Annotated in this window: 117 protein-coding genes and 4 tRNA genes (1 of these 121 running past the window's edge); 20 read left to right on the plus strand and 101 right to left on the minus strand. The window is 69.9% G+C overall.

The features are described 5' to 3' along the window. The first annotated feature begins 118 nt into the window (after positions 1-118). Positions 119-1,330, plus strand: coding sequence for a class I SAM-dependent methyltransferase (locus M8I34_RS10280; protein ID WP_250049145.1), 1,212 nt, complete (start codon positions 119-121; stop codon positions 1,328-1,330). A 10-nt stretch (positions 1,331-1,340) separates the two neighbouring features. Here the strand turns inward: M8I34_RS10280 and M8I34_RS10285 are convergent, their stop codons facing one another. The 4 genes from M8I34_RS10285 to tsaB all read right to left on the minus strand — a co-directional run bounded on the left by M8I34_RS10285 (position 1,341) and on the right by tsaB (position 4,322). Further along, on the minus strand, positions 1,341-1,706 hold the full coding sequence (locus M8I34_RS10285; protein ID WP_250049147.1) for a hypothetical protein: 366 nt from the start codon (positions 1,704-1,706) through the stop codon (positions 1,341-1,343). 119 nt (positions 1,707-1,825) lie between these two features. Next, positions 1,826-2,986: a tRNA (adenosine(37)-N6)-threonylcarbamoyltransferase complex transferase subunit TsaD gene (gene tsaD, locus M8I34_RS10290; protein WP_250049150.1), complete on the minus strand. Its 1,161-nt coding sequence runs from the start codon at positions 2,984-2,986 to the stop codon at positions 1,826-1,828. A gap of 5 nt (positions 2,987-2,991) precedes the next feature. Continuing rightward, positions 2,992-3,636, minus strand: a complete 645-nt coding sequence (locus M8I34_RS10295) for a GNAT family N-acetyltransferase (RefSeq protein ID WP_374210885.1) — start codon at positions 3,634-3,636, stop codon at positions 2,992-2,994. Beyond that, positions 3,633-4,322, minus strand: coding sequence for a tRNA (adenosine(37)-N6)-threonylcarbamoyltransferase complex dimerization subunit type 1 TsaB (gene tsaB, locus M8I34_RS10300; RefSeq protein ID WP_250049151.1), 690 nt, complete (start codon positions 4,320-4,322; stop codon positions 3,633-3,635). The genes M8I34_RS10295 and tsaB overlap by 4 nt, the downstream gene beginning before the upstream one ends. A 139-nt stretch (positions 4,323-4,461) precedes the next feature. On the opposite strand from tsaB, the gene M8I34_RS10305 reads away from it, so the two are divergent. Then, the gene (locus M8I34_RS10305) at positions 4,462-5,031 is read left to right on the plus strand and encodes a hypothetical protein (RefSeq protein ID WP_250049153.1); all 570 of its coding nucleotides are present in this window, start codon (positions 4,462-4,464) and stop codon (positions 5,029-5,031) included. Positions 5,032-5,071: 40 nt separating this feature from the next. On the opposite strand, the gene M8I34_RS10310 is transcribed toward M8I34_RS10305, so the two are convergent. The 9 genes from M8I34_RS10310 to M8I34_RS10350 all read right to left on the minus strand — a co-directional run bounded on the left by M8I34_RS10310 (position 5,072) and on the right by M8I34_RS10350 (position 13,802). After that, a complete protein-coding gene (locus tag M8I34_RS10310) occupies positions 5,072-5,242 on the minus strand; it encodes a hypothetical protein (RefSeq protein WP_250049155.1) in 171 nt (56 codons plus the stop codon). 343 nt (positions 5,243-5,585) lie between these two features. Then, positions 5,586-6,122 carry a tRNA (adenosine(37)-N6)-threonylcarbamoyltransferase complex ATPase subunit type 1 TsaE gene (tsaE, locus tag M8I34_RS10315; protein WP_250049162.1) on the minus strand — a complete coding sequence of 179 codons (537 nt, stop codon included), beginning with the start codon at positions 6,120-6,122 and terminating at the stop codon, positions 5,586-5,588. 178 nt (positions 6,123-6,300) lie between these two features. Continuing rightward, a complete protein-coding gene (locus tag M8I34_RS10320) occupies positions 6,301-7,647 on the minus strand; it encodes an alpha/beta fold hydrolase (RefSeq protein ID WP_250049165.1) in 1,347 nt (448 codons plus the stop codon). Beyond that, entirely contained in the window at positions 7,644-8,831 is a 1,188-nt protein-coding gene (alr, locus tag M8I34_RS10325; RefSeq protein WP_250049166.1) for an alanine racemase, read from the minus strand. The genes M8I34_RS10320 and alr overlap by 4 nt, the downstream gene beginning before the upstream one ends. 59 nt (positions 8,832-8,890) lie before the next feature. Further along, positions 8,891-9,745 (minus strand): L,D-transpeptidase family protein, encoded by an 855-nt coding sequence (locus M8I34_RS10330; protein WP_250049167.1) that lies wholly within the window; start codon positions 9,743-9,745, stop codon positions 8,891-8,893. 107 nt (positions 9,746-9,852) lie between these two features. Beyond that, the gene (locus M8I34_RS10335; RefSeq protein WP_250049168.1) at positions 9,853-11,277 is read right to left on the minus strand and encodes an NAD(P)H-hydrate dehydratase; all 1,425 of its coding nucleotides are present in this window, start codon (positions 11,275-11,277) and stop codon (positions 9,853-9,855) included. A gap of 116 nt (positions 11,278-11,393) precedes the next feature. Next, positions 11,394-11,762, minus strand: coding sequence for a holo-ACP synthase (locus tag M8I34_RS10340; RefSeq protein WP_250049169.1), 369 nt, complete (start codon positions 11,760-11,762; stop codon positions 11,394-11,396). Continuing rightward, the gene (gene glmS / locus M8I34_RS10345) at positions 11,759-13,606 is read right to left on the minus strand and encodes a glutamine--fructose-6-phosphate transaminase (isomerizing) (RefSeq protein ID WP_250049170.1); all 1,848 of its coding nucleotides are present in this window, start codon (positions 13,604-13,606) and stop codon (positions 11,759-11,761) included. The genes M8I34_RS10340 and glmS overlap by 4 nt, the downstream gene beginning before the upstream one ends. A 25-nt stretch (positions 13,607-13,631) precedes the next feature. Next, a complete protein-coding gene (locus tag M8I34_RS10350; protein WP_244414136.1) occupies positions 13,632-13,802 on the minus strand; it encodes a hypothetical protein in 171 nt (56 codons plus the stop codon). Between the two features lie 300 nt (positions 13,803-14,102). Here M8I34_RS10350 and coaA point away from each other — a divergent pair, with 300 nt between their 5' ends. Both coaA and M8I34_RS10360 read left to right on the plus strand, forming a co-directional pair. Next, positions 14,103-15,086, plus strand: a complete 984-nt coding sequence (gene coaA, locus M8I34_RS10355) for a type I pantothenate kinase (RefSeq protein WP_037839425.1) — start codon at positions 14,103-14,105, stop codon at positions 15,084-15,086. A 14-nt stretch (positions 15,087-15,100) separates the two neighbouring features. Then, entirely contained in the window at positions 15,101-16,039 is a 939-nt protein-coding gene (locus M8I34_RS10360; protein WP_250049171.1) for a DUF389 domain-containing protein, read from the plus strand. A gap of 45 nt (positions 16,040-16,084) precedes the next feature. On the opposite strand, the gene glmM is transcribed toward M8I34_RS10360, so the two are convergent. From glmM to M8I34_RS10380, 4 genes are all read right to left on the minus strand, one after another. Beyond that, the gene (gene glmM / locus M8I34_RS10365; RefSeq protein WP_250049172.1) at positions 16,085-17,443 is read right to left on the minus strand and encodes a phosphoglucosamine mutase; all 1,359 of its coding nucleotides are present in this window, start codon (positions 17,441-17,443) and stop codon (positions 16,085-16,087) included. 143 nt (positions 17,444-17,586) lie between these two features. Further along, positions 17,587-18,099, minus strand: coding sequence for a 30S ribosomal protein S9 (rpsI, locus tag M8I34_RS10370; RefSeq protein WP_018090882.1), 513 nt, complete (start codon positions 18,097-18,099; stop codon positions 17,587-17,589). Between the two features lie 43 nt (positions 18,100-18,142). Further along, on the minus strand, positions 18,143-18,586 hold the full coding sequence (gene rplM, locus M8I34_RS10375) for a 50S ribosomal protein L13 (RefSeq protein ID WP_006604900.1): 444 nt from the start codon (positions 18,584-18,586) through the stop codon (positions 18,143-18,145). Between the two features lie 346 nt (positions 18,587-18,932). Next, the gene (locus M8I34_RS10380) at positions 18,933-20,567 is read right to left on the minus strand and encodes an ABC-F family ATP-binding cassette domain-containing protein (protein ID WP_250049173.1); all 1,635 of its coding nucleotides are present in this window, start codon (positions 20,565-20,567) and stop codon (positions 18,933-18,935) included. A gap of 56 nt (positions 20,568-20,623) precedes the next feature. On the opposite strand from M8I34_RS10380, the gene M8I34_RS10385 reads away from it, so the two are divergent. After that, positions 20,624-21,496, plus strand: coding sequence for a hypothetical protein (locus M8I34_RS10385; RefSeq protein ID WP_250049174.1), 873 nt, complete (start codon positions 20,624-20,626; stop codon positions 21,494-21,496). Between the two features lie 61 nt (positions 21,497-21,557). Here the strand turns inward: M8I34_RS10385 and truA are convergent, their stop codons facing one another. The 47 genes from truA to M8I34_RS10620 form a co-directional block, all read right to left on the minus strand. Next, on the minus strand, positions 21,558-22,424 hold the full coding sequence (gene truA, locus M8I34_RS10390) for a tRNA pseudouridine(38-40) synthase TruA (RefSeq protein WP_250049175.1): 867 nt from the start codon (positions 22,422-22,424) through the stop codon (positions 21,558-21,560). Between the two features lie 159 nt (positions 22,425-22,583). After that, positions 22,584-23,051, minus strand: a complete 468-nt coding sequence (rplQ, locus tag M8I34_RS10395; protein WP_250049176.1) for a 50S ribosomal protein L17 — start codon at positions 23,049-23,051, stop codon at positions 22,584-22,586. Between the two features lie 165 nt (positions 23,052-23,216). Beyond that, entirely contained in the window at positions 23,217-24,239 is a 1,023-nt protein-coding gene (locus M8I34_RS10400; protein WP_003956430.1) for a DNA-directed RNA polymerase subunit alpha, read from the minus strand. A gap of 109 nt (positions 24,240-24,348) precedes the next feature. Continuing rightward, on the minus strand, positions 24,349-24,975 hold the full coding sequence (rpsD, locus tag M8I34_RS10405; protein ID WP_250049177.1) for a 30S ribosomal protein S4: 627 nt from the start codon (positions 24,973-24,975) through the stop codon (positions 24,349-24,351). A 26-nt stretch (positions 24,976-25,001) separates the two neighbouring features. Next, entirely contained in the window at positions 25,002-25,406 is a 405-nt protein-coding gene (rpsK, locus tag M8I34_RS10410) for a 30S ribosomal protein S11 (protein ID WP_004571845.1), read from the minus strand. A 96-nt stretch (positions 25,407-25,502) separates the two neighbouring features. Next, positions 25,503-25,883, minus strand: coding sequence for a 30S ribosomal protein S13 (rpsM, locus tag M8I34_RS10415; RefSeq protein ID WP_250049178.1), 381 nt, complete (start codon positions 25,881-25,883; stop codon positions 25,503-25,505). A 196-nt stretch (positions 25,884-26,079) separates the two neighbouring features. Further along, positions 26,080-26,193: a 50S ribosomal protein L36 gene (gene rpmJ, locus M8I34_RS10420; RefSeq protein WP_003956441.1), complete on the minus strand. Its 114-nt coding sequence runs from the start codon at positions 26,191-26,193 to the stop codon at positions 26,080-26,082. 59 nt (positions 26,194-26,252) lie between these two features. Beyond that, positions 26,253-26,474, minus strand: coding sequence for a translation initiation factor IF-1 (gene infA / locus M8I34_RS10425; RefSeq protein WP_003956442.1), 222 nt, complete (start codon positions 26,472-26,474; stop codon positions 26,253-26,255). Between the two features lie 211 nt (positions 26,475-26,685). Beyond that, a complete protein-coding gene (gene map / locus M8I34_RS10430; RefSeq protein WP_250049179.1) occupies positions 26,686-27,528 on the minus strand; it encodes a type I methionyl aminopeptidase in 843 nt (280 codons plus the stop codon). Positions 27,529-27,651: 123 nt separating this feature from the next. Next, positions 27,652-28,308 (minus strand): adenylate kinase, encoded by a 657-nt coding sequence (locus M8I34_RS10435; protein ID WP_250049180.1) that lies wholly within the window; start codon positions 28,306-28,308, stop codon positions 27,652-27,654. Then, the gene (gene secY / locus M8I34_RS10440) at positions 28,308-29,621 is read right to left on the minus strand and encodes a preprotein translocase subunit SecY (RefSeq protein WP_053208556.1); all 1,314 of its coding nucleotides are present in this window, start codon (positions 29,619-29,621) and stop codon (positions 28,308-28,310) included. The genes M8I34_RS10435 and secY overlap by 1 nt, the downstream gene beginning before the upstream one ends. Before the next feature lie 227 nt (positions 29,622-29,848). Then, on the minus strand, positions 29,849-30,304 hold the full coding sequence (rplO, locus tag M8I34_RS10445) for a 50S ribosomal protein L15 (protein ID WP_250049181.1): 456 nt from the start codon (positions 30,302-30,304) through the stop codon (positions 29,849-29,851). Between the two features lies 1 nt (position 30,305). After that, positions 30,306-30,488 (minus strand): 50S ribosomal protein L30, encoded by a 183-nt coding sequence (rpmD, locus tag M8I34_RS10450; protein ID WP_030074796.1) that lies wholly within the window; start codon positions 30,486-30,488, stop codon positions 30,306-30,308. Continuing rightward, positions 30,488-31,090: a 30S ribosomal protein S5 gene (rpsE, locus tag M8I34_RS10455; RefSeq protein WP_006604888.1), complete on the minus strand. Its 603-nt coding sequence runs from the start codon at positions 31,088-31,090 to the stop codon at positions 30,488-30,490. Before rpsE ends, rpmD begins: the two co-directional genes overlap by 1 nt. A 46-nt stretch (positions 31,091-31,136) precedes the next feature. Next, positions 31,137-31,520 (minus strand): 50S ribosomal protein L18, encoded by a 384-nt coding sequence (gene rplR / locus M8I34_RS10460; RefSeq protein WP_030074793.1) that lies wholly within the window; start codon positions 31,518-31,520, stop codon positions 31,137-31,139. Positions 31,521-31,523: 3 nt separating this feature from the next. Continuing rightward, a complete protein-coding gene (gene rplF, locus M8I34_RS10465; RefSeq protein ID WP_030986151.1) occupies positions 31,524-32,063 on the minus strand; it encodes a 50S ribosomal protein L6 in 540 nt (179 codons plus the stop codon). A gap of 22 nt (positions 32,064-32,085) precedes the next feature. Continuing rightward, entirely contained in the window at positions 32,086-32,484 is a 399-nt protein-coding gene (gene rpsH / locus M8I34_RS10470; RefSeq protein ID WP_127151657.1) for a 30S ribosomal protein S8, read from the minus strand. Positions 32,485-32,724: 240 nt separating this feature from the next. Then, positions 32,725-32,910, minus strand: a complete 186-nt coding sequence (locus M8I34_RS10475; protein ID WP_004571834.1) for a type Z 30S ribosomal protein S14 — start codon at positions 32,908-32,910, stop codon at positions 32,725-32,727. 2 nt (positions 32,911-32,912) lie between these two features. Beyond that, on the minus strand, positions 32,913-33,473 hold the full coding sequence (gene rplE, locus M8I34_RS10480; protein WP_030074789.1) for a 50S ribosomal protein L5: 561 nt from the start codon (positions 33,471-33,473) through the stop codon (positions 32,913-32,915). Continuing rightward, complete coding sequence (gene rplX, locus M8I34_RS10485; protein ID WP_006604883.1) at positions 33,473-33,796, minus strand: 50S ribosomal protein L24; 324 nt, start codon at positions 33,794-33,796, stop codon at positions 33,473-33,475. The genes rplE and rplX overlap by 1 nt, the downstream gene beginning before the upstream one ends. A gap of 3 nt (positions 33,797-33,799) precedes the next feature. Further along, positions 33,800-34,168: a 50S ribosomal protein L14 gene (rplN, locus tag M8I34_RS10490; RefSeq protein WP_003992364.1), complete on the minus strand. Its 369-nt coding sequence runs from the start codon at positions 34,166-34,168 to the stop codon at positions 33,800-33,802. A gap of 107 nt (positions 34,169-34,275) precedes the next feature. Continuing rightward, the gene (gene rpsQ / locus M8I34_RS10495) at positions 34,276-34,557 is read right to left on the minus strand and encodes a 30S ribosomal protein S17 (RefSeq protein ID WP_006604882.1); all 282 of its coding nucleotides are present in this window, start codon (positions 34,555-34,557) and stop codon (positions 34,276-34,278) included. Beyond that, positions 34,557-34,781 carry a 50S ribosomal protein L29 gene (gene rpmC, locus M8I34_RS10500; protein ID WP_030074787.1) on the minus strand — a complete coding sequence of 75 codons (225 nt, stop codon included), beginning with the start codon at positions 34,779-34,781 and terminating at the stop codon, positions 34,557-34,559. The genes rpsQ and rpmC overlap by 1 nt, the downstream gene beginning before the upstream one ends. Beyond that, positions 34,781-35,200: a 50S ribosomal protein L16 gene (gene rplP / locus M8I34_RS10505; protein ID WP_006604880.1), complete on the minus strand. Its 420-nt coding sequence runs from the start codon at positions 35,198-35,200 to the stop codon at positions 34,781-34,783. Before rplP ends, rpmC begins: the two co-directional genes overlap by 1 nt. Positions 35,201-35,205: 5 nt before the next feature. Then, on the minus strand, positions 35,206-36,033 hold the full coding sequence (rpsC, locus tag M8I34_RS10510; protein ID WP_030986147.1) for a 30S ribosomal protein S3: 828 nt from the start codon (positions 36,031-36,033) through the stop codon (positions 35,206-35,208). Further along, complete coding sequence (gene rplV, locus M8I34_RS10515) at positions 36,033-36,380, minus strand: 50S ribosomal protein L22 (protein ID WP_037839423.1); 348 nt, start codon at positions 36,378-36,380, stop codon at positions 36,033-36,035. Before rplV ends, rpsC begins: the two co-directional genes overlap by 1 nt. A 43-nt stretch (positions 36,381-36,423) precedes the next feature. Continuing rightward, the gene (gene rpsS, locus M8I34_RS10520) at positions 36,424-36,705 is read right to left on the minus strand and encodes a 30S ribosomal protein S19 (protein ID WP_018090899.1); all 282 of its coding nucleotides are present in this window, start codon (positions 36,703-36,705) and stop codon (positions 36,424-36,426) included. 12 nt (positions 36,706-36,717) lie between these two features. Further along, positions 36,718-37,554 carry a 50S ribosomal protein L2 gene (rplB, locus tag M8I34_RS10525; RefSeq protein WP_030074780.1) on the minus strand — a complete coding sequence of 279 codons (837 nt, stop codon included), beginning with the start codon at positions 37,552-37,554 and terminating at the stop codon, positions 36,718-36,720. A gap of 39 nt (positions 37,555-37,593) precedes the next feature. Further along, positions 37,594-37,917 carry a 50S ribosomal protein L23 gene (gene rplW / locus M8I34_RS10530; protein ID WP_030074778.1) on the minus strand — a complete coding sequence of 108 codons (324 nt, stop codon included), beginning with the start codon at positions 37,915-37,917 and terminating at the stop codon, positions 37,594-37,596. Then, positions 37,917-38,570, minus strand: a complete 654-nt coding sequence (rplD, locus tag M8I34_RS10535) for a 50S ribosomal protein L4 (RefSeq protein WP_127151660.1) — start codon at positions 38,568-38,570, stop codon at positions 37,917-37,919. Before rplD ends, rplW begins: the two co-directional genes overlap by 1 nt. 8 nt (positions 38,571-38,578) lie before the next feature. After that, positions 38,579-39,223: a 50S ribosomal protein L3 gene (rplC, locus tag M8I34_RS10540; protein ID WP_018090903.1), complete on the minus strand. Its 645-nt coding sequence runs from the start codon at positions 39,221-39,223 to the stop codon at positions 38,579-38,581. Positions 39,224-39,237: 14 nt separating this feature from the next. Beyond that, positions 39,238-39,546 (minus strand): 30S ribosomal protein S10, encoded by a 309-nt coding sequence (gene rpsJ / locus M8I34_RS10545; protein ID WP_014054162.1) that lies wholly within the window; start codon positions 39,544-39,546, stop codon positions 39,238-39,240. Positions 39,547-40,025: 479 nt separating this feature from the next. Then, entirely contained in the window at positions 40,026-41,219 is a 1,194-nt protein-coding gene (gene tuf / locus M8I34_RS10550) for an elongation factor Tu (protein WP_006604872.1), read from the minus strand. Between the two features lie 154 nt (positions 41,220-41,373). Next, a complete protein-coding gene (gene fusA, locus M8I34_RS10555) occupies positions 41,374-43,494 on the minus strand; it encodes an elongation factor G (protein ID WP_244414124.1) in 2,121 nt (706 codons plus the stop codon). Between the two features lie 39 nt (positions 43,495-43,533). Then, entirely contained in the window at positions 43,534-44,004 is a 471-nt protein-coding gene (rpsG, locus tag M8I34_RS10560) for a 30S ribosomal protein S7 (protein ID WP_085925683.1), read from the minus strand. Positions 44,005-44,006: 2 nt separating this feature from the next. Continuing rightward, positions 44,007-44,378, minus strand: coding sequence for a 30S ribosomal protein S12 (rpsL, locus tag M8I34_RS10565; RefSeq protein WP_003948652.1), 372 nt, complete (start codon positions 44,376-44,378; stop codon positions 44,007-44,009). A gap of 379 nt (positions 44,379-44,757) precedes the next feature. Beyond that, positions 44,758-45,243 (minus strand): DUF1707 and DUF4190 domain-containing protein, encoded by a 486-nt coding sequence (locus tag M8I34_RS10570; RefSeq protein ID WP_250049282.1) that lies wholly within the window; start codon positions 45,241-45,243, stop codon positions 44,758-44,760. Between the two features lie 233 nt (positions 45,244-45,476). Next, positions 45,477-49,376, minus strand: a complete 3,900-nt coding sequence (locus M8I34_RS10575; protein ID WP_030074769.1) for a DNA-directed RNA polymerase subunit beta' — start codon at positions 49,374-49,376, stop codon at positions 45,477-45,479. A 96-nt stretch (positions 49,377-49,472) separates the two neighbouring features. After that, entirely contained in the window at positions 49,473-52,958 is a 3,486-nt protein-coding gene (gene rpoB / locus M8I34_RS10580) for a DNA-directed RNA polymerase subunit beta (RefSeq protein ID WP_030074767.1), read from the minus strand. 619 nt (positions 52,959-53,577) lie between these two features. Further along, entirely contained in the window at positions 53,578-53,961 is a 384-nt protein-coding gene (gene rplL, locus M8I34_RS10585; protein ID WP_030986128.1) for a 50S ribosomal protein L7/L12, read from the minus strand. A gap of 84 nt (positions 53,962-54,045) precedes the next feature. Further along, complete coding sequence (gene rplJ, locus M8I34_RS10590) at positions 54,046-54,597, minus strand: 50S ribosomal protein L10 (RefSeq protein ID WP_030986126.1); 552 nt, start codon at positions 54,595-54,597, stop codon at positions 54,046-54,048. A gap of 316 nt (positions 54,598-54,913) precedes the next feature. Beyond that, positions 54,914-55,756 carry a hypothetical protein gene (locus M8I34_RS10595; protein ID WP_250049182.1) on the minus strand — a complete coding sequence of 281 codons (843 nt, stop codon included), beginning with the start codon at positions 55,754-55,756 and terminating at the stop codon, positions 54,914-54,916. 149 nt (positions 55,757-55,905) lie between these two features. Further along, entirely contained in the window at positions 55,906-56,622 is a 717-nt protein-coding gene (gene rplA / locus M8I34_RS10600; RefSeq protein ID WP_030074759.1) for a 50S ribosomal protein L1, read from the minus strand. An 82-nt stretch (positions 56,623-56,704) separates the two neighbouring features. After that, positions 56,705-57,139 carry a 50S ribosomal protein L11 gene (gene rplK / locus M8I34_RS10605; protein WP_030074757.1) on the minus strand — a complete coding sequence of 145 codons (435 nt, stop codon included), beginning with the start codon at positions 57,137-57,139 and terminating at the stop codon, positions 56,705-56,707. A gap of 168 nt (positions 57,140-57,307) precedes the next feature. Beyond that, positions 57,308-58,174 carry a transcription termination/antitermination protein NusG gene (gene nusG / locus M8I34_RS10610; protein ID WP_053208555.1) on the minus strand — a complete coding sequence of 289 codons (867 nt, stop codon included), beginning with the start codon at positions 58,172-58,174 and terminating at the stop codon, positions 57,308-57,310. Between the two features lie 73 nt (positions 58,175-58,247). Beyond that, the gene (secE, locus tag M8I34_RS10615) at positions 58,248-58,544 is read right to left on the minus strand and encodes a preprotein translocase subunit SecE (protein WP_030074753.1); all 297 of its coding nucleotides are present in this window, start codon (positions 58,542-58,544) and stop codon (positions 58,248-58,250) included. A gap of 107 nt (positions 58,545-58,651) precedes the next feature. Continuing rightward, positions 58,652-58,724 (minus strand) — tRNA-Trp (locus M8I34_RS10620). A gap of 183 nt (positions 58,725-58,907) precedes the next feature. Here M8I34_RS10620 and M8I34_RS10625 point away from each other — a divergent pair. Both M8I34_RS10625 and M8I34_RS10630 read left to right on the plus strand, forming a co-directional pair. Continuing rightward, positions 58,908-60,143: a pyridoxal phosphate-dependent aminotransferase gene (locus tag M8I34_RS10625; protein WP_250049183.1), complete on the plus strand. Its 1,236-nt coding sequence runs from the start codon at positions 58,908-58,910 to the stop codon at positions 60,141-60,143. A 123-nt stretch (positions 60,144-60,266) separates the two neighbouring features. Next, positions 60,267-61,310, plus strand: a complete 1,044-nt coding sequence (locus tag M8I34_RS10630) for an adenosine deaminase (RefSeq protein WP_250049184.1) — start codon at positions 60,267-60,269, stop codon at positions 61,308-61,310. A gap of 40 nt (positions 61,311-61,350) precedes the next feature. Here the strand turns inward: M8I34_RS10630 and M8I34_RS10635 are convergent, their stop codons facing one another. From M8I34_RS10635 to M8I34_RS10660, 6 genes are all read right to left on the minus strand, one after another. Beyond that, entirely contained in the window at positions 61,351-62,406 is a 1,056-nt protein-coding gene (locus M8I34_RS10635) for a UDP-N-acetylmuramate dehydrogenase (RefSeq protein ID WP_250049185.1), read from the minus strand. Between the two features lie 61 nt (positions 62,407-62,467). Next, on the minus strand, positions 62,468-62,902 hold the full coding sequence (locus M8I34_RS10640; protein WP_244414117.1) for a MaoC family dehydratase: 435 nt from the start codon (positions 62,900-62,902) through the stop codon (positions 62,468-62,470). Position 62,903: 1 nt separating this feature from the next. Further along, positions 62,904-63,356, minus strand: a complete 453-nt coding sequence (locus M8I34_RS10645; RefSeq protein WP_244414116.1) for a MaoC family dehydratase N-terminal domain-containing protein — start codon at positions 63,354-63,356, stop codon at positions 62,904-62,906. Positions 63,357-63,439: 83 nt separating this feature from the next. Further along, positions 63,440-63,604, minus strand: coding sequence for a 50S ribosomal protein L33 (gene rpmG, locus M8I34_RS10650; RefSeq protein WP_030986111.1), 165 nt, complete (start codon positions 63,602-63,604; stop codon positions 63,440-63,442). Positions 63,605-63,693: 89 nt separating this feature from the next. Next, a tRNA-Met gene (locus M8I34_RS10655) sits at positions 63,694-63,766 on the minus strand. Positions 63,767-63,813: 47 nt separating this feature from the next. Next, positions 63,814-63,886, minus strand: a tRNA-Thr gene (locus M8I34_RS10660). A gap of 182 nt (positions 63,887-64,068) precedes the next feature. On the opposite strand from M8I34_RS10660, the gene M8I34_RS10665 reads away from it, so the two are divergent. Continuing rightward, complete coding sequence (locus tag M8I34_RS10665) at positions 64,069-65,331, plus strand: amidohydrolase family protein (RefSeq protein ID WP_244414115.1); 1,263 nt, start codon at positions 64,069-64,071, stop codon at positions 65,329-65,331. Positions 65,332-65,407: 76 nt separating this feature from the next. Beyond that, on the plus strand, positions 65,408-66,070 hold the full coding sequence (locus tag M8I34_RS10670) for an SDR family oxidoreductase (RefSeq protein WP_250049186.1): 663 nt from the start codon (positions 65,408-65,410) through the stop codon (positions 66,068-66,070). A gap of 285 nt (positions 66,071-66,355) precedes the next feature. On the opposite strand, the gene M8I34_RS10675 is transcribed toward M8I34_RS10670, so the two are convergent. Together M8I34_RS10675 and M8I34_RS10680 are read right to left on the minus strand one after the other, a co-directional pair. Continuing rightward, the gene (locus M8I34_RS10675) at positions 66,356-66,748 is read right to left on the minus strand and encodes a hypothetical protein (RefSeq protein ID WP_250049187.1); all 393 of its coding nucleotides are present in this window, start codon (positions 66,746-66,748) and stop codon (positions 66,356-66,358) included. Between the two features lie 227 nt (positions 66,749-66,975). Further along, a tRNA-Tyr gene (locus M8I34_RS10680) sits at positions 66,976-67,057 on the minus strand. A 188-nt stretch (positions 67,058-67,245) separates the two neighbouring features. Here M8I34_RS10680 and M8I34_RS10685 point away from each other — a divergent pair. Further along, the gene (locus tag M8I34_RS10685) at positions 67,246-67,734 is read left to right on the plus strand and encodes a YajQ family cyclic di-GMP-binding protein (protein WP_030986105.1); all 489 of its coding nucleotides are present in this window, start codon (positions 67,246-67,248) and stop codon (positions 67,732-67,734) included. Between the two features lie 236 nt (positions 67,735-67,970). Here M8I34_RS10685 and M8I34_RS10690 read toward each other — a convergent pair whose 3' ends face one another. The 14 genes from M8I34_RS10690 to eccD form a co-directional block, all read right to left on the minus strand. After that, positions 67,971-68,363, minus strand: coding sequence for a YccF domain-containing protein (locus M8I34_RS10690; RefSeq protein WP_030074731.1), 393 nt, complete (start codon positions 68,361-68,363; stop codon positions 67,971-67,973). 132 nt (positions 68,364-68,495) lie between these two features. Further along, positions 68,496-69,359 carry a zinc metalloprotease HtpX gene (gene htpX, locus M8I34_RS10695; protein WP_250049188.1) on the minus strand — a complete coding sequence of 288 codons (864 nt, stop codon included), beginning with the start codon at positions 69,357-69,359 and terminating at the stop codon, positions 68,496-68,498. A 241-nt stretch (positions 69,360-69,600) separates the two neighbouring features. Further along, complete coding sequence (locus tag M8I34_RS10700) at positions 69,601-71,169, minus strand: NADH-quinone oxidoreductase subunit N (protein ID WP_250049189.1); 1,569 nt, start codon at positions 71,167-71,169, stop codon at positions 69,601-69,603. Then, positions 71,169-72,812, minus strand: coding sequence for an NADH-quinone oxidoreductase subunit M (locus M8I34_RS10705; protein WP_250049190.1), 1,644 nt, complete (start codon positions 72,810-72,812; stop codon positions 71,169-71,171). Before M8I34_RS10705 ends, M8I34_RS10700 begins: the two co-directional genes overlap by 1 nt. Before the next feature lie 99 nt (positions 72,813-72,911). Next, on the minus strand, positions 72,912-74,909 hold the full coding sequence (locus M8I34_RS10710; protein WP_250049191.1) for an NADH-quinone oxidoreductase subunit L: 1,998 nt from the start codon (positions 74,907-74,909) through the stop codon (positions 72,912-72,914). Next, positions 74,906-75,268, minus strand: a complete 363-nt coding sequence (gene nuoK / locus M8I34_RS10715; protein ID WP_250049192.1) for an NADH-quinone oxidoreductase subunit NuoK — start codon at positions 75,266-75,268, stop codon at positions 74,906-74,908. Before nuoK (M8I34_RS10715) ends, M8I34_RS10710 begins: the two co-directional genes overlap by 4 nt. Then, positions 75,268-75,897, minus strand: a complete 630-nt coding sequence (locus M8I34_RS10720; RefSeq protein WP_250049193.1) for an NADH-quinone oxidoreductase subunit J — start codon at positions 75,895-75,897, stop codon at positions 75,268-75,270. The genes nuoK (M8I34_RS10715) and M8I34_RS10720 overlap by 1 nt, the downstream gene beginning before the upstream one ends. Then, entirely contained in the window at positions 75,894-76,457 is a 564-nt protein-coding gene (locus M8I34_RS10725) for an NADH-quinone oxidoreductase subunit I (RefSeq protein ID WP_250049283.1), read from the minus strand. Before M8I34_RS10725 ends, M8I34_RS10720 begins: the two co-directional genes overlap by 4 nt. A gap of 50 nt (positions 76,458-76,507) precedes the next feature. Beyond that, positions 76,508-77,476 (minus strand): NADH-quinone oxidoreductase subunit H, encoded by a 969-nt coding sequence (locus M8I34_RS10730; RefSeq protein ID WP_250049194.1) that lies wholly within the window; start codon positions 77,474-77,476, stop codon positions 76,508-76,510. Continuing rightward, entirely contained in the window at positions 77,473-78,804 is a 1,332-nt protein-coding gene (locus M8I34_RS10735; protein WP_250049195.1) for an NADH-quinone oxidoreductase subunit C, read from the minus strand. The genes M8I34_RS10730 and M8I34_RS10735 overlap by 4 nt, the downstream gene beginning before the upstream one ends. Beyond that, the gene (locus M8I34_RS10740; protein WP_250049196.1) at positions 78,801-79,481 is read right to left on the minus strand and encodes an NADH-quinone oxidoreductase subunit B; all 681 of its coding nucleotides are present in this window, start codon (positions 79,479-79,481) and stop codon (positions 78,801-78,803) included. The genes M8I34_RS10735 and M8I34_RS10740 overlap by 4 nt, the downstream gene beginning before the upstream one ends. Next, the gene (locus tag M8I34_RS10745; protein ID WP_159481524.1) at positions 79,472-79,873 is read right to left on the minus strand and encodes an NADH-quinone oxidoreductase subunit A; all 402 of its coding nucleotides are present in this window, start codon (positions 79,871-79,873) and stop codon (positions 79,472-79,474) included. The genes M8I34_RS10740 and M8I34_RS10745 overlap by 10 nt, the downstream gene beginning before the upstream one ends. A 253-nt stretch (positions 79,874-80,126) precedes the next feature. Continuing rightward, a complete protein-coding gene (locus M8I34_RS10750; protein ID WP_250049197.1) occupies positions 80,127-81,116 on the minus strand; it encodes a hypothetical protein in 990 nt (329 codons plus the stop codon). Between the two features lie 911 nt (positions 81,117-82,027). Further along, positions 82,028-83,377, minus strand: a complete 1,350-nt coding sequence (gene eccD / locus M8I34_RS10755; protein ID WP_250049198.1) for a type VII secretion integral membrane protein EccD — start codon at positions 83,375-83,377, stop codon at positions 82,028-82,030. 289 nt (positions 83,378-83,666) lie between these two features. Between eccD and M8I34_RS10760 the strand changes: the two genes are divergently transcribed. The 7 genes from M8I34_RS10760 (at position 83,667) to rarD (ending at position 93,218) form a co-directional block, all read left to right on the plus strand. Continuing rightward, entirely contained in the window at positions 83,667-84,938 is a 1,272-nt protein-coding gene (locus M8I34_RS10760) for a sensor histidine kinase (RefSeq protein ID WP_250049199.1), read from the plus strand. Positions 84,939-85,273: 335 nt separating this feature from the next. Then, on the plus strand, positions 85,274-86,587 hold the full coding sequence (locus M8I34_RS10765; protein WP_250049284.1) for a sensor histidine kinase: 1,314 nt from the start codon (positions 85,274-85,276) through the stop codon (positions 86,585-86,587). A 178-nt stretch (positions 86,588-86,765) separates the two neighbouring features. Further along, positions 86,766-87,425, plus strand: coding sequence for a response regulator transcription factor (locus M8I34_RS10770; protein ID WP_030986072.1), 660 nt, complete (start codon positions 86,766-86,768; stop codon positions 87,423-87,425). 295 nt (positions 87,426-87,720) lie between these two features. Further along, positions 87,721-89,664, plus strand: coding sequence for a 2-oxoacid:acceptor oxidoreductase subunit alpha (locus tag M8I34_RS10775; protein WP_250049200.1), 1,944 nt, complete (start codon positions 87,721-87,723; stop codon positions 89,662-89,664). After that, positions 89,657-90,751, plus strand: coding sequence for a 2-oxoacid:ferredoxin oxidoreductase subunit beta (locus tag M8I34_RS10780; protein ID WP_250049201.1), 1,095 nt, complete (start codon positions 89,657-89,659; stop codon positions 90,749-90,751). The genes M8I34_RS10775 and M8I34_RS10780 overlap by 8 nt, the downstream gene beginning before the upstream one ends. A gap of 335 nt (positions 90,752-91,086) precedes the next feature. Then, positions 91,087-91,953 carry an SDR family oxidoreductase gene (locus M8I34_RS10785; protein WP_250049202.1) on the plus strand — a complete coding sequence of 289 codons (867 nt, stop codon included), beginning with the start codon at positions 91,087-91,089 and terminating at the stop codon, positions 91,951-91,953. Positions 91,954-92,183: 230 nt separating this feature from the next. Continuing rightward, entirely contained in the window at positions 92,184-93,218 is a 1,035-nt protein-coding gene (gene rarD, locus M8I34_RS10790; RefSeq protein WP_250049203.1) for an EamA family transporter RarD, read from the plus strand. Here rarD and M8I34_RS10795 read toward each other — a convergent pair. The 7 genes from M8I34_RS10795 to M8I34_RS10825 all read right to left on the minus strand — a co-directional run bounded on the left by M8I34_RS10795 (position 93,208) and on the right by M8I34_RS10825 (position 100,765). Beyond that, positions 93,208-94,086: an ABC transporter permease gene (locus M8I34_RS10795; protein ID WP_250049204.1), complete on the minus strand. Its 879-nt coding sequence runs from the start codon at positions 94,084-94,086 to the stop codon at positions 93,208-93,210. The two genes, rarD and M8I34_RS10795, sit on opposite strands and share 11 nt — an antisense overlap. Then, a complete protein-coding gene (locus M8I34_RS10800) occupies positions 94,073-95,131 on the minus strand; it encodes an ABC transporter ATP-binding protein (RefSeq protein WP_250049205.1) in 1,059 nt (352 codons plus the stop codon). The genes M8I34_RS10795 and M8I34_RS10800 overlap by 14 nt, the downstream gene beginning before the upstream one ends. Positions 95,132-95,223: 92 nt before the next feature. Continuing rightward, on the minus strand, positions 95,224-96,489 hold the full coding sequence (locus tag M8I34_RS10805; RefSeq protein WP_250049206.1) for a DUF2092 domain-containing protein: 1,266 nt from the start codon (positions 96,487-96,489) through the stop codon (positions 95,224-95,226). 295 nt (positions 96,490-96,784) lie between these two features. Further along, complete coding sequence (locus M8I34_RS10810; RefSeq protein ID WP_250049207.1) at positions 96,785-97,798, minus strand: polyprenyl synthetase family protein; 1,014 nt, start codon at positions 97,796-97,798, stop codon at positions 96,785-96,787. Beyond that, positions 97,795-98,055 (minus strand): hypothetical protein, encoded by a 261-nt coding sequence (locus M8I34_RS10815; RefSeq protein WP_250049208.1) that lies wholly within the window; start codon positions 98,053-98,055, stop codon positions 97,795-97,797. The genes M8I34_RS10810 and M8I34_RS10815 overlap by 4 nt, the downstream gene beginning before the upstream one ends. 230 nt (positions 98,056-98,285) lie before the next feature. Then, a complete protein-coding gene (locus M8I34_RS10820) occupies positions 98,286-99,488 on the minus strand; it encodes an FAD-dependent oxidoreductase (protein WP_250049209.1) in 1,203 nt (400 codons plus the stop codon). Further along, complete coding sequence (locus tag M8I34_RS10825) at positions 99,485-100,765, minus strand: ATP-grasp domain-containing protein (protein WP_250049210.1); 1,281 nt, start codon at positions 100,763-100,765, stop codon at positions 99,485-99,487. Before M8I34_RS10825 ends, M8I34_RS10820 begins: the two co-directional genes overlap by 4 nt. Positions 100,766-101,048: 283 nt before the next feature. Here M8I34_RS10825 and fahA point away from each other — a divergent pair, with 283 nt between their 5' ends. The 3 genes from fahA (at position 101,049) to M8I34_RS10840 (ending at position 103,559) form a co-directional block, all read left to right on the plus strand. Beyond that, entirely contained in the window at positions 101,049-102,251 is a 1,203-nt protein-coding gene (gene fahA, locus M8I34_RS10830) for a fumarylacetoacetase (RefSeq protein ID WP_250049211.1), read from the plus strand. Beyond that, the gene (locus M8I34_RS10835; RefSeq protein ID WP_250049212.1) at positions 102,248-102,901 is read left to right on the plus strand and encodes a GPP34 family phosphoprotein; all 654 of its coding nucleotides are present in this window, start codon (positions 102,248-102,250) and stop codon (positions 102,899-102,901) included. The genes fahA and M8I34_RS10835 overlap by 4 nt, the downstream gene beginning before the upstream one ends. 172 nt (positions 102,902-103,073) lie before the next feature. Continuing rightward, positions 103,074-103,559, plus strand: coding sequence for a hypothetical protein (locus M8I34_RS10840; protein ID WP_250049213.1), 486 nt, complete (start codon positions 103,074-103,076; stop codon positions 103,557-103,559). An 85-nt stretch (positions 103,560-103,644) separates the two neighbouring features. Here the strand turns inward: M8I34_RS10840 and nuoN are convergent, their stop codons facing one another. The 8 genes in view from nuoN to M8I34_RS10880 are tightly spaced (at most 13 nt apart) and all read right to left on the minus strand, a layout consistent with a single transcriptional unit that may run on beyond the window. After that, positions 103,645-105,297 carry an NADH-quinone oxidoreductase subunit NuoN gene (nuoN, locus tag M8I34_RS10845; protein WP_250049214.1) on the minus strand — a complete coding sequence of 551 codons (1,653 nt, stop codon included), beginning with the start codon at positions 105,295-105,297 and terminating at the stop codon, positions 103,645-103,647. Beyond that, positions 105,294-106,952 carry an NADH-quinone oxidoreductase subunit M gene (locus tag M8I34_RS10850; RefSeq protein ID WP_250049215.1) on the minus strand — a complete coding sequence of 553 codons (1,659 nt, stop codon included), beginning with the start codon at positions 106,950-106,952 and terminating at the stop codon, positions 105,294-105,296. The genes nuoN and M8I34_RS10850 overlap by 4 nt, the downstream gene beginning before the upstream one ends. A 3-nt stretch (positions 106,953-106,955) precedes the next feature. Further along, a complete protein-coding gene (gene nuoL / locus M8I34_RS10855) occupies positions 106,956-108,839 on the minus strand; it encodes an NADH-quinone oxidoreductase subunit L (RefSeq protein WP_250049216.1) in 1,884 nt (627 codons plus the stop codon). A 13-nt stretch (positions 108,840-108,852) separates the two neighbouring features. Further along, entirely contained in the window at positions 108,853-109,152 is a 300-nt protein-coding gene (nuoK, locus tag M8I34_RS10860; RefSeq protein ID WP_018090964.1) for an NADH-quinone oxidoreductase subunit NuoK, read from the minus strand. Further along, the gene (locus M8I34_RS10865; protein WP_250049217.1) at positions 109,149-110,018 is read right to left on the minus strand and encodes an NADH-quinone oxidoreductase subunit J; all 870 of its coding nucleotides are present in this window, start codon (positions 110,016-110,018) and stop codon (positions 109,149-109,151) included. Before M8I34_RS10865 ends, nuoK (M8I34_RS10860) begins: the two co-directional genes overlap by 4 nt. Beyond that, on the minus strand, positions 110,015-110,605 hold the full coding sequence (gene nuoI / locus M8I34_RS10870) for an NADH-quinone oxidoreductase subunit NuoI (protein WP_250049218.1): 591 nt from the start codon (positions 110,603-110,605) through the stop codon (positions 110,015-110,017). Before nuoI ends, M8I34_RS10865 begins: the two co-directional genes overlap by 4 nt. Beyond that, positions 110,598-111,986, minus strand: a complete 1,389-nt coding sequence (gene nuoH, locus M8I34_RS10875; RefSeq protein WP_374210887.1) for an NADH-quinone oxidoreductase subunit NuoH — start codon at positions 111,984-111,986, stop codon at positions 110,598-110,600. Before nuoH ends, nuoI begins: the two co-directional genes overlap by 8 nt. After that, on the minus strand, positions 111,986-112,499 hold the 3' end of the coding sequence (locus M8I34_RS10880) for an NADH-quinone oxidoreductase subunit G (RefSeq protein WP_250049220.1). It continues 1,994 nt past the right edge of the window; 514 of the gene's 2,508 nt are visible here — the last part of the coding sequence; its start codon lies beyond the right edge, outside the window; it ends in the stop codon at positions 111,986-111,988. Before M8I34_RS10880 ends, nuoH begins: the two co-directional genes overlap by 1 nt.

Raw genomic sequence — 112,499 nt, forward strand, 5'->3', positions numbered from 1 at the left:
GCGCAGCGGACCCGCCCGCCGCAGGCGCAACGGCGAGAAAGCCAAAAACGTGGGCCGGAGGCCAAGCGCAGCGGAACCCACGGCGGGAAAGCCAAAAACGTGGGAGGACAATGACACCGTGAACGACCTGGACACCTTCTCCGCCCTGCTCGCCCCGGAGGGGCAATCGCTGCTGGCCGAGCTGCGGGACCACGACCCGGCGGACGAGCTGGCGGCAGCCACCCGGCTGCGCCGTGAGCACCCCGCGCCGCTGGTCTCCGCCGCGCTCGGGCAGGCCCGGCTGCGGCAGCGCGCGGTGGCGAAGTTCGGGGCGGACGCGCGGCTGATGTACTTCACGCCCAACGGCGTCGAGCAGTCCACCCGTGCCACGGTCGCCGCCCACCGCGCCGAGCGGCTCGCGGCGCTGGGCGTGCGGACGCTGGCGGACCTGTGCTGCGGCATCGGCGGCGACGCGATCGCGCTGGCTCGCGCCGGGATCCGAGTCCTGGCCGTCGACCGGGACCCGCTGGCCTGCGCGGCGGCGCGGGCCAATGCCGAGGCGCTGGGGCTCGCGGAGCTGATCGAGGTGCGCTGCGCGGATGTGACGGAGGTGGACACGGCCGGATATGACGCGGTGTTCGTCGATCCGGCGCGGCGCAGCAAGGCGAGGGGTGGCCGGATCTTCGATCCCGAGGCGTACTCGCCGCCGCTGTCGTGGGCCGTCGAGGCGGCCCGTAAGGCACCGGTCGCGGCGCTGAAGATCGCGCCGGGGGTGCCGCACGACGCGCTGCCCGAGGACGCCGAGACGGAGTGGATCTCGGACGGCGGCGACGTCAAGGAGGCCGTGGTGTGGTTCGGCGCGGCGCAGGGCGGGGCGGGGCGCATCACGCCGGGCGGCCGCCGTGCCACGCTGCTCCCGGCCGGTGACTCGCTGCTCGGCGCCGGACTGCCGGATCCCGAGCCGGGCCCCGTCGGGGACTGGCTGTACGAGCCGGACGGGGCGGTGATCCGCGCCCATCTCGTCGCGGATGTCGCCCGGCAGATCGGCGGCCGGCTGATCGATCCGACGATCGCGTACCTCACCGCGGACCGGCTGGTCGAGACGCCGTACGCGACCGCCTACGCGATCACCGATGTGCTGCCGTTCCACGTCAAGAAGCTCAAGGCGCTGCTGCGGGAGCGCGAGGTGGGCATCGCGGTGATCAAGAAGCGTGGTTCCGCGGTGGAGCCGGAGGAGCTGCGCAAGAAGCTGAAGCTCGGCGGGGGCCGCAAGTCCTGCACGATCTTCCTGACCCGGGTCGCAGGCGCCCCCTCGATGCTGCTGGGGCACCCCGCGGCGGACGCGCCCTGAGGGGCTGCCCTCAGGCCAGGTCGGTGAGGTCCTCGGCGTAGATCTGGGAGAGCGGCTGCGGGCCGATGTACTGCTGGCAGGTGCACTGGCCCGCCTCGTACTGCACCGGCCTGTGGTCGGCGTCCCAGGCGACCGCCACCTCCACCCGCTCATGACACCTGCCCTTTTTGTCATGCTTGGCGAGGTGGTGGGTGCAGCCGCACACCGGCTGCGGCGGCTGCTGGGCGGCGGCCAGCTCCTGCCGCTCCTGACGGGCGGTCTCCAGCCGCTCCATCTTGCGTTCGTGGCGCGTACGCAGCGCCGTGCGCGCGGTGTCGGCGACCTTCGCGAAGCCGCCCGCCATGAAGAAGATGAAGACCCACCAGAACCAGTCCACAGTCTGCCGCCTCCCCACGCGCGAGCCCGATGCCGCTGCCAGGGTAAGACCTCGGGCCGGACGTCGGGCGGGGAGGAAGCGGGAGGACTCGCAGAACGACAAAGCGAGCCCTCGCGGCCTCAGGAGTAGAGGTTGTTCTTGCTCATCTCGTGGACGTGGTCATGGTCGTGGTCATGGCCGTGGCCGTGGTCATGGTGGTGGCCGGACGGGGCGGGCGGGTCAGGGACCTCGCCGGGCACATGCGGTTCGGTGACCGGCAGGGACGAGTCGGCGGAGAGGTCCCAGGCGGAGGCCGGCCGGTTGCGGGCCACCATCTCCGCGCCCAGGGCGGCGACCATCGCGCCGTTGTCGGTGCACAGCTTGGGCCGCGGCACCCGCAGGGTGATCCCGGCGTCCTCGCAGCGGCGCTGGGCCATGGCCCGCAGCCGGGAGTTGGCCGCGACCCCGCCGCCGATCATCAGGTGGTCCACGCCGCTGTCCTTGCAGGCCCGGACGGCCTTACGGGTCAGCACATCCACCACGGCCTCCTGGAAGGACGCCGAGACGTCCGCCACCGGCACCTGTTCACCGGCCGCCCGCTTGGCCTCGATCCAGCGCGCGACGGCCGTCTTCAGGCCGGAGAAGGAGAAGTCGTAGACCGGGTCGCGGGGGCCGGTCAGGCCGCGCGGGAAGCGGATCGCGTCCGGGTTGCCCTCGCGGGCGTAGCGGTCGATGACCGGGCCGCCGGGGAAGCCGAGGTTCAGCACCCGCGCGATCTTGTCGAAGGCCTCCCCCGCCGCGTCGTCGATCGTCGAGCCCAGCGGCCGCACGTCGGAGGTGATGTCCGGGGCCAGCAGGAGGGAGGAGTGACCGCCGCTCACCAGCAGGGCCATCGTCGGCTCCGGCAGCGGGCCGTGCTCCAGCTGGTCGACGCAGATGTGCGAGGCGAGGTGGTTGACGCCGTAGAGCGGCTTGCCCAGGGCGTAGGCGTACGCCTTGGCGGCCGAGACGCCGACCAGCAGCGCACCGGCCAGGCCCGGTCCCGCGGTGACCGCGATCCCGTCCAGGTCGGAGGCCGCGACCCCGGCGTCCTTCAGGGCCCGCTGGATGGTGGGGACCATCGCCTCCAGGTGGGCGCGCGAGGCCACCTCCGGCACCACACCGCCGAAGCGGGCGTGCTCGTCGACGCTGGAGGCGACCGCGTCGGCGAGGAGGGTGTGGCCGCGGACGATGCCGACACCGGTCTCGTCGCAGGAGGTCTCGATGCCGAGGACGAGCGGTCCGCCGCGTGAGTCAGCCATGAGTGTCAAGTTCCTTGTACGGAGGGTGCTTCGGAGGAGGTCTGGGTGGTGCGGCGCATCACGAGGGCGTCGTGGTTGCCGGGCTGGTAGTAGCCGCGGCGGAAGCCGATCGGCTCGAAGCCGAAGCGCTCGTAGAGGCGCTGGGCGCGGAGGTTGTCGACGCGCACCTCCAGCAGCACCTCGTGGCATTCGAAGTCCGTCGCGGCACCGAGGAGTTCGGTCAGCAGCCGGGCACCGAGGCCGGTGCCCCACTGGTCCCGGGCGGTGGCGATGGTCTGGATGTCGCCGGTGCCGTCGACGGCGGCCAGCCCGCCGTAGCCGACCAGCCGGCCGTCCCGCCCGCCACCCGGCCTTCCCCAAGCTCTCAACTCCGTTCGAGCAGGGGAGACCCCAATCCCCTCATCGGCGCCGCTGCGCGGCGGCACCTCCTGCTCGGCGACGAGGTAGCGGCGGGTGGCGTGCGGGCCGCGCGCATGGGCCAGCTCGGACCAGAACATGCCCGGCGACCAGGCGTCCTCGGGGAAGAGCTCCCGTTCGAGATCCAGCACCGGCGCTATGTCCCACCAGCGCATCTCGCGCAGCACCGCGCCGGGCTGAGGAGCACCCGGCGGGCTCGCCGAGAGGTGGTCGGGCGACGGGCGGGCGGTCACTGGGGAGTGACCACCTTGTAGTTGGCGGGCACCTGGGCGTCCGGGCGGCGCAGGTACATCGGCTGCGGGGGCGGCAGCTCCTCGCCCGCGGCCAGCTTCCCGGCGGCCAGTGTGGCCAGCGCCCCGGCGGACTGGTGCTCGGGGCCCTCGCGCCGTACGCCGGTGAAGACCGTGTCGTAGAGCAGGGCGCCCGCACCCACGGCGGGCACGCCAGCCACCTGGTCGGCGATGTCCGCGGGGCGGTCGACGGCGGGCTCGGTCAGCCGCGTGATCGTGCGGGGCGCGGCGTCGCCGGGCGAGGGGCTGGCCTCGTAGCGCGCCCAGTAGACCTCCTTGCGGCGGGCGTCGGTGGCCACGACGAAGGGCTCGGTCAGCCCGGAGGCGTAGGCGAGGCCGTCGAGGGTGCACAGGCCGTGGACGGGTACGCCGAGCGCCGACCCGAAGGTCGCGGCGGTCACCAGGCCGACCCGCAGCCCGGTGTACGGTCCCGGGCCCACGCCGACCACGATGTCGCTGACCGCGTCGAGCTTCAGGCCGGCCTCGGCCAGCACCCGGTCGACGGCGGGCAGCAGCAGCTCGCCGTGCCGGCGCGCATCCACCTGGCGGGACTCGGCGAGGACGCGGGTGCCGTCATGGAGCGCGACGGTGACGGCGGGGGTGGCGGTGTCAAGAGCTAGCAGCAGCACGCCCTTAAGACTACGGCTCGGCAGGTGGTACCTGTCGCGGTGCTACCGTCGCCCCCGTAGCCAGCAGCAAGCAGCCCGGCGTTCCAAGGCCCGGGGCTCCCCGCCGGAGGCAGGGAGAGGGAGGAAAGGTGGCACAGCGGTGCCCGCTAAGAGCAGCATGATCGTCACCGCGCTGACCACGGCTGCCGTGGTCGTGGTCGGTGTGCTCGGCTACCAGGCCGCGGCGTCCGCTCCGGACACCCTCACCCAGGCCCGCAAGGACAGCCCCCACCGTGCGTCCAAGGGGCACTCGGAGCAGGGCCGCAAGAAGGGCAAGGCGCCCGCTCCGGCCGAGGTCCCCGCGGCGTCCGGGAAGGGCCGGCGGATCGTCTACTCGCTCGACGCCAAGCGCGTCTGGCTGGTCGGCCCGAAGGACAAGGCGCTGCGTACGTACCGGGTCGCGCCGAGCACGGTGAGCCCGCCGCTGGGGTCGTACGCGGTCAGCTCGCGTTCGGTGAGCGTCACGGGCTCGGACGGCATCGCGATCGAGCATGTGGTGCGGTTCGCGAGTGTGGACAGCGTCACCATCGGCTTCAGCGCGGCCGTCGACGGCTCGATGCCCGCCGCGGGCTCGACGAAGAAGACCGGCGGCATCCGTGAGTCGCGGGAGGACGGCAAGGCGATGTGGGACTTCGCCCTGCACGGCACCAAGGTCGTCGTGGTCTCCTGACCGCCCGGCGCCCGGCTCCCCGCTTTTTCGCCCCTACGGGCTACGCCGCGTCGCGGCCCCCGGTGGACGCGGACCCGGCGGGCCCGGTCCCGTCCTCCCCGGCCGGCTCGTCCGCGGACCGTGCGGGCTCGCCCTGACGGGCTTCCTCGGCGGCGTCGGGGGGCGTGGAAACGGCGCTGGCCGCGGCGCACGCCGCCAGCAGCTCATTCATGGACGGCGTCTCGCGCGCCTCATGATCGGCGCGCCCGACTGCCGCGATCGGGGTCCCCCCGCACCCTTCAGGCGTGGGGGAAGGCTGGTGGGCCGACATGGACGCCTCCCGGGGCTCCTGGGACGAGCGACAGAAGCTAGGCTCGCTACTTAGGCTGACCTAACTGGGGTCTCCACCCATGTCACCACGCCCGGCACCAGGTATGCAACATCTTACCGACGGCTTGTCGGAAACTACGGGACGTGCGACCCGGGCCAGAGACCGGTCCGCCCGTCGCCGCTCCCCGGTCCGCCCGCCGTCGCCACGGCCGGTCACCCCGCCACCGCGTACGGCCCGCCCGCGGTCAGCAGATCTCCAGCTCGGGCAGGCCGGCGTCCGCCCAGCGCGCGCCGAGGCCGGTGACCGTCACCTCGCGCACATCGTCCGCGGTGTCCACCGGTGCCCCGTCCGCGCCGCCCGGCGCATCCGCTCCGACGGCGCGCCCGATCACCACATGCAGCCGGTCCTCGGACAGCTCCTCGACCTTGCCCTCGCCCCACTCCACGACCACCACCGACTCCGGCAGCGAGACATCGAGGTCCAGGTCCTCCATCTCGTCCAGCCCGCCGCCGAGCCGGTAGGCGTCGACATGCACCAGCGCGGGGCCGCCGGTCAGCGAGGGGTGCACCCGGGCGATGACAAAGGTGGGCGAGGTCACGGCGCCGCGCACGCCCAGGGCCTCGCCCAGGCCGCGGGTCAGCGTGGTCTTGCCGGCGCCCAGCTCACCGGTGAGCAGCACCAGGTCGCCGGGGCGCAGCAGCGGGGCCAGCCGGCGGCCCAACTCCTGCATCTGTGCGGGTGACTTGACGGTTACGTGCGCAATCGCTGCGGTGGTGCTCATGCCGCAAATGGTACGGCCCGCCCGTCACCCGGCCACCGCCCCTCATCGATGGCCTTGGGGGACGGCAGCCCCGTCCCCGCCGCCCGGCCACCGACCCTCCACGACGCCGCCCCGGGCCGGCGGACCTGGTGCGACGGCCTGCGGACCGCTGTCCGGCAGGCCCCGGGGCCCCGCCGGGTCAGGCGCGGGCGGGACGCGAGCTGCGGGCCGTCGCGCTCGCCCGCTCCACCAGCGACACCAGATGGTCATTGACCAGCTCGGGCCGCTCCAGCATCACCAGATGCCCGGCGCCGGGGACACACACCAGATCCGCGTCGGGCAGCATCTCGGCGATCGTCCGGCTGTGGTCGGCAGGAGTGATCAGATCGCTCTCCCCGGCGAGCACCAGCGCGGGCACCGCGTCGTACGCCACCAGCGCCTCGGTCTTGTCGTGCACCGCGAACGCCGGGAAGAACTCGGCGACCACATCGATCGGCGTCGCCTCGATCAGCCGCTCGCCGAACCGCGCGATGCCCGGGTCCACCTTCTCCGGCGTCCCGAACGAATACCGCTTGATCAGCCCCGCGAAGAGGTCGGCGGTGGCCCGCCGCCCGCGCTCGACGATCTCGCGCTGCCAGCCCAGCGCCTTGAGGACGCCCGGCGCGAGCCAGTGGAAGGCCTTGACGCCCATGGACGGCAGCCCGAAGCCGACCTCGCTGAGCCGGCCGGCGGAGGTGCCGATCAGGGCCACCCCGACCACCCGCTCCGCGACGTACTCGGGGAACTGGTCGGCCAGCGCCATCACCGTCATCCCGCCCATGGAGTGCCCGACCAGCACGATCGGCCCCTCCGGGACCGCGGCGTCCAGCACCGCCTTCAGATCCCGGCCCAGCAGGTCGATGGTGACCGGTTCCGTGCCGTCGATCTGGCCGTGGCCGCGCGAGGAGCGGCCGTGGCTGCGCTGGTCCCAGTGGACGGTGCGCACCGTGCCGCGCAGCGCGGAGCGCTGGAAGTGCCAGGAGTCCTGGCTGAGGCAGTAGCCGTGGCTGAAAACGACCGTGGGGGCCGCGGAGCGCCGCCCCAGTGCGGCCGTCAGCCGCTTGCGCAGACCGCCCTGGGCCTCCTGTGCCGCGCGGGCCTCCTTGCCGCGGACGGGCTTGGCGGAGCGGTCGCTCTTGCCGTGTTTGCCGTGCTTGCCGTTCACGGCGGACTTGCCCGTCCCGTCGCCCTTCTCCGGGCGGCCCGGCTCCGGGCCCGGCTCGTCGACCTCGTAGTACAGCTCGGTGCCGTCCTCGGCGATCGCGGCACCCGGGGTGCCGCGCAGCGTGCCGTACGGGCCCGCGGCGTCCAGTGCGAGCCGGGCGCGCCGCCGCATCCCGCGGCCGACCGTCATCCGCTCTATCGCCACACCGGCCGCGGCACCCGCCGCGACCACGCCGATCGCGGCGCCGGCGACACCGGCGTGCCGGCCCGCCCGCGCCCAGTTGCCGGCCACCTCGGCCGCCGTCTCGACCGCCTGCGCGGCGGCCTCCTGTCCCTCGGTCATGCCGTGCCCCCCGTAAGCGCACTGTCCCCTTCGGCTTCGTTCCGTATGCCGCTGTCCACATAGACGCGTGGCACCCGGGATCCGATCCGGGTGACGATTTCGTAGCCGATGGTTCCGGCCACCCGGGCCCAGTCCTCCGCGGTCGGCTCACCGCGGTCCCCGGGGCCGAACAGCACCGCCGGATCGCCCGGCTCGGCGCTGTCGCCGCCCAGGTCCACCACGAACTGGTCCATCGCGATCCGTCCGGCGACCGTCCGCCGCTTGCCGGCGACCAGCACCGGGCCGGTGCCGGAGGCGTGCCGCGGGATGCCGTCGGCATAGCCGAGCGGGATCAGTGCCAGGGCCGTCGCGCCGGGCGTCGTGTAGTGATGCCCGTACGACACGCCGTGGCCGCCCGGGACGCGCTTGACCGACGCGAGCGAGGCCTCCAGGGTCATCGCCGGCCGCAGCCCGAGGTCCTGGGAGGTGCCGACCTCCGGGCTGGGCGAGATGCCGTAGATGCCGATGCCGGTGCGGACCAGGTCGAAGTGCGCCTCGGGCAGGGTCAGCAGGGCCGGGGTGTTGGCGATATGCCGCACCTCGGGGCGCAGTCCGGCCGTCTCGGCGGTCTTCAACGCCTCGTGGAAGACATCCAGCTGGGCGGCGATCGAGGGGTGGCCGGGCTCGTCGGCACAGGCGAAGTGCGACCAGACGCCGGTGACGGTCAGCGCGCCCTCGGCCTCGGCGGCGCGGGCGGCCGCGGTCAGTTCCGGCCAGTCGGCGGGCGGGCAGCCGTTGCGGCCCAGGCCGGTGTCGACCTTGAGCTGGACGCGGGCGGTGCGGCCGCACGCCCGCGCCGCCGCGACCACCTCGCGCAGCGCCCACAGCGCGCTCACCCCGACGTCGATGTCCTGCTCGACGGCCTGTTGCCAGGGGCCGCCCGGCGTCCACAGCCAGCACATCAGCCGCCCGGTGTCACCGGCCGCACGCAGCGCGAAGGCCTCCTGGGGCAGCGCCGTGCCCAGCCAGCCCGCACCGGCCTCACGGGCGGCGCGCGCGCAGCGCACCGCCCCGTGTCCGTAGCCGTCGGACTTGACCACGGCCATCAGCTCTGCCCGGGGTGCGCGGTCCCGCAGTGCACGGACGTTCGACCGCACGGCGGCGACGTCGATGGCGGCACGGGCGCGCTTCGCTGTCTCGTTCATCCCCCTCAGTGTTGCAGGCCACGCCGCGGCACCCCGGGGGACGGGCGGGAAAACCGGGCTCACACGCTGGGTTTCCGCCCCCAGACGTACACCACGTCCCCCTTCCTCAGCAGATCCCACAGCTTCCGCGCATCGCTCCATGTGAGGTTGACGCAGCCGTGCGAGCCGGCCCCCTGGAAGATGTCCTCGTAGACGCCGTGCAGCGCCTCGCCGCGGTCGAAGAACTGCGCGAACGGCATCGAGGTGCCGTAAAGGTTGGAAATGTGGCTTCTGTGCCGCAGGTAGATCCGGTACGAACCCGTACGGGTCTCCATCGTCGGCGCCCCGGAACGGATCGCCACCGGGTCGAAGATCACCCGCCCGTTCTGCTGCACCCACATCAGCTGCCGGTTCAGATCGACGCACGCGGTCCGCTCGCGACGGTCGGGGCAGCGTCCGGCCCGGTTGGGGTCCTTCTTGGCCCGCATCACCCGCACCATCGCGCCCGTGACCGGCCCCGCGAATCCGGTGGCCGGGGCGATGCGGTGCGCCTGCTGGAACCGCCGGATCGCCCGGCAGTCGCCCGCACTCTGCCGCCCGTCCACCTCCCGCCGCAGATAGCGCTCCGCCTGCCGCTGGAAGGGCCCGGTCGCCCGGCTGCACGCCGCCGCCCTGGTGCCGTGGCGCACCGCCTCGGACCGCGGCACGTACTCGATGTGCGGCTGCCGCCCGCGCGTCTGCGCCCGGCCGGCGGTCTCCTGCGCGGCCGGCGCCCGCTGAGCGCGCGGGATGCCGGGGACCAGGTCGGAAGCCGGGTACGAGACGGGCTCAAAGACCGCGTGCGAGACGGGCGACGGTGCCACGGCCTGCGCGGGAGGCCCGGCGACAGTGAGCAGCGAGGCGCAGACCAGCAGCGCCGGAAGAGTGCGTTTCATGCCCTCACGCATGCCGTGGCCGCGCGCCCGTACCGCCCGCCGGGCACCAGGTTCGCCCTGGTGCCCGCCCCTTTCCCCCGCGGGGCGTAATGCCCGCGCGTCAGCTGTCAGTCCGTCACCTCGCGCCAGGCGTCGGCCAGATGACCGGCGACCTCCGAGGCCAGGATCGGCGCGCCGGCCGGCCCGGCCGCGCGGCGGGCCGCCAGCCCGTGCAGATACGCACCGGCCGACCCCGCGTCACGCGCCGTGAGCCCCGCGGCGAGCAACGACCCCGTCACCCCCGACAGCACATCCCCGCTCCCGGCCGTCGCCAGCCAGCTGGTCCCCGTGGGATTGACCCGCACCGGCCCGTCCGCCTCCGCGATCAGCGTCGTCGAGCCCTTGAGCAGCACCGTGGCGCCGTACCGCGCCGCCAGCTCCCGTACGGACGTCAGCCGTGCCGCCTCGACGTCTTCACGGCCGCACCCCAGCAGCGCGGCGGCCTCCCCCGCATGCGGCGTCAGCAGTGTCGCGGCCGGGCGCTCCGCGACCCGACGGGGCGTCAGGAACCGCAGCCCGTCCGCGTCCACCAGCACCGGCACCTCCGACGCCAGCACGTCCTCCAGCGCGTCCGACTCCTCGCCGATGCCGGGACCGATCACCCAGGCCTGCACCCGGCCCGCCTTGTCCGGCGGCCCGGCATGCACCAGCGTCTCCGGAAAGCGCGCCAGCACCGCATCGGCGGCCGGACCGACATAGCGCACGGCCCCCGCACCGCCCCGCAACGCGCCCGCCACCGCGAGCACCGCCGCCCCGGGATACCGCGCGGACCCGGCGACCACCCCGACCACACCGCGCCGGTACTTGTCGCTCTCGGGCACCGGACGCGGCAGCAGCTCCGCCACGTCCGCATGCTGCAACGCCTCCATGCCGGCGTCCCCGGGCAGCGTGAGCCCGATGTCCACCAGCCGCAGCGCCCCGGCCCGCTCCCGTGCCGGGTCGATCAGCAGCCCCGGCTTGTACGCGCCGAACGTCACCGTCGCATCGGCCCGTACGGCCTCCCCCCGCACCTCACCGCTGTCCGCGTCCACACCGCTGGGCAGATCGACGGCCACCACCGGCGCCGACTCCCATGCCGCACGCGCCAGTCGGGCCGCCTCCGGGCGCAGCCCGCCCCGCCCACCGATCCCGACGATCCCGTCCACGACCAGATCGGCCCGCGCGATGTCCCGCGACGCATCGTCCGAGACGCGCCCCCCGGCCGCCCGCAGCGCGCCGAGCCCTCCCTGGTGCGCCCGATCGGGCGAGAGCAGCACCGCCACCACCCCGGCTCCCCGCCGCGCCAGCCGGGCACCGGCGTACAGCGCGTCCCCGCCGTTGTCGCCGCTGCCCACCAGCAGCACCACCCGGGAGCCGTACACCCGCCCCAGCAACTCCGCGCAGGCCACGGCCAGTCCGGCCGCCGCCCGCTGCATCAGGGCCCCTTCGGGCAACCGGGCCATGAGCTCTCGCTCCGCGGCCCGCACGGTCTCCACGCTGTAGGCAGTCCTCATACCGACAAGTCTCGCCCCTCGCCCACGGGGTACGGGGGATTTCCCCTCCCGGCGGCGGCCTCCCCGCAAAGACGGCGCCCGCCCACCGACGAGCGGGGGCGGGCGCCGCAGCGGCCTCAGGCCTCGGCGATCACCACGGCGGAGGCGACCCCCGCGTCATGGCTCAGCGACACGTGCCACGTGCGGACCCCGAGCTCCTTCGCACGCGCCTCGACGGTCCCGCGCACCCGCAGCCGCGGCTGCCCGCTGTCCTCGACATACACCTCGGCATCGGTCCAGTGCAGCCCGCTCGGCGCCCCGAGCGCCTTGGCGAGCGCCTCCTTGGCGGCGAACCGCGCCGCCAGGGAGGCGATACCGCGGCGCTCCCCGCTCGGCAGTATCAGCTCCTCCTCGATGAAGAGCCGCCGCGCCAGCTCCGGCGTACGCTCCAGCGCCGCGCCGAACCGCTCGATCTCGGCGACATCGATCCCGACCCCGATGATCATTCCACCGTCACCGATTTGGCGAGGTTGCGCGGCTGGTCGACCTCGTTGCCCCGGGCGGTGGCCAGCTCACAGGCGAAGACCTGGAGCGGGACCGTGGAGACCAGCGGCTGAAGCAGCACCGGCGTCCGCGGAATCCGTACGAGGTGGTCGGCGTAGGGCACCACCGCCTCGTCGCCCTCCTCCGCGATCACGATCGTGCGCGCCCCCCGGGCCCGGATCTCCTGGATGTTCGACACGATCTTGTCGTGCAGCACGGACCGCCCGCGCGGCGACGGCACGACCACCACCACCGGCAGATCGTCCTCGATCAACGCGATCGGCCCGTGCTTGAGCTCCCCGGCCGCAAAGCCCTCCGCATGCATGTACGCGAGCTCCTTGAGCTTCAGCGCGCCCTCCAGCGCCACCGGATAGCTCACATGACGGCCGAGGAACAGCACCGTGTTCTTGTCGGCGAGGCTGCGCGCCAGCTCCCGCACCGGCTCCATCGTGCCGAGCACCTGCTCGACCTGGGTGCCGATGGCCGCCAGTTCGCGCACCACGGCCCGGATCTCGTCACCCCACTTCGTGCCCCGTACCTGCGCGACGTACAGCGCCACCAGGTAGCAGGCCACCAACTGGGTCAGGAACGCCTTCGTGGAGGCCACCGCGACCTCGGGCCCGGCGTGCGTGTACAGCACCGCGTCCGACTCCCGCGGGATGGTCGAGCCGTTCGTGTTGCAGATGGCGAGCACCTTCGCGCCCTGCTCACGCGCATGGCGCAGCGCCATCAGGGTGTCCATGGTCTCGCCGGACTGGCTGATGGCGATGACGAGTGTGTGCCGGTCCAGGATCGGGTCGCGGTAGCGGAATTCGCTGGCCAGCTCCGTCTCGCAGGGAATCCGTGTCCAGTGCTCGATCGCGTACTTGGCGATCATCCCCGCGTGGTACGCCGTCCCGCACGCCACGATGACGACCTTGTCGACCTCGCGCAGCACCGCCTGCGGAATCCGCACCTCGTCCAGGGACAGCACGCCGGAGGCGTCGATCCGGCCCAGCAGGGTGTCCGCGACGGCCTTCGGCTGCTCGGCGATCTCCTTGAGCATGAAGTAGTCGTAGCCGCCCTTCTCGGCGGCCGAGGCGTCCCAGTCGACGTGGTACTCGCGGACCTCCGCGGGCGCGCCGTCGAAGTCGGTGACCGTCACCCCGTCCCGGCGCAGCTCCACGACCTGGTCCTGGCCCAGCTCGATCGCCTCACGGGTGTGCGCGATGAACGCCGCCACGTCCGAGGCGAGGAACGCCTCGCCGTCCCCGACCCCCACCACGAGCGGCGAGTTACGACGCGCCCCGACGACCGCATCCGGCTCATCGGCATGCACCGCGACCAGCGTGAACGCGCCCTCCAGCTGCCGGCACACCTGCCGCATCGCCTCGGCCAGCTCACCGCAGGACGAGTAGGCCTCGGCGAGCAGATGCGCCACGACCTCGGTGTCCGTCTCGGACGCCAACTCGTGTCCGCGGTCGGTGAGTTCGGCCCGCAGTCGGGCGAAGTTCTCGATGATGCCGTTGTGCACGACGGAGACCCGGCCGGCATTGTCCAGATGCGGATGGGCGTTCTCGTCGGTCGGACCGCCGTGGGTGGCCCACCGGGTGTGCCCGATACCGGTCGAGCCGGCCGGCAGCGGACGGTCCGCCAGTTCCTTCTCCAGGTTGGCGAGTTTGCCGGCTTTCTTCGCCGCTGCCAGACCGCCATCGGCCAGCACGGCGATACCCGCCGAGTCGTAGCCGCGGTACTCCAGCCGCTTCAGCCCGGCCAGGACGACATCCAGGGCGCTCTGCCCGCCCACATATCCCACGATTCCGCACATGGAGGCAGCCTACGACGCCCGCCGGTCAATACCCGCGCGCTATCCGGTGGTGCGCCTCACGCACCGTCTCCAGGAACTCCTCGTCCGCCTCCGCGCCCGCCCCGAGCTCGCTGCCCGGCTCGTAGCGCTCCAGGAAATCGGCGAGGTCCTCGCCCAGATCCTCGTCCGGTAATTCCTCGGCTAACTCGGCGTACACCCGCGCGGCAAATCCGTCCGATGCGGCATCCGCCCCCCGGCCCCTGACGCCTCCGGTCCTCCCCCACGGCCGCTGTCCCAGCAGACCGGTCTTACGCGCTCGCACACGCACCCCCTGATTGTCCACGGCCCGCAGCCGGGCCTCTCCCCACAGCCGACCGTACCGGGCAAAATCCCTCGGGTACAGACAGCCGGGCAGAGACATACCCAAGCCCGGCCACGACACCCACAACCCGTCTCCCGGCGCCCCGGTCGGGCACCCCGAGATGAACGGCGTGTGGCGGCTGCGCACAATGGGCCCGTGCCCATGACGACCGATCCGCAGCAACGACGCCGCGCCGACAGCTCCCCGTACGTCGATCTGACGCGCGCACAGTGGAGTGCCCTGCGGGAGAAGACCCCGCTGCCCCTGACGGCCGACGAGGTCGAACGGCTGCGGGGCCTGGGCGATGTCATCGACCTCGACGAGGTGCGCGATGTCTATCTCCCGCTGTCCAGGCTCCTCAACCTCTACGTCGGCGCCACCAGCAATCTGCGCGGTGCGCTGAACACCTTCCTCGGCGACGTGGGCGGCGGCCCCCAGCCCGGTACCCCGTTCGTCATCGGGGTCGCGGGCAGCGTGGCCGTCGGGAAGTCCACCACCGCCCGGCTGCTCCAGGCGCTGCTGGCCCGCTGGCCCGAGCATCCGCGGGTCGAGCTGGTCACCACCGACGGTTTCCTCTTCCCCAACGCCGAGCTGCACCGGCGCGGCCTGATGTCCCGCAAGGGCTTCCCGGAGTCCTACGACCGGCGGGCGCTGACCCGCTTCGTCGCGGATGTGAAGTCCGGCAAGGCCGAGGTCACCGCGCCCGTCTACTCCCACCTGATCTACGACATCGTGCCCGGCGAGCGGCTGACCGTGCAGCGCCCGGACATCCTCATCGTCGAGGGCCTGAACGTCCTCCAGCCGGCCCTGCCCGGCAAGGACGGCCGCACCCGCCTCGGGCTCGCCGACTTCTTCGACTTCTCCGTCTACGTCGACGCCCGCACCGAGGACATCGAGAAGTGGTACCTCGGCCGCTTCCGCAAGCTGCGCGAGACGGCCTTCCAGAACCCGTTCTCGTACTTCCGCAAGTACACCCAGGTCTCCGAGGACGAAGCCCTCGACTACGCCCGCATGATCTGGCGCACCGTCAACAAGCCCAATCTGCAACAGAACGTCGCGCCGACCCGCGGCCGCGCCAACCTGGTGCTGCGCAAGGGACCGGACCACAAGGTGCAACGACTGTCGTTGCGCAAGCTCTAGGGAGTGCGAACGCCGTGCTGCATCTGCGCCTGATCGTCCCCGCGGACCGTACCGACGAGGTGCTCCAGCTGCTGGAGACGACCGTCGGAACGACCCATCTGGTCGTCCTGAGCGGGGCGGCCCGTGATCCGGAGGGCGATGTGGTGCTGTGCGATGTCGCACGGGAGGCCGGTGACGGCCTGCTGGCCCGGCTGCGGGCGATGGATCTGGACCGGACCGGTTCGATCGCCATCGAGAACATCGATCTGTCGCTGTCCCGGCGGGCGGACCGGGCGGAGGACGAGGCCCCCGGCGAGGGCGCGGACGCCGTGCTGTGGGAGTCGCTGACCGACGCCACCCACGAGGAGTCGACGCTCTCGGCCACCTACCTCGCGTTCCTGACCCTCGCCACGATGATCGCGGCCTGCGGTGTGGTCCTCGACAACGCGATCCTGATCGTCGGCGCGATGGCCGTGGGCCCGGAGTTCGGCCCGCTGGCCGGTATCTGCACCGCGCTCGTCCAGCGGGCACCGCGCCTGGCCTGGCGCTCGGTCCAGGCGCTGCTCGTCGGTTTCGCGCTGGCGATGGTGGTGACCGTCGGCTTCAGCCTCTTCATGGACGCGGTCGGCCTCTTCCGCGTCGAGGCGCTGGAGGCCGCGCGCCCGAACACCAACTTCATCTACCGGCCCGACTGGTTCTCGTTCGTCGTCGCCGTCCTCGCCGGCATCGCCGGGATGCTGTCACTGACGTCCGCCAAATCGGGCGCCCTGGTCGGCGTGGCGATCTCCGTCACCACCGTCCCGGCCGCCGCCAACGCCGCGGTGGCCCTCGGCTACCAGGAGTACGGCCAGGCCTGGCACTCCATGGAGCAGCTGCTGCTCAACCTGGCAGGCATCGTCATCGCCGGCACGCTCACCCTGGCGGCACAGAAGCTGCTGTGGGCCCGGCACGACACCGGGCCCGCCCTCCGCTAGGGGAGACACCCCTGGGAGGACGGGCCCGGAAATCAGCGAAAGGGCTCAGCCCAGCGCGGACTTGACCGCGTCGGCGAGCCGCTCGGCCACCGACCGGGCCTGCTCGATGTCCGCGGCCTCCACCATCACCCGCACCAGCGGCTCCGTGCCGGACGGCCGCAGCAGCACCCGGCCGGTGGCGCCCAGCTCCCGCTCCGCCTCGGCGACCGCCGCGGTCAGCTCGGGAGAGGTGGTCACCCGCGACTTGTCGACGTCGGGGACGTTGATGAGGATCTGCGGCAGCCGCTCCATGACGCGCACCAGTTCGGCCAGCGACCGGCCGGTCGCGGCGACCCGGGCACCCAGCATCAGGCCGGTCAGCGTGCCGTCGCCGGTGGTGGCGTGGTCCAGCACGATCACATGCCCGGACTGCTCACCGCCCAGCGCGAAGCCGTGCGCCTTCATCTCCTCCAGGACGTACCGGTCGCCGACCGCGGTCTGGACGAGGTCGATGCCCTCGCGCTCCATGGCGAGCTTGAAGCCCAGGTTGGACATCACGGTGGCGACGACGGTGTTCTTGCGCAGCGTCCCCGCCTCGCGCATCCCGAGCGCCAGGACGGCCAGGATCTGGTCGCCGTCGACCTCGTTGCCCTCGCGGTCCACGGCCAGGCACCGGTCGGCGTCGCCGTCGTGGGCCACACCCAGGTCGGCGCCGTGCTCGACGACGGCCGCCCGCAGCAGCTGGAGGTGGGTGGAGCCACAGCCGTCGTTGATGTTGAGGCCGTCGGGGTCGGTGCCGATCGTGATGACATCGGCGCCGGCCCGCGCGAACGCCTCGGGCGAGACCCGCGACGCCGCACCGTGGGCGCCGTCGATGACGATCTTCAGCCCGTCCAGGCGGTTGGGCAGGACGCCGACGAGATGCGCGACGTAGTTGTCGAAGCCCTCGTCGTAGACGGTGACCCGGCCCACGCCGGCGCCGGTCGGCCGCTCCCACGGCTCGCCGGAGCTGTGTGCGCGGTAGGTCTGCTCGATCCGGTTCTCCAGCTCGTCGGCGAGCTTGTGGCCGCCACGGGCGAAGAACTTGATGCCGTTGTCGGGCATCGGGTTGTGGCTGGCGGAGAGCATCACGCCGAGGTCCGCGCCGAGCGAGCCGGTCAGATACGCGACCGCCGGGGTCGGAAGCACGCCCACCCGCAGCACGTCCACGCCGGCGCTGGCCAGACCCGCGACGACCGCGGCCTCCAGGAACTCACCGGACGCGCGTGGATCGCGTCCGACCACCGCCACCGGCCGGTGACCTTCGAATGTGCCCGCTTCCGCGAGCACATGCGCCGCAGCGACCGACAGACCGAGCGCCAGCTCCGCCGTCAGATCCGCATTGGCGACGCCGCGCACACCGTCCGTGCCGAAGAGTCGTCCCACTGGTGTCCTCCGAGTAGATGAGCTTGGACCAGAGCATTAAGTCCAGGTATACGCCCCTGGTCGTGGATAGCCGAACGCCCCGGCAGCACGGATCCGTGCCACCGGGGCGTTCGCCAAGTGCTGCATGTCGCAGCGAGCGCGGATTAGCGCTTGCTGTACTGCGGCGCCTTACGGGCCTTCTTCAGACCGGCCTTCTTGCGCTCGACCGCACGGTCGTCACGCTTGAGGAATCCGGCCTTCTTCAGCGCGCCGCGGTTGTTGTCCACGTCCGCCTCGTTCAGCGCACGGGCCACGCCCAGGCGCAGCGCACCGGCCTGGCCGGAGATGCCGCCGCCGGAGATGCGGGCCACGACGTCGTAGCGGTTGTCGAGCTCGAGCACCTTGAAGGGCTCGTTGACTTCCTGCTGGTGCACCTTGTTGGGGAAGTAGCCCTCAAGGGTGCGACCGTTGATCTTCCACTGGCCGGTGCCCGGAACGATCCGGACGCGGGCGATGGCGTTCTTGCGACGGCCCAGGCCGGCAGCCGGCTGCGGGTCGCCGAAGCGGGAGGCGAGGGACTCGGAGGTGTACTCCGACTCCACGACCTCGGTCTCAGTGGTGTATTCCTCGACGGCGTCGTCGTTCTCGATGACGGTCTCGGGAGTGGTCTCGGCCACGATGCTCCTCAGAATTCTCTGTCGTCTTAGGGGGTGGCCGGACTTACTGCGCGACCTGGGTGATCTCGAACGGGACCGGCTGCTGCGCAGCGTGCGGGTGCTCGGCGCCCGCGTAGACCTTCAGCTTCGAGAGCATCTGACGGCCGAGGGTGTTCTTGGGGAGCATGCCCTTGATGGCCTTCTCGACGGCCTTCTCGGGGTTCTTGTCGAGCAGCTCGTCGTAGCGGACGGAGCGCAGACCACCCGGGAAGCCAGAGTGGCGGTAGGCCATCTTCTGGGTCCGCTTGTTGCCCGACAGGTGCACCTTGTCGGCGTTGACGATGATGACGAAGTCACCCATGTCAACGTGCGGCGCGTAAACGGGCTTGTGCTTACCCCGCAGGAGGGACGCGGCCTGGGTGGCCAGACGGCCCAGGACAACGTCCTGCGCGTCAATGATGTGCCACTGGCGCTGGACATCGCCGGGCTTGGGGCTGAACGTACGCACGGTTAGCCTTCGCTTCTTCAGAGGTGGGGTATCCCCTGGCCCTGGGGCCGCGGGGACGGGTCCTGTACTGGTCACCACGATCGATCACACCAGCAGGAGCGGCACTACGGGTGACGCAACCCGATCGTCCGTCGCTGGTCATCGGCCCGATGGACCGCGTAAGGGCCCCCTCACGTGAGATAGAGCAAGCCAATACGCATAACGAACAGGCAGAATACCGGCCCGGCCCCGGTCGGGTCAAAACGCCCCCCGAACCGGCGTGCGGTCCCGTCCCACCGCCGCCTCCACGGTCACCGTGGGTGTCGGCCGCCGCACGCTGCACACCCGCTCCGGCGGGAAAACGCCGCTACCGGTCCCGCACCACCCGCCGCTCGTCCCACACCGGCTCCGACGTCTCCCGCACCAGCCCGTCCGACCCGAACACCAGGTAGCGGTCGAAGGACCGGGCGAACCAGCGGTCATGCGTCACCGCCACCACCGTCCCCTCGTACGCCTCCAGCCCCTCCTGGAGCGCCTCCGCCGACTCCAGGTCCAGGTTGTCCGTCGGCTCGTCGAGCAGCAGCGCCGTCGTGCCGGACAGCTCCAGCAGCAGGATCTGGAAGCGCGCCTGCTGGCCGCCGGAGAGCCGCTCGAAGCGCTGCTCGGCCTGTTGCTCCAGCTCGTAGCGGCGCAGCGCCGACATGGCCTGGCCCTTGTCCTTGGCGTGCTCGGTCCACAGGATGTCGAGCAGGGCGCGGCCCAGCAGCTCCGGGTGGGCGTGGGTCTGCGCGAAGTGGCCCGGGACGACCCGGGCGCCGAGCTTCCATGCGCCGGTGTGCGGGACCGGGTTCTGCTCGTCCCCGGCCAGCAGCCGCAGGAAGTGCGACTTGCCGGAGCCGTTGGAGCCGAGGACCGCGACCCGTTCGCCGTAGAAGATCTCCAGGTCGAACGGCTTCATCAGGCCGGTCAGCTCCAGGTTCTCGCAGGTGACCGCCCGTACGCCGGTGCGCCCGCCGCGCAGCCGCATGGTGATGTCCTGCTCGCGCGGCGGCTCCGGCGGCGGCCCGGCCTCCTCGAACTTCTTCAGCCGGGTCTGCGCCGCCGCATAGCGCGAGGCCAGCTCATGGCTGACCGAGGCCGCCTGCCGCAGCGAGACCACCAGCTTCTTCAGCTGCGCATGCTTCTCGTCCCAGCGCCGCCGCAGCTCCTCGAAGCGGGCGAAACGCTCCTTGCGCGCGTCGTGGTAGGTGTCGAAGCCGCCGCCGTGCACCCAGACATCGGATCCCGCCGGGCCCGGCTCGACGCTGACGATCTTCTCCGCGGCACGGGCCAGCAGCTCCCGGTCGTGCGAGACGAACAGCACGGTCTTACGGGTCTGCCGGAGCTGCTCCTCCAGCCAGCGCTTGCCGGGTACGTCCAGATAGTTGTCCGGCTCGTCCAGCAGCAGCACCTCGTCCGTGCCGCGCAGCAGCGACTCCAGCACCAGCCGCTTCTGCTCGCCCCCGGACAGCGTGCGCACCTGCCGCCACTGGGCCTTCTCATACGGCATGCCCAGCGCGGCCATGGTGCAGATGTCCCAGGCCGTCTCGGCCTCGTAGCCGCGCGCCTCGGCCCAGTCGCTGAGCGCCTGGGCATAGGCCATCTGCACGGCCTCGTCGTCGTCCCCGGCGGTCATGATCGCCAGCTCGGCGGCGTCCACCGCCGCCGCGGCCTGTCTGATCCGCGGCTGCGCCACGGAGACCAGCAGGTCACGCACCGTGCGCTCGTCCCGTACGGAGCCCACGAACTGCGGCATCACGCCCAGTCCGCCGCTGACGGTCACCGCCCCGCCGTGCGGCTGGAGCTCCCCCGCGATCAGCCGCAGCAGTGTCGTCTTGCCGGCACCGTTGGCCCCCACCAACGCGACCGACGCGCCCTCTCCCACCCGGAAGGACACATCCCCCAGCAGGACCCTCCCGTCCGGCAGGTAGTACTCCAGATGTCCGGCCTCAAGATGTCCCATGAGCGGGATTGTGACCCCCCTTCGAGCGTTCCACCAACCCCATTAGGATGCGCGGCATGAGCTTTGGGCAAGGGGGGCCGTTCGACGGCCCCGGGGGTTCGTCGTCGTCCACTCCGGACTGGGGTGCACTCGCCGCGGAGAGCGAGGCACAGGCACGCCGCAAACGCCGCTTGTGGATCGGCGGCGGTGCGCTGGCGGCCCTCGCGGTGGCCGGCATCGTCACCGTCGCCGTCATGGCCGGCGGCAGTGGTTCTCCGGGCGGCAACCCGACGGCGGCGCCCACGGCGTCCGACCAGGCCGCGGTGCCGGACGACAAGCCGTCCTTCCCCGACGTCTCCGTGCCGCCCCCGCCCAACCCGCGGGACTTCATCTCCGACCCGAAGAAGGACAAGGCGCCGCTCACCCCGGCCACCCTCTTCGCGCAGAAGAGCATGGTCGTCGGCGAGCACAGCTACCCGCGCACCAAGACCGCCACCACCACGGACTGCACCGCCGCCGCCCAGGGACCGCTCGTCTCGTCGCTGTCCCACAACGGCTGCAAGCAGCTGCTGCGCGCCACGTACGCCAAGGGCGGCGTCGCCGTCACCGTCGGCATCGCGGTCTTCGACTCCCCCGCCAAGGCCGCCAAGGTCATGAACGAGAACAAGGCCAACCTCATGCCGCTGCCCGGCGGCGGTGTCCCCGCGGACTTCTGCCAGGGCACGAAGTGCCGGATGGCGACCAATGCCACCGGCCGCTACGCCTACTTCACGATCGCCGGCTACCTCAACGGCAAGGACGTCACCGCCACCGAGACCAAGGCCCGGCAGATCGCCCAGGACGGCGGGTCCTACGCGTTCAGCCAGATCACCCAGCGCGGCAAGGACCAGGCCGCGAAGGTCGCCGAGCAGCAGCTGAGGGAAGCCCAGAAGAAGGCCGGCAAGTCCTGACCGTCCTCGGTGGCGCCGCCCGTCCCGGCGGCGCCACCGGCGAGGCCTTCCAGGCCACCGGTCAGCAGCAGCCGGCCGCGCTCCCGCTCCCGGGTAGCGTCCGCTTGTTCCGCGCCTCCTGATTGCGCGCCATCAGCAGCTCATCGGCCGGGTAGCCGACCTCCTCCAGCGTCAGCCCGTGCGGCCGTACGACATGCACGGCGGAGTCCCGCACCCCGGCGGCCAGCACCTTCCCGGGCCACTCCACCGGCCGGTGCCCGTCCCCCACGAACAGCATCGCCCCCACCAGCGACCGCACCATGTTGTGGCAGAAGGCATCCGCCCGGACGGTCGCCGTGATGATCCCGTCCGCCCCCCGCGACCAGCTCAGCTCCTGGAGCGTACGGATCGTCGTCGCGCCCTCCCGCCGCTTGCAGTACGCCGCGAAGTCGTGCTCCCCCAGCAGTGGCCGCGAGGCCTCGTTCATCGCGTCGACGTCCAGCTCCCAGTCGTGCCACAGCACATGGCTCCGCAGCAGCGGGTCCACGCCCCCGTGGTGATCGGTCACCCGGTACGCGTACCGCCGCCAGATAGCCGAGAACCGTGCGTTGAACCCGTACGGCGCCTCGGCCAGCCGCCACACCCGCACGTCCTTCGGCAGCCGCCCGGCCAGCCGCCGCAGCAGCCTCTCCCGGTGCTCGGCCCACACCGCCCCGGGCAGGTCCACATGCGCCACCTGGCCCCGCGCGTGGACCCCCGCGTCCGTCCGCCCGGCCACGGTGAGCTCATACGTCTCCCCGGACCGCGTCACCGTCCGCAGCGCGTCCTCGATCTCCCCCTGCACGGTCCGCCGCCCGCCGGCCTGCTTCGCCCACCCGGAAAAGTCCTTTCCGTCGTAGGAAAGGTCCATCCGTACCCGGACGAACCCGGGCTCCACTTCGTCACTCACGACAGCAATCCTCCCTCACGCCGTGGACCGTCGGTGCGGCACGGGCAGAACCCGGCCGCGGCGGGCCCGCCCCGCCGCCCACGGCGGAGCTCAGCCCGCCCACCCACGCGAAAGCGGGCCCGCCCCGAAGGGCGGACCCGCTCACACGTAAGTCAGGACTCAGGCGTCCTTCGACTCCTCGGTCGCCTCGGCAGCCGTGGCCGCCTCCGCGTCCTTGGCCGCACGCTTCGTCGCGGCCTCGGCCTCACCGGTGGCCTGCTGGGCCACGGTCAGCGCCTCCACCAGCTCGATGACAGCCATGGGCGCGTTGTCGCCACGGCGGTTACCGATCTTGGTGATACGGGTGTAGCCACCCGGGCGGTTCTCGAACCGCGGGGCGATCTCCGTGAAGAGCGTGTGCACGATGCTCTTGTCCGAGATCAGCTGCATGACCTGACGGCGGTTGTGAAGGTCGCCCTTCTTCGCCTTGGTCACCAGGCGCTCCGCGTACGGACGCAGACGACGGGCCTTGGCCTCGGTCGTCGTGATGCGGCCGTGCTCGAAGAGCGAGGTGGCCAGGTTGCGCAGCATGAGGCGCTCGTGCGCAGCGCTGCCGCCCAGACGGGCACCCTTGGCGGGCTTCGGCATTTTCTTTCTCCTTGGTATCTGCCCCGGCCGTATTAGGTACCGAGGTCAGGACCCGGTGAGCGGTCGCTCACCGGCAACAACCTGCGCCCCCGTAAGGGGCGCGGGGAACTGCGCGACCAGCCACAGCGGCCGCGCAGTCACAATCCGGAAGTCGCGCCCGAGCTCTTAGTACTGCTCGGTCTCCACGAAGCCCGCATCCGCGTCGTCGTCGGCGCCGAACGCGTCGGCGGCGGCGGTCGGGTCGAACCCGGGAGGCGAGTCCTTCAGCGCCAGGCCCATACCGGCCAGCTTCGCCTTGACCTCGTCGATCGACTTCGCACCGAAGTTGCGGATGTCGAGCAGGTCGGCCTCGGAGCGCGCCACGAGCTCACCCACGGAGTGGATGCCCTCACGCTTGAGGCAGTTGTACGAGCGGACCGTGAGCTCCAGCTCCTCGATCGGCAGCGCCAGATCGGCGGCCAGGGCGGCGTCCGTCGGGGACGGGCCCATGTCGATGCCCTCGGCGTCGATGTTGAGCTCGCGCGCCAGACCGAACAGCTCGACCAGGGTCTTACCGGCGGACGCCATGGCGTCACGCGGGCGCATGGCCTGCTTGGTCTCGACGTCGACGATCAGCTTGTCGAAGTCGGTGCGCTGCTCGACACGGGTCGCCTCGACCTTGTACGTGACCTTGAGCACCGGCGAGTAGATGGAGTCGACCGGGATACGGCCGATCTCCTGGCCCACCTGCTTGTTCTGGACGGCGGAGACGTAGCCGCGACCGCGCTCGACGGTCAGCTCCATCTCCAGCTTGCCCTTGCCGTTGAGCGTGGCGAGGACCAGGTCCGGGTTGTGCACCTCGACACCGGCCGGCGGGGCGATGTCAGCAGCGGTGACCAGGCCGGGGCCCTGCTTGCGCAGGTACATCACGACCGGCTCGTCGTGCTCCGAGGAGACGACCAGCTGCTTGATGTTGAGGATGAGGTCGGTGACGTCCTCCTTGACGCCCGGCACGGTGGTGAACTCGTGCAGGACACCGTCGATGCGGATGGACGTGACCGCCGCACCCGGAATCGAGGAGAGGAGCGTACGACGCAGAGAGTTGCCGAGGGTGTAGCCGAAGCCCGGCTCCAGCGGCTCGATCACGAACCGGGAGCGGTATTCGTCGACGACCTCTTCGGTCAAAGAGGGACGCTGAGCAATCAGCATGGTGTTCGATCCTTCAGTCGTGGACGCCCGCTATTTGACGCCCGCTGTACTGACAAGGGTACGGGCGGCACGGCGCCATAGGCTCCGTACCGCCCCCACCGGTCAGCTCTTACTTGGAGTAGAGCTCAACGATCAGCTGCTCCTGCACCTGGGTGTCGATCACCTGGCGCTCGGGCATGCTGTGCACGAGGATCCGCAGGTTCGAGGGAATCGCTTCCAGCCAGGCCGGAACGGTCCTCTCGCCGGCCTCGGCCTGCGCCACCGCGAACGGGGTCAGGTTCCGGGAGCTCCCGCGGACCTCGATGATGTCGTTCGCAGCCACCCGAGCCGACGGAATGTCGGTCTTGCGGCCGTTCACGGTGATGTGTCCGTGACGCACCAGCTGACGGGCGTGGTCGCGGGACTTGGCAAAGCCGGCCCGGTAGACCACGTTGTCGAGGCGGGTCTCAAGGATGCGCAGAAGGTTCTCACCGGTCTTGCCGGACTTCTGGTTCGCTTCCTTGTAGTAGTTCACGAACTGCTTCTCAAGGACACCGTAGATACGGCTGCACTTCTGCTTCTCACGAAGCTGGAGCAGGTACTCGCTGTCCTTGGTGCGCCCGCGACCGTGCTCACCCGGGGGGTAAGGACGGATCTCGATCGGGCACTTTGCGCTCTCGCACTTGCTCCCCTTGAGGAAGAGCTTCTGCTTCTCCCGACGGCATCGCTTGCAGTCGGCCCCGGTGTAACGCGCCATATTGTGTTGTCTCCTACTTCAGCTGGTCAGACGCGGCGACGCTTGGGCGGGCGGCATCCGTTGTGCGGAGTGGGGGTGACGTCCTGGATCGAACCCACCTCGAGGCCGGTGGCCTGGAGGGAGCGGATCGCGGTCTCACGGCCGGAGCCGGGACCCTTGACGAAGACGTCGACCTTGCGCATGCCGTGCTCCTGCGCGCGACGCGCGGCCGACTCGGCGGCCATCTGCGCGGCGAAGGGGGTGGACTTGCGCGAGCCCTTGAAGCCGACGTGGCCGGCAGAGGCCCAAGAGATCACGTTGCCCGTGGGGTCCGTGATCGAAACGATCGTGTTGTTGAACGTGCTCTTGATGTGAGCGTGCCCGTGGGCAACGTTCTTCTTCTCCTTGCGGCGCACCTTCTTGGCGCCGGCCGTACGGCCCTTCGGAGGCATTCATTACTCCCGTGGAGGTGGTCGGTCCTACAGCGAAGACCGCTTGCAGGGGTCCGGGGGGCGTCCCCCGGAGCACACAGTGCGTCCTGCTGAGGACTACTTCTTGCCCGGCTTCTTCTTGCCGGCGATCGCGCGACGCGGACCCTTGCGGGTACGGGCGTTCGTGCTGGTGCGCTGACCGTGCACCGGCAGACCGCGACGGTGACGCAGACCCTGGTAGCAGCCGATCTCGACCTTGCGGCGGATGTCGGCCTGAATCTCGCGACGGAGGTCACCCTCGGTCTTGAGGTTGTTGTCCACGAACTCGCGGATCTTGATGAGGTCTTCCTCGGCAAGATCGCGAACACGGGTGTTCGGGTTCACGCCGGTGGCGGCGAGAGTCTGCTGCGACAGCGTCCGCCCGATACCGAAGACGTAGGTGAGGGCGACCTCCACACGCTTTTCGCGCGGGAGATCAACGCCTGCGAGGCGTGCCATTGATGTGGCTCCTGATGGCTATTCGGAGGTCTTCCGCAGCACCGTTCCCGTAAGACTCTGAAGAATTACGAGCCGGGTCCCCGGCCTCCGAGCCGAGGGTGTCGTCCCACGCGAGAAATGCGGGGTCGGGTGACTGCGTATGTACGTATGTGCTTGCGTCGCGCGAAAACTGCGAAATGCAGGTGGTCGGCGTGCGTCAGCCCTGGCGCTGCTTGTGGCGCAGGTTGTCGCAGATGACCATGACCCGGCCGTGGCGGCGGATCACCTTGCACTTGTCGCAGATCTTCTTGACGCTCGGCTTGACCTTCATGGGTGTGAGGTTCTCCGGGTCAGTGCCGTCACCCCACGGGAGCGGGGCGGCGACAAGATCTACTTGTATCGGTAGACGATCCGGCCACGCGTCAGGTCGTACGGAGAAAGCTCCACCACGACCCGGTCATCCGGGAGGATACGGATGTAGTGCATCCGCATCTTGCCGCTGATGTGCGCGAGGACCTTGTGACCGTTCTGGAGCTCCACCTTGAACATGGCGTTCGGGAGAGACTCGATCACGGTGCCCTCGATCTCGATGGCACCTTGCTTCTTGGCCACGCTTCGCCCTTCGAATCGGCTACCTTGATCGACACCCCCGCACCTCGCCCTCAACCAAGAGGGCATACGGATGCACGAGAGCCGACGCGTCAGTCTACGACAGCGCCTGGGAAAAGACGAATCCAGGATTATTGCCCACTCGGGGAGATCCTTACGCCGACGGCCCCGTCAGGGCGGTCGGCTCAGGCGAAGTGAGGGTGCTCGCAGGTCCTCAGGACCGTGCGGAAGGGTCGGGCGCCACAGTGATCCCCAGCTCGGCCAGCTTGGCCTTGCCGCCGTCCGGCGCGGTCAGCACCAGCGGGCCGTCCTCGGTCAGCGCGACCGAGTGCTCCCAGTGCGAGGACCAGCTGCCGTCGTTCGACTTGACCGTCCAGTCGTCGTCGAGGACGTGGGTCTTGGCCGTGCCGAGGTTGACCATCGGCTCGATGGCGATGCAGAAGCCGGGCACCAGCTTCGGGCCGCGGCCGCGCTTGCGGTCCACGTAGTTCAGCAGATGCGGGTCCATGTGCATCTGCGAGCCGATGCCGTGGCCGCCGTAGTCCTCGACGATGCCGTACTTACCGCCGGCCGGACGGGGCTGGCGGCGGATGTAGCCCTCGATCGCCTTGGAGATGTCGACCAGCCGGTTGCCCTTGGCGACCGCCGCGATGCCCGCCCACATCGACTCCTCGGTGACCCGGCTGAGCTCGACCAGCTCCGCGGAGTGACCGGTCCCGACGAAGGCGGTGTACGCCGCGTCGCCGTGCCAGCCGTCGATGATCGCGCCGCAGTCGATGGAGATGATGTCGCCGTTCTGGAGCACCGTCTCGGTGTCGGGGATGCCGTGGACCACGACATCGTTGACCGAGGTGCAGATCGTCGCGGGGAAGCCCCCGTAGCCGAGGAAGTTCGACTTCGCTCCGTGCTCGGCGAGCACCTTGCGCGCCGCGTCGTCCAGGTCCTTGGTCGTGGCGCCGGGCACCGCGGCCTTCCGGGTCGCCGCGTGAATGGCGGCGACCACCAGCCCCGCCTCGCGCATCTTCGCGATCTGCTCGGGGGTCTTGATCTCCACCATGACGGCTGGCGCCTTCCTGAACCGACTACAACGCTTGTCCGGCGGCCGTCACGACCGCCCCGTACACGATACGGCCGCGGTGCCCCTTGCGGGCACCGCGGCCGTATCGGAAGCCGTGTGCTGCTACGCGTCCCGGGACGGCAGGGCCGCCATCGCGCGCTTGGTGACCTCGTCGACCTTGCCCATGGCCGGGATGGTGACGACCAGGTCCTGGGCCTTGTAGTAGTCGATGATCGGCTCGGTCTCCGTGTGGTAGACCTCCAGCCGCTTGCGGACGGTCTCCTCGCGGTCGTCGTCCCGCTGGTACAGCTCGCCGCCGCAGGTGTCGCAGACGCCCTCCGCCTTCGGCTTGTTGTACTCGGCGTGGAAGACATGGCTGCTGTCGTTGCGGCAGATGCGCCGGCCGGCGATCCGCTTCACGACCTCGTCCTCGGGGACCTCCAGGTCCAGGACGGCGTCCAGCGTGAGGTTCTTGTCCTTGAGGTACTCGTCCAGCGCCTTGGCCTGGCCCAGGTTCCGCGGGAAGCCGTCCAGCAGGAAGCCGTTGGCCGCGTCGGGCTGCTCCATCCGGTCCTCGGCCATCGCGATGGTGACCGAGTCGGGCACCAGGTTGCCGGCGTCCATGTACGACTTCGCCTCGCGGCCGAGGGGCGTGCCCTGGCTGATGTTGGCGCGGAACAGGTCCCCCGTGGAGATGTGCGGGATCTCGAGGTTCTTGGCAAGGTACGCAGCCTGCGTACCCTTGCCGGCCCCCGGGGGTCCGACGAGGACGATTCGCATCAGCGGAGGAACCCTTCGTAGTTGCGCTGCTGAAGCTGGCTCTCGATCTGCTTCACGGTCTCCAGGCCCACACCCACGATGATGAGGATGCTCGTCCCGCCGAACGGGAAGTTCTGGTTCGCGTTGAAAAGCACCAACGCCACTGTTGGTACGAGCGCGATCAGCCCCAGGTACAGCGAGCCCGGCCACGTGATCCGGTTGAGCACGTAGCTGAGGTACTCGGCCGTCGGGCGACCAGCCCGGATACCCGGGATGAAGCCACCATACTTCTTCATGTTGTCGGCAACTTCTTCGGGGTTGAAGCTGATGGCGACGTAGAAAAAGGCGAAGAAGACGATCAGCAGGAAGTACGTAACGATGTAAACCGGGTGATTTCCCTTGGTGAAGTTGGTGGCGACCCACGTCGCCCATGCCGCCTTCGACCCGCTGAACTGTGCAACGAGGGCTGGAATGTAGAGCAGCGATGACGCGAAGATGACGGGAATCACACCCGCCTGGTTCACCTTGAGCGGGATGTACGTGGACGTACCGCCGTAGGACCGGCGGCCGATCATCCGCTTCGCGTACTGCACCGGGATGCGCCGCTGAGCCTGCTCGACGAAGACCACCAGGGCGACCATCGCCAGGCCCACCGCGATCACCGCGAAGAACTCGATCCAGCCGTCGGCCAGCTTGCCCTGGAGCTTGATCTGCCACAGCGCGCCCGGGAAGCCGGCGGCGATCGAGATGAACATCAGGATCGACATGCCGTTGCCGATGCCGCGGTCGGTCACCATCTCGCCGAGCCACATGATCAGGGCCGTACCGGCGGTCATCGTGATGACCATCGTGATGGTGGTGAAGACGGAGTCGCTGGGCACGATCTCGCTGGCGACCGGGCAGCTCTGGAAGAGCGCACCGCTGCGGGCGGTGGCCACCAGGCCGGTGCCCTGGAGGATGGCGAGCGCCACGGTCAGATAGCGGGTGTACTGGGTGATCTTCGCCTGGCCGGACTGCCCCTCTTTCTTGAGGGCTTCCAGCCGCGGAATCACCACGGTCAGCAGCTGGAGGATGATGCTCGCCGTGATGTACGGCATGATCCCCAGCGCGAAGATCGTGATCTGAAGCAGCGCACCACCGCTGAACATGTTCACCAGGGCGAACAACCCGCTGTTACCGCCGGCCTGCTTCATGCAGGTCTCGACGTTCGCGTAGTTCACCCCGGGGACCGGAACGTGTGCGCCGATCCGGTAGAGCACCACGATGCCCAATGTGAACAGCAGCTTCTTGCGCAGGTCGGGCGTCTTGAACGCTCGGGCGAACGCGGTGAGCACGGTGCCTCCTGCGCCCCCCGCCTTGAATGCGGGAGGTGACGGTCTTGAGGATCGACGAATAGTGAGCGGCTAAAAACCGCGCGGACACGGCCCGCGCGGCGGGGGCCCGGGACCGGGGCCCCGGAAAACAACAGTCCATGCCACCTTACCGGCGACCCTACCCCCGTGGAACGACCAACCGGGGATGCCCAAACGATGGGCATCCCCGGTCAGTTGAACCAACGAACTCAGATGAGCTCGGTGACGGCGCCGCCGGCAGCGGCGATCTTCTCCTTGGCGGAGCCGGAAACGGCGTCAACCGAAACCTGAAGCGCCACGGAGACCTCGCCCTGGCCAAGGACCTTGACGAGCTCGTTCTTGCGCACCGCGCCCTTGGCAACCAGATCGGCCACCGTGACCTCGCCACCCTGCGGGTAGAGCTCGGCCAGCTTGGTCAGGTTCACGACCTGGAACTGCTTGTGGGCGGGGTTCTTGAAGCCCTTCAGCTTCGGGAGGCGCATGTGGAGGGGCATCTGCCCGCCCTCGAAGCGCTCCGGAACCTGGTAACGGGCCTTCGTGCCCTTGGTACCACGACCAGCGGTCTTACCCTTGGACGCCTCACCACGACCGACACGGGTCTTGGCGGTCTTGGCACCCGGGGCAGGACGGAGGTTGTGGACCTTCAGCGGGTTGTTCTCCGCCATGTCAGTCGACCTCCTCAACCGTCACGAGGTGGCGGACGGTGTGCACCATTCCGCGGAACTCGGGGCGGTCCTCCTTGACAACCACGTCGTTGAGCCGCTTGAGGCCCAGCGAACGAAGGGTGTCGCGGTGGTTCTGCTTGCTACCGATGAAAGACTTCGTCTGCGTGATCTTGAGGTGCGCCATTACGCGGTCACCCCGGCACGCGCCCGCAGCAGAGCGGCGGGAGCAACGTCCTCCAGCGGCAGGCCACGACGGGCCGCGATCTCCTCGGGGCGCTGAAGGCCCTGAAGCGCGGTCACCGTGGCGTGCACGATGTTGATCGGGTTCGACGAACCGAGCGACTTGCTCAGCACGTCGTGGATGCCCGCGCACTCCAGAACGGCACGCACGGGGCCACCGGCGATCACACCGGTACCGGGGGAAGCCGGCTTGAGCAGGACAACGCCCGCAGCCTTCTCGCCCTGGATGGGGTGAGGGATGGTGCCCTGGATACGGGGGACCTTGAAGAAGTTCTTCTTGGCCTCTTCCACGCCCTTGGCGATGGCAGCCGGAACTTCCTTGGCCTTGCCGTAACCGACACCTACGGTGCCGTCACCATCGCCCACCACGACCAGCGCGGTGAAGCTGAAGCGACGGCCACCCTTGACAACCTTGGCGACACGGTTGATCGCGACAACGCGCTCAACGTATGCGGTCTTCTCGGCGGCAGCGCCACCGTCGCGACCCTTCCGGTCCCGCCGCTCGCCGCCACCGGCACCGCTCCCGCGGCGCTGGGGTCCAGCCATTGGATTTACCTCTCTCTGTTACGTCCGCTAGCTCCGGAACCGGGGCTTAGAACTTCAGCCCGGCTTCGCGGGCGGCGTCGGCCAGAGCGGCAATCCGCCCGGCGTACTGCTTGCCACCACGGTCGAACACGACGGCCTCGACACCGGCGGCCTTGGCACGCTCGGCGACCAGGGAGCCGACCTTCTGGGCCTGAGCGCTCTTGTCGCCCTCGCCACCACGGATCGACGCGTCCAGGCTCGACGCCGAGGCCAGCGTGTGGCCCGCAATGTCGTCGATGACCTGAGCGGTGATGCCACGGTTGGACCGCGTCACCACCAGACGCGGACGCTCCGGGGTACCCGAAATCCGCTTACGGATGCGGATGTGGCGCCGCTTTGCAGCGGCCCGCTTGTAAGCGTCGCCCTTGGCGATCTTCACACCGTATGCCATGGCTTACTTACCAGCCTTTCCGACCTTGCGGCGGATGACCTCGCCGGCGTACTTGACGCCCTTGGCCTTGTACGGGTCAGGCTTGCGCAGCTTGCGGATGTTCGCCGCAACCTCGCCGACCTTCTGCTTGTCGATGCCCTCGACGCTGAGCTTGGTCGGGGACTCGACCTTGAAGGAGATGCCCTCGGGGGCCTCGATCAGGATCGGGTGGCTGTAGCCCAGGGAGAACTCCAGGTTGGAGCCCTTCGCCTGGACGCGGTAACCGACACCGCTGATCTCGAGCGCCTTGCTGTAGCCCTGGGTCACGCCGGTGATCATGTTCGCCACCAGCGTGCGGGACAGGCCGTGCAGGGCCTTGTTCTGACGCTCGTCGTTCGGGCGGACGACGTTGATCACGCCGTCCTCACCCTTGGCGACCTCGATGGGCGCCGCGACGGTGTGCGAGAGGGAACCCTTGGGGCCCTTCACCGCGACCGTACGGCCCTCGATGGTGACGTCCACACCAGCGGGAACCTGGATGGGCAGCTTGCCAATACGCGACATTAGCTATTCCTCCGTTCCCTGGTTACCAGACGTAGGCGAGGACTTCCCCACCCACGCCCTTCTTGCTGGCCTGCTGACCGGTCAGGAGACCGTGGGACGTGGAGATGATCGCCACGCCCAGGCCGCCGAGGACCTTCGGCAGACTTGTGGACTTTGCGTAGACCCGCAGGCCCGGCTTCGAGATCCGCTTGATGCCGGCGATCGAGCGCTCGCGGTTCGGGCCGAACTTCAGCTCGAGGACGAGGTTCTTGCCAACCTCGGCGTCCTCGACGCGCCAGCCGGTGATGTAGCCCTCCTGCTGGAGGATCTCCGCGATGTGCGACTTGATCTTGCTGTGCGGCATCACGACGTCGTCGTGGTATGCCGAGTTCGCGTTACGCAGACGGGTCAGCATGTCTGCGATGGGATCAGTCATGGTCATGAATTGGCCTTCGGCCTCTCTCGCCGGGGTTTCCTATGTGCGCCATCCCTCTCCCCGATCAGAGTCGGGACGGGTGCGGCGCGGGGACCTACGGCGTAGTAAGCGACTTTATGCGGGCTCGGCCCGCGGTCGGTCTCGGGCGGCGGGGCGCCCCAAACCCTTCTACCCTACGGGAAAGAAGGGGTGGGGCGCCCACCGGCCGAATACTTACCGAGAGCCCTGGTCATCCCAATGAAGGGATTACCAGGAGCTCTTGGTCACGCCCGGCAGCTCGCCACGGTGAGCCATCTCACGAAGGCACACGCGGCACAGGCCGAACTTGCGGTAGACGGAGTGCGGACGGCCGCAGCGCTGGCAACGCGTGTACGCGCGGACAGCAAACTTCGGCTTACGAGCCGCCTTAGCGATCAGAGCCTTCTTCGCCACGGTCAGTTCTCCTTGAACGGGAAGCCGAGGTGACGAAGCAGGGCGCGGCCCTCATCGTCGTTGGACGCCGTGGTGACCACGGTGATGTCCATGCCCCGCGTCCGGTCGATCTTGTCCTGGTCGATCTCGTGGAACATGACCTGCTCCGTGAGACCGAAGGTGTAGTTGCCCCGACCGTCGAACTGCTTCGGGGACAGACCACGGAAGTCGCGGATGCGCGGCAGCGCCAGCGACAGCAGGCGGTCCAGGAACTCCCACATGCGGTCACCGCGGAGGGTGACGTGGGCACCGATCGGCTGGCCCTCACGCAGCTTGAACTGCGCGATGGACTTACGGGCCTTGGTGACGGCCGGCTTCTGTCCGGTGATCGTGGTGAGGTCGCGGATGGCGCCCTCGATCAGCTTGGAGTCGCGGGCGGCGTCGCCCACACCCATGTTGACCACGATCTTGGTCAGACCGGGGATCTGCATGACGTTCTCGTACGAGAACTCGTCCTTCAGCTTCCCGGCGATCTCTTCGCGGTAGCGCGTCTTCAGACGCGGCGCGTTGGTGGTGGCAGTCATCAGATGTCCTCACCGGTCCGCTTGGCAACGCGGATCTTGTTGCCCTCGTCGTCGAAGCGGTATCCGACGCGGGTAACGACCTTGTTGCCGTCCTTCTCCACGACCAGCTGAACATTGCTGACGTGGACAGGGGCCTCGGTCGTCACGATGCCGCCGGTCTTCGAACCACGAGCGGTCTGTCCGGCCTTGGTGTGCTTCTTGACCCGGTTGACACCCTCGACCAGGACACGGTCCTCGCGGGGGAAGGCCTGGATGACCTTGCCCTGCTTGCCCTTGTCCTTACCGGTGATGACCTGGACCAGGTCGCCCTTCTTGATCTTCATCGGTTACAGCACCTCCGGCGCGAGCGAGATGATCTTCATGAACTTCTTCTCGCGCAGCTCCCGGCCCACGGGGCCGAAGATGCGGGTGCCGCGGGGGTCGCCATCGTTCTTGAGGATGACGGCCGCGTTCTCGTCGAAGCGGATGTACGAGCCGTCCGGACGGCGGCGCTCCTTGACGGTGCGAACGATGACCGCCTTGATGACGTCACCCTTCTTCACGTTGCCACCGGGGATCGCATCCTTCACGGTGGCGACGATGACGTCACCGATGCCCGCGTAGCGGCGACCGGAACCACCGAGAACACGGATGCAAAGGATTTCCTTCGCACCAGTGTTGTCGGCGACCCGCAGTCGCGACTCCTGCTGGATCACGTCTATCTCCTGTGTGTCTGCCGGTTCCCGGCAGGGGCTTTCCTCTGCTGAGGCGAGCCCCTGCCGAGCCTGGCGGAACTGTTCCTAGGGGGTCCCCCTAGGAGGGATTACTTGGCCTTCTCGAGGATCTCGACGATGCGCCAGCGCTTGGTGGCGGACAGCGGCCGGGTCTCCATCAGGAGGACGCGGTCGCCGACGCCGGCAGCGTTCTGCTCGTCGTGCGCCTTGAGCTTGTTGGTACGGCGGATGACCTTGCCGTACAGCGCGTGCTTGACGCGGTCCTCGACGGCGACGACGACGGTCTTGTCCATCTTGTCGCTGACGACGAGACCCTCACGGGTCTTGCGGAAACCGCGCTCGTTCGTCTCAGTCACATTCTTCTCGCTCATCAGGCGCTCTCCACCGTCTCGATGCCCAGCTCGCGCTCACGCATCAGGGTGTAGATCCGGGCGATGTCCTTACGGACGGACTTGAGCCGACCGTGGTTCTCGAGCTGTCCGGTCGCCGCCTGGAAGCGGAGGTTGAACAGCTCCTCCTTGGCCTCACGAAGCTTGCCGACGAGGTCCTCGTCATTCAGCTCGCGCAGCTCGGTCGCCTTGATACCGGCCGCCATCACGACTCACCTGCCTCGCGCCGCACAATGCGGCACTTCATCGGAAGCTTGTGGGCGGCGCGGGTCAGCGCCTCCTTGGCAACCTTTTCGTTCGGGAAGGACAGCTCGAACATCACCCGACCGGGCTTGACGTTCGCGACCCACCACTCCGGAGAACCCTTACCGGAACCCATGCGGGTTTCGGCCGGCTTCTTCGTGAGCGGGCGGTCCGGGTAAATGTTGATCCAGACCTTGCCGCCACGCTTGATGTGACGGGTCATCGCGATACGAGCGGACTCGATCTGACGGTTCGTCACGTAAGCCGGGGTGACGGCCTGAATGCCGTACTCACCGAAGGCCAGCTCGGTGCCACCCTTGGCCATACCGCTGCGCTTCGGGTGGTGCTGCTTGCGGTGCTTGACCCTGCGAGGGATCAGCATGTCGGTCAGGCCTCCGTTCCGGGGGTCTCCGCCGGAGCAGCGGCAGCGGCCTCGGCCTTGGGGGCCTCGGCAGCGGCGGTCTGCTGCTGCGGCTTGCGGCCACCGCGGCCGCCACGCTCGCCACCGCGGCGCGGGCGGTCGTTGCCGCCACCGCGAGCCGGGCGGTTACCCGCACGGGCGGCAGCGTTCTCGGCACGCACCTCGGCGATGTTCTTGACGTCGCCCTTGTAGATCCAGACCTTCACGCCGATACGGCCGAAGGTGGTCTTGGCCTCGAAGAAGCCGTAGTCGACGTTCGCACGGAGCGTGTGCAGGGGCACACGGCCCTCGCGGTAGAACTCCGAGCGGGACATCTCGGCGCCGCCGAGACGGCCGCCGCACTGGATCTTGATGCCCTTGGCGCCGGCCTTCATCGTCGACTGCATGCTCTTACGCATGGCGCGACGGAAGGAGACGCGGGAGGAGAGCTGCTCGGCGACGGCCTGGGCCACGAGCTGAGCATCGGTCTCGGGGTTCTTGACCTCGAGGATGTTCAGCTGGACCTGCTTGCCGGTCAGCTTCTCCAGTTCGCCGCGGATGCGGTCGGCCTCGGCGCCACGGCGGCCGATGACGATGCCCGGACGAGCGGTGTGGATGTCAACGCGGACGCGCTCACGGGTGCGCTCGATCTCCACCTTGGAGATACCGGCGCGCTCCATGCCCTTCGTCATCATGCGACGAATGGCGACGTCTTCCTTGACGTAGTCCTTGTACAGCTTGTCGGCGTACCAGCGCGACTTGAAGTCGGTGGTGATGCCGAGCCGGAACCCGTGCGGGTTAACCTTCTGGCCCATTACCGGGTTCCTTCCTTGCTGCTGACGACCACGGTGATGTGGCTGGTCCGCTTGCGGATCCGGTAGGCACGGCCCTGAGCACGCGGACGGAACCGCTTCAGGGTCGGGCCCTCGTCGACGTATGCCTCGGAGATGACGAGGCTGCCGGCGTCGGTGTGGTCGTAGTTGTGCGCGGCGTTGGCAATGGCGCTGTCAAGCACCTTGCCCACCGGCACGCTCGCGGCCTGCGGGGCGAAACGCAGGACCGCCTGAGCCTCCGTGGCATTCATGCCACGGATAAGGTCCACCACGCGGCGGGCCTTCATGGGCGTGACGCGGATGTACCGCGCCTGGGCCCTGGCTTCCATGGTTGTCCCTTCGGTGTCAGTCATAGTCTTCGCACTCCGCCGATCAACGACGCCGCGACTTGCGGTCGTCCTTCTCGTGGCCGCGGAAGGTGCGGGTCGGCGCAAACTCGCCGAGCTTGTGGCCGACCATCGACTCGGTGACGAACACCGGGACGTGCTTGCGGCCGTCGTGCACCGCGATCGTGTGGCCGAGCATGGCCGGGACGATCATGGAGCGGCGGGACCAGGTCTTGATGACGTTCTTGGTGCCGGCATCGTTCTGAACATCCACCTTCTTGGAAAGGTGGTCGTCGACGAAGGGCCCCTTCTTGAGACTGCGCGGCATCTAAACCCGCTCCTAGCGCTTCTTGTTCGTCTTGCGGCGGCGGACGATGTACTTGTTGCTCGCCTTCTTCGGCGAACGAGTACGACCCTCCTTCTGACCCCACGGCGAGACCGGGTGGCGACCACCGGAGGTCTTGCCCTCACCACCACCGTGCGGGTGGTCGACGGGGTTCATCACGACACCACGCACGGTCGGGCGGACGCCCTTCCAGCGCATGCGGCCGGCCTTACCCCAGTTGATGTTCGACTGCTCGGCGTTGCCGACCTCGCCGACGGTGGCGCGGCAGCGCACGTCGACCAGGCGGATCTCACCGGACGGCATACGAAGGTGGGCCATGCGGCCCTCCTTCGCCAGCAGCTGCACGGAGGCACCGGCCGAGCGGGCGAACTTCGCACCGCCGCCCGGACGCAGCTCGATCGCGTGGATCGTCGTACCCACGGGGATGTGACGCAGCGGCAGGTTGTTGCCCGGCTTGATGTCGGCGCCAGCGCCGTTCTCAATCCGAGCACCCTGGGCCAGGCCACGGGGCGCGATGATGTAGCGCTTCTCGCCGTCTGCGTAGTGCAGCAGCGCGATGCGCGCGGTGCGGTTCGGGTCGTACTCGATGTGCGCGACCTTGGCCGGCACGCCGTCCTTGTCGTGACGACGGAAGTCGATCACTCGGTAGGCGCGCTTGTGGCCACCGCCCTGGTGGCGAACGGTCACACGACCGGCGTTGTTACGGCCGCCCTTGCTGTGCAGCGGGCGGACCAGCGACTTCTCCGGCGTGGACCGCGTGATCTCGACAAAGTCGGCGACGCTGGAGCCACGACGGCCCGGGGTCGTCGGCTTGTACTTGCGGATACCCATTTCTCAGTCCTCGTCCGATTCCGGACGACTCGGACTCCGTTAGGAGACCGGGCCGCCGAAGATGTCGATACGGTCGCCCTCGGCGAGGGTCACGATGGCGCGCTTCGTGTCGGCGCGCTTGCCGTAACCGGTGCGGGTGCGCTTGCGCTTGCCCTGCCGGTTGATCGTGTTGACCCCGGTGACCTTGACCGAGAAGACCGCCTCGACGGCCTGCTTGATCTGGGTCTTGTTGGAGCCCGGTGCGACGATGAACGTGTACTTGTTCTCGTCCAGCAGGGCGTAGCTCTTCTCCGAGACAACCGGCTTGACGAGAATGTCGCGCGGGTCCGAGAAGGTCTTGCTGGTGACGACGGCCTCACTCATCAGGCGTCGCTCCCTTCGGTCTCAGCGTTGGCCTTGGGGCCAGACACGAAGGACTCGAAGGCGGCCTTGGTGAAGACCACGTCGTCGGAGACGAGCACGTCGTACGTGTTCAGCTGGCCCGGCTCCAGGATGTGCACCTGGGGCAGGTTGCGGGCGGACAGCCACGCGGCCTCGTCGCTGCGCTCGGCGACCAGGAGCACGTGCTTTCGCTCGCTGACCTTGCCGAGGAGAGTCTTGGCGGCCTTGGTGGAGATGTCGCCCTCGACCACGCCGGCAACGACGTGGATACGGCTGTTGCGGGCCCGGTCGGTGAGGGCACCGCGCAGGGCGGCAACCTTCATCTTCTTGGGCGTCCGCTGCGAGTAGTCACGCGGCTGCGGGCCGTGGACGATGCCACCGCCGGCGAACTGCGGCGCACGGGTCGAACCCTGGCGCGCGCGGCCGGTGCCCTTCTGGCGGTACGGCTTCTTGCCACCGCCGCGGACCTCGCCGCGAGTCTTGGTCTTGTGCGTGCCCTGACGGGCAGCGGCCAGCTGTGCGACAACGACCTGGTGGATCAGCGGAACGCTGACCTTCGCGTCGAAGATCTCCGTGGGGAGCTCGACGGTACCGGCCTTGTCGCCTGCCGGCGAAAGGATGTCAATGGTGCTCATCGGTTACCTCAGGCCCCCTTGGCCGCGGTACGGACCAGGACGAGGCCGCCGTTCGGACCAGGAACTGCGCCCTTGATGAGCAGCAGACCCTTCTCCGCGTCAACGGCGTGGACGGTCAGGTTCTGGGTGGTGACCCGCTCATTGCCCATACGGCCGGCCATCCGCATGCCCTTGAACACGCGGCCCGGGGTGGCGCAGCCACCGATGGAGCCAGGCTTACGGTGCACACGGTGGGCACCGTGGGACGCCTTGCCGCCGTGGAAGCCGTGACGCTTCATGACGCCGGCGAAGCCCTTGCCCTTGCTCTTGCCGGTCACGTCCACCTTGACGCCGGACTCGAAGGTCTCAGCGGTCAGCTCCTGGCCGAGGGTGTACTCACCGGCGTCGGTGGTACGGACCTCGACGAGGTGACGACGGGGGGTGACGTCGGCCTTCGCGAAGTGGCCCTTGAGGGGCTTGTTCACCTTGCGCGGGTCGATCTCGCCGAAGGCGATCTGGACGGAGTCGTAACCGTCCTGGTCATTGGTGCGCACCTGGGTAACGACACAGGGGCCGGCCTTGACCACAGTGACCGGGACGACACGGTTGTTCTCGTCCCAGACCTGGGTCATGCCGAGCTTCTCGCCCAGGATGCCCTTGATCTGCTTAGCCATCTCTTCCGCGCCTCTCAGAGCTTGATCTCGATGTCAACGCCGGCCGGAAGGTCCAGGCGCATCAGCGAGTCAACGGTCTTGGGCGTCGGGTCGAGGATGTCGATCAGGCGCTTGTGCGTGCGCATCTCGAAGTGCTCGCGCGCGTCCTTGTACTTGTGCGGCGACTTGATGACGCAGTACACGTTCTTTTCAGTGGGCAGCGGCACCGGGCCCGCGACCGACGCACCAGTACGGGTCACCGTTTCGACGATCTTCTTCGCCGAAGAGTCGATGACCTCGTGGTCGTAGGCCTTGAGCCGGATGCGGATCTTCTGTCCCGCCATGGCTACTTCGTAGTCCTGTCTCTCGTAAACGCTCTGGGACCCGATGCGCTGTGCTCCGTGAGGAACACTGTTCTTCTCCGACCCACGCGGTCGGGCGTGTCGCACCCCTTCCCGTAAATCTCCGCAAAGGAGATCCTTCAGAAGGAGTAGGCAGGGGAAGAACACCCACCGGGCGCCTGGCCGAGGCACCCCGCTGACGCTTCCCGGAAGATTCCCGTATTTCCGACCCTGAGAAGGGACGACGAATACCTGGGACTCGCTTCCAGTCCTCCCGGCGGGAGGCGCGCAGCATCGGCACTCAACCGAGCAACCTGGACAGTGTGCCACACCTGGGACGCGTAAGGCTAATCGGGGCCCAACTGTCAAGGAGCCCCGCCCACCTGATGGCGGGCAGGGCTCCTCGTCGTGCTTTTTCGGGGCAGCGCCCCGGACCCCCGGCCCGAAGGCCGGGAGCTACCGGATCAACCGGATCAGCGAAATTACTTCGTGATCTTGGTGACCTGGCCGGCGCCGACGGTCCGGCCACCCTCACGGATGGCGAACTTCAGGCCCTCTTCCATCGCGACGGGCTGGATGAGCTCAACGGTCATCTCAGTGTTGTCGCCCGGCATGACCATCTCGGTGCCCTCGGGGAGGGTCACGACGCCGGTCACGTCGGTGGTGCGGAAGTAGAACTGCGGGCGGTAGTTGTTGAAGAACGGGGTGTGACGGCCACCCTCGTCCTTCGACAGGATGTACGCCTGGGCCTCGAACGAGGTGTGCGGCGTGACCGAGCCCGGCTTGATGATGACCTGGCCGCGCTCGACGTCCTCGCGCTTGATGCCACGGAGGAGCAGACCGACGTTCTCACCGGCCTGGCCCTCGTCGAGGAGCTTCCGGAACATCTCGATACCGGTGACCGTGGTGGTGGTCTTCTCGGTCTTGATGCCGATGATGTCGACGGTCTCGTTGACCTTGAGGACACCACGCTCGATACGACCGGTGACAACGGTGCCACGGCCGGTGATCGTGAAGACGTCCTCGATCGGCATCAGGAACGGCTTGTCGACGTCGCGCTCGGGCTGCGGGATCGACTCGTCGACGGCGGCCATGAGCTTGAGGACGGAGTCGCCCCACTCCTTGTCGCCCTCGAGCGCCTTGAGCGCCGAGACCTTGACGACCGGAACGTCGTCGCCGGGGAACTCGTACTCGGAGAGGAGCTCACGGACCTCGAGCTCGACGAGCTCCAGGATCTCCTCGTCGTCCACCATGTCGGCCTTGTTCAGGGCGACGACGATGTACGGAACGCCGACCTGGCGGGCCAGGAGCACGTGCTCCTTGGTCTGCGGCATCGGGCCGTCGGTGGCGGCAACCACGAGGATGGCGCCGTCCATCTGCGCCGCACCCGTGATCATGTTCTTGATGTAGTCCGCGTGACCGGGGCAGTCGACGTGGGCGTAGTGACGGTTCTCCGTCTGGTACTCGACGTGCGCGATCGAAATCGTGATACCGCGCTGCCGCTCCTCAGGAGCCTTGTCGATCTGGTCGAAGGCCGAGGCCTCGTTCAGGTCCGGGTACGCGTCGTGCAGCACCTTGGTAATGGCGGCCGTGAGGGTCGTCTTACCGTGGTCAATGTGACCGATGGTGCCGATGTTGACGTGCGGCTTAGTCCGCTCGAACTTCGCCTTCGCCACTGGTTCCTCCTGAAGTGGTTCTGTACGCCTTACTCATCGGCGCCAGGTGATCTTTGCTGGGATGCCGGCTGACGGGGCAATCCTCACGGATTGCGGGGATTACCCCATCAGACGGTGTCAAGCCTAAAGCGTGTTCCGACTCTCGGAGACGGAGCTATTCGCCCTTGGCCTTCGCGATGATCTCCTCGGCGACGTTCCGGGGAACCTCGGCGTAGGAGTCGAACTGCATCGAGTAGCTTGCGCGACCCGAGGTCTTGCTGCGGAGGTCGCCGACGTAGCCGAACATCTCCGACAGGGGAACCAGGCCCGTGACGAGCTTGGCGCCGCTGCGCTCCTCCATGGACTGGATCTGTCCACGGCGAGAGTTGATGTCGCCGATCACATCGCCCATGTAGTCCTCGGGCGTGGTGACCTCGACCTTCATCATCGGCTCGAGCAGGGCCGGGGAGGCCTTGCGCGCGGCCTCCTTGAAGGCCATCGAACCGGCGATCTTGAAGGCCATCTCGGAAGAGTCGACCTCGTGGAAGGCACCGTCGAGGAGCGTGACCTTGACGCCGGTCAGCGGGTAGCCGGCGAGAACACCGAACTCCATGGCCTCCTGGCAGCCCGCGTCCACGGACGGGATGTACTCCCGCGGGATACGGCCACCGGTGACCTTGTTCTCGAACTCGTACCCGTCGCCCTCGAGAGGCGCGATCGCGATCTGCACCTTCGCGAACTGGCCGGAACCACCAGTCTGCTTCTTGTGCGTGTAGTCGAGACGCTCGACCGGCTTGCGCAGGGTCTCGCGGTAGGCGACCTGCGGCTTGCCGACGTTGGCCTCGACCCGGAACTCACGCTTCATACGGTCGACCAGCACGTCGAGGTGCAGCTCGCCCATACCCGCGATGATGGTCTGGCCGGTCTCCTCGTCGGTGTGCACCTGGAACGAGGGGTCCTCTTCGGCGAGGCGCTGGATGGCCACACCCAGCTTCTCCTGGTCGCCCTTGGACTTGGGCTCAATGGCGACCTGGATGACCGGGGCCGGGAACTCCATCGATTCCAGGATGACCGGGTTGCTGGAGTCGCAGAGCGTCTCACCGGTGGTGGTCTGCTTCAGACCCATGACGGCGACGATGTCACCGGCACCCACCGAGTCGATCTCCTCACGCTTGTTCGCGTGCATCCGGTAGATCTTGCCGATGCGCTCCTTCTTGCCCTTCACCGAGTTCTGCACCTGCGAGCCGGCCTCGAGGCGGCCCGAGTAGATGCGGATGAAGGTGAGCTTGCCCAGGTGGGGGTCGCTCGCAATCTTGAACGCCAGAGCGGCCAGCGGCTCGCTCTCGGACGGCTGGCGCTTGATGACCTCTTCCGGGTCCTTGACGGAGTGGCCCTCGATGGCCTCGACGTCCAGGGGGGAGGGGAGGTAGCGCACGACCGCGTCGAGCAGGGGCTGCACGCCCTTGTTCTTGAACGCGGTACCGCAGAACACCGGGGTGACGGTGGTGTTCTCGGCCTTGCCCGAAGCGATGGTGATCCGGCGGATCGCCGCGTAGAGCTGCTCCACAGAGGGCTCCTGGCCCTCCAGGTACTGCTCCATGACCTCTTCATCGTTCTCGGCAACGGCCTCGAGCAGCTTGCCGCGCCACTCGTCGGCAGCCTCGATGTGGGTGTCCGGGATGTCGACGGTGTCGTACATCTCGCCCTTGGCGGCCTCGGCCGACCAGACCAGGGCCTTCATCGTCACGAGGTCGACGACGCCCTTGAAGTCGGCTTCGGTGCCGATCGGGAGCTGCATCACGATCGGGGTCGCGCCGAGGCGGTCCACGATCATGTCGACGCAGCGGTGGAACTCGGCGCCCGTTCGGTCAAGCTTGTTGACGAAGCAGATACGCGGAACGCCGTAGCGGTCCGCCTGACGCCAGACGGTCTCGGACTGGGGCTCGACACCGGCAACGCCGTCGAACACCGTCACCGCACCGTCCAGGACGCGCAGCGAGCGCTCCACCTCGACCGTGAAGTCGACGTGGCCCGGGGTGTCGATGATGTTGATGGTGTTGTCGACGTCTTCCAGCGGCCAGTGGCAGGTCGTCGCGGCAGACGTGATGGTGATGCCGCGCTCCTGCTCCTGCTCCATCCAGTCCATCGTGGCAGCGCCGTCGTGGACCTCACCGATCTTGTACGAAACACCGGTGTAGAACAGGATCCGCTCGGTGGTGGTCGTCTTGCCCGCGTCGATGTGGGCCATGATCCCAATATTGCGGACCTTGGCCAGGTCAAGCGAAGTGGTGGCCATAGTGGCTCAATCTTCTCTCGGTCTCGATGTGGGTTGCGACTACCAGCGGTAGTGCGCGAAGGCCTTGTTGGACTCGGCCATCTTGTGCGTGTCCTCACGCTTCTTGACCGAAGCGCCGAGGCCGTTGGAGGCGTCGAGCAGTTCGTTCATGAGGCGCTCGGTCATGGTCTTCTCGCGGCGGGCGCGGGAGTAGCCCACGAGCCAGCGCAGCGAGAGGGTGCCGGCGCGGCCGGGCTTGACCTCGACCGGGACCTGGTAGGTCGCGCCACCGACACGGCGGGACTTGACCTCGAGGGTCGGCTTGATGTTCTCGAGCGCGCGCTTGAGCGTGATGACCGGGTCGTTGCCGGTCTTCTCGCGCAGACCCTCCATGGCGCCGTAAACGATGCGCTCAGCGGTGGAGCGCTTACCGTTCAGCAGAACCTTGTTGATGAGGGAGGTCACCAGAGGAGAGCCGTAGACCGGGTCGATGATGACCGGGCGCTTCGGGGCGGGGCCCTTACGAGGCATTCTTACTTCTCCTTCTTGGCGCCGTAGCGGCTGCGAGCCTGCTTACGGTTCTTGACGCCCTGCGTGTCGAGGGAGCCGCGGATGATCTTGTACCGAACACCCGGCAGGTCCTTCACACGGCCGCCACGCACGAGCACGATCGAGTGCTCCTGGAGGTTGTGGCCCTCACCCGGAATGTAAGCGGTGACCTCGATCCCGCTGGTCAGACGCACACGCGCGACCTTACGCAGGGCCGAGTTCGGCTTCTTCGGGGTGGTCGTGAAAACACGCGTGCAGACGCCGCGGCGCTGGGGGGACCCCTCGAGCGCGGGCGTCTTGTTCTTCTCGACCTTGTCCTGCCGGCCCTTTCGGACCAGCTGCTGGATCGTAGGCACCGTTTCTCCGGTTTCTGTGTGCCAGTCTCGGTAAAGCTAACCTGGAACATTCCCCGACCCACGCGGTCGGGTGTGTCGAATACTGCAGTCCGGTCCCTCGCTGGAACGAGTGAGGCGGCAGATTGCGGTGTCAAAACCCGGCTTCCGTGCTGTGGCTCTCCTGGCCGAAGGCTGTGGAGATTGCGGGCACGGCAGCCCAGGGACACCCCAGGCACAAGGTCAGAGCGTACCTACCGCATGGGCTGCGGTCAAAACAAATGCACACGCGAAGGACACGCCGGACTCCTCACGGCGTTGCGGCCACGGTAGTGCGATCCCCGGCCGGACGGAAGAAGGCGCCACGCCCCGCTGACGCGCCGCGCCCGCCGCCGTACGACTCCTAGATATTGGCCACGGCCACCAGGACCGTCACCAGGATGAACAGCGCCCAGCCACCGATGCCCAGCCAGCCGAGGACCAGCCCCGTAAGGGCCTGCCCGTCCCCGCGCTCTCCGGTACGGCGGATCTCGGCGCGCGCCTTGTGCCCCAGAATCACGGCCGGGATCGCCGTCAGCCCCCACGTCACCGGCGTCATGATCCCGCAGACCAGCGCGCCCGTCGCCGAGCTGTTGGTGTGCACCGGCATGGGCATCTGCATCGGCATCGGCATGAAGGCCGCCGGCACCGGACGCTGCGGCACGAACTGCGCCTGCGGCACCGGCCCCTGCGGAAGATCCGCTACCAGCATCTGCAATTCGGCATGCGTCTGCGCCTTGTAGGCCCGCGTGATCCGCTGCTCGTACTCCGGCTGAAGCAGCCGCCCCTCGGCAAATCCCGCCTTGAGCACATCGACCGCTCGCTCACGATCGGCGTGCGAGGCACGCATGGCAGGCACCTGATTCGACGGCTGAGCGGGCTGCCCACCCTGCCACGGCTGGAATGCCACTTCGCGAACCTCCCCCCGCTCGACAGTTCTCCCCATCTTCTCATCACAGACGCAGCAATGGGAGGACAAGTTCCCGCGCGCGGCCGCCAACCCGCGAGAGCGCCGGTCCACAACGCCGCAGGGCGGCCACCCCGCGAGGGATGGCCGCCCTGTTGCTGTCGTACGGACCAGGATTACTGGTTGTACGGACCGTAGTCGTAGTCCTCCAGCGGGACCGCCTGGCCGGAGCCGGTGCCGAAGGGCGAGTAGTCGATGTCGTCGTAACCGACGGCCGAGTACATCGCGGCCTTGGCCTCTTCGGTGGGCTCGACCCGGATGTTGCGGTAGCGGGACAGGCCCGTACCGGCCGGGATGAGCTTACCGATGATGACGTTCTCCTTGAGGCCGATCAGGGAGTCCGACTTGGCGTTGATCGCCGCGTCGGTCAGGACCCTGGTCGTCTCCTGGAAGGACGCCGCCGACAGCCAGGACTCGGTGGCCAGCGAAGCCTTGGTGATACCCATCAGCTGCGGACGGCCGGAGGCCGGGTGGCCGCCTTCCGCCACGACGCGACGGTTCTCGCCCTCGAACTTCGTGCGCTCCACCAGCTCGCCCGGCAGCAGCTCCGCGTCGCCGGACTCGATGATCGTCACACGGCGCAGCATCTGCCGGATGATGATCTCGATGTGCTTGTCGTGGATCGCCACGCCCTGGCTGTTGTAGACCTTCTGGACCTCGCCGACCAGGTGGACCTGGACGGCACGCTGGCCGAGGATCCGCAGCACGTCGTGCGGGTTGACGGCACCCACGGTCAGCGGCTGGCCGACCGTGACGTGGTCGCCCTCGCCCACCAGGAGACGGGCACGCTTGGAGACGCCGTAGGGCATCTCGTCGCTGCCGTCGTCCGGGGTGACGATGACCTTCTTGGTCTTCTCGGTCTCCTCGATACGGACGCGGCCGGCCGCCTCCGAGATCGGGGCGACACCCTTGGGCGTACGGGCCTCGAAGAGCTCGACGACACGCGGCAGACCCAGGGTGATGTCGTCACCGGCCACACCACCGGTGTGGAAGGTACGCATCGTCAGCTGGGTGCCGGGCTCACCGATGGACTGGGCGGCGATGATGCCGACCGCCTCACCGATGTCGACCAGCTTGCCGGTGGCCAGCGAGCGGCCGTAGCAGAAGGCACAGGTGCCGACCGCGGACTCACAGGTCAGGACCGAGCGGGTCTTGACCTCCTCGACGCCCGCGTTGACCAGGGCGTCGATGAGCACGTCACCGAGGTCGACGTTCGCCGGGGCGACGACCTTGCCGTCGACGACGACGTCCTCGGCCAGCATGCGTGCGTAGACGCTGGACTCGACGTCGTCCGCCTTGCGCAGCACACCCGCGGCGTCCTTCGAGGCGATCCGCAGCTTGAGGCCACGCTCCGTGCCGCAGTCCTCCTCGCGAATGATGACGTCCTGGGAGACGTCGACCAGACGACGGGTGAGGTAACCGGAGTCGGCGGTACGAAGGGCGGTGTCCGCCAGACCCTTACGGGCACCGTGGGTGGAGATGAAGTACTCCAGCACGGACAGACCCTCGCGGAACGACGCCTTGATCGGACGCGGGATGGTCTCGTTCTTCGCGTTCGACACCAGACCACGCATACCGGCGATCTGCCGCATCTGCATCATGTTTCCTCGGGCACCCGAGTCAACCATCATGAAGATGGGGTTCGTCTTGGGGAAGTTCTCATTCATCGCCTCGGAGACCTCGTTGGTCGCCTTGGTCCAGATGTTGATGAGTTCCTGCGTGCGCTCGTCCTTGGTGATCAGACCGCGCTCGTACTGCTTCTGGACCTTCTCGTCCTGGGCCTCGTAGCCCGCGACGATGGCCTTCTTGGCCTCCGGCACGACGATGTCCGAGACGGCGACGGTGACGCCGGAACGGGTCGCCCAGTGGAAGCCGGCCGCCTTCAGGTTGTCGAGCGTCGCCGCCACGATGACCTTCGGGTAGCGCTCGGCCAGGTCGTTGACGATCGCGGAGAGCTGCTTCTTGCCCACCGAGTAGTCGACGAACGGGTAGTCCTCGGGCAGCAGCTCGTTGAAGAGCGCACGGCCCAGGGTCGTCCGCAGCCGGAAGCTGTCACCCTGCTGCCACTCGGGCTCGCCCTCTTCCGGAACCGGCGGGGTCCAGCCACGGGGCGGGACGGTGCCGATCGGGAAGCGGATGTCGACCTTCGCCTGGAGCGAGAGCTCCTTGGCGTCGAACGCCATGATCGCCTCGGCGGTCGAGCCGAAGGCCCGGCCCTCGCCGATGACCTTGCGCTCCTCTTCATCCGTGGTGAGGAAGAAGAGGCCGAGCACCATGTCCTGGGTCGGCATGGTGACCGGACGGCCGTCGGCCGGCTTGAGGATGTTGTTCGAGGACAGCATCAGGATGCGGGCCTCGGCCTGGGCCTCCGCGGACAGCGGGAGGTGGACGGCCATCTGGTCACCGTCGAAGTCCGCGTTGAACGCGGTGCAGACGAGCGGGTGAATCTGAATGGCCTTGCCCTCGACCAGCTGCGGCTCGAAGGCCTGGATGCCCAGACGGTGCAGGGTGGGCGCACGGTTCAGCAGCACCGGGTGCTCGGCGATGACCTCTTCGAGCACGTCGTAGACGACCGTGCGGCCGCGCTCGACCATGCGCTTCGCGCTCTTGATGTTCTGCGCGTGGTTCAGGTCCACCAGGCGCTTCATCACGAACGGCTTGAAGAGCTCCAGCGCCATGGCCTTGGGCAGACCGCACTGGTGCAGCTTGAGCTGCGGGCCGACGACGATGACGGAACGCGCCGAGTAGTCGACTCGCTTACCGAGCAGGTTCTGACGGAACCGGCCCTGCTTGCCCTTCAGCATGTCGCTGAGGGACTTCAGCGGGCGGTTACCGGGACCGGTGACCGGGCGACCGCGACGACCGTTGTCGAAGAGGGCGTCCACGGCCTCCTGGAGCATGCGCTTCTCGTTGTTCACGATGATCTCGGGCGCGCCGAGGTCGAGAAGCCGCTTCAGGCGGTTGTTGCGGTTGATGACACGGCGGTACAGGTCGTTCAGGTCGGAGGTCGCGAAGCGGCCACCGTCCAGCTGCACCATCGGACGCAGGTCCGGCGGGATCACCGGGATGCAGTCCAGCACCATGCCCTTGGGGCTGTTGCGGGTCTGGAGGAAGGCGGAGACGACCTTGAGGCGCTTGAGCGCACGGGTCTTCTTCTGGCCCTTGCCGGTACGGATGATCTCGCGGAGGCGCTCGGCCTCTTCGTCGAGGTCGAAGGTCTCCAGGCGCTTCTGAAGGGCAGCAGCACCCATGGAGCCGTCGAAGTACGTGCCGAAGCGGTCACGCAGCTCGCGGTAGAGCAGCTCGTCGCCCTCCAGGTCCTGGACCTTGAGGTTCTTGAAGCGGTTCCAGACCTCGTCGAGACGGTCGATCTCGCGCTGCGCACGGTCGCGCAGCTGCTTCATCTCACGCTCGGCGCCCTCGCGCACCTTGCGGCGCACGTCGGCCTTGGCACCCTCGGCCTCGAGCTCGGCCAGGTCGGTCTCGAGCTTCTTGGCGCGGGCCTCCAGGTCGGAGTCACGACGCTGCTCGATCTGCTGACGCTCGACGGAGACATGCGCCTCCAGCGAGGGCAGGTCACGCGTACGACGCTCCTCGTCCACCCACGTGATCATGTAGGCGGCGAAGTAGATGACCTTCTCGAGGTCCTTGGGCGCGAGGTCCAGCAGGTAGCCCAGCCGGCTCGGCACACCCTTGAAGTACCAGATGTGCGTGACGGGAGCGGCGAGCTCGATGTGGCCCATCCGCTCACGACGCACCTTGGCGCGAGTGACCTCGACGCCGCAGCGCTCGCAGATGATGCCCTTGAAGCGGACGCGCTTGTACTTACCGCAGTAGCACTCCCAGTCCCGGGTAGGACCGAAGATCTTCTCGCAGAAGAGTCCGTCCTTTTCGGGCTTGAGGGTGCGGTAGTTGATGGTCTCGGGCTTCTTGACCTCGCCGTGGCTCCACTGACGGATGTCGTCAGCGGTAGCCAGACCGATCCGGAGCTCATCGAAGAAGTTGACGTCGAGCACTATGCGTCAATCCCTCTCAGGGTTGTAAGTCTGTGGTCTGAAACGGGGGTCTTGGGGCCGACGGAGCCCAGCGGGCTGGGCTCCGTCAGACTCCCGTCAGACCTCTTCGACGCTGCTCGGCTCGCGCCGGGACAGGTCGATGCCGAGCTCCTCCGCTGCGCGGAAGACGTCCTCGTCGGTGTCGCGCATCTCGATGGACATGCCGTCCGAGGACAGCACCTCCACGTTGAGGCACAGGGACTGCATTTCCTTGATGAGCACCTTGAAGGACTCGGGAATGCCGGGCTCGGGGATGTTCTCGCCCTTGACGATGGCCTCGTAGACCTTCACGCGGCCGGTCACGTCGTCGGACTTGATCGTCAGCAGCTCCTGGAGGGCGTATGCGGCGCCGTAAGCCTCCAGCGCCCACACCTCCATCTCACCGAAGCGCTGGCCACCGAACTGAGCCTTACCACCCAGCGGCTGCTGGGTGATCATCGAGTACGGACCGGTCGACCGGGCGTGCAGCTTGTCGTCGACCAGGTGGTGCAGCTTGAGGATGTACATGTACCCGATCGAGATCGGGTCCGGGAACGGCTCACCGGAGCGGCCGTCGAACAGCCGCGCCTTGCCGGAGCCCTTGACCATCCGCTCGCCGTCGCGGTTGGGGATCGTCGACTCGAAGAGACCGGAGATCTCGTCCTCGCGCGCACCGTCGAACACCGGGGTGGCGACGTTGGAGCCGGGGGCGACCTCGTCGGCGGAGATCGAGTGGAGACGCTTCTTCCACTCCTCCTCGACACCCTCGACCTTCCAGCCCTGGCTGGCGAGCCAGCCGAGGTGGATCTCCAGGACCTGTCCCGGGTTCATTCGGGACGGGACACCCAGCGGGTTGAGGATGATGTCGACCGGGGTGCCGTCCTCAAGGAACGGCATGTCCTCGACCGGCAGGATCTTCGAGATGACGCCCTTGTTGCCGTGACGGCCGGCGAGCTTGTCACCGTCGGTGATCTTGCGCTTCTGGGCGACATAGACGCGGACCAGCTGGTTCACGCCCGGGGGAAGCTCGTCGCCCTCTTCGCGGTCGAAGACGCGGACGCCGATGACCTTGCCGATCTCACCGTGCGGCACCTTCAGCGAGGTGTCGCGCACCTCGCGCGCCTTCTCACCGAAGATCGCGCGGAGCAGGCGCTCCTCGGGGGTCAGCTCGGTCTCACCCTTGGGCGTGACCTTGCCGACGAGGATGTCGCCGGCGACGACCTCGGCACCGATACGGATGATGCCGCGCTCGTCGAGGTCGGAGAGGACCTCCTCGGAGACGTTCGGGATGTCCCGGGTGATCTCCTCGGGGCCCAGCTTGGTGTCACGGGCGTCGACCTCGTGCTCCTCGATGTGGATCGAGGAGAGGACGTCGTCCTGCACGAGGCGCTGCGACAGGATGATCGCGTCCTCGTAGTTGTGGCCCTCCCACGGCATGAACGCCACGAGCAGGTTCTTGCCGAGCGCCATCTCGCCTTCGTCCGTGGACGGACCGTCGGCGAGGACCTGGCCCTCGATGACCCGCGCGCCCTCGTCCACGACGACCTTCTGGTTGAAGGAGGTGCCCTGGTTGGAGCGGGTGAACTTGGCGACGCGGTACGTGGTGTACGTGCCGTCGTCGTTGGCGACGGTGATGTAGTCCGCGGAGACCTCCTGGACCACACCGTCCTTCTCCGCCTTGATGACGTCACCGGCGTCGACCGCACAGCGGTACTCCATGCCGGTGCCGACCAGCGGGGACTCCGCCTTGATCAGCGGAACGGCCTGGCGCATCATGTTCGATCCCATGAGCGCACGGTTGGCGTCGTCGTGCTCGAGGAACGGAATCATGGCGGTCGCGGCCGACACCATCTGGCGCGGCGAGACGTCCATGAAGTCCACCTCGTCGGCGGGGACGAGGTCGACCTCGCCGCCACGACGGCGGACCAGGACACGCTGCTCGGAGAACCGCATGTCCTCGGAGAGCTTCGCGTTGGCCTGGGCGATCAGGAAGCGGTCCTCCTCATCAGCCGTGAGGTAGTCCACCTCCTCGGTGACCTGGCCGTCGACGACCTTGCGGTAGGGCGTCTCGATGAAGCCGAAGACGTTGACCCGGCCGTAGGAGGCCAGCGAGCCGATGAGACCGATGTTGGGACCTTCGGGGGTCTCGATCGGGCACATGCGGCCGTAGTGCGAGGGGTGCACGTCACGGACGTCCAGGCCGGCCCGCTCACGGGAGAGACCACCCGGGCCGAGCGCCGAGAGACGACGCTTGTGGGTCAGACCCGACAGCGGGTTGGTCTGGTCCATGAACTGCGACAGCTGGCTGGTGCCGAAGAACTCCTTGATGGAGGCGACGACCGGCCGGATGTTGATCAGGGTCTGCGGCGTGATCGCCTCGACGTCCTGGGTGGTCATACGCTCACGCACGACGCGCTCCATACGAGCCAGACCCGTGCGGACCTGGTTCTGGATGAGCTCGCCGACGTTGCGCAGACGACGGTTGCCGAAGTGGTCGATGTCGTCGGTCTCGACGACGATCGAACGGCCGGACTCACCCATCGTCTCGGTCTCGCCGGCGTGCAGCTTGACCAGGTACTTGATCGTCGCGATGACGTCATCGGTGGTCAGCACACCCGCGTCGAGCGGCTCGTCGCCGCCGAGCTTCTTGTTGACCTTGTAGCGGCCGACCTTGGCGAGGTCGTAGCGCTTGGGGTTGAAGTAGAGGTTCTCGAGCAGCGTCTGCGCGGCCTCACGGGTCGGCGGCTCGCCCGGACGCAGCTTGCGGTAGATGTCGAGCAGCGCGTCGTCCTGGCCCTGGGTGTGGTCCTTCTCCAGGGTGGCGCGCATGGACTCGTACTCGCCGAACTCCTCGAGGATCTGCTCGGTCGTCCAACCGAGAGCCTTGAGCAGAACGGTCACGGACTGCTTGCGCTTACGGTCGATGCGCACACCGACCATGTCGCGCTTGTCGATCTCCATCTCCAGCCAGGCACCCCGGGACGGGATGATCTTGGCGGAGAAGATGTCCTTGTCGGACGTCTTGTCGATGGAGCTGTCGAAGTACACGCCCGGCGAGCGGACCAGCTGCGAAACGACGACACGCTCGGTGCCGTTGATGCAGAAGGTGCCCTTGTTCGTCATGAGCGGGAAGTCGCCCATGAAGACCGTCTGGGACTTGATCTCGCCGGTCTCGTTGTTGGTGAACTCGGCGGTGACGAAGAGCGGAGCGGCGTACGTGAAGTCGCGCTCCTTGCACTCGTCGATGGAGTTCTTCGGGGGCTCGAAGCGGTGGTCGCGGAACGTCAGCGACATCGACCCGGAGAAGTCTTCGATCGGGGAGATCTCTTCGAAGATCTCTTCAAGACCGGACTTGGTGGGGACTTCCTGCCCACTCTCCAGCGCAGCCTCGACGCGACCCTTCCATGCGGCATTGCCGAGCAGCCAGTCGAAGCTTTCGGTCTGCAGCGCAAGGAGGTTCGGAACCCCGAGGGGCTCCTTGATCTTCGCAAAAGAGATGCGCAGCGGGGCGGTGCTGTCGCCGTTGTTCGTATTGGCAGTCGAGGCGTTGCGCGAGGCGGCCAAGAGGGGGTCCTTCCGAGGGCTCGGACTCACTACGCGCGTACCGGTCCCGAATCGAGCAGACTGAGGGAAAGCCCAGGTCAGGGCAGATCATTCAGCTTTGCTCGGGCTCGGGTATGCCCCTGGTGACGGGCAGGGAGCAGCTAACAGGCAGCGCAAAGGGTCAGTGTAGCCACTTGGCACACTGATGTCCAGAGCGAGTTTCCGGAGACCGGTTCAGCACCGTGATACCGATCTTCTCCCTCCGGGAGGTCATGTCCTCCGCACCGGAGGAAGCCCTCGTTGTTCGTCTCAATGCCCTGCGCCTGCCGAAAGCCCTGCGCCAGTGGCGCACACCGATGCTTCCCTCTTCGTCCGCGATCCATGCCTCGAACCCTGGATCGCTTCTGCGTCGCGTCCCGAGAATTGCGCGCCGCGTCCGGTTCGTCAAGGCCCCCCACCTCTGGGAGATCGTCACATGGGGGCACGTCCGGGCAACGAAGATCACCATACTCGCACGCAGGCGCGAGACAATGCAGCTGTGACGAGCACGCCGAAGGGCGACCACCCGCATGGGTGATCGCCCTTGGCTGGTGTCCGAAGCGCCTCAGGCGCCGTGGACGTGAGTCAGAGACTCAGTGGGTTACTTGACCTCGACGGAGGCGCCGGCGCCCTTGAGGGACTCGGCAGCCTTCTCCGCGGCGTCCTTGGCGACCTTCTCGAGGACGGGCTTCGGGGTGCCGTCGACGAGGTCCTTGGCCTCCTTCAGGCCCAGGGAGGTCAGCTCACGCACGACCTTGATGACCTGGATCTTCTTGTCGCCCGCACCGGTGAGGATGACGTCGAACTCGTCCTGCTCCTCGACCTCGGCGGCCGGGGCGCCGGGAACGCCGGCGGCGGCAACGGCGACCGGGGCAGCAGCCTCGACGTCGAACTTGTCCTCGAACGCCTTCACGAACTCGGAGAGCTCGATGAGGGTCATGCCCTCGAACTGCGCGAGCAGGTCTTCCTGGCTGAGCTTCGCCATGGTGGCGGTCCTTCCACTAATTCGGCTGGTGCCGGATGTACATGTCTGGCGGGCGTACTACGGGCCCGCTGGGCGTCCGAGTGGTTACTCGGCAGCCTCGGCGGGAGCCGGCGTACCGGCACCGCCCTGCTCGACCTTGCTGCGAAGCGCGTCCGCGGTGCGGGCGAACTTCGTGAGCGGGGCCTGGAAGGTCGCCGCGGCCTTGGCCGTGGACGCCTTCATGCCACCCGCCAGCTTGGCGAGCAGAACCTCACGGGACTCGAGGTCCGCAAGCTTCTTGATCTCGTCGGCGGACAGCGCCTTGCCTTCAAGGACACCGCCCTTGATGACGAGAGCGGGGTTCTCCTTGGCGAAGTCACGAAGACCCTTCGCCGCCGTGACCGGGTCACCGGTCACGAAGGCAACAGCGGTCGAGCCCTTGAGGTGCTCGTCCAGCTGAATCCCGGCCTCCTTGGCCGCGATCTTGGTCAGCGTGTTCTTCACCACACGGTACTGAGCGTTCTCGCCGAGAGAACGACGCAGCTCCTTGAGCTGCGCCACAGTCAGTCCGGTGTAAGAAGTCACAACAGCTGCGTTGGAGTCACGGAGCTTCTCAGTGATCTCCGCAACGGCTGCGTTCTTGTCAGACGTCGCCATGAGCCTCGGCCTCCTTCCGGGTGATGAGGACCGCGCAGAAGGGGCTGGGCAAAACAAACGCCCCGGCGCAGGCGCACGGGGCGTACTCGACCGGAACGGAATTCCGTCCGGGAGTTCATCCATACACACCTGCGCAGGCCGTCCGCAGCTAGCGGATCCTTCGGCCACCACACGTCCGGGACCGGACGTGCAGAGACAACCAGCGGTCTTTGGCTTCCGGGAAAAGATACGGGAGCGGGATGCGCTGACGCAAATCGGCGTGAGCGGGGGCATCGGAGCGCCCCCGCTCACGCCGTCACAGGCTCAACGGTGCCGGTCAGGCGCCGGGCGCGCTCGCCGTCTGGCTCGCCGGCGGCGGGGCCACGTCGACCTTGGTGCCGTAGTCCGTGAAGAGCGCGGTGGAGTCGCTGGGCTGCTTGCCGCCGATCTTCTCCACCTTCTTGACCAGCAGGTTGTTGGAGTCGATCCAGACGTCGAGCTGCTCGCTCTTCGCGCCGCCCTTCTCGAGCTGCTTGCGGAGCATGTCGCGGAGGTCCTTGCTGAGCTTGCCGCTCAGCTGGTCCATCGTGACGGTGCCGCTGTAGTGCGTCGCCTGGACGCCGTTGACGTCCTCCTTGCCGACGGCCTTGGCCGTGCCCGAGGCGAGCAGCAGCTCGATCGGCTGGCTCGGGTTGGCGTTCTGGAGCACGTCCTTGAACAGGGTGCCGGAGCCGCCCAGCTGCTTCGACAGGGTGGCGTACGTGTACTTCATCCAGGGCTTGCCGCCCGCACCCGGCATGGACGCGCCCATGTTCATGTACACGGCGTCCTGGGTGTAGATCGCCTTGATCGGCTTACCGGGGCTCCCCCCGCCGGACATCGTGTTCTCCACGTTCATCCGCATGCCCTGCGACCAGTCCAGCCCGCCCTTGCTGGCCTGCTTCACCTGGCCGTTGGGGGTGGTCGTGGTCGTGGTGCCGTCGATCTTCGCGGACTTCTTGCCCTCGGTCGCCGACTGGGCCGCCTTGAGCGCGTCCGCCGCGCTCCCGCCCGCCGCGTCGCTGCTCCCGCCGCTGCTGCTCCCGCCACCGGACGACTTGCCGCCGTCGTTACAGGCGCTCAGGCCGCCCACCAGAATCACGGCACCCGCCACGGCGGCGGCTATACGCGTGCTACGCACTTGAGGCTCCCCCTTAAATCTTCTTTATGGACCTCGGGGGCGACTGTAGTGCAGGCCACTGACCGCACATGCGTCAGGCCCCGTCTCTCCACAGGGAGAAACGGGGCCTGACGCGTGAATCACGCGCTACGAGGCGTCGATCAGGGAGATCAGACGGCCTCGTCCTCGACGAGGAGGTTGCGGGTGCGGTTGGCGTCCAGCGGGATGCCGGGGCCCATCGTGGTGGTGATGGTGGCCTTCTTGATGTAGCGGCCCTTGGCGGCGGACGGCTTGAGGCGGTTGATCTCCTCGAGCGCCGCGGCGTAGTTCTCCACCAGCTTGGTCTCGTCGAAGGAGACCTTGCCGATGATGAAGTGGAGGTTCGCGTGCTTGTCCACGCGGAACTCGATCTTGCCGCCCTTGATGTCGGTGACAGCCTTGGCGACATCCGGGGTGACGGTGCCGGTCTTCGGGTTCGGCATCAGACCACGCGGACCGAGCACGCGGCCGAGGCGGCCGACCTTGCCCATGAGGTCCGGGGTGGCGACGACGGCGTCGAAGTCCAGACGGCCCTTGGAGACCTCGTCGATCAGTTCGTCCGAGCCGACGATGTCGGCGCCGGCGGCTTCCGCGGCCGCAGCACGGTCACCGGTCGCGAAGACCAGGACCCGGGCGGTCTTACCGGTGCCGTGCGGGAGGTTCACGGTGCCACGGACCATCTGGTCGGCCTTGCGCGGGTCGACGCCCAGACGCATGGCAACCTCGACGGTCGCGTCGAACTTCACGGAGGTGGTGTCCTTGGCGAGACGGACGGCCTCGAGGGGGGCGTACACACGCTCCCGGTCGATCTTCGCGTCCGCGGTGCGAAGAGTCTTGCTGCGCTTCACTTCTGCTCCTGATGCAGTGGGGTGGAGTCGTGGTGCGGACCAGCGCCTGGTCCTGCCACGGTGGTGCCAGTGGGGCTGGGGATCAGCCCTCGACCGTGATGCCCATGGAACGGGCGGTGCCGGCGATGATCTTCTCGGCGGCGTCCAGGTCGTTGGCGTTCAGGTCGGGCATCTTGGTGGTGGCGATGTCACGGACCTGGTCGCGCGTGATCTTGGCGACCTTGGTCTTGTGCGGCTCGCCGGAGCCCTTCTCCACGCCCGCGGCCTTCAGGATGAGCTTCGCGGCCGGCGGGGTCTTGGTGATGAAGGTGAAGGAGCGGTCTTCGTAGACCGTGATCTCCACCGGCACGACCATGCCACGCTGCGACTCGGTCGCGGCGTTGTAGGCCTTGCAGAACTCCATGATGTTGACGCCGTGCTGACCCAGCGCGGGGCCGACCGGCGGGGCCGGGTTTGCGGCGCCGGCGCTGATCTGGAGCTTGATAAGCCCCGTGACCTTCTTCTTCTTGGGAGGCATGCTCTCTCCGGGTCCTAGTGAGAGGTTTTTCGCCGACCCATCCGGTCATCCGGATGGAGGCATACCGCACAACGATAACGGGTATAGTCGCGCGGCCAAAAACCGAGCAGGTCAGACCGGCTGTGAGCCCGTCTGACCTGGTCGATTTGGCTGGTGGTCCGGAAGAACCTAGTTCTTCTGGATCTGGTCGAAGCTGAGCTCGACCGGGGTCTCGCGACCGAAGATCTCGACGAGGCCCTTGACCTTCTTCGAGTCGGCGTTGATCTCGTTGATCGTCGCCTGCAACGTCGCGAACGGGCCGTCGGTGACGGTGACGGAGTCGCCCACCTCGAAGTCCAGCACCTGGACCTCGACCTTGCGGGACGGCGCCGGCTTGCCCTCGGCCGCGGCGGCCTCCTTGGCGGCCTTCTCCTCGGCCTCCGGGGCGAGCATCTTGACGATCTCGTCCAGCGTCAGCGGGTAGGGGTCGTAGGCGTTGCCGACGAAGCCGGTGACGCCCGGGGTGTTGCGGACGACGCCCCAGGACTCGTTCGTCAGATCCATGCGCACGAGCACGTAGCCCGGGAGCTTGTTCTGGCGAATGGTCTTGCGCTCGCCGTTCTTGATCTGCGCGACCTCTTCTTGCGGCACCTCGGCCTGGAAGATGAAGTCCTCGACGTTCAGCGAGACGGCACGCTGTTCGAGGTTGGTCTTCACGCGGTTCTCGTAACCGGCGTAGGTGTGGATGACGTACCACTCACCGGGCAGGCCACGGAGCTCGTCGCGGAGGGCGGCCACCGGGTCGACCGGCTCCTGCTCCTCGTCCTCGGCGACCTCTGCGGCGGCCTCGGCATCCTCGTCGACGTGTACCGCGGCCTCTTCGGCGGGCTCGCCGGCGGCAGCGTCCTCGGCGTCGAGCTCATCGACCTCGTCGACGGCCTCGACGATCTCAAGCGCGGTGTCGTCGCCCTCGACCTCGGCCGAGGCCGCCGCGTCAACGTCGGCCGCTGCCGTCTCGGCGGAGTCGGCGGCGTCGTTCAGGTTCGGGTCAGACACGGTGGCTGCTTCTTCCTGGCTTCAAGGGGTTGAACATGCGAAAGGGGCGCCCGCTGAGGCGCCCTCCGCGGGATCAGCCGAAGACGTACCCGACGACTCGGTTGATTCCCAAGTCAATCACGGTTACGAGACCGATGATGATGACAACGAAGACGATCACCACGCTGGTGTACGTCGACAGCTGGCTACGCGTGGGCCAGACGACCTTGCGGAGTTCCGCCACGACCTGGCGGTAGAAGAGCGCGAGCCGAGCGAAGGGGCCCTTCTTGCCGCGCTTACCGCCGCGGCGGGGCTTCTTCTGGGATTCCGCCGCTTCGTCCTCGGAACGACCGCGCTCAGGCATGTCGATGGAGCCCAGGGCGTCCGTCACTCGTCCTCACCTGAATCCGGGTCGTGGCCGTGCCGCGCCCGGTTGAGCCGCACGGCGGTGCATTTCATACGTACGCGTGCACGCACTGCGGTGGAGAGTGCGTGTAGCAGGGCCGGAGGGACTTGAACCCCCAACCGCTGGTTTTGGAGACCAGTGCTCTACCAATTGAGCTACGACCCTTTGTGGTTCCCCCAACCTACCGCATGCGGTCGACTGCACTAAGTGCGTGCGCCGCGGCGACCTGTTAGGAGCCAACGGTCAGCGAGTGTACGTGCTTCGGGGCCGGGCGTCGAACAGGATCCTCCCGGGTGGTGCCCGCAAACCCGTGTAACGGGCTCCCCGGAGGTCTGCAACGATGCATATATGAGCGCTGCAACCCCTTCCGCATCGTCCCCCACCGACCGCCGGGTTTCGGCCCGCGTCGGTTCGATCTCCGAGTCCGCGACCCTTGCCGTCGACGCCAAGGCGAAGGCACTCAAGGCCGCCGGACGCCCGGTGATCGGCTTCGGCGCCGGTGAGCCCGACTTCCCCACGCCCGACTACATCGTCGAGGCGGCGATCGAGGCCTGCCGCAACCCGAAGTACCACCGCTACACGCCGGCCGGCGGTCTCCCCGAGCTCAAGACCGCGATCGCCGCGAAGACGCTGCGCGACTCCGGTTACGAGATCGAGGCGGCGAACGTCCTGGTGACGAACGGGGGCAAGCAGGCCATCTACGAGGCGTTCGCGGCGATCCTCGACCCGGGCGACGAGGTCATCGTCCCGGCGCCGTACTGGACCACCTACCCCGAGTCGATCCGGCTCGCGGGCGGCGTGCCGGTCGATGTGGTCGCCGACGAGACCACCGGCTACCGCGTGAGCGTCGAGCAGCTGGAGGCGGCCCGTACGGACCGCACCAAGGTGCTGCTCTTCGTGTCGCCGTCGAACCCGACCGGTGCGGTCTACACCCGGGAGCAGGTCGAGGCGGTGGGCCGCTGGGCCGCCGAGCACGGCCTGTGGGTGCTCACCGACGAGATCTACGAGCACCTGGTCTACGGCGACGCCGAGTTCTCGTCGCTGCCGGTGGTCGTGCCGGAGCTGCGCGACAAGTGCATCGTCGTCAACGGCGTGGCGAAGACGTACGCCATGACCGGCTGGCGGGTGGGCTGGGCGATCGGCCCCAAGGACGTCATCAAGGCCGCCGCGAACCTCCAGTCGCACGCCACGTCCAATGTCTCCAACGTCGCGCAGGCCGCGGCCATCGCGGCGGTCTCCGGCGATCTGACGGCCGTCGAGGAGATGAAGGTCGCCTTCGACCGCCGCCGTCGCACCATCGTGCGGATGCTCAACGAGATCGACGGCGTGCTGTGCCCGGAGCCGGAGGGCGCGTTCTACGCGTACCCGTCGGTCAAGGAGCTCCTGGGCAAGGAGATCCGCGGCAAGCGCCCGCAGAGCAGCGTCGAGCTGGCCGAGCTGATCCTGGAGGAGGCGGAGGTCGCCGTCGTCCCGGGTGAGGCCTTCGGCACCCCCGGCTACCTGCGGCTTTCCTACGCGCTGGGCGACGAGGACCTGGTCGAGGGCGTGTCGCGCCTCCAGAAGCTGCTGGCCGAGGCCAAGTAGGACTCCGGCCACCGGCCGATGGCGAGCGGGCCCCGATGTTCCGGGGCCCGCTCGCGCGTTCTCCCGGACACCCCTTCGGGAAAGGCCCTACCGGCGTACCGCCGGATACGGCAAGATCTTGGGATGGAGAGCGTTCGTGCCCGCGGCGGAGCCGCACTTCGAGACCTGCGCCTGTTGCCGAAGGCCCATCTGCACCTGCACTTCACCGGGTCGATGCGGTCCGCGACCCTGCTGGAGCTCGCCGACAAGTACGGCGTCCATCTGCCGGAGGCGCTGCGGAGCGGGGAGCCGCCCCAGCTGAGAGCCACGGACGAGCGCGGCTGGTTCCGCTTCCAGCGGCTCTACGACATCGCACGGTCGTGCCTGCGGGAACCCGAGGACATCCGGCGGCTGGTGCACGAGGCCGCCGAGGAGGACGTCCGCGACGGGTCGCGCTGGCTGGAGATCCAGGTCGACCCGACCTCGTACGCACCGAGGCTGGGCGGGCTGATCCCGGCCCTGGAGATCATCCTGGACGCGGTGCACAGCGCCTCCCGTGACACCGGGCTCGGCATCCGCGTCGTGGTCGCCGCGAACCGTATGAAGCACCCGTTGGACGCCCGCACGCTGGCGCGTCTGGCGGTGCGCTACGCCGACCGGGGCGTGGTCGGTTTCGGGCTCTCCAACGACGAACGCCGGGGTTTCGCCCGGGACTTCGACCGCGCCTTCGCCATCGCCCGGGAGGGCGGTCTGCTGGCGGCGCCGCACGGCGGTGAGCTGTCGGGCCCGGCGAGTGTCCGGGACTGCCTGGACGATCTGCACGCCGGCCGGGTGGGGCACGGCGTACGGGCCGCGGAGGACCCGGTGCTGCTGAGCCGGCTGGCCTCGCGCGGGGTGACCTGCGAGGTGTGCCCGGCGTCGAATGTGGCGCTGGGGGTCTACGAGAAGCCCGAGGACGTACCGCTGCGGACGCTCTTCGACGCGGGCGTGCCGATGGCGCTGGGTGCGGACGATCCGCTGCTGTTCGGCTCGCGGCTGGCCGCGCAGTACGAGATCGCCCGCACCGCGCACGGCTTCACGGACGCCGAACTGGCCGAGCTGGCCCGGCAGTCCGTCCGCGGCTCGCGCGCCCCGCAGGACGAGCAGCAGCGGCTGCTGGCGGAGATCGACGCCTGGCTGGCCGCGTAGGGCCGCCCAGGGGCCTTCCGGGGCGCGTCGTCCGGATCGCCTAGAGGCTGACGCCGACCGTGACCGGTTCGTTGACGAGGGTGACGCCGAAGGCCGCGTGGACGCCGTCGCGGACCTCACGGGCCAGTGCGAGCAGGTCCTCGGTGGTGGCCTTGCCACGGTTGGTGAGCGCGAGGGTGTGCTTGGTGGAGATGCGGGCCGGGCCGCTGCCGTAGCCCTTGGTGAAGCCTGCCCGGTCGATGAGCCAGGCCGCCGAGGTCTTCACCAGGCCCTCGCCGGCCGGGAAGGCGGGCGGGGCGACGTCGGGGCCGAGGCAGTCCTGGACGCGCCGGAGGAAGGCGTCGTGCTCGGCCTCGGTGAGGATCGGGTTGGTGAAGAAGGAGCCTGCCGACCAGGTGTCGTGGTCCGCGGGGTCGAGCACCATGCCCTTGCCGGCGCGCAGCGCCAGAACGGTCTCCCTGGCGATGGCGGCCGGGACCCGGTCACCTGCCTCGACGCCGAGCGCGCGGGCGGTCTCGGCGTACTTCAGGGGCGCGGAGAGGCCACCGGCGTCCTCCAGGGCGAAGCGCACCCGCAGCACCACGAACCGGTCGGGATGCTGCTTGAAGCGGCTGTGGCGGTAGGAGAAGCCGCACTCCTCGTTGGGGAGCGTGACGGTCTCGCCGGCACGGCGGTCGTAGGCGACGACCTCGGTGATCGTGGCGGAGACCTCCTGGCCGTACGCGCCCACGTTCTGGATCGGGGTGGCGCCCGCCGAGCCGGGGATGCCGGCCAGGCACTCCACACCGGCCAGTCCGGCCTCGACCGTACGGGCGACCGCGTCGGACCAGTTCTCGCCCGCGGCGAGCGTGAGGTCCGTGCCGTCGAGCGCGAAGCCGCGGGTGGCGATGCGCAGGGCCGTGCCGTCGAAGCCCTTGTCGCCGATGACGAGGTTGCTGCCGCCGCCGATGATCAGCAGCGGGGTCCCGGCCTCGTCGGCCGCGCGGACCGCCGCGATGACCTCGTCGTCGGTGGTGGCCGTGACGAGGCGGGTTGCCGGGCCGCCGAGGCGGAAGGTGGTCAGCGGGGCGAGGGGCGCGTCGTGGAGTTCCTGCACGCGCCCAAGGGTACGGGGACGGTCCGGCAACGCTCGGCCGGCCGCCCCCGAAAGGAGTCGCTCAGGCGAGGCGGACCACGGCGCGGGACATGCCCAGCACCTTCTGGCCTGCGCTGATCGCGGTGAGGTCGACGCGGACCGTACGGTCGTCGTCGTCCAGCTTGGCGGCGACCTTGGCGCTGACCTCGATCAGCGCACCGGTCTCGTCGTTGGGCACGACGACGGGCTTGGTGAAGCGCACGCCGTACTCGGCGACCGCGCCGGGGTCGCCGGCCCAGTCGGTGACCACCCGGATCGCCTCGGCCATGGTGAACATGCCGTGGGCGATGACGTCCGGCAGTCCGACCTCCTTGGCGAACTTCTCGTTCCAGTGGATCGGGTTGAAGTCACCGGAGGCGCCCGCGTACTGGACGAGCGTGGCGCGGCTCACGGGGAAGGTCTGCGCCGGGAGTTCCGTGCCGACCTCGACCTCGTCGTAGGAAATCTTGGCGGTCATCTCAGGCCTCCTGCGCGGCGCGGGCCACCAGCTTGGTGAAGGCGGTCACGACGTGCTCGCCCGCCTCGTCGTGCACCTCGCCGCGGATATCGATGATGTCGTTGCCCGCCATGGACTTGATGGCCTCGATGGTGGAGGTGACGCTCAGTCGGTCCCCGCTGCGCACCGGCCGGGTGTAGGCGAACTTCTGGTCGCCGTGCACCACCCGGCTGTAGTCCAGACCCAGTTGCGGATCCTCGACGACCTGCCCCGCGGCCTTGAAAGTGATCGCGAACACAAAGGTCGGCGGCGCGATCACGTCGGAGTGCCCGAGTGCCTTGGCCGCTTCGGCGTCCGTGTAGGCGGGGTTGGTGTCACCGATCGCCTCGGCGAATTCGCGGATCTTTTCCCGGCCGACCTCGTACGGGTCGGTGGGCGGGTACGTGCGTCCGACAAAAGACTGGTCGAGCGCCATGGCTCGCAACCTCCCTGTACTGATGGTGATAACGCCGTGAGGCCGCCCCCACGAATGGGGACGGCCTCACGGACTAGCCTGTGTTATCGCGTCTCGCGGTGCGCGGTGTGCGACTTGCAACGGGGGCAGTGCTTCTTCATCTCAAGACGGTCCGGGTCATTACGCCGGTTCTTCTTGGTGATGTAGTTCCGCTCCTTGCACTCCACGCAGGCCAGCGTGATCTTCGGGCGGACGTCGGTGGCAGCCACGTGAGTGCTCCTTGGACGGACGGGTGGTCGGATTAACGCATAAAAGAGTAGCCGATCGGAGGACCGACCCCACAATCGGCTACTGTCAGTAGCGGTGACCGGACTTGAACCGGTGACACAGCGATTATGAGCCGCTTGCTCTACCGACTGAGCTACACCGCTGTGATGCAAGAGTCCCTCGTCCGAAGACGAGGTACCTCACACATCAGAGCCCCAATACGGAATCGAACCGTAGACCTTCTCCTTACCATGGAGACGCTCTGCCGACTGAGCTATTGGGGCGAGCGATGAAGACATTACACGGCCCGCCGCCAAACGTGAAATCCGTATCCGGGCCGTGCCCCAACGGCCCCGCGCACCACACCGGTACGACTATTTCGCGCCTGCGCGAAGCTCTCCCGGCAGCGCCCTAGGCTCGGAAGAACGCTGCGTGATCTTGCACGCCGGTGGCTTCGAGGAGCGCGATGTCCGACAGCAGTTCGCCGCAGCCCCAGCCGGGAAAGCCCGGCGGCGCCGGCCGCTACGCCAGGTCGGACAACGGTGCGCTGGTTCTGTGCGGCGCCCGGCTCGCCGACGGCCGCACGGTGGACGTACGGCTCGGCGGCGGACGCATCGAGGCCGTCGGGACGGCCGGCAGCCTCGCCCCGCAGGGCGCCCGCGTCGACCTCGCCGGATACCTCCTGCTCGCCGCCCCCGTCGAGCCGCATGCGCACTGCGACACCGCCCTGACGGCCGATTCCGACGGCCCCGCCTCCGGCTCCCCCGAGGACGTCCAGCGCCGGACCACGGAGGCCGCGCTGCTCCAGCTGGGGCACGGCGCCACCGCCTCGCGCAGCCACGTCAGGATCGGCGACGTACAGGGGCTGCGGTCGCTGGAGGCGGTGTTGCAGGCCCGCAGGTCGCTGCGCGGGCTGGCCGATCTGGCGGCGGTCGCGGTGCCGCGGGTGCTGACCGGGGTGGCCGGTGCGGACGGGCTGGCGATGCTGCGGGACGCCATGAAGATGGGCGCCTCGGTCATCGGCGGCTGCCCGGATCTCGACCCCGACCCGGCGGGGTATGTCGAGACGGTCCTGGAGCTGGCCGGGGAGCACGGCTGCCCGGTGGATCTGCACACCGACGGCGACGATCCGGCGCGGCTGGCGCGGTTCGCGGCGATGTCCGGGGGGCTGCGGCCCGGCGTCGCCCTCGGGCCGTGCGCCGGGATGGCGCGGATGCCGCGGAGCGTGGCGGCGCGGGTCGCCGAGCAGCTGGCGGCCGCCGGGGTCGCCGTCGTCTGTCTGCCGCAGGGCGACTGCACGGGGCTGGAGCGGTACGGCTCGCGGGTGTCGCGTCCGGCGCCCGTACGGCTGCTGCGGGCGGCCGGGGTGCGGGTGGCGGCGGGCAGCGGGGCGCTGCGGGACGTGGCGAACCCGGTGGGGCGCGGCGACCCGCTGGAGGCCGCCTACCTCCTGGCCTCCCTGGGTGAGGCGACCCCGGAGGCGGCGTACGAGACGGTGAGTTCGGCGGCGCGGGCGACCCTGGGGCTGCCGGAGGTGCGTGTCGAGGCGGGCTTCCCCGCGGAGCTGCTGGCGGTGCGCGGCGAGCGGATCGCCGGGGTGCTCTCGCTGGCCTACAGCCGGATCGTGATCCACCGCGGGCGGGTGGTCGCCCGTACCAGCGCGGTGCGGGAGTACTGCGACTCGGCGGCGGAGGTGGCGCTGGAACTGCCGCGGCAGTCGCAGCGCTGAGCCACGGCGGCGAGAACCCGCCGGACCCCGGCCGGTCCCGCGCTCCACGGCGGCCCTTCGGCGTACGGTCGGGATCATGCGCATTGTCATCGCAGGTGGACATGGTCAGATCGCGCTGCGGCTGGAGCGGTTGCTCGCCGGGCGCGGGGACGAGGTCGCGGGCATCATCCGCCGGCCGGAACAGGCCGGCGATCTGCTGGCCGCGGGAGCCGAGCCGGTGGTCTGCGACCTGGAGTCGGCGTCGGTGCAGGACGTCGCCCGGCACATGGAGGGCGTCGACGCGGCCGTCTTCGCGGCGGGTGCGGGACCGGGCAGTGGCATCGAACGCAAGGACACGGTGGACCGCGGGGCGACGGCGCTCTTCGCGGACGCGGCCGAGGCCGCCGGGGTACGGCGTTTCCTCGTCGTCTCGTCCATGGGCGCGGACCGTGAGCCCCCCGAGGGCACCGACCCGGTCTTCGCCGCGTACCTGCGGGCGAAGGGCGCCGCGGACGCGGACGTACGGGCCCGCGCCGGGCTGGACTGGACGATCCTGCGGCCGGGCCGGCTGACCAATGACCCCGGAACGGGCCTGGTGACGCTGGCCGAAGCGACCGGCCGCGGCGAGGTGCCCCGGGACGATGTGGCGGCCGTCCTGGCGGCGCTGCTCGATGAGCCGGGCACCATCGGCCGGACGCTGGAGCTGATCGGCGGGGAGGTGCCGGTCAAGGAAGCGGTGCGGGCGGTGGCGGGGCACTGAGGGTGCGGCGTCCGCCGGGTGCCGGGGGAGCCGGCCGGCGCGGGCGAACGCTGCTCGGCGGCTGGACATTCGCTTCGACTTCGCGGTGGGCGGCAGGGTGGCCGGTTGGCGGTGGCCGGTGGTCGACCTCCAACGCGCGTACCGCGCAAGGCAGTTGGAGCGTCGCACGGGCGGAATGGAGGCCGGGGCGCCGCACGGGTGGCCACTTGGCGTGGCGCGGGGAGAGCCGGCGAACCGCGACGGCTCCCCGCTTCCGCTGTGCGGGGAGTCATGCGGCGGCGGGTGTTACCTGTCGATCAGGTCGACGCACGCCTTGGCGCTGGAGCCCTTGAAGCGGGCGCAGAGCTTTCCGTCCGCGAAAGGGTTGCCCTGCGGGGTCCAGCTGGCTTTGATCTCATCGCCGTGACGCTTGGCGGTCATCTTGTGGGTGCCCGCGTACCAGTTGGTGACGTAGGCCGTCGCCTTGCTGCGGCTCGCGGGCGGGTTGGTCCAGGTGGCGGTGATGGTGCCGGGGTACGTGGAGCCGCTCTCGCCGGTGGTCGCGATGCAGATCTGCGGGCCACTCCAGTTGTGGGTGCACCCCGAGGCGGCGGCGTGTGCCGCCGGTGCGGCGGTGAGGCCGGCGAGGGCGACTGCGCCGGCCAGGGTCAGGATCCGGGTACGTGCACGCGATCGCACAGTCTTCTCCTTCAAGAGTGGGGGGACGGAAGCCGCGGCCGGCGAAGTTGATGCATACGCGTCAGCCGACCGCCGGTGATCACCGTAACGATCTTGAATGCGGGGAGGAAAAGGGGGGACGGCCGCGGCACCCCGGCCGGGCAGGGACCGCCCGATCGAGGCGAGAGCGCACGACAAGGGGCCCTTGATCTGCGTTCTCCGCAGATCAAGGGCCCCTTGTACTCCTGTGGCGGCGCCAGGATTCGAACCTGGGAAGGCTGAGCCGGCAGATTTACAGTCTGCTCCCTTTGGCCGCTCGGGCACACCGCCAAGGTTTGCTGCCGGGAGACCCGCTGTGGGCGGCGCTCCGTGGCAACGACGTAAACCATACCCGATGGCTGGGGGTGGTTCGCCACTCGATTCGGGAGCGCTGGATCTTGGACGGGTGGCTAGGCTTGGCAGGCGGCCCGGGAAGGGCCGCGCCCCTGACGGATCTACGTACGAGGAGCCAACTCAACATGGCCGACTCCAGTTTCGACATCGTCTCGAAGGTAGAGCGGCAGGAGGTCGACAACGCCCTCAACCAGGCCGCCAAGGAGATCTCGCAGCGCTACGACTTCAAGGGCGTGGGCGCGTCGATCGAGTGGTCGGGCGAGAAGATCGAGATGCGGGCCAACGCCGAAGAGCGGGTGAAGGCCGTGCTCGACATCTTCCAGTCCAAGCTGGTCAAGCGCGGGATCTCACTGAAGGCGCTGGACGCCGGCGAGCCGCAGGCCTCGGGCAAGGAGTACAAGATCTTCGCCTCGATCGAGGAAGGGATCTCGCAGGACAACGCCAAGAAGGTCGCCAAGATCATCCGTGACGAGGGCCCCAAGGGCGTCAAGGCACAGGTGCAGGGCGACGAGCTGCGTGTCAGCTCGAAGAGCCGGGACGACCTCCAGACGGTGCAGCAGCTGCTGAAGGGCAAGGACCTGGACTTCGCGCTTCAGTTCGTGAACTACCGGTAGAGGACCGGCTTTCCGGTGCCACGGATGGGGCGGCGCGCTTCGGCGTGCCGCCCCACCGGTGTGTCGGGGGGGAGGCCAGGAGCAGCTCGGCACCGGGCTCCGGCGGCGCGGGGAGGTGCGGAGCTTCATCGACGGCCTGCCGGGGGTCGAGCCGGTCGGGTTCCGGTGGTTTGCGGCCCCTCGGGGGCTCGTACGGGTCCGAGGGCGAGGGGCCGGCGGCCTGCGGGAGCCGGGCGTCAGCGGGCGGCGAAGGGCTCGTCCGTGGGGACGATGTCGCGGCCCAGGGGCATGAGGGAGATCGGGATCATCTTGAAGTTGGCGATGCCGAAGGGGATCCCGATGATCGTCACGCACAGGACGAGGCCGGTGACGATGTGCCCCAGGGCCAGCCACCAGCCCGCGAAGATGATCCAGATGACATTGCCGATCGCCGATCCGGCACCGGCGTCGTGGCGCACGACGGTCGTACGGCCGAAGGGCCACAGGGCGTAGCCCGCGATCCGGAAGGACGCGATGCCGAACGGGATGGTGATGATCAGGATGCAGCAGATGATGCCCGCGACGACGTAGCCGAGCGCCAGCCACAGGCCGCTGAGGATCAGCCAGAGGACGTTAAGGATGAACTTCATGATCAACAGCCTTCCACGGGCACGGCGGTGAATGCATCTGCCGTGCTAGACGCCCCGGGACCGGTGAATCGTTGCGTTCATGATGCGACGGGCCTGCGCTGACGGCCACCGGTCGGGCGCTCCCGGGAGGCGTCAGGGGCGGTGGCCCGCCATCTGTTCGAGGCGGGCGATGCGTTCCTGCATCGGGGGGTGGGTGGAGAACAGCCGGGACATGCCCCCGCCCGCCCGGAACGGGTTCGCGATCATCATGTGGCCGGCGGTCTCCAGCCGCGGCTCGGGCGGGAGCGGGAGCTGCTGGGTGCCGATTTCGAGCTTGCGCAGGGCGGAGGCCAGGGCCAGCGGGTCGCCGGTGAGCTGGGCGCCCGAGGCGTCCGCCTCGTACTCGCGGGAGCGGCTGACGGCGAGCTGGATGAGCGCGGCCGCGACCGGCCCGAGGATCATTATCAGCAGCATGCCCAGGAGGCCGGGGCCCTCGTCGTCGTCGGAACGGCCTATCGGAATCAGCCAGGCGAAGTTGACGAGGAACATCACGACGGAGGCCAGCGCGCCCGCGACGGAGGAGATGAGGATGTCGCGGTTGTAGACATGGCTGAGCTCATGGCCGATGACGCCGCGCAGCTCGCGTTGGTCGAGCAGCTGGAGGATGCCGTCGGTGCAGCAGACCGCGGCGTTGCGGGGGTTGCGGCCGGTGGCGAAGGCGTTGGGCGCCTGGGTCGGGGAGATGTACAGGCGTGGCATGGGCTGGCGGGCCATGGTGGAGAGCTCACGGACCATGCGGTAGAGCTGGGGCGCCTCGAACTCGCTGACCGGGCGGGCGCGCATCGCCCGCAGGGCCAGCTTGTCGCTGTTCCAGTACGCGTAGGCGTTGGTGCCCAGGGCGACGACGACGGCGATGATCAGGCCCGTACGGCCGAACAGGCTGCCGATGACGATGATGAGGGCGGACAGTCCCCCGAGGAGTACGGCGGTCCTGAGCCCGTTGTGCCGGCGGTGCACGGTACGCCCTCCAAGCGGTGCGGCAGGGGAACCCTGTGCTGCGTTTCTCCACTGACCAGTGGACCCTTACTCACTGGTCAACGCGAGATGAACGAGCCTGGTTCCCTTGTGCACGCGCGGTGGGCCGGGCGGGGCACACCGCCGCGCCCGGTGGGGCGTGATGCCGTACGGGTGGGGCCGGCGGCCGGTGCGGGCCGGCAGGGGCTGGCGGGGGCGGGTGCGTGCGCCGGCCACTCGGCCGTTAGAGCAGCGTCCCGGAGGCGAAGCGCAGGACGAGCTGCGGGGCGCCGGAGAGGGCGATGCCGAGCACGGTGGCGAGCGCGATGGCGGTGGCGAGCGGCGCCGGGATCCTGGCGCGGGACGGCTGCCCCTTCTGCGCGGCCTCGGGGGCCTTTGCGCGCTCCGTGTCCTCGGCCCCTTCCCCGGCACCTTCCTCGGCTCCCCGGAAGAGGACCGTCGTCCACTGGAGGTAGTAGTAGAGCGCGATCACGACATTGACGGCCATGATCACCGCGAGCCAGGCCAGGCCCGCGTCGACGGCCACGGAGAAGACCGTGACCTTGGCGAACAGGCCGATGATGCCGGGCGGCAGACCGGCGAGGCAGAGCAGGAAGAAGCCGAGGGCGAGCGCCACGACGGGCCGCTGGTGGTACAGGCCCCGGTAGTCCGTGATGCGGTTGGCGGGGCGCGTACGGGCCACCAGGGCGGCGACGGCGAAGGCGCCGAGGTTCACGGCCGCGTACATCAGGGCGTAGGCGACGGTGGAGCCGATGGCGTGCGCCGGGTCGTCGGTGTAGCCCGCCGCCGCGATCGGGACCAGGAGGTAGCCGGCCTGGCCGACCGAGGACCAGGCGAGCAGGCGTACGGCGCTGTGCGCACGGCGGGGGTCCTGGCGCAGGGCCGCGACATTGCCGACGGTCATGGTCAGCGCGGCGAGGACGGCCAGTGCCGGGCCCCAGACGTTCGCGTACGTGGGGAAGCCCTGGACCGTGACGAGGATCAGGCCGGAGAAGCCGACCGCCTTGCCGACCACGGAGAGGTAGCCGGCGATGGGGAGCGGCGCGCCGACGTAGGTGTCCGGCACCCAGAAGTGGAACGGGGCGGCGGCGGTCTTGAAGGCGAAGCCGACGAGGGTGAGCGCGACACCGGCGCTCGCCAGGGTGGCCAGCCGCGGGTCGGGGAGGGCGGTGAGGGCGTGCGCCACCTGGGAGAGGTGCAGGCTGCCGGTGGCCGCGTACAGGAAGCTCACGCCGAGCAGCATCACGGCGGTGGCGGCCACCGAGGACAGGAAGAACTTGAGCGCGGCCTCGGAGGAGAGCCGGTCCCCGCGCCGCAGTCCGACCAGCGCGAAGGCGGGCAGCGAGGCGACTTCGAGGGCGATGACGAGGGTGGCGAGGTCCCTGGAGGCGGGCAGCAGGGCCGCGCCGGAGGCCGAGGAGAGCAGCAGGAACCAGTACTCGCCGCTGGGCAGGTCGTGGTCCTTGAGCGTGTCGATCGACAGCAGGGCGGTCAGCAGCGCCCCGCCGAGCACCAGGAACTGGATGACCAGGGTGAACGGGTCGGCCACATAACTGCACACGTCCGGGTGGGCGGGGAGGCAGAAGGTGCGGCGGTCCTCGCCCAGGAGGGGGAGCAGGGACAGCGCGGCGAGCGCGAGGCCCGCCGTCGCGATCCACCCCAGCAGCGGCTTGCGGGCCGCCGGGAGGAAGAGGTCGGCGACGAGCACCACCAGGGCGACGGCCGCGGCAACGGTGGGCGGCGCGAGGGCGAGCCAGTCGACGGACTGGACCAGAGAGGTGACCGTGCTCATCACTTACCGCCTCCGAGGAGCTGCTGGACGGCCGGGTCGGTGAGGCCGAGGAGGGCCGCGGGCCACAGTCCGGCGAGGACGGTGAGGACGGCGAGAGGGGTCCAGGCCGCGTATTCGTAGCGCGCGAGGTCGGGGATGACGAGGGACGGAGCGGCCGGGACCTCGGTGACCGCTTCGGCCGCCGTGGCGGTGCCCTCCTCGACGGCCGGGACGGCTTCGGCGACCGCCGGGGTGCCGCCCATGCAGACGCGGCGGACGACGAGCAGCAGGTAGGCGGCGGTCAGCAGGGTGCCGAGGCCGGCCAGCACCATGAACGTCAGGAAGGCGGGGCGGCTGAGGCCGGCGGCCGGCCGGAAGGCGCCGAACATCGCCAGCATCTCGCCCCAGAACCCGGCCAGCCCGGGGATGCCCAGCGAGGCGACCGCCCCGAAGGCGAGCAGACCGCCGAAGCGGGGGGCCTTGCCGTACAGGGCCGCGCCGGTGCTGCCCGCGAGGGTGTCGAGGTCGGTGCTGCCGTAGCGGTCCTTGAGCGCGCCGACGAGGAAGAAGAGCAGGCCGGTGATCAGGCCGTGGGCGATGTTGGCGAACAGCGCGCCGTTGACGCCCGTGGGGGTCATGCTGGCGATGCCGAGCAGGACGAAGCCCATGTGGCCGACGGAGCTATAGGCGATCAGGCGCTTGAGGTCGCCCTTGGCGCCCTTGCGCACCAGGGCGAGGCAGGCGAGCGAGCCGTAGATGATGCCGATGGCGGCCAGCGCGGCGAGGTACGGCGCGAAGGTGTGCATGCCGTCGGGCGTGATGGGCAGCGCGATCCGCACGAACCCGTAGGTGCCCATCTTCAGCAGGACGCCGGCCAGCAGCACCGAGCCGACGGTGGGGGCGGCGGTATGCGCGTCGGGCAGCCAGCTGTGCAGCGGCCACATCGGGGACTTGACGGCCAGTCCGATGCCGATCGCGAGCACGGCCAGAAGCTGAACGGTGTGGCTGAGCTGCGCTTTCGGTCCGTTGTCAGTGGCGAGTGCCACCATGTCGAACGTGCCTGATTTCACGCCGATGAGGAGGAGGCCGAGCAGCATCACGACGGAGCCGAGCAGCGTGTAGAGGATGAACTTCCACGCCGCCGCCTGCTTTTCCGCACCGCCCCAGCGGGCGATGAGGAAGTACATCGGGATGAGGACCATCTCGAAGGCGAGGAAGAACAGCATCAGGTCGAGGACGGCGAAGGTGGCGAGGGTGCCGGCCTCCAGGGTGAGCAGCAGGGCCACAAATGCCTTGGGAGACGGGCCCGTTGGCATGTGGAAGTAGCTGTAGAGCGCGCAGAGGAAGGTCAGCAGCGCGGTCAGCACGACAAGGGGGAGCGAGATGCCGTCGACGCCGAGGTGGATGCGGATGTCCAGCGCCGGGATCCAGCTGATGTCGGTGGTGGCCTGCATACGGGCCGGATGGGCGTGGTCGAAGCCGACGGCCAGCGCGACGGCCGCGGCGAGCACGACGCCGGTGGCGGTCACGCCGTGGCGCAGTACGGCCTGGTCGGGGTTGCGGCCCCTGAGACCGGGGGGCGCCGGGAGCAGGGCACCGGCCGCGCCCAGCAGGGGGAGGACGACGACCGCCGCGAGGAGGTACTGGAGAGCGGTGGGGTTCACGGGTCAGGCCCTCCTCAGGGTTTCGGCTCCGGCGAGCCCGACCGCGAGGGGTGTCGGCCGGGGGTGCGGGGTGCGTGCACCAGCGGTGTGCGGCATCGGTCAGGCTCCCGTGCCCGTAGCGACGAGGACGGCCGCGATGGCCAGGACGAGCGAGCCTGCGAGCAGCGCGCCGAGATAGGTCTGCACGTTGCCGGTCTGGGCGCGGCGGACCGCGGCGCCCAGCAGGCGGGGTGCGGTGCCCGCGCCGCGGACGTAGGTGTCGACGACCTCGCGGTCGAGGAAGCGGACGAGTGTGGCGGCGGCGCGCACGGGCCGGACGAAGAGGGCGGAGTAGACCGCGTCGAGGTGGAAGCCGACGGCCGCGTGGCGGTGCAGCGGGCCCAGGAGGAGACGGCCGGGGTCGGCCGGGTCCGGGGCGCCGGCGTTGTCGCCGTAGGCCGGGGCGTGGGTGTCGATGGCCACCTCCTCGGCGAGCGCGGGGGTGGCGTCCGGTGCGGCGACGACCGCGCCGAGCGGGGTGCGGGCGGCAAGGGCGGTGGTGTGGCGCCAGGCCGCATAGGTGACCAGGCCGCCGACGAGGGCGATTCCGGTGCCCAGGACGGAGGTGGTCAGGGTCGGTGCGAGCGAGCGCCCGTCGAACCAGTCGGGCAGGAAGGGGGCGGAAAGACCCAGCGCGACGGTCGGGACGAAGAGCACCCACAGGACGGCGTTCATGGCGACCGGCTGCGGGCCGTGGTCGGCGGCTTCGACGCCCTTGCCCTTGAAGGCCAGCAGCCACAGGCGGGTGGCGTAGGCCGCGGTGAGGAGGGCGGTGAGCAGTCCGGAGACCAGTACGGTCCAGCCGGCCGCGCCGGGGATGCCGTGCGCGTCACCGGTGGCGGCGTGTTCGGCGGCGCCCAGGACGGCTTCCTTGGAGAAGAAGCCGGCGAACGGCGGGATCGCGGCGAGCGCGAGCAGCGCGATGGTGACCGTCCAGTAGGCGTCCGGGATGCGCCGGGCCAGGCCGCTCATCCGGGACATGGCGGCCAGCGAGTTGGTGCCCGCGGCGTGGATGATCACGCCTGCGCCGAGGAAGAGGAGGGCCTTGAACGCGCCGTGCGAGATGAGGTGGAAGACGGCGGCGCCACGGTCGCCGACGGCAAGGGCGCCGAGCATGTAGCCGAGCTGGCCGACCGTCGAATAGGCCAGGACGCGCTTGATGTCGTCCTGGGCCAGCGCGGCCAGGCCCGAGCCGACCATGGTGATCGCGGCCATGACGGCGAGCACGACCAGCGCGGCGGCGGAGGCGGCGAAGACGGGGAGGAGACGGGCCACGAGATAGACACCGGCCGCCACCATCGTCGCGGCGTGGATCAGCGCCGAGACGGGCGTCGGGCCGGCCATCGCGTCCGGCAGCCAGGTGTGCAGCGGGAACTGCGCCGACTTGCCCGCGACACCGGCCAGCAGCAGCAGCGCGATCAGTGTCGGGTGGTCCAGGCCGCCGCTGGCGACGGAGCCGAGGATGCCGGTGATCCGGAAGGTCCCGGCGTCGGCGGCCAGCGCGAAGATGCCGAACAGGAAGGGGACGTCGCCGAGCTTGGTGACGAGGAAGGCCTTGAGGGAGGCGGCGCGGGCGGCCTCGGTCTCCCAGTAGTGGCCGACGAGGAAGTAGGAGCAGATGCCCATGACTTCCCAGCCGACCAGCAGCAGCATCAGGTCGCCGGTGTAGACGACCAGCAGCATCGCGGAGGTGAAGAGCGAGACCAGCGCGGCGTAGGAGGGGTAGCGGGGATCGTCGCGCAGATAGCCGGTGGAGTAGATCTGCACACAGGTCGCCACGACCCCGACCAGGACGGCCATCAGCACGGCGAAGCCGTCGAGGTGCAGGGCCAGGTCGATGGGGACCGAGCCGGTCGGGGTGAGCCGGGTGGCGACGTCGGTGGCCGGGCCGGTGCCCTGTCCGATGGCGACGGTCACGGTGAGCGCGGCCGCGGCCAGCGTCGGCAGCACGGCCAGCGGCCGGACGAAGCCGGGCGCGCGGCGTCCCAGGAGGAGACCGGCGACGGCCCCGAGGAAGGGCAGGAGGGGAACGAGAACAGCGGTGGTCGTGAGCGTCACGCGGCGGCCTCCGCCGTGGTGTCCGGCTGCGGGTCCCCGTCCGCGGCGCCCGTCGTCTCGGCGAGATCGCGGAGCCGGTCGATGTCGGAGCTGCCGCGGTTGCGGTAGACGAGCAGCACGATCGCCAGGCCGATGCCGATCTCGGCGGCGGCGATCGCGATGGTGAAGAGGGTGAGCGCCTGGCCGGTGTGCAGGGTGTCGCGCAGCCAGACGTCGAAGGCGACGAGGTTGAGGTTGACGGCGTTGAGCATCAGCTCGACGGACATCAGCACCAGGATCGCGTTGCGGCGGGCGAGCACGCCGTACAGCCCGGTGCAGAAGAGCAGGACGGCGAGGACGGCCGGGTAGCCGAGATGCATCAGCGCTGCTCCTCTCGCGGGGCGGGGGCGGGGGCGGCGGGAGTGCGGAAGGCACCGTTCTTGAGGTCCGCAGCCGCGGCCCTGCCCTCCCCCGACCTGCGGGACAGCACGATCGCCCCGACGAGCGCGGCCAGCAGCAGTACGGACAGCCCCTCGAAGGGCAGCACCCAGTACTGGAAGAGGCTGCGCCCGGAGACCTCGGTGGAGCCCTGGGCGGGCCCGTCGAGGTTGATCCAGGTGGCGCGGAACGCGTCCACGACGACCCAGACCAGGGCGGCGGCCGAGGCGAGGGCCACGGCCAGCGCGGCCCAGCGGTTGCCCGAATCGGCGTCCGGGGAGCGGCCGATGGGCGCCTTGGTGAGCATCAGCCCGAAGAGCAGCAGGACGACGACGGACCCGACGTAGATCAGCACCTGCACCCAGGCGATGAACTCCGCCGTGAGCAGGAGATATTCGACGGCGATCCCGCCGAGGGCGACGACCAGCCAGAGGGCGGCGTGCACCATCTGCCGGGTGGTGACGGTGATGACGGCCGCGCCGAGGGTGGCGATACCGACGAGGACGAAGGCGATCTCGACACCGGAGGTCGACAGGAAGCCATGGCCGGCTGCGGTGGCGGCGAGCGTCACGTTCCCTCCCCTGGGGTGTCCGGTCGGTCCTGGTCCGCTGTTTCCTGCTCCGGCGCCTGGGCCTCAGCCTGGGCCGCTTCGGCTTCGGCCTGCTGCTGGGCGGCGAGCTTGTCCGCCGCCTTGCGGGCGGCGGCGAGTTCCTTGGGCTCCTCGGCCGCCGGGTCGAGCGCCGGCGGTTCGGGCACCGTCCACATCCACTCGCGGAGCTTGTCGCGCTCGTGCGTCAGCTCGTGGATGTCCGTCTCGGCGTACTCGAACTCCGGTGACCAGAAGAGCGCGTCGAAGGGGCAGACCTCGATGCAGATACCGCAGTACATGCACAGCGCGAAGTCGATCGCGAAGCGGTCCAGCACATTGCGGCTGCGCTCCCGGCCTCCGGGGGCGGCCGGCGGCACCGTCTCCTTGTGGGAGTCGATGTAGATGCACCAGTCGGGGCACTCGCGGGCGCACAGCATGCAGACCGTGCAGTTCTCCTCGAACAGCCCGATGACGCCACGGCTACGCGGCGGGAGGTCGGGCTGGACGTCCGGGTACTGCGCGGTGACCGATCGTTTCGTCATCGTCCGGAGGGTGACGGCCAGCCCCTTGGCGAGACCGGAACCGGGGAAGCTCACGACGAGATCACCACCTTGACGACGCCGGTGAGGGCGATCTGGGCGAGGGCGAGCGGGATGAGGACCGTCCAGGCGAGCTTTTGCAGCTGGTCCTCACGCAGCCGCGGGTAGGTCACCCGCAGCCAGATGACGACGAAGGCGAGGATCACGGTCTTCACCAGCGTCCACAGCCAGCCCAGGCCGTCGCCGCCGAACGGGCCGTGCCAGCCGCCGAGGAAGAGGACGGAGGTCAGGGCGCAGAGGACGACGATGCCGGCGTACTCGGCGAGCAGGAAGAGCGCGAAGCGCAGTCCGGTGTACTCGGTGTACGCACCGAAGATGATCTCCGAGTCGGCGACCGGCATGTCGAACGGCGGCCGTTGCAGCTCGGCGAGCCCCGCGGTGAAGAAGACCACGCCGCCGACGATCTGCCACGGCACCCACCACCAGTGGAAGGCCTCGATGATGCCCGGCAGCGAGAGCGTGCCGGCCGCCATCGCGACGGAGGCCGCCGCGAGCAGCATCGGCAGCTCGTACGCGAGCAGCTGCGCGGCCGTCCGCAGACCGCCGAGCAGCGAGAACTTGTTGGCCGAGGCCCAGCCCGCCATCAGCGAGCCGAGCACGCCGACGCCCATGACGGCGAGGACGAAGAAGATGCCCGCGTCCAGGGCCTGTCCCACGGCGTTGTGCGGGCCTATCGGGATGGCGACCAGGACCAGGAGGTACGGCAGCAGCGCGACGGCGGGCGCGAGCTGGAAGATCCGCCGGTCGGCGCCGGCCGGAACGATGTCCTCCTTCTGCGCGAACTTCACACCGTCGGCGACGAGCTGTGCCCAGCCGTGGAACCCACCCGCGTACATCGGGCCCAGCCGGCCCTGCATATGGGCCATGACCTTGTGCTCGGTCTGCCCGATGACCAGGGGGAAGACCAGGAAGACGACGAAGACGGCGACGAGGCGCAGCGCGATGTCGAAAGCGTCGCTCACGGGGTGTCGCCTCCTGCCGGGTCTTGGGGGGTGTCCTGCTCAGGCCCGGGGGCGGGGTCCGGGGCGGCGTCCGGTTTCGGCTCGGGGGCGGGTTCCGGTGCGGCCGTGGGCTCCTGCTCGGCCGTGGGCTCCTGCTCGGCCTTCTTCCCGGGCGCTGCCTTGGTCTCCTCCGGCGCTGCCTTGCTGTCCGGCTGCTCCGGCTCGTCGAAGGCGGGACGGGCGTGGTGCCAGGGCGCGTCCGAGGAGCGCGGGGCCGCCTCCTTCGCGGGGGCTGCCGGGGTTTCCGTCGCCGGGGCTTCCTTGGACGGGGTCTCCGTCGCCGGGACCTCCTTCGGGGAGGGCGCCTCAGCGGTCCCCTTGGGCGAGGCCGCCTCAGGAGTCTCCTCGGTCGCGGACGCCTCCGCCGCGCGCCGCTGTCCGGCCGAACCCTCGCTCGCCGACCGCGTACGCCGGGCCGGGCGCTCCGCCCGCTCGGGACGTGCCTCGGCCGCGGGAGTCTCCGCCGCGGGGGTCCCGGTCGTCTCCGCCGCCTGCTGGCCGGCCGAGCCCGCGCCCGCGGTCCGCGTACGCCGCGCCGGACGCTCACCGGCGGCCGCACCGGCACCACCGGCCGCGCGTGCACCACCTGCCGCACGCGCACCCCGCGCCGGGCGTGCGGGCGCCGGCGGCAGCTGGCCCTTCAGCGGGCCCCATTCGTTCGGGTCCGGGACGCCGGGGGGCAGCATCTGGCGGCGCTTGGGCCCGCCGTGCTCGGACTCCCCTGGTTCCTTGGCCCCCGGCCACGCCTTGGCGACCCGCGCCGCCAGCACGAAGTCCTTGCGCAGCGGGTGCCCCTCGAAGCCGTCCGGGAGCAGCAGCGGTACGAGGTGCGGATGGCCGGTGAAGTCCACGCCGAACATCTCGTGGGTCTCCCGCTCGTGCCAGCCCGCGCCCGCGTAGACGCCCACGGCGGTGGGCAGCACGGCCGTCTCGTGCGGCACGGTCGTCCGCACGATCAGCCGGTGGACGGTGCCGGGCCGTGCCACGTCGGCGAGGTGGGCACAGACCAGGAAGCCGGTGCCGGGCTCGTCGACGGCGCTCAGCCAGTCGAAGTAGGTGCAGCCCAGGTCGTCGCGGGCGGCCGTCAGCGCGGTGAGCCAGCCGTCCGCGGGGACGTCGACGGTCAGGGCGTCGTACGCCAGCTCCGCCGTGGACCCCGTACCGAAGATCTCGCTCGCGGGCCGCGGCAGCCAGCCGACAACGGGCTCGGCGACGGGCTGCTCGGGCTGTTCCGGCTGCTCGGACTGTGGCGCGGGGGTCTCCGCCTGCTGCTCCGGCTGCTCGCTCATCGGGGCTCCTCCCCCGGCGCCTTCGAGGCGTCCGCCGCCTCGGGCGCATCCGCCGTCTTGGGCGCGGGCGGCGGGACCAGCCCGCTGCGCAGCGCGGCCGCGGACGGCCGGGCCGCGCCGCCCTTCGCGTACCGCTCCCCCAGCGACTCGCGCGCGATCTTCTCCTGGAGCTTGAGGATGCCCTGGAGCAGCGCCTCCGGACGCGGCGGGCAGCCGGGGACGTACACGTCCACCGGGATGATCTGGTCGACGCCCTTGGTGACCGAGTACGAATCCCAGTAGGGGCCGCCGCAGTTGGAGCAGGCCCCGAAGGAGATGACGTACTTCGGCTCGGGCATCTGCTCGTAGAGCCGCTTGACCGCGGGCGCCATCTTGTCGGTGACCGTGCCGGAGACGACCATCAGGTCGGCCTGGCGGGGACCGGGCGCGAAGGGGATCACGCCGAGCCGGATGAAGTCGTGCCGCGCCATGGACGCGGCGATGAACTCGATGGCGCAGCAGGCGAGGCCGAAGTTGAAGACCCACAGGCTGTAGCGGCGGCCCCAGTTGAGGACCACCTTCATCGGTTCGGGCGCGAGCCGGGACAGGGTCCCCAGGCGCCGCGGTTCCGGCAGGTACTGCGGGGCGGCGTCCTCGGGCGTGGCCGCGGAGGTGTGCCGAGCGGGGGTCACGTCCATTCCAGGACGCCCTTCTTCCATGCGTAGAGCAGGCCGATGGTGAGGAAGCCCAGGAAGATGAACATCTCCACGAGCGTCACACCGCCGAAACCGGGTGCGGCGAAGATCGTCGCCCAAGGGAAAAGGAAGATCGAGTCGACGGCGAAGATGACGTAGAGGAAGGCGTACACGTAATAGCGGACCTGGGTGTGCGCCCAGCCCTCGCCGACCGGGTCCACGCCGCACTCATACGTCAGCAGCTTCTCGGGCGTCGGCACGACAGGCCGCAGCAGCCGCCCGGCCCCGAAGGCCACCGCGACGAAGAGCACGCCGATCACGGCGATGATCCCGACGACCGAGTAGCCCTGGAAATAGTCCGCGGCGACAGTGGTGCGTACGGTCGCGTCCGGCACGTCCGCCCCTCGCTCCCTGACTGCGCTTGTTCAACGACTTCGACGATCTGTACGGATGGGAGTCTAGGCCCTGGCCCGACCGCCCTGAGAAGCCGCATCGTCGCCGATGGTGAGCTTGTCCCTACTTAGGCCTACCTGGGCGGCCGGGAGCGTGGACGGCGGGGCCGTTTGTCTCAGCAGGTGTCTCACGGACCGGACGCACGGGGTGGGTGGCACGGGCGGTGGCACGGGCACGCGCGCACCCTGCGGACGGTCACCGGGGCGCACCGCCCGTACGCTGCCGGCCCGGCCCGCGGGAGACCGCCCGGTTCATCGCCTCGGCCGCGATCCTCGCCGCCGCCTGCAACGTCCGCTCGCCGAGCAGCTCCGTACGGATCGCGCCGCCGGCCGCGAGATGGCGGTCGTACGGAAGCGGCAGGACCGTCGCGCCGCCGATGCCCAGATGCTCGGTGGCCTTGCGCAGGTCCAGTCCGGAATCGGGTGACACATGGCTGAGGACCACCACCGTCGTCGGCAGCATTCCGGGGTGGAGCCCACCGACCCAGTCCAGTACCGAGCGGGTGGCCGCCACTCCCTCCGGGGTCGCCGGGGAGACCAGCACCCGCGCCTGTGTCGTCACCAGCGCGGTACGCGCCACCTCGGCGGGCAGCGTCTCGCAGTCCACGACGGTGGTCGCGAAGTACCGGCGCAGTGAGGTCATCACCACCCGGTAGGTGTCGATGTCCAGCCGCGTCCCGATGGCGCCCTGGCTGCCGGGCAGCAGCCAGCCGCCACCGGGGAACGGAATCAGATAGCCCGTGAGGTCCGTGATCAGCATCGACGGATCCACGATCTGCGCCAGGTCCGTGCCCGACCAGCGCACCTCCCGCGCACCCAGCCGGTGCGGCAGCGTGCCGAGCGCCGGATCGGCCTCGATCGCCAGCACCGGATCGGCGCGGTAGTGCGCGTAGGTGAGGGCCAGCAGCGCGGCGACGGTGGACTTGCCCGCGCCGCCCCGGATGCTCGACACGGAGATCTGCCGGCCTGTGGTCACCGGCTGCTGGATGGCGTACGCGGTCTGCGTGACGGAGGCGGTCTCCGCCGCGGGCGAGGACGCGATCGCCCGCCGGACGGCCCGCCCCGCGCGCTGGGCGACGGACTCCCCGTGCCGCGGCTTGGACCGCAGCGCGTCCAGCTCGGGCGGCATCAGCGGTACCGAGACGGGGGTGGGACCGGACCGGCGTACGGGGGTGGGCGTGTGCACGCGAGCGGAAGGGACCGCAGCGGTGGACGGGGGCGGCGTGGGGTGGGGCGCCTGTGGGGCGTGGGGCGCCGACGCGATGTGGGCGGCCGGTGTGGCGTGCGAAGTCGACGCGACGTGGGCGGCCGGTGTGGCCTGCGAAGCCGACGCGACGTGGGTGGCCGGTGTGGCCGGCGTAGGGGCCGGTTCCGGTACGGGCTGTGGCGTCGGAGCGGCAGCGGGCATGGGGCCGGAAGCGGGCGGCGGCGGGCCCGCGGCGGGCATGGGCCCGGAAGCGGGCATGGGTCCGGGGGCGGCAGGGGCGCCCGGAGCGCCGGCCCGTAGGGCAGCGGGGTCCGGTGTCTGCGGCGGAGCGGAGGGCGCCGGCGGGTACACCGCACCGCCGGGTCCGGGCGGATACACCGCGCCACCAGGTCCCGGCGGGTACACCGCGCCACTGTGGCCCGATGGGTACGCCACACCGCTGTGGCCCAACGTGGCGGAGTGCGCGGAGTACGCGGAAGCCGGGGCGGTTCCTACGGGCGCGGCCGCCGTATCCGGCACGGCCGGCTGCACCCTCGTCGGCACCGGCGTGTCCCACACGGACGCTTCCGCGGGCGCGGACGTGAGGTCCACGGGAGGGAGCGTGGCTTCCACAGACGCGGGCGTGGCTTCCACAGGGATGCCCGCGGCTCCCCCAGGCGCGTCCGCGGAGCCGGGCGTGGCCGGGCCGCCCTCTACACCGCCCGCCGGGCCGTCCGACCCCACGGACGTTCCCGGCGTCATCGCCGCGCCGCCGAGCTCGCGCAGCAGATCGTGCTGCCAGTCCCCTTGTACCGGTCCACCTGGTTGCACCGGTCCACCTGGCCCGCTCGATCCTTTTGATCCATCTGCTGATCCCTCTGCCGACATGATCCCGCGGCCGCCTTTCCGGTTCAGAGCGTGTGCAGCAGCCGGCTGTAGACCCCGAACGCCCCGAGGGCGACCGGGATCAGCGCCACCACGCTGACCGACTCGACGAGGTTCATCAGCCGGCGCAGCCTGACCTGAACGTGCTCGGGCACCCGTACCGCGAGCACCACCAGCGGAAGCACCGCCAGCACGCACAGCGCGGCGAGCGCGCCCGAGGGGTCCCCCGCGCCCGCCGCCCACCGCAGCGCCAGACACACCCCCACGGCCGTACCGGCCGCCAACAGGGCGACGACCTCGGCCGTCAGGGGATAGGCGCGTGCGCGCGAAAGCGTCACCACGCACAGCAGGGCCGCGGCAGCGACCGACCAGCCGTCACCGCGGCCGGCGGCCAGCATGCCCGCCGCGCCCGCGGACACCGCCATGGCGACGGTGGCCGGCGCGAGACCGCGATGAGTGGCGCCGAGGGCCGTCACCACCTGGTGACGGCTCACCGGAGTGCCGCCGGACCGCTGGTCGTCGAGCCGGGTCAACCCGGCCGCCGTCAAGGCCAGTCGGGGCAGCCGGCCCAGCACCAGCACCGACAGCACACCGAGCGCGACTCCCGTACCGGCCGCGTCGGTCAGCGCCAGCCCGGCCTCCCAGGCTCCCACCGCGAGCGCGACCGTCGCCGCGCCGACGAGTCCACCGCGGCCCAGCTCCGTGCAGACCCCGAGCAGAGCGAGCGCGGCCGCGACGGTCAGTCCCACGGCCGCCAGCCGCACCGTGTCGGTCGAGGCGGCCTGCCAGGAGGCGAACGCGCCGAGCGCGCCGCCCGCAACGAGCAGTGTGGTGCCCAGCGAACGCCGTCCGAGCCGTGCGCCGGCAGCTCCCACGGCCGCGGCGAGCACACCGGCGACACCGAGCCAGAGCGCGGCCGGGCCCGCCCCGTACCAACTGGCCGCCGCGGCCCCGGCGACCAGCGCCAACAGCACGCTCGCCGCACCGGCCGTCCACGTCCGGCTCCGCTCGTCCCAGCGCCGGGTGCGCAGGTCCAGATCGTCGACGGCCTCATCCATGGGGTCGTGCGCGACCGGCGCCGCCGACGCCTCGTGCTCCCGTACGAGGCGCAGCACCGAGCCGTCGGGCACCTGCGCCGAAGCCAGCGAGTCGTCCTGCGACAGCACCGACCCGTCCGCGGTCACCAGCCGCCGCGGCGACGGCCCTTCACCGGGCCGGGCGCCGAACAGCCGCAGAATGTCGGGCAGCAGCACACCGAGGGGTTCCTGCGCGGGGAGCACGAGCTCGACCCGCCGCCGCTCGCCCACGAGGGTCACCCGGCCGAGGGCGGTGCGCGACGCGGCCCCCGGATCCATCCCCGAACTCACACTCACCATGCCGACGCGGCCCCTGCGTTGCTGCCAGTTGTACGTGCTCCGGGGGCCCGCGGACCGTCGGCCGTCCTGCCGGCGATGAACGGCCACCCCACGCAACCGGCACACTCCACGGCCCGCTCCCCCCTTCCCGTTGCCTCTCGCGACACGATACGGCCCGCCTCCGACGCGGTGTCCAGCACGGCCGACGGCGGAGGGTGGGGCAAACGACAGCGGATGGTGGGGAAAACCCCACCCCCACCACCCCAGCCACCCCATGGCACACGGAGCGGCGGCCGGGCAGGCTGGGCGCATGACGGAAAGTTCCCGACCCAGTGCAGCTGATGCCGCTGATGACGCCGCTGACGGCGTCTCATTGCCGCCTCCCCGAGGGCCGCTCAGCGGCAGGACGTGGCGGGAGATCGCGTACCTGCTGTCCAATCTCCCGTTGGGCATCACCGGGTTCCTGGTCCTGGTGATCTGGCTGGCGCTCGGGGCCGGGCTGGCCGTCACCGTGATCGGGCTGCCGCTGCTGGCGAGCGGCCTGGGGGCGTGCCGGGTCTACGGGCGGCTGGAACGGGCGCGGGCGCGGGCGCTGCTCGGGGTGCGGATACCGGAACCGAGTCCGCTGCGGGCCCGGGAGGAAGGGTTCCTGCCCCGGGTGTGGGCCTGTCTGAAGGATCCGGTCGCCTGGCGGCATGCGTTGTTCGCGTCCATCCGGCTGCCGTGGGTCGTCCTCACGTTCACGGTCGTCGTCGCCTCGCTGTTCGCGGCGTGGCCGGCGCTGCCGTGGGTGGCGCGCTGGCTGTCCAACGTGGACCGGGCGATGGTGCGCGGCCTGCTCTCGCCGTCCGACGAACTGGAGCGGCGGATCGCCGAGCTGGAGTCGGACCGGGTGACGGTCACCGACACGGCGGCGGCCGACCTGCGGCGCATCGAACGGGATCTGCACGACGGCGCACAGGCCCGGCTCGTGGCGCTCGCCATGGGGCTCGGCCTGGCGAAGGAGAAGCTGCTGGAGGGCCGGACCGACGAAAGCGTGGCGGCCATGGTGGACGAGGCGCACGGCGAGGTGAAGCTGGCGCTTCAGGAGCTGCGGGATCTGGCCCGGGGCATCCATCCGGCGATCCTCACCGACCGCGGGCTGGGGCCTGCCCTGGCTTCGCTGGCCGGGCGCTGCACGGTGCCCGCCACCACTGCCGTGGACCTGGACGAGCGGCCGGCGCCCGCCATCGAGGGCATCGTCTATTTCACGGTGTCCGAGCTGCTTCAGAACATCTCCAAGCACAGCGCGGCGCGACAGGCGTCCGTCGAGGTGTGGCGGGCGAAGGGCCGGCTGCTGATCCAGGTGACGGATGACGGGCGGGGCGGGGCGCGGCTGGACGGCGGCAGCGGGATGGCCGGGCTCGCCGAGCGGCTGGGGTCGGTGGACGGCCTGTTCGTGCTGGATTCTCCGGTGGGCGGGCCCACGCGGGTGACGGCGGAGGTGCCGTGGCGGGCGCGGGCGGAGTCGCGGACGGGGACGGGGACGGGATCAAGGGCGGGGACGGGGGCGGGGACAAAGGCGGGGGCCAAGGGCCGCTGACGGGTCGTCCGCCCGGGCGGGTGTCCGGCCGGCCGCGTGTCCGGCCGGCCGCGTGTCCGGCCGGGCGGCCTGGGCCGGGGAGGCGGGGGTGGTGCCGGCCACCGGCCCGGGGGTGGGGAAAACCCCAGGCGAAGACTGCGAAGACCCTCATGGTGCGGAGGGCGCCGGGCGCGGACCCTTGTCGGAGCGGAAGAAGCCGCACGGCCTGGCAGTTCGGGCAGCGGATCCGACAGAGACCTGGGCCGCATCCATGGCCGCACCCGTGGCCGTATCCATGGGCCGTATCCATGGGCCGTACCCATGGGCCGCATCCGGCAGAAACGGACGACGAGACGATGGACACCGCATACGCACCCCCTCCCCGCGGCTCCCGTGTGCCCGTGGGGCTGCGCGCCCCGTTCTCCGGGCGCACCTGGCGGGAGTTCCTGTACCTCCTCCTCAGCCTCCCGATGTCCATCGTGATGTTCACCTACGCGATCGTGGTGATCGCGCTGGGCGCCGGCCTGCTGGTCACGTTCCTGGGCATCCCGGTGCTGGCGGGCGGTCTGGCCGGCAGTCGTGCGCTGGGCGGTCTGGAGCGCCTACGGGCCCGCGCGCTGCTGGGGCTGGACGTCGCCGATCCGGAGCCCGTCCGTCCGTCCAAGCCGAGCCTGATGGGGTGGGTCGGGGCGGTGCTGAAGAGCGGGGCGTCCTGGCGGCACCTTCTCTACTCCCTGCTGCACTTCCCGTGGGCGCTCTTCTCCTTCATCTTCTCGGTGACGTTCTGGACCCTCGGCTGGGGACTGCTGGCCTACCCCCTGTGGCGGTGGACCTTCCCCGCGTACCTCGACCAGCCGGGCATCCAGATGTGGGGTGACGGCCACGGCAACGGCCTCTATCTCGACGCCCCGGCGGACATCGTGGTCACCAGCGGGGCCGGGCTGCTGCTGGTGCTGGCCGGGCCGTGGGTGATCCACGGTCTGACCCAGCTGGACCGGGTCATGGTCCACGGGCTGCTGGGGCCCTCCCTCCTCGCCACCCGGGTCTCGCAGCTGGAGTCGGACCGCGGGGTGGTGGTGGACACCGCGGCGGCCGATCTGCGCCGCATCGAGCGCGATCTGCACGACGGCGCTCAGGCCCGGCTGGTCTCGCTCGCCATGGACCTGGGGCTGGCCAGGGAGAAGCTGGCGGAGGATCCGGAGGCCGCCGCGAAGATGGTGGACGAGGCACACGGCGAGGTGAAGATCGCGCTCCAGGAGCTGCGGGATCTGGCCCGCGGCATCCACCCGGCGATCCTCACCGACCGGGGTCTGGGTCCCGCGCTGTCCGCACTGTCCGCGCGGTGCACGGTTCCGGTGACCGTGACCGTGGACCTGGACCACCGGCCGGCCGCGGCCATCGAGGGCATCGCGTACTTCACCGCCTCCGAGCTGCTCCAGAACGTCTCCCGGCATGCCCGGGCCACCAGCGCGACGCTGGACGTCTGGCGCACCGCGGACCGGGTCATGGTGCTGGTCTCCGACAACGGCCGGGGCGGCGCGCACACCGAAGCGGGCTCCGGCCTGGCCGGTCTCGCCGAACGGCTCGATGCCGTCGACGGCCTGCTGCTGGTGGACTCCCCGGTCGGCGGCCCGACCCGCATCACCGCCGAGCTGCCGTGGCGCGGGTGACCGCGAAGCCGCCGGGCGCCTCTCCCCTCGTCTTCCCCCTCGCCTTCCCTCTCCCCCACCCTTCCTCGTCCCCCGATCCCCCTCATCCGCCGCGCCGCCGTCCGGATGCTGGGATGCTGGAGGCCGGTAGGGGCGGGATGCGATGAGGCATGGGGGAATCTGAGCCGTGGAGGACAAGGTGCGGGTGGTCATCGCCGAGGACTCGGTGCTGCTCCGGGAGGGCCTGACCCGGCTGCTCACCGACCGGGGGCACGAGGTCGTGGCAGGCGTGGGGGACGCCGAGGCGCTGATCAAGACGATCGGGGAGCTGGCGGACGAGGGGGCCCTGCCGGATGTGGTGGTGGCGGACGTACGGATGCCGCCGACGCACACCGACGAAGGGGTGCGGGCCGCGATCCGGCTGCGCCGGGACCACCCCGGCCTCGGGGTGCTGGTGCTGTCGCAGTACGTCGAGGAGCAGTACGCGACGGAGCTGCTGGCCGGGTCGAGCCGGGGCATCGGCTATCTGCTCAAGGACCGGGTGGCCGAGGTGCGGGAGTTCGTCGACGCGGTGGTCCGGGTCGCCGGGGGCGGGACCGCGCTGGACCCGGAGGTGGTGGCGCAGCTGCTGGGCCGCAGCCGTAAGCAGGATGTGCTGGCGAATCTGACGCCGCGGGAGCGGGAGGTGCTGGGCCTGATGGCCGAGGGCCGGACGAACTCCGCGGTCGCCCGGCAGCTGGTGGTCAGCGACGGCGCGGTCGAGAAGCACGTCAGCAATATCTTCCTGAAACTGGGCCTGTCGCAGAGTGACGGGGATCACCGCAGGGTGCTGGCAGTCCTCACCTATCTGAACTCCTGACCACCTGACACTCTGTCAGATGGGTGGCCCGAGGTGTTTTCCACCGAGGTCCAGGACTTTGGTCGTAGAACCAAGGGACGAGTCCGGAGCGTCATGAAGAGGGGGTCACGGGGGCGATGATTTCATGACAAAACACACCAGATCGGTGTCTCGGGTTGACGTCCAGCATGCGAACTATCCAGGGAAGGCCACCCTTACCCACGTACGATGGTTATGGGACAACCGGTCGGTATGACACGTCCCGAGCCCTGCCTCCGGGCGGGGACGCCGCACCCCTCGAGGGAGGTCCGAAGCAGTGACCAGCCAGGTCAGTAGCCCAGCCGAGCAGACCGACGCAGCGCTTGTCGGGGAGCAGCGCGCTTCCGGTGAAGGCAAGGAAGTCCGACGCCTTGACCGTGTGATCATCCGGTTCGCCGGCGACTCCGGTGACGGTATGCAGCTCACCGGCGACCGGTTCACGTCCGAGACCGCGTCGTTCGGCAACGACCTGTCGACGCTGCCGAATTTCCCCGCCGAGATCCGCGCCCCCGCCGGAACCCTGCCGGGCGTCTCCAGCTTCCAGCTGCACTTCGCCGACCATGACATCCTCACGCCCGGCGACGCGCCGAATGTGCTGGTGGCGATGAACCCGGCCGCGCTGAAGGCGAATCTCGCGGATGTGCCGCGGGGCGCGGACATCATCGTGAACACGGATGAGTTCACCAAGCGCCCGATGGCGAAGGTGGGCTATGCGACCAGTCCGCTGGAGGACGGGTCGCTGGAGGCCTACAACGTCCATCCGGTGCCGCTGACCACGCTGACGATCGAGGCGCTCAAGGAGTTCGGGCTCTCCCGCAAGGAGGCCGAGCGCAGCAAGAACATGTTCGCGCTGGGTCTGCTGTCGTGGATGTACCACCGGCCGACCGAGGGCACCGAGAAGTTCCTGCGGACGAAGTTCGCGAAGAAGCCGGAGATCGCGGAGGCGAATGTCACGGCCTTCCGGGCGGGGTGGAACTTCGGTGAGACGACGGAGGATTTCGCCGTCTCCTACGAGGTCGCACCGGCGACGAAGGCCTTCCCGACCGGCACCTACCGCAATATCTCCGGGAACCTCGCGCTGTCCTACGGCCTGATCGCGGCGGGCCGGCAAGCGGATCTGCCGCTGTACCTGGGCTCCTACCCGATCACCCCGGCCTCCGACATCCTGCACGAACTGTCCAAGCACAAGAACTTCGGCGTGCGCACGTTCCAGGCGGAGGACGAGATCGCCGGGATCGGTGCGGCGCTGGGTGCCGCGTTCGGCGGTGCGCTGGCGGTGACGACCACCTCGGGGCCCGGTGTGGCGCTGAAGTCGGAGACGATCGGTCTGGCGGTCAGTCTGGAACTGCCGCTGCTGATCGTGGACATCCAGCGCGGCGGGCCGTCGACGGGACTGCCGACGAAGACCGAGCAGGCGGATCTGCTCCAGGCGATGTACGGGCGCAACGGTGAGGCGCCGGTGCCGATCGTGGCGCCGAAGACGCCCGCGGACTGCTTCGATGCGGCGCTGGAGGCGGCCCGGATCGCGCTGGCCTACCGCACCCCGGTCTTCCTGCTCTCCGACGGCTATCTGGCCAACGGTTCGGAGCCGTGGCGGATCCCCGATGTCAACGAACTGCCGGATCTGCGGGTCCAGTTCGCCTCGGGCCCCAACCATCAGCAGGCGGACGGCACCGAGGTGTTCTGGCCGTACAAGCGTGATGAGCAGACGCTGGCCCGGCCCTGGGCGGTGCCGGGCACGCCGGGCCTGGAGCACCGTATCGGCGGCATCGAGAAGCAGGACGGCACGGGCAATATCTCCTACGACCCGGCCAACCACGACTTCATGGTGCGCACCCGCCAGGCGAAGGTCGACGGCGTCGACGTCCCCGACCTCGAGGTCGACGACCCCGCCGACGACAGCGGCCGGGGCGCCGGGACCCTCGTACTGGGCTGGGGGTCGACCTACGGGCCGATCACCGCGGCGGTACGGCGGGTGCGGGGCGCCGGGGAGCGCATCGCCCAGGCGCATCTGCGGCACCTCAACCCCTTCCCGCGGAATCTCGGCGAGGTCCTGGCGCGTTACGACAAGGTGATCGTGCCGGAGATGAACCTCGGACAGCTCGCCACTCTGCTGCGCGCCAAGTACCTCGTCGACGCGCGCTCGCACACCCAGGTCAGCGGAATGCCGTTCAAGGCCGAGCAGCTTGCGGAGGTCTTTAAGGAGGCCATCAATGACTGAGACGATCGCGGAGGGGTCCTCGCAGATCGAGGCGCTCTCCCTGGTGCCCAAGGCCGACGCCAAGCAATCCATGAAGGACTTCAAGTCCGACCAGGAAGTGCGCTGGTGCCCCGGCTGCGGTGACTACGCCGTCCTTGCCGCCGTACAGGGCTTCATGCCCGAGCTCGGCCTGGCCAAGGAGAACATCGTCTTCGTCTCCGGCATCGGCTGCTCCTCCCGCTTCCCGTACTACATGAACACCTACGGGATGCACTCCATCCACGGCCGCGCGCCCGCCATCGCCACCGGCCTGGCGTCCTCCCGGCGCGATCTGTCCGTATGGGTCGTCACCGGCGACGGCGACGCGCTCTCCATCGGCGGCAACCACCTCATCCACGCCCTGCGGCGCAACGTCAACCTCAAGATCCTGCTGTTCAACAACCGGATCTACGGTCTGACGAAGGGCCAGTACAGCCCCACCTCCGAGGTCGGCAAGATCACCAAGTCGACGCCCATGGGTTCGCTGGACGCCCCGTTCAACCCGGTCTCGCTGGCCCTCGGCGCCGAGGCGTCCTTCGTCGCCCGCACCGTCGACTCCGACCGCAAGCACCTCACCTCGGTGCTGCGCGAGGCCGCCGCCCATCCCGGTACGGCGCTGGTGGAGATCTACCAGAACTGCAACATCTTCAACGACGGCGCCTTCGAGGCCCTCAAGGACAAGGACCAGGCCGAGGAGGCCGTCATCCGCCTGGAGCACGGGCAGCCGATCCGCTTCGGCGCCCTGGCCCCGGACGGCTTCGGCTCCAAGGGCGTGGTCCGCGACCCGGCCACCGGCGACCTCAAGGTCATCGACGTACGGGAGGAGGGCACGGGCGGCGTGCTGGTGCACGACGCGCACAACCCCTCGCCCACCACGGCCTTCGCCCTCTCCCGGCTCGCCGACGCCGACACCCTGCACCACACCCCCATCGGGGTCCTCCGCAGCGTCGGCCGGCCGGTCTACGACACCCTGATGTCCGACCAGCTCGACGACGCCATCGAGCAGAAGGGCAAGGGCGACCTCGCCGCCCTGCTGACCGGCAGCGACACCTGGACGGTCGTCGGCTGACGGTCGCTCCACGGCGGAAACCGGCAGCGGTTTCCCGGGCCGGCCGCCGCACGGGGAGGCCCTGAGGATCCACCGGATCGTCCGCGGGTGCCCGTACGGGAACGTCTTATGGCGTCCCCGTACGGGCACCCGCCGGCGTTTCCGGCACCCCATACGGGCACCCGCTCGCGTTTCCGGCTTGCCGCGCGGCCGCTCCGGGCGAGGCCACCGGCCTGCCGGCCGCCCCGCCGGCGCCCTGGATACCGGCCCACGCCCGCCGTTCCGCCCCGCGTCCCTTCTACGGCGTCCGGGACGGGTGCCATGCTGGCTGCTTCCAACCGCCAAGGGGTAGTGACATGAGCATCGTCGTCACCGGCGCCACCGGGGCACTCGGCCGGCTCGTCATCGAGGAACTGCTGAAGCGCACCGCACCGGACGAGATCGTCGCGGTCGCCCGCGACCGTGCCAAGGCCGCCGGCCTCGCGGCCCGCGGTATCGGGGTCGAGGTCGCGGACTACAGCCGGCCCGAGACGCTCCAGGGTGTCTTCGCGTCCGGCGACCGGGTGCTGTTCATCTCGGGGAACGAGGCGGGGCGGCGCCTGACCCAGCACCGCGCCGTCATCGACGCCGCGCGGGAGGCGGGCGTCGCGCTGCTGGCGTACACCAGCGTGCTGGGCGGGCCGAGCGCCACCTTCTCCATCGCCGAGGAGCACGTCGCCACCGAGCAGGCGCTGCTGGCGTCCGGGGTGCCGTACTGCCTGCTGCGCAACGGCTGGTACCACGAGAACTACACCGGTGCGCTCGCCACCACCCTGAGGACCGGCGCCGTCGTCGGCAGCGCCGGCGAGGGCCGGGTGGCCACCGCCGCGCGCCGGGACTACGCCGAGGCGGCCGCTGTCGTCCTCACCGGCAGCGGCCACGAGAACACGGTGTACGAGCTGAGCGGCGACACCGCCTGGACGATGGCCGAGTACGCGGCCGAGGTGTCCCGGCAGACCGGCCGGCAGATCCCGTACCGCGACCTGCCGCAGGAGCGGTATGTGGCGCTGATGGTCGAGGCGGGCGTACCGGCGCTGGGCGCGCAGATGGTCGCCGATGCGGATGCCGGGATCGCCCGCGGCGAGCTGGCCGCGACCCCCGGCGAGCTGTCCGGGCTGCTCGGCCGTCCGACCACACCGCCCGCCGAGGCGATCACGGAGGCGCTGAAGGAGCTTTCCGTCTGAAGCGGTTCCCGGTCCGGAGCGCCCGTCCCCCGGTCCCAAGCGCCCGTCCCCCGGTCCGAAGCGCCCGGTGCCTCGGCTGAGCCGGGTCTGCGGACGCGTACTCCCCCGGTACGGCCGGCCGCACCGGACCCCACCGGCCGTCATGACCGTATGCCAAGACAGGCATGACAGCCGGGCCGGGCGGCGCTACGTTCACTGGGGCGGCGAAGAGCACCCACAGGAGGTCCCCCTTGCAGCCTCGAAGCGATCAGCGTGTCGGACTCGCCTACGGTGTCACCGCCTACACCATGTGGGGCCTGCTGCCGCTCTACTGGCATCTGCTGGGCGCCGCCTCGCCGTCCGAGATCCTGGCCCATCGCATGCTGTGGTCGCTGCCCGTGGCCGTCGTCATCCTGGCCGTGCTGCGCCGCTGGTCCTGGATCGGCCCGCTGCTGCGGCAGCCCCGAAGGCTCGCGCTGATACTGGTCTGCGCCGTGGTCATCTCGGCGAACTGGTTTCTCTACATCTGGGCGGTCAATGCCGGGCATGTCCTGGAGGCCTCGCTCGGCTACTTCATCAATCCGCTGGTCAGCATCGCTTTCGGTGTCCTGGTACTGCGTGAGCGGCTGCGCCCGTTGCAGTGGACGGCGGTGGGAGTCGGTCTCCTCGCCGTCCTCGTGATGACCGCCGCCTACGGCAAGGTGCCCTGGATCGCGCTGATTCTGGCCTTCTCGTTCGCGACCTACGGTCTGGCGAAGAAGGGCATCAAACTCGACGGGATCGAGGGCTTCAGCGCCGAGACCGCCCTCCAGGCGCTGCCGGCGCTGGGCTTCCTGGTCTTCCTCGGCCTGCACGGCGAGTCCAGCTTCACCACCGGCGGGGTGGGCCAGGCGCTGCTGCTCTCCGCCTGCGGTATCGCGACGGCGGTGCCGCTGATCTGCTTCGGCGCCTCGGCCGTGCGGCTTCCGCTGACGACGGTCGGGATGCTCCAGTATCTGGCGCCGACCTTTCAGTTCGTGCTGGGGCTCACCGTCTTCCACGAGAAGATGCCGCCGGAGCGCTGGGCCGGGTTCGCGCTGGTGTGGCTGGCCCTGGCGGTGCTGACCTGGGACGCGCTGCGGACCGCACGGCGGGCGCGGACGGCACTGGCCGACGCGGCGGCCCGCGCGGGCGAGGCCGCCGCGGGCGGCGCGGTACCGGCGGCGGACGCGGCGCAGGAAGCGGCCGCCGCGCGGAACGCCGCCGCGCAGGCCGCGCCGCCGCAGCCTCCCGGCCTCACGCAGTGATGTCCCGGGTGGTGAAGCGTGCCCAGGCCGCCGAGCCGAACACCAGGGCGTACAGCGCCTGGAGGCCGAGGTTCTTCTGCAATTGGTCCCAGTAGACGGGGTCGCGGAGCAGGTCCGCGAAGGACAGCCAGTAGTGCGGGAAGAGATAGGGCTGGACGGCGTGCAGCTGCGGGAGGGTGTCCAGGATCTGCACGGTGATCAGCAGGCCGACCGTGGTCGCCATGGCCGCGATACCGCTGGTGGTGAGCGCCGAGACGAACAGGCCGACGGCCGCCACCCCGACGAGGGACAGCGCCACCGCCACCGCGATGGCCAGCGCCCGCAGCAGCCCCTCGCCGAAGGACACGGAGGTGCCCGAGAGCAGGGTGACCTCGCCCAGGGGGAAGAGCAGCGCGCCGGTCACCAATGCGGAGACCGCCACGACCAGGGTGCCCACCAGGCAGAACGTCAGGGTCGTGGCGTATTTGACCAGCAGCAGGCGGGTGCGGCCCGCGGGGGCGACCAGGAGATAGCGCAGCGTCCCGCCGTGCGCCTCCCCGGCGAGGGAGTCGCCCGCGATCACGCCGACGGACATCGGCAGAAAGAACGGCAGCGTCACGGCGAGCGAGGTGAAGACCAGGAAGAGGCCGTTGTGGGTGATCTGGGAGAGGAACGCCGGGCCGCCCGCACCGCCGCCACCGCCGCCCTCCGGCCCGCCGTCGCCGGTCTCGATCCTGACGGCGATGCCGACCAGGACCGGTACGCCCGCGAGCACCGCCAGCAGCGCGAGGGTGCGCCAGCGCCGGAACGTCACACCGATCTCGCTGCGCAGCAGACCCAGCGACCACAACGGCCGGGGTGCCCGCGGCACCGTCTCAGCCTGCGACATCGAAGCCCTCCCCGGTCAGCTGCACAAAGACATCCTCCAGCGAGGCGCGCTCCGTACCGAAGCCGCGGACCCGCACCCCGGCCTGCACCAGCGCGGCGTTGAGATCCGCCAGGTCCAGCGGCACCCCGCCGTCCGGCGCGCCCAGGGGCGCGTCCGCGTCGGGGAGTTCGCCCGTCACCCGGTCGTCGGCGGCCTCCAGACCGGTCAGGCCGTGTTCCTTCAGGATGCGGACCGTGTCGGCCGTGTCGGGGGTGGTCACCGTCAGCCGGCCGTGGCCGCGCGAGTCGAGGACCGTGGCGGAGAGGTCGGCGACCGTGCCCTGGGTGATCAGCCGGCCGCGGGCCATCACGGCGGCATGGGTGCAGACCTGCTCGATCTCGTCGAGGAGATGGGAGGAGAGAAAGACGGTGGTGCCGTCCGCCGCCAGCTCGCGGACCAGGGCGCGGATCTCCCGCATGCCCTGGGGGTCCAGGCCGTTGGTCGGCTCGTCGAGCACCAGCAGTTCACGCGGCTGGAGCAGGGCGGCCGCCAGGCCCAGGCGTTGCTTCATGCCGAGGGAGTAGGCGCGCGCCTTCTTGCCGGCCGCGGCGGCCAGGCCCACCCGCTCCAGCGCATGGCCGACCCGCTCGGCCCGGCTGCGGGGATCGGCGACCGGGTCGGCGGCGTCGAACCGCCGCAGGTTGTCCCGCCCGCTGAGGAAGCCGTAGAGCGCCGGGCCCTCGATGAGGGCGCCGACCTTGGGGAGCACCCGGCGGCCCGCGGCGGGCATCGGCTGCCCGAGCACCCGGGCGCTGCCCGCGGTGGCCTCGATCAGGCCCATCAGCATGCGGATGGTGGTGGTCTTGCCGGAGCCGTTGGGGCCGAGGAAGCCGAAGACGCTGCCGCGCGGTACGGCCAGATCGAGGCCGTCGACGGCGAGCTGGCCGCCGCGGTACGCCTTGGTCAGCCCCCGCGTCTCGATCGCCAGGTCTCCGGACGGCCGGGGGCCGGGCCCGTCCGCGGGCGGGCGGGCGCCGTCATGCCCTGCGGCGGGCGGCTGTGGCATCGGCTCCCCCAAGGTCTACGGATCTGGCCCACGGGCTGCGCCGCGCCACCCGTGGAGGGATGGCGCGGCGGCCCGCGATACTGCGGTGCCCGTTACTTGGCGGCGTTGGCCGCGTCGATCAGAGCCTGCTTGTCGACGGCGCCGACATAGACCGTGCCGTGGTCCGTGATCAGGGCGTTGACCAGGCGGGTGCTGAAGACCCGGCCGGAGCCGAAGGAGCCGTTCACCTTCTCGCCGATGCTGTCCAGGAACTTGCCCGCGTCGCCGCCGGCGCCCTGGTCCTTGCCGGAGGGCAGGCCGGAGCCGTCGCCCTTGATCGTGGCGATGGACGTCCAGCCCTTGCCGAGGACGTTCAGCCCGCCCATGTCCTTCTTGAAGGCCTTCATGTCCTTGGGGGACGGGGCGTCCTTGCCGTGTGCGCGCGGCGCCTTCGCCCGCGCCTTGTCGCCGTCGACGACCTTGGCGCCCTTGGGCGGTGTGAAGGAGAACGTGTTCGCGGCGGGCTTGGCGAAGTCGACGTTGGTGTAGCCGACGTCGATGGCGGCCGCGCCACCGCTCTTGGGGGTCAGGGTGAACTTCAGCGGCACACCGTTGGCGGCGTCCACCGCGACCCGGATCGAGCCGACCGTCGAGGCGGCCTGCTTGGGCTTGATCAGCAGCTGGTAGGCGTCCCGCCCGGCGACCTTGGCGGTGCCGTCGACGGTGACCGAGGTCGTGTCGCCGGCCGCCTTCAGGGCCTGCTTCGCGAGCTCCTGCGGCGTGGCGTCCTTCAGGCCCCCGGGGAGGTCCTTGGGCGCCCGGTGCTGCTTGCCGTGCCGGCCGGCGTCGAGTGCGGTGCTGTGCATGGCGGTGTTGCTGCCGCTGTCGTAGGCCCAGATCTCGTTGCCGTTGTGGACCAGGCTGTACTCGGCTGCCTTGTCGACGATCGACACCCGCTGCTTTTCGGGGCCGTCGGCCGCGACGCGCAGCGTGTGCGCACCGGACGCCAGCTCCATCAGCTTGTTCTGGGGCGCCGCGGAGGCGCCGTCCCCGCCCTTCCCGCCGCCCTGGGCACCGCCGAACCCTCCGGCGCCGCCACCGGCACCCGGCAGGGACGGCAGACCGAGGTCCGTGGAGACCCGGACCGTCCCGGAGAGCTGCTGGACGTCCGACTTGGCGACCTTGGCTATCAGGTCCTGGGCCGAGATCTTCGGCAGATCCGGAGAGCCGGCACCGGCGAACGCCGGGACCAGCCCGATCGTGGCCGCCGCCACCCCTGCCACCGCGACCGGCACGCCATAGCGCACCGCCTTACGGCGCCCCGGGGAGCGCTCCCCGTCCCATCCGTCGGTGACCTCTGTCGGTTCGTTCCGTGGCATCTGCCCTACCTCCGTCGTATGCGGCGGTTGCTGCGCTGTCCACTCGTCCACCCCTGGGGCTGATTGTGACCCGGCCGCCGCGCTTTGGTGCTTTCCATCTCACCAAAATGCGTCGCGGATAACGTCACCCCGCGGGAGCAACTTGTCCTACTGCTGAGGTATGACGCACGGTCACCTCGGGGCGGAGCCCGTACGCCAGGAGTCGGATCTTTCCCTAGGGGATCCGGGGACAGGCTCTCAGGGACACGGGACGGGCCCCGGGCGATGAGCGGGCAGGCTCGGCAGGGAGGAGACCTCAGCCGGCCCGGTGCACCACGGCGTCGCAGAGCCCTTCGAGGGCCGACTTGGCCGTGCAGGACCGCAGCGGCGCCAGCATCGCGCGGGCCTCCTGGGCATAGCGCACGGTGTCGCGGCGGGCCTCTTCGAGCGCCGGGTGGGCGCGCAGGCCGGCCAGCGCCTCGGCGTGCCGGGCGTCGTCGGTGAGGTCGCCGGCCAGCAGCTCGCTCAGGGCGCGGTCCTCCGGCGTACCGGCGTCGCTCTCGGCGCGCGCCCGCAGATGCAGCACGGGCAGCGTCGGGATGCCCTCCCGCAGGTCCGTGCCGGGCGTCTTGCCCGATTCATGCGAATCGCTGGCGATGTCCAGGACGTCGTCGGCGAGCTGGAAGGCGGTGCCCAGCCGCTCGCCGTACTGGGTGAGGATGTTGACCGCCGACTCGTCGGCGCCCGACATCATCGCGCCGAAGCGGCAGGCGACGGCGACCAGCGAACCGGTCTTGCCGGCGAGCACGTCCAGGTAGTGGTCGATGGGGTCGCGGCCGTCGCGCGGGCCGGCGGTCTCCAGGATCTGGCCGGTCACCAGGCGTTCGAACGCCTGGGCCTGGATCCGGACCGCCTCCGGCCCGAGGTCGGCGAGGATGTGCGAGGCGCGGGCGAACAGGAAGTCCCCGGTCAGCACCGCGACGGAGTTGCCCCAGCGGGCGTTTGCGCTGGCCACCCCGCGGCGCACATCGGCCTCGTCCATCACGTCGTCGTGATACAGCGTCGCCAGATGCGTCAGCTCCACGACGACCCCGGAGGGCACCACACCCGGGCTGTAGGGGTCACCGAATTGGGCGGCCAGCGTCACCAGCAGCGGGCGGAACCGCTTACCGCCCGCGCGCACGAGGTGCTGCGCGGATTCGGTGATGAACGGCACGTCGCTCTTGGTGGCCTCCAGCAGGCCCTCCTCGACAGCCGCCAACCCGGCCTGGACATCGGCCTCAAGAGCCTGGTCCCGCACGCTCAGCCCGAAGGGCCCGACGACGGTCACGAGGGGTACTCCTGTCTGCTGACGATCAAACTGAATGTCGATCTGTCGCTGTCTCCACCATTGGCCAGCGTATCCGGTCTCAGTTCGATCACCGTGAGCGCCCGCCCCCCGACCCACCCGGGATGCACAGCGACCCGGCCGGCAGGTTCTGGATCACCGGTTGACGCGGTGTGGCGCGAGAGCGTGAGGCCGGCAACGACAAGAGTATTTCTGGCCTTCTTCTTTCCGGGCAAGGCCTGCCACTTCTCGCCGGGCACGGCCGGCCACTTCCTTCACGGGCACGGCCGGCCACCCGCCGTACCCGGACACGGCACGGAGCACCCCGGCCCGGCCCCCGGACCACGGCCGCCCCGGCACACCCCCACCCGCCATCGGCGGGACCCTACGCCCCCTCGGGACCGGCCCTCCCCGCGAAATCACCGCAGCACAGGATGACTTCCCGCACGCACGAGGGGGCCACGGGCCCGCCGGGGGAAGCCCCCCGGCCTCACCCGTACGCCCGCGCCACCGCCCGCGCCAGCCGCGGCGAGGCGAACTCCGTACCGCACACGAAGCGCATCACCGGCCCGAACGAGGCGGCCGCCGGCAGCCCCGTGAAGTACAACCCCGGTACGGACGAGCCGAAGCCGGCGTCCAGCAGCGGTCCGCCGGCCCGCGTCACGATGCCGGTGCGCAGCCCCTGGCCCAGGAAATCCAGCGCCGCCAGATCCATCCGGTACCCCGTCGCGGCCAGCACATGGTCGGCCACGAGTTCCCCGCCCTGCCCGTCGGCGCCGCGCAGCGCCAGCACGGGGCGGCCGTCCCGGACCGTGGCCCGTACGATCCGCCGCCCCTGCGTCACCTGCACCCGGCCCGCGAAACGGTCCCGCAGCCACCACGCGCCCAACGGGCCGAGCACCCGCCGCACCAGATACCGCCGGGCGGGCACCGGCAGCCGGCGGAAGGCACCGGCGTGGTGCGTCAGGGCGTACAGCGACCAGGCGTTGCCGAACGGCGACGGCGGCCGCAGACGGGGCTGGCGGTCCGGCGGCGTGCCGAAGCCCACGGCGGCGGGCCCGCGCGCCACCACCCGTACGGACGCCGCGCCCGCCTCGGCCAGCAGCACCGCGCTCTCCAGCGCCGACTGCCCGGCGCCGATCACGACCACCTGCCGGCCGGCCAGCGCGGACAGGTCGTGGTGCTGCGCACTGTGCGAGACCGGCCCCGTGGCGGACGGCCCGTCCGGGATCGCGGCGGCGAGTTCCGGCGGCAGGTGCGCCAGCCCGCTCAGGCCGGTGGCCACGATCACCGCCCGCGCGCCGACCTGCTCGCCACTGTCCAGCTTCAGCTCGAAACCGTCGTCCCGCCGGTCGACCGAGACCACCTTGACCTGCTCCAGGTCGGGGACCAGCCGCTGCTGCACCCACTGCCCGTACCGGACGAACACCTCGATGGGGAGGACGTCCCAGTCCGACGCGTAGGGGCCCTCCCCCGTCGCCGCGCAGAAGTCGGCGAGGGTGTGGCCGGTCTGCGGGGCGTCGATGCTGGAGGCGGCCGGCGTCGACTTGAGCAGCATGCCCGCGGGCATCTGCGTGCGCCAGCTCGCCATCGGCTGCCCGAAGACCCGCACCGGCAGGCCGCGCGCCCGCAGATGCGCGGCCGTCGACAGGCCGTACGGGCCGGCCCCGATGACCGCTACCGGAGTGCTCACTTCGGTCCCTCCCCTTGCCTGAGTGGTGCCTCGGTTCCCGCCCGGCGGCCGGCCCGTCGCAGCTGCATCAGATGGCGGGCGCCCGGCCCGACGGACCGCACGAGCATCGTGAAGAACGGCAGCGGGTCGTCGCCCGCGAACCACGCCAGCTCGGTGCCACAGGCCCGCGCCGGAGCGTGCGGCGCGCGGGAGCCGCTGCGCCGGTACGCGAGCCGGGCGGGCAGATCGACGTTCTCGACGACGAAGCGGCGCCCGGCCCGCTGCGCGCCCCCGGGGACGGCGCGCCCGGTGAGATCCAGATGCTGGGCGCGGACGACATCCACCCCGGCCGCGTTCTCGAAGAGCCGGAACTGGGCGCCCATCCGCGGATTGAAGTCCAGCAGCTTGTACCGGCCGTCGCGGCGGTCGAACCGCCAGTCCAGATCGGCGATCCCGGTGAAGCCGATGCGGTGGACGAACTCCGCCGAGATTTTGGCGAGTTCCGGGTTGTCGACGACATACGCGCAGGCCGTCATGCCGGCGTGCGGCGGCCAGGAGCGCACCTTGACGCCGGTGAACAGCGCCAGCGGCGCCCGGTCCGCGCCGAAGCAGGCGTGCACGATCCAGTCCTCGGCCTGCTCCCGCGGCAGATACTCCTGAAGGATCACGCCCGGCCGCGGGCCCCAGTCACGGGCCAGGTCCAGCAGCTGGTCCGGCCCTCCTATCCGGGTCGTGCCGGAGACGGCGGGCCTTTTGCGCCGGACGAACGCCTCGCGGTTCTTGGCCACCAGCGGGAAGCGCGCCCGCCCGGCATACGCCGCTATCTCCGCGTACGAGCCGGGGAAGACGGCGGCCGGCGAGGGCACGCCGTGCGCGACGCACAGTTCGTGCAGGCCCTGTTTGCTGGCCAGCTGCCGCGGCAGGCCGGGGGCGACCCGGGGGAAGAGGAACGACCCGGCGAGCGCGTCGGCGTGCTCGGCGATCAGCACGGCCGCCTCTTCGTCGGTGGGGATCAGCAGCGCCGGCCGGCCGATCCGCCGGCCGATCCGCAGCAGCCCCGTCACCAGCCGGTCCGGCTCCTCCCGTCCGGTGGTCGGCCAGACGAAGCGGCCACGGAGGTAGCGGGAGGCCGCCGCCGGTGTGAAGCGGTCCTCCGTCACGGCGTACATGGGCACCCCGAGCCGCCCCAGACTGCGGATCGCCCCCACGCCGCCGTGGTGCAGGGGGTAAGCCCCGATCTTCACGATCAGCCCCGGAACGCTCCGGTCGACCGCGAGCCGTGCGCCACTGCGAGCCACGTGTCCCCCCAACGGTGCGGTCCCTCCCCGGCCCGCGCCAGGAAAGGAAGCTAGGCCCGAATTGCGTAGTGCAGCAAGGCTTTTCCGGACATTGCCGAGGCGTGGGGGCGCAACGCACGGCGCGTCCGCCGTCCGACTTCGTACGCATCCACGCCCTCGCGCCCCATGACCGCCCCGCCGGTCACCGCCCGGCCGTACGCTGATCGACGGCCCCGCCGGCCCGCGGCCACCAGCCCGGACGACCCGGCCGCCCACCGGCGACGACGAACGCGAGGAGCTGTCCATGCCCGAGCAGAGCCCGTTCGACCTGGCAGAAGGCGACCCCTTCGGCCCGCACAACCTGCCCTACGGCGTCTTCAGCACCGTCGACGCGCCCGACCAGCGCCGCCTCGGCGTCCGCTACGGCACCCACGTCCTCGATCTGAGCGCCCTGCCGAGCGCCCTGCCCGCCGCCATCCATCCGCACGCCGAGCTGCTCGCGGCCCCGACCCTCAACCCCCTGCTGGCCGCGGGACGCCCCGTCTGGCAGCAGATCCGGGCGGCCGTCCACAGCGCGGTGACCGACCTCGCGCACCGCGACGAAGTGGCGCCGCTGCTCCATCCGCTGGCCGAGGTCACGCTGCACCTCCCCTTCGAGGTCGCCGACTACGTCGACTTCTACGCCAGCGAGCACCACGCCACCAACGTCGGCCGGATCTTCCGCCCGAACGACGCCGCGCTGACCCCCAACTGGAAGCATCTGCCGATCGGTTACCACGGCCGGGCGGGCACCGTCGTCGTCAGTGACACGCCGGTCGTCCGGCCCCGGGGCCAGCGCAAGGCCCCCGCGGACGAGGCGCCGACGTTCGGCCCCTCCCTCCGCCTCGACATCGAGTCCGAGATCGGCTTCGTCGTCGGTACGCCGTCCACGCTGCACGAATCCGTCGCCCTGGACGCCTTCCGCGACCATGTCTTCGGCGTCTGCCTCCTCAACGACTGGTCCGCACGCGACATCCAGGCCTGGGAGTACGTGCCGCTCGGCCCCTTCCTCGGCAAGTCCTTCGCCACCTCCGTCTCCGCCTGGATCACCCCGCTCGACGCCCTCGACGAGGCCCGTACGCCGCCGCCCGCCCGGGACGTCCCGCTGCTGCCCTACCTCGACGACGCGGACGTGGAGCCGGGCGGCATCGACATCCGTATCGAGGTGCGCATCAACGGCGAGACCGTCTCCCGGCCGCCGTTCTCCGCCATGTACTGGACGGCCGCCCAGCAGCTCGCCCATATGACCGTCAACGGCGCCTCGCTGCGCACCGGCGACCTGTTCGCCTCCGGCACGGTCTCCGGGCCCGACCCCGACCAGCTCGGGTGCCTGCTCGAACTCACCCAGGGCAAGGGCCCCTACCTCCAGGACGGCGACGAGGTCACCCTCACCGCCTGGGCACCCGGCCCCGAGGGCGCCCGGATCGGCCTGGGCGAGGTCACCGGCCGCATCCTGCCCGCCGTATGACCGGCGCGCCGCTCACCCTCCCCGAGGAGCTGCTGCTGCTCGCCCTCGACCCGGTCCGCGGCCGGCCGCTGAACCACCGCAAGTTCCTCCAGTACGGGCTGGCCGGCGCGGCGCTGGCCGATCTGGAGGAGGCCGGGCGGATCGCCGTCGAGGGCGGCGACCGGATCAGGGTGACCAACCCGCTGCCGCTGGGCGATCCGGTGCTGGACGGCGCGCTGGCGGCGCTGCCAGGGCCGGACAAGCAGCGCCGGGGCGTCAAGGCACAGCGCTGGGTGCGCAGCGCCGGCCGGCCGGTCCAGGAGCTGTGTCTGCGCCGGCTGGAGGAGCGCGGCGCGCTGCGCAGGGAGACCCGGCGCGTCCTGGGTCTCTTCCCGTCCACCTGCTTCCCGGCCGGGGCGGTGGATCTCGCCGGCCCGGCCCGGGACCGCTTCGCCGGGGCGCTCAAAGCCGGGTTCCCGGACCGCCGCAGCCGGTTGCTCGTCGCGCTGGCCTCGGCGACCGATCTGGACCGCGTACTTCTGCGGAGCCGCGAGCACCGCCCCGTACGGCGCGAGGTGAAGCGGTGGGCGCGGGAGATCTGGACGGTACATGCGGTGGAGCGCGCGGTACGCCAGGACAAGGAGGCGGGGTCGAATGCCGCCTCCGGCTGAGCCGGACCGAGCCGCCCGTAATACGGCCGTCCGGCCCGTCATGTCCGCTTCTCCGTCACAGCACCACACCAAGTCCGTACCGACGGTGCCGCAATACGGGCCGCGGCCCGGACCGCGGTGCGGGGCCGCTGCTAGCCTCACGTCTCCCTGTCCCACAACGGAGGAGACGTACGTGCGCAAGGCAGCGCAGATCGCCGGGGCGGCAGCCATCGCCGCGATGCTGCTCAGCGGTTGCGGAAGCAGCGGCGACAACGGCAACGACAGCAAGCCGAGCAAGTCGCCGGACGCCGCGCCGTCGACTCCGGGAGGCGCCGACAAGCCCGCGAGCCCCGGCGCGGTCGAGGGCGCCTGGAAGGCCGGCTCGGCCGGCAGCCCGCAGGTCCTCGTGATCAGCAAGGGCACCGTCGCCTTCAGCAACGGGCACAAGGCCGCGTGTCTGGGCAAGGTCCAGGAGATGGCCGGGATGACCATGGCCGCGCTCAAGTGCACCGACGGGGACACCACCCGCACCATGGGCACCCTCAAGCCCGGCGCCGACGGCAAGACCCTGACCGTCGACTGGAAGAACGGGCCCACGGAGAAGTACACCAAGTCCAGCGACGGCAGCGTGAAGATCCCCGACATGCCGCAGCTGCCGAGCGGGATGCCCAAGAGCTGACCGCCCGCCGCACGGCGAACGGCCGCCGCCCGGAACCCCCCGAGGGCTCCGGGCGGCGGCCGTTGCCGTGGCGCGCCGCCGGTCGTCAGCGCACGAAGACCCCTGCCTGGCCGGCCAGGTCGAGGAAGTACTGCGGCGCCAGGCCGAGCACCAGGGTCGCCGCGACGCCGACGGCGATGGCCGTGCTCGTCAGCGGACTGGGCACCGCGACGGTCGGACCGTCCGCCTTGGGCTCGTTGAAGAACATCAGCACGATGACGCGGATGTAGAAGAACGCGGCGATGGCAGAGGAGAGCACACCGACGACCACCAGCCAGCCCGCGCCGCTCTGCGCGGCCGCCTTGAAGACCGCGAACTTCCCGGCGAACCCGGAGGTCAGCGGGATGCCCGCGAAGGCCAGCAGGAAGACCGCGAAGACCGCGGCCACCAGCGGCGAACGCCGGCCGAGCCCGGCCCACTTGGACAGCGCGGTGGCCTCTCCGCCCGCGTCCCGCACCAGGGTGACGACGGCGAAGGCGCCGAGCGTCACGAAGGAGTAGGCGCCGAGGTAGAAGAGCACCGAGGAGATGCCGTCCTTGCTGGTGGCGATGACACCGGCGAGGATGAAACCGGCGTGCGCGATGGAGGAGTAGGCCAGCAGCCGCTTGATGTCGGTCTGGGTGATGGCGACGATCGCCCCGCCCAGCATCGTGATGATCGCGACGCCCCACATCACCGGCTGCCAGTCCCAGCGCAGGCCCGGCAGCACGACATACAGCAGCCGCAGCAGCGCCCCAAAGGCCGCGACCTTGGTGGCGGCCGCCATGAAGCCGGTGACCGGGGTCGGGGCGCCTTGGTAGACGTCCGGGGTCCACATGTGGAACGGGACCGCGCCGACCTTGAACAGCAGCCCCATCAGCACCAGCGCCGCACCGATCAGCAGCAGCGCGTCATTGCCCATCGTGCCCGCCAGTGCCGGATCGATCTGCTTGGCGCCGTCCGAGATCACCTCGGCGATCCCGGCGTACGTCACGGTGCCCGCGTAGCCGTACAGCAGGGCCACGCCGAACAGCAGGAACGCCGACGAGAAGGCGCCGAGGAGGAAGTACTTCACCGCGGCCTCCTGCGACAGCAGCCGCTGGCGGCGGGCCAGCGCACACAGGATGTACAGCGGGAGGGAGAACACCTCCAGCGCGATGAAGAGCGTCAGCAGATCGTTGGCCGCCGGGAAGACCAGCATGCCGCCGACCGCGAAGAGCACGATCGGGAACACCTCGGTGGTGGTGAACCCGGCCTTGACGGCGGCCTGTTCGGCGGCGCCGCCGGGCACGGCCGCGGCCTGCGCGGCGAAGGAGTCCACATGCTTGCCATGCGCCGCCGGATCGAGCCGGCGCTCGGCGAAGGTGAAGACGGCGACCACGGACACCAGCAGGATCGTGCCCTGGAGGAACAGCGCCGGGCCGTCGACGGCGATGGCCCCCATGGCGGCGATATGCGCCTTGGACGAGCCGAAGCCGCCGGCCGCCAGACCGATCACCGCGGCGAACGCGGCGGCCAGCGCCACCAGGGTCAGCAGCAGCTGGGAGTAATAGCGGTTGCGGCGCGGCACGAACGCCTCGACGAGGACGCCGAGCACCGCCGCGCCGAGGACGATCAGCGTCGGCGCCAGCTGGGCGTACTCGATGTGCGGTGCCGGGATCTTGCCCGGCGCACCGGCCGCCACTGTCCACAGGCTGTGGACACTTGCCACGGAACTCACTTCGCGGCCTCCACGTCTTGATCATGCACGGCGTGGCCGGGCCGGCTGCCACCGGGCACGGCGTCCACCTGCACAGTGGGCTGGGGGTCCTTCTTGTCCACGACGGACAGGGTGTGGCCGACCGCCGGGTTGACGAGGTCGGTGAGCGGCTTGGGATACACCCCGAGGAAGAGCAGCAGCGCGATCAGCGGCGCGACCACCACCAGTTCCCGCACCCGCAGGTCCGGCATGCTCTTCACCTCGGCCTTCACCGGCCCGGTCATCGTCCGCTGGTAGAGCACGAGGACGTACAGCGCGGCGAGGACGATGCCGAGGGTGGCGATGATGCCGATCACCGGATAGCGGCTGAACGTGCCGACCAGGACCAGGAATTCGCTGACGAACGGCGCCAGACCGGGCAGCGACAGGGTGGCGAGGCCGCCGATGAGGAACGTACCGGCCAGGACCGGGGCGACCTTCTGGACACCGCCGTAGTCCGCGATCAGACGCGAGCCGCGGCGGCTGATCAGGAAGCCGGCCACCAGCATCAGCGCGGCGGTCGAGATGCCGTGGTTGACCATGTAGAGCGTCGCGCCGCTCTGGCCCTGGGACGTCATCGCGAAAATGCCCAGGATGATGAAGCCGAAGTGGGAGATCGAGGCGTAGGCGATCAGACGCTTGATGTCCCGCTGGGCGACCGCCAGCAGTGCGCCGTACAGCACGCTGATCAGCGCGAGGACGAGGATGACCGGGGTGGCCCAGCTGCTGGCCTCGGGGAAGAGCTGGAGGCAGAACCGCAGCATCGCGAACGTGCCGACCTTGTCGACCACGGCCGTGATCAGCACCGCGACCGGCGACGTCGACTCGCCCATGGCGCCGGGCAGCCAGGTGTGCAACGGCCACAGCGGGGCCTTCACCGCGAAGGCGAAGAAGAAGCCGAGGAAGAGCAGCCGTTCGGTGCCGGTGCCGATCTCCAGCTTGCCGGCCGCCCGCGCCTCGACGATCTGCTGCAACGAGAACGTGCCCGTGCCGAGCTGATCGGCGGTGACGGCGTAGAGCCCGATCACCGCGGCCAGCATGATCAGCCCGCCGGCGAGGTTGTAGAGCAGGAACTTCACCGCCGCGGACGACCGCCGGCTCGCGGACTGCTCCTCGCCGTCCCCGTCCGCCCGGTCCCCGAAGCCGCCGATGAGGAAGTACATCGGGATCAGCATGGCTTCGAAGAAGATGTAGAAGAGGAAGACGTCGGTGGCCTCGAAGGAGAGCACCACCATCGCCTCGACGGCCAGGATCAGCGCGAAGAAGCCCTGGGTGGGCCGCCAGCGCCGGTTGGGCGTGGCCTCCTCCAGGGGGTCGGCGTCATGCCAGCCGGCCAGGATGACGAACGGGATCAGCAGGGTGGTCAGCGCGATCAGGGCGACCGCGATGCCGTCCACGCCGAGTTCGTAGCGGACGCCGAAGTCGCTGATCCAGGCGTGCGATTCGGTGAGCTGGAAGGGGCCCTTGGCGCCGGGGTCGAAGCGGAACCCGACCACCAGCGCCAGCGCGAAGGTGACCAGCGAGAACAGCAGCGCGAGCCATTTGGCCGCGGTGCGCTTGGCGGCGGGCAGCGCGGCGGTGGCGATCGCACCGATCGCCGGCACCGCGGCTACCGCCGTCAGCAGGGGAAACGACATGGCTCAGACACCCCTCATCAGCAGGGTCGCGGCGACGAGAACGGCGGCCCCGCCCAGCATCTGGACCGCGTACGAACGGACGAATCCGGTCTGCAACCGGCGCAGCAGGCCGGAGAGTCCGCCCATCGAGGCCGCCGTGCCGTTGACCGCGCCGTCCACCAGGGAGCGGTCGAGCTGGACGAGGGTGCCGGTGAGCTCCTCGCCGCCGCGTACGAAGACCACGTGGTTGAAGTCGTCCTGGAGCAGATCGCGGCGGGCGGCCCGGGTCAGCAGCGAGCCGCGCGGGGCGAGCGCCGGAACGGGCTTGCGGCCGTACATCAGCCAGGCGATGCCGACGCCGATGAGCAGCACCACGATCGTCGAGGCGGTGACGGTGGTCGCGCTGACCGGGGAGTGGCCGTGCGCGAACGAGGTGACCGGCTCCAGCCACTTCACAAAGGCCTCGTTGACGCTGAACAGCCCGCCCGCGAAGACCGATCCGACGGCCAGCACGATCATCGGGATCGTCATGACCTTCGGCGACTCGTGCGGATGCACCTCGTCGGGATTCCAGCGCTTCTCGCCGAAGAACGTCATCAGCATCACCCGCGTCATGTAGAACGCGGTGATCGCGGCGCCCAGCAGGGCCGCGCCGCCGAGGATCCAGCCCTCGGTGCCGCCCTTGGCGAACGCCGCCTCGATGATCTTGTCCTTGGAGAAGAAGCCGGACAGGCCGGGGAAGCCGATGATCGCCAGATAGCCGAGGCCGAAGGTGACGAAGGTGACCGGCATGTACTTCCGCAGGCCGCCGTAACGGCGCATGTCCACCTCGTCGTTCATGCCGTGCATCACGGAGCCGGCGCCGAGGAAGAGACCCGCCTTGAAGAAGCCGTGGGTGACCAGATGCATGATCGCGAAGGCGTAGCCGATCGGACCGAGGCCGGCCGCCAGGATCATGTAGCCGATCTGCGACATCGTCGAGCCGGCCAGCGCCTTCTTGATGTCGTCCTTGGCGCAACCGACGATCGCACCGAAGAGGAGGGTGACCGCACCGACCACGACGACCGCGAGCTGGGCGGTCGGCGCGGCGTTGAAGATCGCCCCGGAGCGGGTGATCAGATACACCCCGGCGGTGACCATCGTGGCGGCGTGGATCAGGGCCGAGACCGGGGTCGGGCCCTCCATCGCGTCACCGAGCCAGGACTGGAGTGGCACCTGCGCCGACTTGCCGCAGGCGGCCAGCAGCAGCATCAGCCCGATGGCGGTCAGCTTGCCCTCGGAGGTGTCGCCGGTGGCGGCGAGCACCGGGCCGAAGGCGAAGGTCCCGAACGTCGTGAACATCAGCATGATCGCGATGGACAGGCCCATGTCGCCGACACGGTTGACCAGGAACGCCTTCTTGGCGGCGGTGGCCGCGCTCGGCTTGTGCTGCCAGAAGCCGATGAGGAGGTACGAGGCGAGGCCGACGCCCTCCCAGCCGACGTACAGCAGAAGGTAGTTGTCGGCGAGGACGAGCAGCAGCATCGCCGCGAGGAAGAGGTTGAGGTAGCCGAAGAAGCGGCGGCGCCGCTCGTCGTGCTCCATATAGCCGATCGAATAGATGTGGATCAGCGAGCCGACACCGGTGATCAGCAGAACGAACGTCATGGACAGCTGGTCGAGCTGGAAGGCGACGTCGGCCTGGAAGCCGCCGACCGGGATCCAGCTGAACAGATGCTGATGCAGGGCACGGTCCTCGGCGCCCCTGCCGAGCATGTCGGCGAAGAGCGCCACCCCGATGGCGAACGACGCCACCGAGAACAGCGTGCCGATCAAGTGGCCGGTGCGGTCGAGTCGGTTGCCGCCGCACAGCAGCAGGGCCGCACCGACCAGCGGTGCCGCGACAAGCAGCGCGATCAAGTTCTCCACTTTGTGCGACCCCTTACAGCTTCATCAGGCTGGCGTCGTCGACCGAGGCCGTATGACGGGTGCGGAAGATCGACACGATGATCGCCAGGCCGACGACGACCTCGGCCGCGGCGACGACCATCGTGAAGAAGGCGATGATCTGGCCGTCCAGATTCCCGTGCATCCGCGAGAAGGTGACGAAGGCGAGATTGCAGGCGTTGAGCATCAGCTCGATGCACATGAACACCACGATGGCGTTCCGCCTGATCAGCACCCCGGCCGCGCCGATGGTGAACAACAGGGCGGCGAGATAGAGGTAGTAGACCGGGTTCATTTCTTGGTCCCCTCCTTGTGCTCCTTCGGCGCCACGCCACCGGACGACGAGGGCCGGGGCTCCTCGGAACCCCGGCCCAGCCAGTCCTCGGAACGCTCCTCCAGCGCCTTCAGCTCGGCGAGCGACTCGCCGGAGACATCGCGGACCTGGCCGCGCTCCCTCAGCGTCGGGCTGACGCTCAGCTCGGACGTGGTGCCGTCGGGCAGCAGGCCCGGGATGTCGACGGCGTTGTGCCGGGCGTAGACACCCGGGGCGGGCAGCGGCGGTACCTGCTTGCCCTCGCGGATGCGCGCCTCGGACTGCTCGCGCTGGGACTTGGCCCGCTCCGTACGCTCCCGGTGGGTGAGCACCATCGCGCCGACGGCCGCCGTGATCAGCAGCGCGCCGGTGACTTCGAAGGCGAAGACGTACTTGGTGAAGATGAGTGCGGCCAGGCCCTGCACATTGCCGCCGGCGTTGGCCTCGCCCAGGCCGTTGAACTCCTTGAGCGAGGCGTTGCCGATCCCGGCGATCAGCAGGATGCCGAAGCCGAGGCCCAGTCCGGCGGCGAGCCAGCGCTGGCCCTTGAGGGTCTCCTTGAGGGAGTCCGCGGCGGTGACACCCACCAGCATGACGACGAACAGGAACAGCATCATGATCGCGCCCGTATAGACGACGATCTGCACGACGCCGAGGAAGTACGCGCCGTTGGCGAGGTAGAAGACCGCCAGGACGATCATGGTCCCGGCGAGCGAGAGGGCGCTGTGCACGGCGCGCTTCATCAGGATCGTGCCCAGCGCGCCGCTGACCGCGACGATGCCCAGGATCCAGAACTGCACGGCCTCACCCGTGGAGGTCATGGAGGCCGCGGCGGCGAGGCCGGTCATGCGGTCGCCTCCTTCTCCTGGGCGTTCCCGTCGGTCTTCTCGCCCTTGGAGGCCGCGACCTGACGTTCGGTCCCCGGGGCGGCCTCGGTCACCAGGCCCTGGTAGTAGTCCTTCTCCGTCATGCCGGGGTAGATCGCATGCGGAGAGTCGACCATCGTCTCCTCCAGGCCCGCGAGCAGCTCCTCCTTGGTGTAGATGAGCGATTCGCGGGACCGGTCGGCGAGTTCGTACTCGTTGGTCATCGTCAGCGCGCGGGTCGGACAGGCCTCCACGCACAGGCCGCACAGGATGCAGCGCAGGTAATTGATCTGGTAGACGCGGCCGTAGCGCTCACCCGGGGAGTAGCGCTCCTCGGGGGTGTTGTCCGCGCCCTCGACATAGATCGCGTCCGCCGGGCAGGCCCATGCGCACAGCTCGCAGCCGATGCACTTCTCCAGCCCGTCCGGATGCCGGTTGAGCTGATGCCGGCCGTGGAAACGCGGCGCCGTCGGCTTCTTCTCCTCCGGGTACTGCTCGGTCAGCCGCTTCTTGAACATGGCCTTGAAGGTCACGCCGAAGCCGGCCACGGGGTTCTGGAACTCAGGCACCGTCGCCCCCCTTTCCGTCGTTTCCGATTCCGTCACTGACAGTGTCCGGCCCGCCACTGACAATCAGCTCGCGGTCACGGCGCGGCCTGCGCCGCGGCACGGGCGGCAGGTTCTGTCCGGGCAGCGGTGGCACGGGGAAACCGCCGGCCATCGGGTCGAAGGCCCCGTCACCGTCCGTCTCCTCCTCCGTCTCGGCACGCCGGAAGAAGTCCACGAGGAGGGAGATCAGCAGCAGCGCGACGGCCCCGCCGGCGACATAGAGCACGATCTGGGAGAAGTTGTAGCCCTCGTTCTTCAGCGCCCGGACGGTGGCGACCAGCATCAGCCAGACCAGCGAGACCGGGATGAGGACCTTCCAACCCAGCTTCATGAACTGGTCGTAGCGCACCCGGGGAAGGGTGCCGCGCAGCCAGATGAAGAAGAACAGCAGCAGCTGCACCTTGATCGTGAACCAGAGCAGCGGCCACCAGCCGTGGTTGGCGCCCTCCCAGAACGTGGAGATCGGCCAGGGGGCCTTCCACCCGCCCAGGAAGAGGGTGATCGCGACCGCCGAGACGGTGACCATGTTGACGTACTCGGCGAGCATGAACATCGCGAACTTGATGGACGAGTACTCGGTGTTGAAGCCGCCGACGAGGTCGCCCTCGGACTCCGGCATGTCGAACGGCGCGCGGTTGGTCTCGCCCACCATCGCGACGATGTAGATGATGAAGGACACCGGCAGCAGCAGGACGTACCACCTGCTCTGCTGCGACTCCACGATGGTCGACGTCGACATCGACCCGGAGTAGAGGAACACCGCCGCGAACGACATGCCCATCGCGATCTCGTAGGAGATCATCTGCGCACACGAGCGCAGCCCGCCGAGCAGCGGATACGTCGAACCGGACGACCAGCCCGCCAGCACGATGCCGTAGATGCCGACCGAGGCCGTGGCCAGGATGTAGAGGATGCCGATCGGCAGGTCGGTCAGCTGCATCGGGGTGCGGACCCCGAAGATGGAGATCTCGTTGCCGGCCGGGCCGAAGGGGATCACCGCGATCGCCATGAAGGCCGGGATGGCCGCCACGACCGGCGCGAGAATGTAGACCACCTTGTCGGCCCGCTTGACGACCAGGTCCTCCTTCAGCATCAGCTTGATGCCGTCGGCGAGGGACTGGAGCATCCCCCAGGGGCCGTGCCGGTTGGGGCCGATGCGCAGCTGCATCCAGGCGACGACCTTGCGTTCCCAGACGATCGAGAACAGCACCGTCAGCATCAGGAACGCGAAGCAGAAGACCGCCTTGATGACGACGAGCCACCACGGGTCGCGGCCGAACATCGACAGGTCTTCCTGCGCCAGCGCGCTGCCGGCGGCGGCGAGTTGATCGAGCTGCTGCATCATGCGTCCACCTCCTTGGCCGGCTCCGGGGTGCCCGGGACGGCGGAGATCTTCACCAGGTCACCGGGTTGCGCTCCGGTGTCGGCGGCGACGCCACCGCCCGTGGAGTTGAGCGGCAGCCACACCACCCGGTCGGGCATCGGCGTGACCTGGAGCGGCAGATGGACCGCGCCGGCCGGTCCGGTGACCGCCAGCAGGTCACCGTCCTTGACCCCGGTCTCCTGCGCGGTGATCTGCGACAGCCGGGCGACGGCGGCGTGCCGGGTGCCGGCCAGCGCCTCGTCGCCCTCCTGGAGCAGCCCCTGGTCCAGGAGGAGCCGGTGTCCGGCGAGGACCGCCTCACCGCTTTCGGGACGGGGCAGCGGGCGCCCGCTCTCCATGGGCTCGCCCGCGTGCGGGCCGTCCCAGCCACCGAGCCGGTCCAGCTCGCGGCGTACGGAGCGGATGTCCGGCAGCGCGAGGTGGACGTCCATCGCATCGGCGAGCATGTGCAGCACCCGGGAGTCCGACAGC

The sequence above is a fragment of the Streptomyces sp. MCA2 genome (assembly GCF_023544705.1).
Taxonomy (GTDB): Bacteria; Actinomycetota; Actinomycetes; order Streptomycetales; family Streptomycetaceae; genus Streptomyces; species Streptomyces decoyicus.

What these genes read in the sequence shown, in the direction of transcription:
- tsaD (WP_250049150.1), bottom strand. Translation starts at nt 2,986, where the DNA reads ATGGCTGACTCACGCGGCGGACCGCTCGTCCTCGGCATCGAGACCTCC.
- M8I34_RS10310 (WP_250049155.1), bottom strand. Translation starts at nt 5,242, where the DNA reads ATGAATGAGCTGCTGGCGGCGTGCGCCGCGGCCAGCGCCGTTTCCACG.
- tsaE (WP_250049162.1), bottom strand. Translation starts at nt 6,122, where the DNA reads ATGAGCACCACCGCAGCGATTGCGCACGTAACCGTCAAGTCACCCGCA.
- M8I34_RS10320 (WP_250049165.1), bottom strand. Translation starts at nt 7,647, where the DNA reads ATGACCGAGGGACAGGAGGCCGCCGCGCAGGCGGTCGAGACGGCGGCC.
- alr (WP_250049166.1), bottom strand. Translation starts at nt 8,831, where the DNA reads ATGAACGAGACAGCGAAGCGCGCCCGTGCCGCCATCGACGTCGCCGCC.
- M8I34_RS10330 (WP_250049167.1), bottom strand. Translation starts at nt 9,745, where the DNA reads ATGAAACGCACTCTTCCGGCGCTGCTGGTCTGCGCCTCGCTGCTCACT.
- M8I34_RS10335 (WP_250049168.1), bottom strand. Translation starts at nt 11,277, where the DNA reads ATGAGGACTGCCTACAGCGTGGAGACCGTGCGGGCCGCGGAGCGAGAG.
- M8I34_RS10340 (WP_250049169.1), bottom strand. Translation starts at nt 11,762, where the DNA reads ATGATCATCGGGGTCGGGATCGATGTCGCCGAGATCGAGCGGTTCGGC.
- glmS (WP_250049170.1), bottom strand. Translation starts at nt 13,606, where the DNA reads ATGTGCGGAATCGTGGGATATGTGGGCGGGCAGAGCGCCCTGGATGTC.
- M8I34_RS10380 (WP_250049173.1), bottom strand. Translation starts at nt 20,567, where the DNA reads ATGGGACATCTTGAGGCCGGACATCTGGAGTACTACCTGCCGGACGGG.
- M8I34_RS10385 (WP_250049174.1), top strand. Translation starts at nt 20,624, where the DNA reads ATGAGCTTTGGGCAAGGGGGGCCGTTCGACGGCCCCGGGGGTTCGTCG.
- rplQ (WP_250049176.1), bottom strand. Translation starts at nt 23,051, where the DNA reads ATGCCGAAGCCCGCCAAGGGTGCCCGTCTGGGCGGCAGCGCTGCGCAC.
- M8I34_RS10400 (WP_003956430.1), bottom strand. Translation starts at nt 24,239, where the DNA reads ATGCTGATTGCTCAGCGTCCCTCTTTGACCGAAGAGGTCGTCGACGAA.
- rpsD (WP_250049177.1), bottom strand. Translation starts at nt 24,975, where the DNA reads ATGGCGCGTTACACCGGGGCCGACTGCAAGCGATGCCGTCGGGAGAAG.
- rpsK (WP_004571845.1), bottom strand. Translation starts at nt 25,406, where the DNA reads ATGCCTCCGAAGGGCCGTACGGCCGGCGCCAAGAAGGTGCGCCGCAAG.
- rpsM (WP_250049178.1), bottom strand. Translation starts at nt 25,883, where the DNA reads ATGGCACGCCTCGCAGGCGTTGATCTCCCGCGCGAAAAGCGTGTGGAG.
- rpmJ (WP_003956441.1), bottom strand. Translation starts at nt 26,193, where the DNA reads ATGAAGGTCAAGCCGAGCGTCAAGAAGATCTGCGACAAGTGCAAGGTG.
- map (WP_250049179.1), bottom strand. Translation starts at nt 27,528, where the DNA reads ATGGTGGAGATCAAGACCCCCGAGCAGATCGCGAAGATGCGCGAGGCG.
- M8I34_RS10435 (WP_250049180.1), bottom strand. Translation starts at nt 28,308, where the DNA reads ATGCGAATCGTCCTCGTCGGACCCCCGGGGGCCGGCAAGGGTACGCAG.
- rplO (WP_250049181.1), bottom strand. Translation starts at nt 30,304, where the DNA reads ATGGCGGAGAACAACCCGCTGAAGGTCCACAACCTCCGTCCTGCCCCG.
- rpmD (WP_030074796.1), bottom strand. Translation starts at nt 30,488, where the DNA reads ATGGCGCACCTCAAGATCACGCAGACGAAGTCTTTCATCGGTAGCAAG.
- rpsE (WP_006604888.1), bottom strand. Translation starts at nt 31,090, where the DNA reads ATGGCTGGACCCCAGCGCCGCGGGAGCGGTGCCGGTGGCGGCGAGCGG.
- rplR (WP_030074793.1), bottom strand. Translation starts at nt 31,520, where the DNA reads ATGGCATACGGTGTGAAGATCGCCAAGGGCGACGCTTACAAGCGGGCC.
- rplF (WP_030986151.1), bottom strand. Translation starts at nt 32,063, where the DNA reads ATGTCGCGTATTGGCAAGCTGCCCATCCAGGTTCCCGCTGGTGTGGAC.
- rpsH (WP_127151657.1), bottom strand. Translation starts at nt 32,484, where the DNA reads ATGACCATGACTGATCCCATCGCAGACATGCTGACCCGTCTGCGTAAC.
- rplE (WP_030074789.1), bottom strand. Translation starts at nt 33,473, where the DNA reads ATGACTGCCACCACCAACGCGCCGCGTCTGAAGACGCGCTACCGCGAA.
- rplX (WP_006604883.1), bottom strand. Translation starts at nt 33,796, where the DNA reads ATGAAGATCAAGAAGGGCGACCTGGTCCAGGTCATCACCGGTAAGGAC.
- rpsQ (WP_006604882.1), bottom strand. Translation starts at nt 34,557, where the DNA reads ATGAGCGAGAAGAATGTGACTGAGACGAACGAGCGCGGTTTCCGCAAG.
- rpmC (WP_030074787.1), bottom strand. Translation starts at nt 34,781, where the DNA reads ATGGCGGCCGGTATCAAGGCGACCGAGCTGCGCGAGCTGAATGACGAG.
- rplP (WP_006604880.1), bottom strand. Translation starts at nt 35,200, where the DNA reads ATGCTGATCCCTCGCAGGGTCAAGCACCGCAAGCAGCACCACCCGAAG.
- rpsC (WP_030986147.1), bottom strand. Translation starts at nt 36,033, where the DNA reads ATGGGCCAGAAGGTTAACCCGCACGGGTTCCGGCTCGGCATCACCACC.
- rplV (WP_037839423.1), bottom strand. Translation starts at nt 36,380, where the DNA reads ATGGAAGCCAGGGCCCAGGCGCGGTACATCCGCGTCACGCCCATGAAG.
- rpsS (WP_018090899.1), bottom strand. Translation starts at nt 36,705, where the DNA reads ATGCCGCGCAGTCTCAAGAAGGGGCCCTTCGTCGACGACCACCTTTCC.
- rplB (WP_030074780.1), bottom strand. Translation starts at nt 37,554, where the DNA reads ATGGGTATCCGCAAGTACAAGCCGACGACCCCGGGCCGTCGTGGCTCC.
- rplW (WP_030074778.1), bottom strand. Translation starts at nt 37,917, where the DNA reads ATGAGTGAGGCCGTCGTCACCAGCAAGACCTTCTCGGACCCGCGCGAC.
- rplD (WP_127151660.1), bottom strand. Translation starts at nt 38,570, where the DNA reads ATGAGCACCATTGACATCCTTTCGCCGGCAGGCGACAAGGCCGGTACC.
- rplC (WP_018090903.1), bottom strand. Translation starts at nt 39,223, where the DNA reads ATGGCTAAGCAGATCAAGGGCATCCTGGGCGAGAAGCTCGGCATGACC.
- rpsJ (WP_014054162.1), bottom strand. Translation starts at nt 39,546, where the DNA reads ATGGCGGGACAGAAGATCCGCATCCGGCTCAAGGCCTACGACCACGAG.
- fusA (WP_244414124.1), bottom strand. Translation starts at nt 43,494, where the DNA reads ATGGCCACCACTTCGCTTGACCTGGCCAAGGTCCGCAATATTGGGATC.
- rpsG (WP_085925683.1), bottom strand. Translation starts at nt 44,004, where the DNA reads ATGCCTCGTAAGGGCCCCGCCCCGAAGCGCCCGGTCATCATCGACCCG.
- M8I34_RS10570 (WP_250049282.1), bottom strand. Translation starts at nt 45,243, where the DNA reads ATGCGTGCCTCGCACGCCGATCGTGAGCGAGCGGTCGATGTGCTCAAG.
- rplL (WP_030986128.1), bottom strand. Translation starts at nt 53,961, where the DNA reads ATGGCGAAGCTCAGCCAGGAAGACCTGCTCGCGCAGTTCGAGGGCATG.
- rplJ (WP_030986126.1), bottom strand. Translation starts at nt 54,597, where the DNA reads ATGGCGACGTCTGACAAGAACGCAGCCGTTGCGGAGATCACTGAGAAG.
- rplK (WP_030074757.1), bottom strand. Translation starts at nt 57,139, where the DNA reads ATGCCTCCCAAGAAGAAGAAGGTCACGGGGCTTATCAAGCTCCAGATC.
- M8I34_RS10625 (WP_250049183.1), top strand. Translation starts at nt 58,908, where the DNA reads ATGAGCGCTGCAACCCCTTCCGCATCGTCCCCCACCGACCGCCGGGTT.
- M8I34_RS10630 (WP_250049184.1), top strand. Translation starts at nt 60,267, where the DNA reads ATGGAGAGCGTTCGTGCCCGCGGCGGAGCCGCACTTCGAGACCTGCGC.
- M8I34_RS10640 (WP_244414117.1), bottom strand. Translation starts at nt 62,902, where the DNA reads ATGACCGCCAAGATTTCCTACGACGAGGTCGAGGTCGGCACGGAACTC.
- M8I34_RS10645 (WP_244414116.1), bottom strand. Translation starts at nt 63,356, where the DNA reads ATGGCGCTCGACCAGTCTTTTGTCGGACGCACGTACCCGCCCACCGAC.
- M8I34_RS10665 (WP_244414115.1), top strand. Translation starts at nt 64,069, where the DNA reads ATGTCCGACAGCAGTTCGCCGCAGCCCCAGCCGGGAAAGCCCGGCGGC.
- M8I34_RS10670 (WP_250049186.1), top strand. Translation starts at nt 65,408, where the DNA reads ATGCGCATTGTCATCGCAGGTGGACATGGTCAGATCGCGCTGCGGCTG.
- M8I34_RS10685 (WP_030986105.1), top strand. Translation starts at nt 67,246, where the DNA reads ATGGCCGACTCCAGTTTCGACATCGTCTCGAAGGTAGAGCGGCAGGAG.
- M8I34_RS10690 (WP_030074731.1), bottom strand. Translation starts at nt 68,363, where the DNA reads ATGAAGTTCATCCTTAACGTCCTCTGGCTGATCCTCAGCGGCCTGTGG.
- M8I34_RS10700 (WP_250049189.1), bottom strand. Translation starts at nt 71,169, where the DNA reads ATGAGCACGGTCACCTCTCTGGTCCAGTCCGTCGACTGGCTCGCCCTC.
- nuoK (WP_250049192.1), bottom strand. Translation starts at nt 75,268, where the DNA reads ATGCATCTCGGCTACCCGGCCGTCCTCGCCGTCCTGCTCTTCTGCACC.
- M8I34_RS10725 (WP_250049283.1), bottom strand. Translation starts at nt 76,457, where the DNA reads ATGACGAAACGATCGGTCACCGCGCAGTACCCGGACGTCCAGCCCGAC.
- M8I34_RS10735 (WP_250049195.1), bottom strand. Translation starts at nt 78,804, where the DNA reads ATGAGCGAGCAGCCGGAGCAGCAGGCGGAGACCCCCGCGCCACAGTCC.
- M8I34_RS10740 (WP_250049196.1), bottom strand. Translation starts at nt 79,481, where the DNA reads ATGGACGTGACCCCCGCTCGGCACACCTCCGCGGCCACGCCCGAGGAC.
- eccD (WP_250049198.1), bottom strand. Translation starts at nt 83,377, where the DNA reads ATGGTGAGTGTGAGTTCGGGGATGGATCCGGGGGCCGCGTCGCGCACC.
- M8I34_RS10760 (WP_250049199.1), top strand. Translation starts at nt 83,667, where the DNA reads ATGACGGAAAGTTCCCGACCCAGTGCAGCTGATGCCGCTGATGACGCC.
- M8I34_RS10765 (WP_250049284.1), top strand. Translation starts at nt 85,274, where the DNA reads ATGGACACCGCATACGCACCCCCTCCCCGCGGCTCCCGTGTGCCCGTG.
- M8I34_RS10780 (WP_250049201.1), top strand. Translation starts at nt 89,657, where the DNA reads ATGACTGAGACGATCGCGGAGGGGTCCTCGCAGATCGAGGCGCTCTCC.
- M8I34_RS10785 (WP_250049202.1), top strand. Translation starts at nt 91,087, where the DNA reads ATGAGCATCGTCGTCACCGGCGCCACCGGGGCACTCGGCCGGCTCGTC.
- M8I34_RS10795 (WP_250049204.1), bottom strand. Translation starts at nt 94,086, where the DNA reads ATGTCGCAGGCTGAGACGGTGCCGCGGGCACCCCGGCCGTTGTGGTCG.
- M8I34_RS10800 (WP_250049205.1), bottom strand. Translation starts at nt 95,131, where the DNA reads ATGCCACAGCCGCCCGCCGCAGGGCATGACGGCGCCCGCCCGCCCGCG.
- M8I34_RS10805 (WP_250049206.1), bottom strand. Translation starts at nt 96,489, where the DNA reads ATGCCACGGAACGAACCGACAGAGGTCACCGACGGATGGGACGGGGAG.
- fahA (WP_250049211.1), top strand. Translation starts at nt 101,049, where the DNA reads ATGCCCGAGCAGAGCCCGTTCGACCTGGCAGAAGGCGACCCCTTCGGC.
- M8I34_RS10835 (WP_250049212.1), top strand. Translation starts at nt 102,248, where the DNA reads ATGACCGGCGCGCCGCTCACCCTCCCCGAGGAGCTGCTGCTGCTCGCC.
- M8I34_RS10850 (WP_250049215.1), bottom strand. Translation starts at nt 106,952, where the DNA reads ATGTCGTTTCCCCTGCTGACGGCGGTAGCCGCGGTGCCGGCGATCGGT.
- nuoK (WP_018090964.1), bottom strand. Translation starts at nt 109,152, where the DNA reads ATGAACCCGGTCTACTACCTCTATCTCGCCGCCCTGTTGTTCACCATC.
- M8I34_RS10865 (WP_250049217.1), bottom strand. Translation starts at nt 110,018, where the DNA reads ATGACCGGCCTCGCCGCCGCGGCCTCCATGACCTCCACGGGTGAGGCC.
- nuoH (WP_374210887.1), bottom strand. Translation starts at nt 111,986, where the DNA reads ATGCAGCAGCTCGATCAACTCGCCGCCGCCGGCAGCGCGCTGGCGCAG.